The following is a 108,967-nucleotide window of genomic DNA, read 5'->3' as shown; positions in this document are numbered from 1 at the left end:
CGGACAATGACGGCCACTGCGGCTACGGCTGACAGCGCGAACGGACACATCACGGGTTTCGGCACCAAGGGGTACCGTTCCTATGTCCTGATCGCCCTGACGCTCATCTACACACTGAACTTCATTGACCGCACGGTCATCACGGTCGTCGCGCAGCCGATCATCAACACGTTCAACCTGACCGATGGCCAATGGGGCCTGCTGACCGGCCCGCCCTTCGCGCTGTTCTATGCGCTGATGGGAATCCCGATCGCGATGTGGGCCGACCGCGGCAACCGCGTCTTCATCATCGCGCTCTGCGTCATTGTCTGGTCGTTGATGACCGTGCTGTGCGGTCTCGCCGCCAGCTTCATCTGGCTGCTGCTGTTCCGCGTCGGCGTTGCAATCGGTGAAGCCGGCTGCACCCCGCCTGCCAACTCGATCATCACCGATTATTACCCGCCCAAGAGCCGCGCCAATGCCATCGGCATCTACTCGATGGGTGTCACGCTCGGCGGCGTCCTCGCCCAGCTGTTCGGCGGCACGATTGCCAGCATCAAGGGGCCCGACATGGGTGCCTGGCTCTCGTCCATCGGCCTCGGCGGCCTGTTCAGCGGCATCCAGTGGGAAACCGTCGAAGGCTGGCGCCTCGCCTTCGTGCTGATCGGCGCCCCCGGCATCCTCGTGGCGATCATCCTCTGGCTCACCGCCCGCGAGCCGCCGCGCGGCTTCTCCGATCCCAAGGGCACCGCGCCGGTCGAGAAGGCCGGCTTCTTCGAGGCGTTCCGGGAATTCGGCACCAAGCCGACCTTCTGGACCCTTTCGCTCGGCGCCGCCTTCGTGGCCTTCGTCGGCTATGGCCTGATCAGTTTCCAGGCGCCGTTCCTGATGCGTGTGCACGGCGTCAGCGTCCACGAGGCCGCCATCAACTACGGCGCCCCGCTGGCAGCGGTTGCCGCCTTCGGCACCTTCCTCGGCGGGTTCCTGTCCGAGAAGCTGTCGACGCGCTTTCCCTCAGTGGCCGCCTGGCTGCCGGGCGTTGGCCTGCTGATCGCCATTCCGGCTTACGTCCTCGCCTTCCGCAGCCCGACCCTCGGCTTTGCCTTCTGGATGTGGATCATCGCGGCGATCGCCCATTATGCTTACCTCGGCGCGCAGTACACCGTGTCGACCTCGATCGTCAGCCCGCGGTCGCGCGCCACCACCGTGTCGGTGATGCTGCTGATCATCAGCCTGATCGGCAACGGCATCGGCCCGCTGTTCACCGGCATGATGAGCAGCGCCTTCATGGGCGGCATCGTGAAGAAGGCGGGCCTCGAAGAAGCGTTCGCCAACTTCAATCCCGGCTGGTGCGCAGGCCGGATGGCCGAACTCGGCGAGACCGGCCCCGCGCTCTGCTCGGCCTATGCCGAGGGGCTGCGCCAGTCGATGGTGGCGACCGTGATGTTCTTCGTCATCGCCGCCGCCTTCTATTTCCTTGCTGCCCGAACCTACCAGAAAGATCGCTGGAGCCCCGCCACCTGATCCCATCCGCCTTTGCCTGACTGTCGTGGAGACCCGAATGACCGACGCCGCCACCCCTAGCCAGACAACCGCCGAAGCCGAACCCGGTTACAAGACCGGATTCGGCACACCGCTTTACCGCGGCTATGTGCTCTCTTCGCTGCTCGTTGTTTACATCTTCAACTTCATCGACCGCTCGATCTTCGCGATCCTGACGGAGCCGATGAAATTGTCCCTCAAGCTCGAAGACTGGCACATGGGTGTGCTGGGCGGGCTCGCCTTCGCGATCTTCTATACGACGCTCGGCATTCCGATTGCCCGCGTCGCCGAACGGCGCAGCCGGATGCTGATCATCGTCGTCTCGCTCACGCTGTGGAGCCTGATGACGGTGCTCTGCGGTTTCGCGACGAGCTTCATCACCCTCTTCATCTTCCGCCTGATGGTGGGCGTCGGCGAAGCCGGCTGCACGCCGCCGGCGCAGTCCGTGATCGCCGATTATTTCAAGCCGACCAGCCGCGCCACGGCCGCCTCGATCTACGCGCTGGGCGTGCCGCTCGGCGGCATGCTGGCGGGCCTCTCCGCCGGGCCTATCAACGACTACATCACCGGCCACAACGTCCACGCCGTGCTGGGCTCGTGGGGCTGGACCTGGGCGCAGAACCTGATCGCCTGGGAGAATGTCGAAGGCTGGCGCATCGCGTTCGTCGCCGTCGGCCTGCCCGGCGTGATCTTTGCGATCATCATTGGACTGACGGTCAAGGAGCCGCCGCGCGGCTATTCCGATCCGCCGGACGCCGCCCGCAAGGCAACGCCTGACGGCTTCCTGACCGCGCTTCAGGGCTTGATGAAAAAACCGACCTATGTGCACGTGGTTGCAGGCGCCGCGATTGCCTCATTCGCGGGGTATGGCATCGCGGCCTTCTCGACCTCGTTCCTGCTGCGCACCCACAACCTGACGCTGACCGAAGCGGCGCTCATCTTCTCGCTGGTGCTCGGCCTGATGGCGGCGCTAGGCGTCTTCCTGTCCGGCTTCCTCGCCGACAAGATGTCGAAGCGCTACCCGACGGCCCTCTCCTGGATGCCGGCCCTCGGCATGGGCGTTTCCGTCCCGCTCTACTGGATGGGATATCTCAGCCCGACGGTCGCCGGGATGATCCCGCCGCTGATGCTGGCGGCGACGCTGCACTATTTCTACCTCGGCCCGATGTATGCCGTCTCCGCCGGCGTGGTCGACAGCCGGACACGGGCGACAGCCGTCGCGATCACGCTGTTCGCGGTCAACCTGATCGGCATCGGCCTTGGCCCGACGCTGGCCGGAATCCTTTCCTCGGTCATCAAGGCGAACATGCTGAGCGGCGCGGATCTCGGCCTCTCGATCGAAGCCTGCAAGGCGGTCGCCGACCTGACCGCCGAACAGGTAGCAGCCTGCACCACGGCCAATGCCAAAGCCTTGCAGTGGACCATCGTGACCTTCTGCACGCTGTATGGCTGGGCAGCGATCCACTACCTGCTGGCCGGCAAGACGCTGCAGCGTGACATGCTGTCAAAAACTGCGTAAGTCCGCCGCCGATGGCGGTTTACACGCAAGTTTCCGATGAGGCGCTGACGGAGTTCCTCTCCGCCTACGACCTTGGCGCGGCCCTTTCCTTCAAGGGCATCGCCGAGGGCGTGGAGAACTCGAACTACTATCTCGAGACGGAGAAAGGCCGCTTCATCCTCACCCTGTTCGAGAAGCGGGTGAACGCGGCCGAGCTGCCCTACTTCATCGGCCTGAAGCAGCATCTCGCGGCGAAGGGTTATCCCTGCCCCGAGCCGGTGATGGGCCGCGACGGCGAGGCCCTGCGCACGCTGGAAGGCCGGCCGGCGGTGATCATCACTTTCCTTGAAGGCCTGTCGCCGCGCCGTCCGAACGTGCGCCAATGCCGGGCGCTGGGCGAAGGACTGGCGCAGATGCACCTGGCGCTCGCCGACTTCGCGATGGTGCGGGAAAACTCGCTCGGCCCGAAAGCCTGGAGCCGCCTGTGGGAGGGGCGCAGCGAAGACGCCGAGGCGTTGCAGGCAGGGCTGGCCGCAACGGTGGACGACGCCTTCGCGGTGATCCGCAAGGCGCGGGCCTTCTCGAGCACGCTGCCGCGCGGCACCATCCATGCGGACCTGTTTCCCGACAATGCCTTCTTCCTCGGCGACAGCTTTTCAGGGGCGATCGACTTCTATTTCGCCTGCACCGATGCGCTCGCCTATGATCTCGCGGTCTGCCTCAACGCCTGGGCTTTCGACGAAGGCAATGCGAGCGATGCCTCGCGGCTGGAATACAATTTCTCCAAAGGCGCGGCGCTGATCGCCGGTTACCAGTCGGTGCGCCCGCTGGGCGACGACGAGCGATCAGCCCTGCCCGCGCTGTGCCTTGGGGCGGCGATGCGGTTTTTCCTGACCCGGCTGGTCGACTGGACCTCAACCCCGGCGGGTGCCTTGGTGAGGCCCAAGAACCCCCTTGAATATGCCGCGCGGCTGGCTTTCCATCTGCGCATGGACCGCGCAGAGGGATACGGGGCATGACGACCGGGGCGGAAAGCAGCACAGCGCTTCCCGCCTATGCGACCTCGCCCCGTCCGAAGCGCGTGAAGCGGATCCGGCTGGCCCTGCTGGTGGCGTCCTTCGCGGCCTGCCTGAGCGTGACCTTGCTGGGCTACATACTCCTTGGACTGATGAGCCTTGCTTTCGGCATCCTCGGCTTCGGCGGCCTCGCGGTCGGCCAGAGCGGGGTGCTGGGCGGTATGCAGATGGCGTTGCAGCTGGCGGCGCTGAACTTCTTCCTGTTCTTCATCACGGTGCCGGCCGCCGCGCTGGCGCTCGGCCTGTCAATCGGGCGGTTTCCGCACCGGGGCATCACGGCGCGGCTCCCCTACCTGCGCTGGGGGGCGATCTGGGGCGCCATCCTCGTCGGCGGCACGACGTTCGTGTTCGGCTGGTTCGGCGGCTGGGCGTCGGCCACCGGTGCGCTAGTCGCTGGAGGCAGCGTAGGCGCCGCCGCCGGCACGCTGTGCGGCTATCTCGTTCACCTGATCGTCGCGCCGGCGCGGCAGCTGCAGGACGTCGACCTCAGCGTGTTCTGAACTTGACGCTCCGGGCGAAGCGGGCCACCTCGCGGGCATGACCGACACGATCGAGATGTGGACAGACGGCGCGTGCAGCGGCAACCCGGGCCCCGGCGGCTGGGGCGCGCTGATCCGCTGGAACGGCCACGAGAAGGAACTGTTCGGCGGCGATCCGGCGACCACCAACAACCGCATGGAAATGATGGCGGTGATCGAAGCGCTGAACGCGCTGAAGCGGCCTTCGAAGGTCACGCTGCATGTCGATTCCACCTATGTGAAGGACGGCCTGACCAAATGGATCAAGGGCTGGAAGCGCAATGGCTGGAAGACCGCCGACAAGAAGCCCGTGAAAAACCAGGATCTGTGGATGGCGATGGAAGAGGCCTGCGCGCGCCATGAGATCACCTGGAAATGGGTCCGCGGTCATGACGGCGACGAAGGCAACGAGCGGGCCGACGAGCTGGCCCGGCGAGGCACGGCGGAAGCGCGCGCGAAGAAGTAGCGCGTGCGGCCGGACGCGGGGATGAGCCGGCCGGTTTCTGGTTCTTGATGTGAGCTCTCCGCAGACCCCTGCGCAGGCAGGGGTCCAGTTCTTGCGGCGGAGGCGAAGTCTGGATGCCTGCCTTCGCAGGCATCTGCGGAGAGGGTGCAGATTGATGCACTGGGTCCCGGCTTTCGTCGGGATGAGCGGCGTCTAGGAGGTGTCGAGGAGGGTGAGGGCTCCGGCTCCCTCCGTCACCCGCGGTGACAACTTACCCGCTATGTATGGGAGGATGACGTCGGGCGTTGCCTCGGTTTGCAGACAGGCTGGAACGGCAGACTCCCAGGAGGGGTCCGTCAGGGGACGGAAGGTTCGCTGGGCGGGTTTGTAGGCGTTCGGGTCTGGCTTGGCGACGACACAGTGGATGTCGACGAAGCCCCATTCGTTGACCGAATAGAGCGCGTTGCCAATTCCGTGTGCGTTGAACCATCGGAGCAGACGATTGAGCTCCCACCAGAGGATCAGCCAGCACAGCGGGTGCACATGCGCGAAGAAGGGCGCGAAGTGCGGGTGCTGGCGGAGGCGGGTGATGGCGTACATTCATGCAGTTTACCCCCGGCGCAGGCGGAGGCGGACAAGTTCGGGGCAACTATTTTGCAACGCGCTGACGCAGCAGGATTTTCAGGGTGCGTTTGGCCTGAAATGCGTTGCATAGAGGCCTGAAATGCAAACACCCCGGCGCAGGGCCGGGGTGTTTTTACTTCCGGGCACAAAGCGCCTCAGGCGGCTTCGTCGATTTCGGCAGACTTCGAGCCCGGACGCGGGTCGCGAAGGACGTATCCCCGGCCCCAGACGGTCTCGATATAGTGGTTGCCGCCGGTCGCCTGCTGCAGCTTCTTGCGGAGTTTACAGATGAACACGTCGATGATCTTGAGTTCCGGTTCGTCCATGCCGCCATAGAGGTGGTTGAGGAACATTTCCTTGGTGAGCGTGGTGCCCTTGCGCAGCGAGAGCAGCTCGAACATCGCGTATTCCTTGCCGGTCAGGTGCACGCGGTCGCCTTCGACTTCGACCGTCTTGGCATCCAGGTTGACCAGGATTTCGCCGGTGCGGATGACGCTCTCGGCATGGCCTTTCGAGCGGCGCACGATGGCGGTGATGCGGGCGATCAGCTCGTCCTTGTTGAACGGCTTGGTGAGGTAATCGTCGGCGCCGTAGCCGAGGGTTTTCACCTTCGCTTCGATGTCCGGGTTGCCCGAGAGGATCATGACCGGCGTGTTGACGCGGCTCATGCGCAGCTGTTTCAGGACTTCAAAGCCCGAGATGTCCGGCAGCGACAGATCGAGGAGGATCATGTCGTACTCGTAGACCTTGCCGAGGTCGACGCCGTCTTCGCCGAGGTCCGTCATATAGACGTTGAAGCCCGCGGCTTTCAGCATCAGCTCGATGGAGCGCGCAAGGGCCCGGTCATCTTCAATCAATAGGACGCGCATCGCTCGTCTCCCGAATCACTTGAGGCTGGTTTAGCCCGATTGTTAACCTTTGTGAATCTTAACGCCGCATTCTTTTCAACAAGTTAATGAGGCCTCAGTCCACAGACGAAATCTTCATATTTCCCAGTACGGATCAATTTCCCAACGAGGGCTGCTGCCCCTCGCCGATGAGCATTTGGGCGATTGCCATCACATCCTGGACAGGTTGGGCCTGGGGATCTGTGGAAATCAATGTCTTCTGACAACGGATGGCATCGCGCACCTTCGGATCCCGCATTACGGTGCCGGCATGGCGCGGGCGGAAGCCGAGGAAGGTGGTGCAGGCGCGGGCGATGGCTTCGTAGGTGCGTTGACCTGCGGCGCGCGTGTCGGCCTGGTTGATGGCGATGATGGGTTCGACGTTCGGGGCGTAACCGCGCAGCACCTTGATGAAGGCATAGGCGTCGGTCATCGAGGCAGGGTCGTCGGTGATCACGACGAGGGATTTGTCGGCGGCGCGGGCGAGGCGCATGCAGTTGGCCTCGATGCCGGCGCCGAGGTCGAGCACGAGGTGGTCGTACTGGAGGGCGAGCGCGGAGAGGCCTGCAGCGAGACGCGCGACTTCCTCGGTGGGCAGTTCGGCGAGCGCGCCGGAGCCCGAGCGGCCCGGCAGCACATCAAAGCCGCCGCCACCTGCCCCGCCATCGACGGGGGTGACAGCGTCGTCGAGTTCGACCCAGCCGGCGACGACGGCTGCGAGGTCAGTTTCCGGCGCGATGCCGAGCTGGACATCGACGTTGGCGAGGCCGAGGTCGCCATCAACCAGCAGCACGCGGCGGCCGGCTTTCGCCAGCGCGGAGGCGAGCGTGATGGACATGAAGGTCTTGCCGACGCCGCCCTTGCCGCTGGCGACGGCAATGATGGAGGCGGGCGTGACCCGCGGCGGCGGGCGGACGGTGGGACGGTCCTGCGATCGGCGCATGGTGAAGCTCATGGGATCAGGCAGCTCCTCTGAGGGCGATGACGTCGCCGCGCGCTTCCTCGATGAGGAGTGCGGACAGCCGCGACGGCGCCGCCGGCACCAGGCCGCCGCCGATGAACGGCGTGATGGCGAGGTGCGAGAAGGCGATGCCCGCTGACGTCAGGGCCGAGATGGCGCCGCCGCGGCGGCGGACCACATCGAGTTTGGTGAGAATGGCGCGGCGAACACCGGCGCGCTGGAAGGCGCGGGCGGCTTCGGCGAGATCGTCCGGATGGCCTTCGGCCGACAGGACGAGGATGGGTTCGGCGCGGATCGCTGCGACGAGATCCGACAGGCTGGCGAGGTCGTCGCCTTCGAACGGGTTGATCGCCGGCAGGTCGATGACGCAGCGGCGGTTCTCGCTGCGCAGGGCGCGCAGGGTGGCGAAGAGGTCGTCCGGCGTTTCGGCGACGCGGATCTGCTCGCGCTCGAGTTCGAGGTAGGCGGCCAGCTGGGCACCGGCGCCGGAGCCGTCGAGGTCGGCGGCGAGCGGCACGATCTCGGCGCGGGCGACCGAGGCGCGGCGCGTCAGCTTGGCGGCAGTAGCAGTGCGGCCGTGGCCGGGCGGGCCGACGAGGAGGATGTCGCGGTCGAGGCGGGCCGGGATCGGATCGCAGGTGATCATCCGGCCGAGGCCTTCGGCCATCGCCTCTTCGGGCGACTGGAACTGGCCGGGATTGCGGCCGGCGCCTTCCTGCGCCACGCGGTCGGCGAAGCGCTGCGGCGCGCCGTGCCAGAGCAGCGCGTCGCGGACCCGGGCGAACATCGGATTGTCGACGCCGCGGCCATGGCCGCCGGCGCGGGCATCGCGCAGGAACACCGGTTCGTTGCCGACGGCGGCGGCGCCCATCCGGTCGATGGCGGCGCGGACTTCGACCCCGCCCTCGACTTCGCGTTCGGAAAGAATCACGGCATCAGAGCCCATCTCCGCGAAGATCATCGCCTTGGCAGCTTCCATCGACTCTGCGGCGAACATCTTCATGCGCATAGGGCGGCTTCCTCGCAACGCTGGGCGGCCGGGACAGTGATTCTCCCAAGGACCGCGGAACTCAGGCTCCAGAGAAGCCGCGAAATAGTTAATTTTTTGCCAAGCGAAGTTAGGGTTTACCGGCTATTCACCTCCCCCGGCGATCAGTGGGCAGACCATCGACACGGGAAGCATGACCGTCCGCACCCTGCCCATTCCGCTGCAAAGTGCGCCCCGGCCGCAGGTTCGGGGGATCGCCCGCCTGTTTGACCAGGCGGTGGTGTTCGCCGGCGTGCTGATGCTGCTGGAAATCATTAAATTTGCGATCACCGGCAACGGCGAGCCGGAAGACCTTGCGGGCGCGGGAAATCCGCTGGCGCGGGCCGCCTGGTATCCGCTCTATCTGGGCATCCTGGTGGTGCTGGCGGCGCGGATCGGCGCGCTGGCCCGCGCGGCGGTGGCGGCCTGGCCGGTGTTTGCGCTGCTGGCGCTGACGGCGGCGAGCGTGGCCTGGTCCGTTGCGCCGGAAGTGACCGCGCGGCGTGCGGTGGCGGTGGGGTTCACCGTGCTGTTCGGCGTGTTCCTCGCGCTGAGGGAAGACCGGCTCGGCACCCTGCGCCTCGTGGGGGCCGCGATCCTGACCGGGGCCGCCTTGAATTTGCTCGTGATTTTTGCCCTGCCGGGGGCCGGCGTCGACCATGACCTGCATCCGGGCGCGTGGAAGGGCGTGACGGTCGAAAAAAACGCGCTGGGCGGCGACATGGCCCGCGCCGCGCTGGTGATGCTGGCGCTGTGCGGCCTCGACCGGGCGCGGCGGGGGATCTGGCTCGCAGGGCTGGCGGTGACGGTCCTGCTGGTACTGGGATCAGCCTCGCGCACGGCGCTGCTGGCGCTGATCGTGCCGGGCGCGCTGTACGGGCTCTACCTGATCGGGCGGCGTTCGGCGGTGACCGCGCTGGGCGTGTTCTACATGGCGACGGTGGGGGCGGTGGCAGCCGGCGCCTTCATCCTGCTGGCGCCGGATACGGCCGCAGGCCTGATCGGCAAGGACCTGACCCTGACAGGGCGGACCGACATCTGGGAACTGGCGCTGGCGCAGATCAAGGCCGCTCCCTGGACGGGGTACGGCTTCGGCGCGTTCTGGGCGGACCCGTACGGACCATCTTATGCGATCACTTCGCGGCTGGAATGGGCCGTGCCGAGCGCCCACAACACCTGGCTGGAAACCGGGCTCGCGCTGGGGATTCCGGGGATGGCGCTGCTGGCGGTCGCGGTGGGCTGGCCGCTCCTGAAAAGCATGCTGGCGGTGCTGGGCGGGGCGGCGCCGTTTGCCGGACTGGGACTGGTGCAGCTGCTGCTGTTTTCCCTCTCCGAGAGCGCGATCTTTTGGCAGCCGAATGCGTTAAGCTGCGCCCTGTTCGGCTTCTATGCGGCCGCCGCCCTGCAGGCGAAGGCGAGCGTGGCCGCGCCGCCTGCCCCTGCGCCGCGGCCGAAACTGGCCCGGGCCCGCACAGCTTAACTGGTCGACAAGACCGCCCGGCCTATCTTTGCGGCCAGTGTCCAGAAAGGCCGGCGCGCATGCATTACGGTGAAATCCTCTCCCTGCTCGGGCTCGGCTTCGGCGCACTGCTGGGGCTCGGCGCGCTGTTCTCGCCCGACTGGGCCGCGCGTTTCGTGCGGCTGAAGGCCGATCCGGAGCGGCCGGGTGGCTATTCCGAGTTCCGGGCGACGTATGGCGGCCTGTTCCTGATGGCGCACCTGATGACCTTCCTGCTGGTGCTTCAGGCGCCGGAAACGGTCGCCGTGTTTGCTGTCCTGCCGCTGGCGGCGGGCTGGCTGGGCGCGGCGATGGGGCGGGCCTTTTCACTGGTGCTGGACCGCGACAAGGGCAGCGGCGCGCGGATCGTGCTGATCTGGATGGGCAGCGAAATCCTGCTGGCGCTTGCCATTGCGGCGCCAATCCTCCAGTTCACGGGCTGAACACCAACCGAAAGACAAGATCATGACGGAGCGTCGCGAGACGGGCCGCCCAAACCGGAAGCCTTCCGGTGCGCGCCCCACTGCAAACCGGAAACCGGCTGCGCCGCCTGCCCCCAAGACCGATGAAGAATGGAACGAGGGCGGCGAGCGGATTGCCAAGTACCTTGCCCGCGCTGGCATCGCCTCGCGCCGCGAAGTCGAGCGGCTGATCGAGGCCGGCGAAGTGAGCGTGAACGGCAAGACGCTGACCTCGGCAGCGTTCAAGGTGACCGGACGCGAGACCATCAAGGTGGGCCGCCGGACAGTTGAAGCGCCTGATGGCACGAGGCTGTGGCGGTATCACAAGCCGTCTGGCCTGATCACCACGACCGACGACCCGGCTGGGCGGCGCACGATCTTCGACGAGTTGCCCAAGTCCCTGCCCCGCGTCGTGACGGTCGGGCGGCTCGACCTGACGACCGAGGGTCTGCTGCTGCTGACCAATGATGGCGAGCTGGCGCGGTTCCTGGAACTGCCGAAGTCTGGGCTGGAGCGCACCTACCGCGCCCGCGCCAAGGGCACGGTGACCGATCAGAAGATTGCAGAACTGGCGAGCGGCATGACGGTCGACGGCGTGCGCTATGCGCCGATCAAGGCCGTGTTCGACCGCGAGATGGGTGCCAATTCCTGGCTGACGGTGACTTTGTCGGAAGGCAAGAAACGCGAAGTGCGCCGGGCGCTGGAAGCGGTGGGCCTGACCGTCAACCGGCTGATTCGGGTGAGCTATGGCCCGTTCTTGCTCGACGTGTTGAAACCCGGACAGGTGGAGGAGATTCCACCGGCCCTGCTGGCCGAAGCGCTGGCGAGCCTTGGCGCCCCGCGCGATGCGGCGCCGCCCGCCAAGGCGCCTGCCGCTAAGTCACGCCTTGGCAGGGGGCCGCGTCCGGATACATTGAAACCCAGGCGGAAAAATCCGCGACGCACCTGACATTCCGGAGGAAACACAATGGCCGACACTGTCGCCCTCGCTACGCCGCCCGAGACGAAGTTCGATCCGGCGCGCACCATGAGCGAGGCGGCGGCGCAGACGTGCGACCTGATCGTCACGCCGGCCGTGTATGCCGACCAGAAACTGCTGGACACGACCTTTGCGCGGTTGCGCAAGGAAGATCCGCTGGCCTGGTGCGAGCCGGAAGCCTTCCGTCCCTTCTGGGCCGTGACCAAGCATGCTGACATCATGGAAGTGTCGCGCCAGAACGCGTTGTTCACCAACGGCGAACGCGAGATGCTGTCCTATCACGAGGCGGAAAAGGGCGTGTACGCCAAGTTCGGCCAACCTCACCTGTTGAAGACGCTCGTGCAGCTGGACGACCCGCTGCACTACAAGCTGCGCCACCTGACCCAGGAATGGTTCATGCCGCAGAACGTGAAGAAGCGCGAAGACGCGATCAAGACGATTGCCAAGCAGTATGTCGACCGGATGGAAGACCTTGGCGGCGAGTGTGATTTCCAGCGCGATGTGGCGCTCTACTATCCGCTGCGCGTGATCATGCAAATCCTCGGTGTTCCGGAGTCGGACGAACCGATGATGCTGAAACTGACGCAGGAGATTTTCGGCGCGCAGGACGAAGACCTGATGCGCGACAAGTCGCTGGCCGAAGAGCGCGATGTCGAGAAAGGCCTCGCCTCGATCCAGGCAACGCTGGCCGAGTTCTTCATGTATTTCACGGCGATCACCGCCGACCGGCGCGCCAATCCGAAGGACGATGTCTCGACCGTGATCGCCAATGGCATGGTCGACGGCGAGCCGATCGGCCAGCTGGAAGCGATGAGCTACTACATCATTACGGCAGCGGCCGGCCATGACACGACGAGCGCCTCGACCGGCGGCGGCGTGCTGGCGATGCTGCAGGACCCTGCCCAGCTGAAGAAGATGATGGCGGACCCCAAGGGAATGTCGCGCACGGCGGTGGACGAGGCGATCCGCTGGACGACGCCGGTGAAGCATTTCATGCGCACGGCGCAGGACGACTACACGCTGCGCGGCAAGAAGGTGCTGAAGGGCGAGAGCCTGCTGCTGTGCTATCCCTCCGGCAACCGCGACGAGGAAGTGTTCGACGAACCGTTCCGGTTCAAGGTGGACCGCAGCCCCAACAAGCTGATCTCGTTCGGGCATGGCGGGCATATGTGCCTCGGCATGCACCTGGCGCGCCTCGAAATGCAGGCGATCTACGAAGAATTGTTCAGCCGCGTGAAGTCGATCGAGCTTGCGGGCGAGCCGAGTTTCATCAAGGCCAACTTTGTCGGCGGTCCGAAATCCATCCCGGTACGGTATAAATTCTAATCTCAGGAGATCGTCATGACCGCTGCAGGCAAGTCTGTCATCGTAACAGGGGCCTCAAGCGGCATCGGCGCCGCGACGGCCAAGGCGCTCGCGGGCGCCGGCGCGCAGGTGATGCTCGCCGCCCGCCGCGAGGACCGGCTGAAGGAGCTCGCAAAGGAAATTGGCGGCGATGTCAAATGGCGCGTCACCGACGTGACCAACCATGCCGACACGCTGAAGCTGGGCGAGGAGGCGATCAAGGCCTTCGGCAAGGTGGATGTCATCGTCAACAATGCGGGCATCATGCCGCTCTCCCCGCTCGCCAACCGGCGCGTGGCGGAATGGGACCAGATGATCGACGTGAACATCAAGGGCGTGCTCTACGGTATCGACGCGGTGCTGACGCACATGCTGGAGCGCGGCGACGGGCATGTGATCAACGTATCGTCCGTAGCCGGACTGATGACCAATCCGACCTCCGCCGTCTATAGCGGCACCAAGCATGCGGTGAAGGCGATCTCCGAAGGGCTGCGTAAGGAGACTGCGGGCAAGATCCGGGTCACCTGCGTCTATCCGGGCAAGGTGAACACGGAACTTGGCCTGTCGATCAAGGATCCGGCCGTGATTGCCGGCATCGGCGCCCGCTTCAACTACAAGGGCCTTGAAGGCGAGGACATCGCAAACGCGATCCTCTTCGCCGTCGCGAGCCCTCGCAACATGGGCATCAACGACATCGTGATCCGCCCGATCGAACAGGAAATGTGAGACCCGCGCCATGACTTTCCAGAACGTCACCGACACCTACCAGGAAGAAGCGCCGCCGGCGCCGCCGCGGCGCACGCCGGTCTACAAGCTGGCGCCGCCGGTCGACCTGACGCAGCCGGAGGCCTTCTCCTCGCGCGGCGGCTATACCCACGACGCCTTCGCGAAGATGCGCAGCGAAGCGCCGGTGATGTGGCATCCCGAGGCGACCGGCGCGGGCTTCTGGGCGGTGACGAGCTATGAACTCGTCAAGAAGGTGGAACTCGACCCGGCGACGTACTCCAGCCAGCGCGGCGGGATCCTGATGACGTACGGCCGCCCCGACCAGCCGCGCCATCCGTTGCTGCATTCGTCGTCGCTCAACTCGTTGATCAACCTCGACCGGCCTTATCATACGCCGCTGCGCATGGAGCACATGCAGTTCTTCCGGCAGGGCTTCGTCGCCGAGCTGCGCAAGCGCGTGGATGTGTATGTCAACGAGCTGCTGGACGCGATGCAAAAGCAGGGACCGGTGGTCGACATGGTGGAGATGTTCTCTGCCGAACTGCCGCTGTTCACGCTGTGTGAGATCCTCGGTGTGCCGGCGGCGGACCGGCCGAAACTGGTGCACTGGATGCACTTCCTCGAAACCTCGCAATACCAGGCCCAGCAGGAAGGCCTCGGCAATGTGACGCCTGAACAGATCATGGCGTTCATGGGCGAGATCCAGGCGATGTTCGAATTCGGGCGTCACATTCTGGAAGAGCGCCGGCGCGAGCCGAAGGAAGACCTGCTCTCGGCGATCGCGAACGTGAAGATCGACGGCAAGCCGCTGTCTCCGGAGTTCCTCGACGGCTCGTGGCTGCTGATCGTGTTTGCGGGCAACGACACGACGCGCAACTCGCTGTCCGGAACCATGCGCCTGCTGACGGAATTTCCCGACCAGAAGGCGAAGCTGATGGCGGATGACAGCCTGTTCCCGAACTTCGTGCACGAGGCGATCCGCATGGTGACGCCGGTGACCTACATGCGCCGCACCGCGACCACCGACACTGAGCTGGGCGGCCAGGCGATCGCCGAGGGCGACAAGGTGGTGATGTATTATCCGGCCGCGAACCGCGATCCGGAGAAGTTTGCGAACCCCAACCAGTTCGACATCACGCGCGAAAATGCGAAGGAGCATCTTTCCTTCGGGCACGGGCCGCATGTCTGCCTCGGGCAGCGCGTGGCGAACATGCAGCTGGAATCAGCCTATCGGGCGATCCTGTCGCGGTTCCCCAATGCGAAGTGGACGGGCGAGCAGGTGCTGGCGCCAAACCAATTCGTGCATGCAATTTCTTCCCTGATGGTGGATCTCGGCACATGAGCGATCTCGTTACTCGCACCAACAAGGACGGCCTGGCGATCCTGACGCTGAACCGTCCGGACAAGCTCAACTCACTCACGGTCGGCATGTTCCGCGAACTGCGCGACCATGTCAGTGATCTGTACAAGGATGACAGCATCGGCTGCGTCGTGTTGCGCGGGGCGGGCAAGTGTTTCTCGGCCGGGCATGACCTTGCGGACATTGCGGAGGGCGAGAAGGTCCCCTCGCGTGGCTGGCATTCGGAGACTTTGCGGCTAATGGAGAAGCTGCCGAAGCCGGTGATCGCAGCGGTGCACGGGCACTGCTATACCGGCGCGCTGGAAGTGGCGCTGGCGGCTGATTTCATTATCGCCGCCGAGAGCGCGCGCTTTGGCGACACGCATGCGAAATGGGCGCTGACGCCGATCTGGGGCATGAGCCAGCGCCTGCCGAAACGCGTCGGCATCGCGACGGCCAAGCGTCTGATGTTTACCGCCGAGATGATCCGCGCGGATGAGGCCTTCCGGATCGGGCTAGCCGAAAAGGTAGTTCCGGATGCGGAATTTGACGCGGCCATCGAGGACATGACGAAGCAGATCCTCGCCAATTCGCCGTTCAGCCATGCGGCTAACAAACGCTTGCTGGAGGCGACCGACGCGCGCGACATGGATAGCGGGCTCCAGTGGGAGATCCTTAACAATGAGGGCGTAGGGCCTGACATGCAGGCGCGAATCGGCGCCTTCATGGGCAAGCAGAAGACTTAAGGCCAAGGGGACGGCTTCAATGGCAGACTTCCTGATCAAGCGCGCAAACCTGCGCGACGGTGTGTGGACACAATCGAAGCTGGGCAAGCTGGCGCCCGGCGCTGCGCGCCTGAAGGTGGCGGCGTTCGCGCTGACGGCCAACAATGTCACCTACGCGTCGTTCGGCGAGGCGATGGGCTACTGGAACTTCTTCCCTGCCGCCGATGCCGCCTATGGCCGGGTGCCCGTGTGGGGCTTTGCGACGGTGGCGGAATCGAATGCGGACGGCGTGCCCGTGGGCGCCCGGGTTTACGGATACCTTCCGATCTCGGACGAGTTCGATGTGACGCCGGTGCGCGCCGGCAAGGAGAGCTTCATGGACGGCGCGGCGCACCGGCAGGGCCTCGCACCGATCTACAATACTTACATCTTCACCGCGGCCGACCCGAGCTATGACGCATCGATGGAAGCCCAGCAGATGCTGTTCCGGCCGTTGTTCACCACCGGGTTCATGATCGACGATTGCCTGATGGAGTCGGGCGACAACGTGCCGGAGACGGTGGTGATCTCCAGCGCCTCGTCGAAGACGGCGCTGGCGCTGGCCCATTGCCTGAAGCAGCGCGGCGCTGTGGAGGCCGTGGCGCTCACCTCGCCCGCCAACAAGGCCTATGTGCAGGGCACAGGCCTCTATGCGCGGGTGTGCACGTATGACGAGGCCGACCAACTGCATGCGCGCGGGCTGACGGCCTATGTCGATTTCCTCGGCCGCCCGACGCTGACCGCCGACGTTCACAACGCGCTGCGCGACCGGTTGGTACGCAGCCTGGTGATCGGCGTGACGGACTGGGAGGGCAACCGGGCGCCGATCGCCCTGCCCGATCCGCAGCCGGAATTCTTCTTCGTGCCGACTTACGCCGCTGACCGCGCCAAGGCGCTTGGGCCGGATGTGCTGAATGCACGGCTCGGCAAGGCGCTCCTCGATTTCTACAAGGCGTCGCCGCAATACCTTTCGGTCGAGACGGCGAAGGGTCAGGACGCCATTGCGGCGGCGTGGACGAAAACGCTCGATGCCAAGGTGCCGCCGTCGAAAGGGCTCATCCTCCGCTTTTGAGGCAGGTCAGGCCGGGCGAATGCCTTAGCGCGCGATGACCTTGAATTCGGTGCGGCGGTTCTTGTCGTAGGCTTCCGGTGTCGGCGCCGGATCGAGCGGACGGGTTTCGCCATAGCCGACCGACAGGAGCCCCTCTTCGGAGACACCCTTGCCGGCAAGGTAGGCCCGCACGGCATCGGCGCGCTCCTGCGAAAGCCGGAGGTTGAAGTCATCGGCGCCGCGGGTGTCGGTGTGGCCTCCGATCTCGATGACGAACTGGCTGCAGAGCGTGGCAACGCCGGTGACGGCGTCGAGCAGGCGGGCGCTGACCGGCGAGATGCGGGCATTGCCGGATTCGAAGGTGATGTTGCGCCCGTTCATCGTCTCGTCGAATGCGCGCTGGCAGCTTTCGAGCGTGGCGCCGGTATCGACGAGTACGGCAAGGCTCTCGCCGACGCCGCGTTCGCCGCCTTCCACCGAGATGCCGTCGATGACGAGCACGCCGGCGCCTTCCGGGCGGGCGGCGATGGCGGCTTCACCGGCGGTGAGCGCGGCCGCCTTGGCTTCCGGGCTTGGCGCCGCACCGATCAGCGTGGCAACGCGGTCGCGCACCTTGAGGCTCATCCAGGGAAAGCCCTGCGCTGCAAAGCCGGCGGCGACTTCGCCGGCCCAGCCGGTCGCCCCATTCAGGGACACATCGGCGGCGGACACGGCAAGGAACTGGCCGTCTTCGAATTCGTAGAAGCCTTCGGCGAGCGTCACGCAGTCCGGCGAGACCGGCGCCTTGGCGGTGCCCGGCGGCGGCGCATCGCACGCGCCGAGCACGGCCAGCGTAAGGACGGAAGCGCAAAGTGTGCCAGTGCGGATTGCAAACATGTCTCGTCTCGCAGCTTACGGGCGACAGGCCCGGTCGTTAACCGCCCGCCCATGCAAGCCTTAAGCCGGGCGGATGCGCAGGTCAAAAACCCGGCGCACCCTGCCTGTCCGGCCGCCTAGTCCAGTGGCTTGTAAACCTTGCCGCCCTTCATCACGAAGTCGACCGATTCAAGCTCCGTGACGTTCTTGAGCGGGTCCTTGGTCACGGCCACGAGGTCGGCAAACTTGCCGGGCTCCAGCGTGCCGATGTCCTTCGCCATTTCGAGGTGCTCGGCGGCGACCACCGTGGCGGAGCGGATCGCTTCTTCCGGCGTGAAGCCGGCCTGCACCATCAGGGCAAACTCTTTGGCATTCTCGCCGTGGCGGGAGACGCCCGTGTCGGTCCCGAACGCGACATTGACGCCGCCTTCGTGGGCACGGCGCAGCATGTCGAGCAGCAGCGGCGCGACGATGGCGGCCTTGGCGCGCGACGGCGCCGGAAGCCAGGGCTCGTTGACCCAGGTGCCGACGGTCGCGCCCGCGAGCACGGTCGGCACAAGCGTGGCGCCGTTTTCCTTGAACAGCTCGATCGATTCCGCATCGACGTAGGAACCGTGCTCGATTGAATCGACGCCGGCGCGCAGCGCCGCATCGACGCCGCCCTTGCCATGCGCGTGCGCCGTGACCTGACGGCCCATAGCGTGCGCCGCCTCGACGATGGCGGCGAGTTCCTCGTCCGAGAACTGCTGCTCGAGACCGGCAGCCGTGTTCGAGAGAACGCCGCCGGTGGCCGTGATCTTGATCAGGTCGGCACCTTCCTTGATCTGCTGGCGGACGGCCCGGCGGCAATCGTCGGCGCCGTTGCAGATGGAGCTGCCGGTGAAGGCGGCCATGACCTCAGCGGAATAGCCGTTGATGTCGCCGTGGCCGCCGGTGATCGAGATGGCGCTGCCGGCAGCGCGCATGCGGGGCCCCGGAACGGCGCCGCGAGCGATGGCGTCGCGCAGGCCGAACACGGAGTCGTTGGGGCCGCCGACATCCTGGACGGTGGTAAAGCCGGCAAGCAGCGTCTTCAGCGCGAAGGCTGCGCCGTCAAAGGCGGCGTCGACGTCGGAATCCTCGAATTCCTTGATCCGGCCGGTCGGGCTGAATTCGTTCGTGATGTGCACATGGCTGTCGATCAGCCCCGGCAGGATGTAGGCCGACTTGAGATCGAGAACCGGGTATTTCTTGTGCGTCTTGTAGCCCGGCGAGATCGAGACGACGCGGCCGCCTTCGATCAGGATCGTCTGCTCGGTGAGGTAGCCCTCACCCGGCACGGCGAGCACGTGACCGGCATGGATGACGACTTCCTGCGCTGCGGCAGCGCCGGCAAGCGAGAGCGCCGCGAGCGCGGCTGCGATGGTTCTGGACATGGATTGGGGTCCCCCGTTTCTATGGCCCGGACCTTAGTCCAGACCGCCACAGAAGCAATCGGGTCGCGCGGGGCAATATCCGTCAGAGGATGTAGCCATCGCCGGTGGCGCGCACTGTTACGTCGCCAAGCGAAACGCCCCAGGGCTGGTCGATGGCGTGAAGCACCTGGTCGGCGATGAAGCCGGGATCGAGGGCGAGGTAGGCGGCGTTTTCCGGGTCGAGCCCGGCGGCGGGCGCGGTACCCGCCAGCACCGACTGCATCGCCGGCAGGTAGGTTGCCGCATTCTGGCCGAGGATGCCGACGATTGCCGCCGGATTGATCACCGCCGCGCCGAGTCCCGTGGCGGGCACACCGGTCGGCTTGATGATCGTAACCTTGATCTTGCCCTGGCTTTCGACCCGCAGCGCTTCGGACAGGAAATTCACCGCCGCCTTGGTCGCGCCGTAGACGCCGGCGCCGGCTACCGGGAAATTGCCGTAGATCGAGGAGATGTTGATGATGTGGCCGCGCCCCTGCGCGATCATCTGGTCGTGCACCGCCAGGATGCCGTGCAGTACGCCCTTGATATTGATGTCGATGCAGCGATCCCAGGCGGCGTCGGCGCGGGCATGGTCAGCGTAGAACGCGAGTGGCATGATCCCGGCGTTGTTGATCATCACGTCGATTGCACCGAAGGTGGCCACGGCATGCGCCGCAAGCGCGCGCATCGCGGCGAGATCGGTCACATCGGTCACCAGAGCCGACGCCGCGCCACCGCTCGCGGTGATTGCATCCACCGTTTCTCTCAGGGCGGCGGCATTGATGTCCGCCGCGACGATCTTCGCGCCCGCCGCTGCACCGCGCTGGCAAATGAGGCGGCCGAAACCGCTGCCGGCGCCGGTGACGACGATGACCTTTCCGCTGATTCTGGATGACATTCCTGGTCTCCTGGTTCGTGATCTGAAAAGCGGCGTCAATCGCCGATGAGGCGCCCGTCCGCATCGCGGGTTTCCGGCCCGTCCACCCTCGCCCGGCCATCGCCGAAAGCGGCGTCGCGCGCGCGCAAGGTGGCCTTGAGGCCGTTCTCGGAGACCGACTTGCGGAAGCCGGCCGCTGCCTTCGTGTTGTGCCCGCGGATATCGTTCTCGACAGCGAGGCGCTGCAGCGTGCGCGCGCCCATCAGCTCCATGGCGAGATTGACGATGCGCTTGTTGGCGGAGAGGAGATCGGGGTCGATCAGGGCGAGGCGCGCGGCGAGGCCGGTGACTTCGGCTTCGAGGTCCGCCTCCGGCACGGCTTTCATCACGAGGCCGATCTGCTGCGCTTCGCGGCCCGTGATTGTGTCTCCGGTCAGCATCAGGCGCTTCGCCCATTGAGGCCCGCAATGATAGACCCAGAACTGGTTCGGCAGCGCGCCAAGGTCGCGCGCCGGCGGGAAGCCGAACGTCGCATCGTCGGCGGCGATCACCATGTCGCTCATCAGCGCAAGGTCGCAGCCGCCGGCAAGGCAATAGCCATGCACCTTGGCGATAACCGGCTTGTGCATGTCGAAGATCGCCATGCGCCAGCGCTGCTGGCGTTCGAGCTGCCAGGCGTCGTCATCAATGGAGCGGTGGCCGCGATACCTGCGCGAGGCCTTGTCCTCGACGGCCGAGACGGGAACCTCGCCATCGGCCCCCGAAAGGTCGTAGCCGGCACAGAAGGCACGGCCGGCGCCTTCGAGGATCACGCTGTGTACGGACGTATCATTGTCGGCTTCCCAGAGCGCCTCGCTGAGCTCGTTCTGCATGACATAGGAGAGCGCATTGAGCTTGGCGGGCCGGTTGAGCGTGATGCGGGCGCAGCCGTCCTGCGCGCTGTAGACAATGGTTTCAAAACCGGACATGGCGCACGCTCCTGATGGCTGTGCGGACTATCCCCCGGCTTTCCGGGCTTGCCAAGGCCCGGCAGGCGTCACGCCTCAAGCGCGCGGGAGACAGCTTCGGCGATCGCCGGAACAGGGTGTTTCGTCAGGTCCTTGTCGATCCAGGCGATCACCCGCTTCGACAGGTCGCTGCTGGCGCGTTTGCGGATCCGCCCCAACGCCACGGGCGGCGCCACCACAACGAGCGCCTTGCATGCGCCTTTCGCAGCATCGGTCTCGAGGTCGGCCACGATCTGCTCGATGAAACGATCTTCGGCCAGCTGATGCAGGTCCGGCGCCTCCTGCGAAGAGCGCCGCCCGTCAGCAGACTTGATCGAGCGAGGTGCCTGATCCCGGCCAAGCTCGTGCGTACGCGGCACAGCCTGATCGTAAGTCCGCCGCGCTTTCAATTCCGGATGCACGGCCGTTCCCTGGTTCTCGAATATGACGCAATGACCGCCATCCGCCACGGCTACCCACACGCCTGTCTTCAGCTTCATGCCGGTCTCCTTGCCTGTGTGCGCAGGCGGCAGTCACCGCCGCCTGCAGTCAAAGCTAAGGGCCACAACCGAACAGGTCAGTCAGGAGGTCTACCTAACCCGAGAAGGGCGGCAGGTTTGCCTGCACTTTCTTCGTGAGGCCGCCGCGCACGATGGTGTAGGCCAGCGACAGGCGCTCTTTTAATTCTGTAGCCGGCATGTCGCCCGGCGCCACGCGCACCCACTTCGCGCGCGCCAGATACGGCGCAGGTGCTGCAGCGCCCGATTCCGTCAGCACATGGAAGGCCTCGTCGCTGCATTTGAACGAGACCTTCGTGCAGGCCTTGTCGGTCGCCGCGAACATCTTGCCGGCAATCTTGTAGACCTGGTCGTCGCCCCACTGCTCCACGCATTCGGCGCCGGGCAGCGACAGGCAATGCTTGCGGAGCGCGGCGGGTGTCATGCCAGGCGCTCTTTCGGGTAGTGCGGATAGCTCGCCTTCATCACGCCGTGGTTCAGCAGCATCTCGGCGACCTGCCGCTTGCCGGTCGCGTCGAAGAATTTCGTCCGCACCCAGTAATTCTCGACGCGGCGCGATTCCGACAGCGCGACGACCTCGCGCTTCAGGAGATATTCCTCGCCAACCAGCAGCGGGCCGTCGACCATGCGGATCTCAAGGTCCGCAAACAGGCCGATGCTCGGGTTCTTCACCGGGAAGCGTGCGCCATGGCTGGAGTAATTACCCAGCACACTGACCATTTCCAGCGGCACGATCGGCTTGCCCCAAGGCGAGGCTTTGGCATCGGAATAGACCGGATCGTTTTCGGTGATCACCTTCAGCTTGTCGGCAAGCGAGAAGGGATAGAGGTCGCCCATGTGCTGGTCCGGCCCCATGCTGACGATCTCGTTGTCGCGTCCGGTCATGCCGACCTTCAGATCGGCGAGAATGACGAGGTCGTCGGCCGGGCGCAGCTTCTTCATCCGCTCTTCGAGCAAGGTGTCGCCGTGATCCGGGCCAAGGCTCGCGCTGGCCTCCAGCACCGGCGTGCCATCTTCCTTGAAGGCGCGGCACAAGGTGCGCGTGGCGCCGGGCGCCGGACGGTCGATCTCGGCGCGCACCTTTTCGCCCTCGAACACCATGTTGAGGAAGTGCGCCGAGAAGCAGCCGCGCTCGTGCCAGGCGTTGCCCCAGACCTCGACCAGCAAGGGCACGAATTGCGAGAAGTGGGTCGGCCCTTCGATCGGTCCGGCCTTGATGCCGAGGCGCGCCGCTTCCGCATCATCATGGAGGGACTTGTGGCCGGCATATTTCTGCTCGGTGAGAAGGTTTACCGGACTGCGCAGCTCACCTTTCAGTATCGTGGTCATCGGCCCGTCTCTCCCTTTGTGTTGTGTGGGTCATTTCAGGCGCCCGGGCGGGGTTTGTCCAGACGCAGGCCGAGAAATGCGAGGACGACGAGCGTCGCAGACAGGCCCAGCGACAGCATGGCGGTGCCGTGCCAGCCGGCATGTTCGTAGACCCAGGTCGCGGCCCAGCTGGCGAGGCCCCCGCCGAGGAACATCAGCACGATGTAGGCGGTCATCAGCCGCGTGCGAACGCCGGGCGGCTGGCTGAGGAAGGTCATCCGGCCGGTGATGTCGATCATCGGGCCGACGAGGTTCATCACGAGCAAGGGCATCAGCAGGAGCCAGAGATTGTGCCCGAACAGGCCGAGCAGGCTGACCGCGCCGAACTGGACGAGCGAGATCAGGAAGCGCGCGCGCCGGGGACCGGTCCGGTCAGCCCAGGCGCCGAGAAAGGGCGTGGTGACAAGGTTGAGCAGCGACATCGCGGCAAGGTAGCCGACCGTGTCGGTGCCATAGCCCATTTCCGGCGAGGTGAGGTGAAGGCCGAGTGCTAGCCAGACCGACAGGAAGATGCCGAACCCCAGCCCCTGGATCGTGCCGGACAGCAAAACCTCCGGGTGCCGCCGCACGATCGGGAACACCGAGAAAACGAGCGCCAGATAGCTGGTCGCCGGCGCATCGGCCGCGGATTTCTCGCGACCGTCCATTATGCGCGGCAGGAGCAGCGTGATGCCCAGCATGACGGCGGCGGCAAAGTAATACACCGTGCGCCAGCCGAGATGTTCGCCGATCCAGCCGGCGCCGACCCGCGCGACCAGGATGCCGGCGATGACGCCAGTCGTCAGCGTGGCGGTGGCCTGCCCGAGCCGCGCAGGCTCGACGCGCTTCGAGGCATAGGCGGGCAGCAAGTAAGGCGTGATCGTGGAGAAGCCGAGAAAGGTTGATCCGGCCACGAACAACCGGAAGTCGGTCGCAAACGCCATCAGGGCAAGTCCCGCCAGCTGCCCCGCGGCGAAGATCGTGGCCAGCTGGCGGTTGCTGAAGCGGTCGCCCAGCGGAAGCAACAGGAAGATGCCGGCAGCAAGCGCGATCTGGTTGAGCGCCGGCACCAGCCCGATTTCGGACGGCGAGACGCCGAAGTCGCGCGCAACCAGCGCGATGATCGGATGGATGTAGTAAGCGTTGGCGGTGACAACCGCTGCGGCGAGCGCGAGGAGCAGCAGCTGGCGGCGGCTGAGCAGGCGGCGCGCCGTGTCCTGGCCAGGCGCATCTGATGCGGGCGTTGTCACTTCCCGGCGCCTGCGCGCCGGAAATCCATTTGCCAGTTGGTCTCCCAAGTGACGCCGCCGTCGGCCGACAAGGCCTGCTCCCAGCGGGGCCCTTGCCCTGCATCGACCTGCCAGAGGAAACGCAGCTTCACCGGCTTGCCGAGGTGGGTATCGTCGGTGACGAACTCGCCGCGCCCGCCGCTGAAGCGGCCGACAACGGGCACGCCGATGGCGTCCGGGAAGCGCATGTCGAGCCACCAGATGCGCCAGAGACCGGTTGCAGCATCGTAATTGCGAACGGCCAGCGCGCGGTAGGTGCCGTTCGGATCCATCAGGACATTGTCCTCGATGTTGCCGAAGCCGCCGAGCACAGGCCGCGTGGAGCTTAGTCCTTCGAACTCGTACCAGTCGTCAGCCCCCGCGAGACGCGTCGCGAGCTTGCGATGGTGCACGGTCCAGTCGTGATACAGGAAATCGAAATCACCCGGCGGGGAACCGGCGGTCGTCATCCCTAGCCGTCCATGCCGGCGCGCTGGGCGTACTCGTAGGCGAATTTCGCCAGCGGAACGACGCGGGCCGCATTCGATTCGGCATTGGCGCTGTTGGCGGTGCCTTCGCGGACGCGGCCGATGATGCCCTGCAGGATGCCGGCGAGGCGGAAGGCGTTGTAGGCGAAGTAATAGTCAAGCTCCGGCAGGCCTGCGCGGCCGGTATGCTGGCAATACAGCGCGACATATTCTTCCTTGGTCGGAATACCCCAGGCCTTGAGGTCCGGGATTGCCATGATCGAGCCGCGCGTCGTGTCGCCCGGCGGCATCACCCAGTTCATCAGGTGGTAGGAAAAGTCCGCAATCGGATCACCCAGCGTCGACAGTTCCCAGTCGAGCACGGCGATGACTTTCGGCTCGGTGGGGTGAAGCACCATGTTGTCGAGACGGTAGTCGCCGTGGACGATCGTGGTCTTGTCGCCCGGCGGGATGTTCTTGGGCAGCCAGTCGATCAGCTTTTCCATCTCCGGGATGTGCATCGTCTCGGAGGCCTTGTACTGCTTGGTCCAGCGGTGGACCTGGCGGGCGACATAGTCGCCCTCCTTGCCGAAGCCTTCGAGGCCGGCCTTCTTCCAGTCGACATTGTGCAGGTCGGCAAAGGTCTTGACCTTCGCCTCGTAGATCTTGCGGCGCATCGCGGGCTCGTAGTCCGGCAGGGTGCCGTCCCAGAGGATTCGGCCCTCCATCATGTCCATGATGTAGAACATCGTGCCGACCACGCTTTCGTCCGTGCAAAGCCCGTAGGGGCGCGCGACTGGATAACCGAGCGGCCAGAGCGCATTGATGACGGTGTATTCGCGGTCGACCGCATGGGCGCTCGGCAACAGGTTGCCGGGCGGCTTGCGGCGCATCACGTATTTCTTCTTCGGGGTGACGAGCTGGTAGGTCGGGTTCGACTGGCCGCCCTTGAACTGGCGCACTTCCAGCGGGCCCTCATAGCCCTCGACATGTTCCTGCATCCAGGCTGCCAGATTGGCCTCGTTGAACTTGTGGGTCTCCACGACCGGTTTGGTGCCGGAATACAGGTCCTGCGCGTTGGGGGCCTCTGCCATTTCCGTCTCCCTAAATTCTGCCGGATTTCGTATCCTAACATAACGATACCGCCCGGCGCGCCAAGGCCTACCGCGACGTCGCCGGAGCCGGCCGCCCCACAGGACCGCTGCATGATCCGTTTCGCCTGCCTGTTGAGTCTCGGCTTCGCCGCCCTCCTCGCCCCCGCCGATGCCAAGGCCCTTGATCCGGAGGGACGCATCAGGCCGGAGATCCTGGAGCGAGCGATAGATGCGATGGACGCGCGCGGCCATCGCGGCAAGGAGTCGGGCCGACTTGTCGTCGTGGACTACAGCCTGCCGTCCAGCGAGCCGCGCCTGTTTGTGGTCGATCTGGCGTCCGGTGCGGTCGACGCATTCCGCGCGGCGCATGGCAAGGGCTCCGACCTCGACCATGACGGCTATCTCGACAGTTTCTCCGACGCGCCCGGCTCGGGGGCTAGCCCGGAAGGCCTCTACCGCACGGCGGAGGAGTATTATGGCGGCCACGGGCGCTCCCTCCGCCTCGACGGCCTCGACGACACCAACGCCAATGCCCGCTCCCGCGCCATTGTCATCCATTCCGCCGTCTATGCCGAACCCGAACACCTGAAGAAGTACGGCAAGCTCGGCCGTTCGAACGGCTGCATCGTGTTTTCGGCAGACGACCTGGCCACCTTCCTCGATGAGGTGCCGAAGGGCACGCTGATCTTCGTGGGGAAGTAGCCGCCTCTTGATCGAACCGGCCCGGCAAGGCTAAACCCCCGCGCATGACCGATACACCCCCCGACCGCCTGTCCGTGAACCCGCGCAGCCCGCACTATGACTACGACATCCTGATCCGGGGCGTCGGCGTGCGCTTTCGCGGTGAGGAAAAGACCACCGTCGAGGAGTATTGCGTCTCCGAAGGCTGGATCAAGCTCACCGCCGGCAAGGCGCTGGACCGCAAGGGCAATCCCCTGACGATCACGCTGAAGGGCCCGGTCGAGGTCTGGTTCAAGGACGAACCCGCCGCCTCGTGAAGCTCAGCGCCCGCTCAACACCCGGTCGCAATGCGCGACATGCTGGGCCTTTATCTGCGCCAGCGCCCGGTTGATCATTGCCCGGTCCGGATCGAAGGTCAGTTCAAGCGTGATGCCGCGCAGGCTTAGGATCAGGATACGGCCATGCACCAGGCAAGTGTCGATGTCTGCCTCGCGGACACCGGCTTCGCGCGCCCGTTCGGCCGTGTACTGATCGATCTCCTGCTCGATGCGACTGGCGACCGGAAGAAAAGCTGCCGCCAGCGCGGAGTCGCGGCGCGCCGCCAGCAGGATTTCAGTTACCGCCGTGCCCTCGGGCATCTTCTGACCTGCCCAGGTGACATCAAACATCGCGCGGTAGCGCGCGACCGGGTCGGCGATCGCGTCCATGCGGGTGCGCGTGTCGGCAATCATCGCCTGCATGGCGGCATCGCTGGTGGCGACCATCAGGTCGATGCGCGTCGGAAACTGGTTGAGCACTGATCCCCGGCTGATGCCGGCGCGCGCCATCACCGCTTCGATCGAGGTGCCGGCATAACCAAGCTCGTTGAGGCAGGCGATCGCCGCACCGAGAATTTGACGGCGCGCCGCCTCCCCGCGCTTCGTGCGGCGGCGGAGCGGGCTGGCAACAGTGAGCGTGGCGGACGCGGTCGAGTTTTCCATGCCGGAACTAATCCTGCTCCGACCGGATTCGTCAACGTCCGCCGGATAAACAATAGTCAATATTGACTATTGAGAATAGCGCATGCACTCTCTGCCCGAGCGCGGCATTTGGCCGGTATGCTGGCGCAAACAAAATCCGGCCCCGGAGGAAAATGATGGCCGACACCGTTCACACACCAACTGCCACCTCCAGCGGCGGTTACGAGATCTACCGCACCGCGTCGGCGCCTTCGCTGGACGAGACAGCCCACATGGAAGTCATCGGCATGAACCCCGAGTTCGAGGCCGGCATCACCAAGGCCCTCGAAGCGGGATTCGCCGAAGGCAATATCGTCAAGACACTGTTCTCCCGCCCCGGTTTCAGCCTGACCTATGCCTGGTTCAAGAGCGGCTTCCCGCTTCCCCTCCACACGCACAACGCCGACTGTCTTTACTACATCGTGGCCGGCTCGCTGCAGCTCGGCGCTGACACGCTTGGCCCCGGCGACGGTTTCTTCCTGCCAGCTGACAAGGCCTATCGCTACACGCCGGGCCCGAACGGCGTTGAAGTGCTGGAGTTCCGCACGCAGGAAAACTTCGACATCAACTTCCTCGCCAAGTCCCTGCCCGCCTGGGAAAAGATTGCGTCGGCCGTAACCGCGCGCAAGCCAGACTGGGAGAAGGAAACTGCCCCGCCGAGCGCCGTGCTCGCCTGATGTCCGGCAAGCGATTCGAGAACAAGATCGCCGTCATCACGGGCGCAGCGTCCGGCATTGGCGCCGCGACCGCCCGCCTCCTCTGGCAGGAAGGCGCGCATGTCGTGCTGGCAGATATCGGCGATGACGGCGGCAAGAGCCTCGCGGCCAGTCTGGGCCCTTCGGCCATGGCGGTGAGGTGCGATGTCTCCAAGGCAAGCGATGTCGAGGCGTTGGTCAAGGCGGCCGTTGCCGCGCACGGGCGCATCGACATCCTGTTCAACAATGCCGGCATCGGCAGCTTCGGCACATCCGTCGAACTCGCGCCGGCGGAGTGGGAAAATGTCATCGCTGTCGACCTCCACAGCGTGTTTTATGCCTGCCACTATGCAATCCCCCACATGCCACCCGGCAGCGCCATCGTGAACACGGCGTCGATTTCGGGCATGGGCGGCGACTACCGCTTCGCGGCGTACAACGCCGCCAAGGGCGCCGTGATCAACTACACGCGCGCACTCGCGATCGACCATGCGCGTGACGGAATTCGCGTCAACGCGCTCTGCCCCGGCCTGGTCGATACACCGATCACGGCGGGTGTCTCGCAGATGCCGGGCCTGCGCGACGAATGGGTCGGGCGCATTCCGCTGAAGCGCGCTGCGCAGCCGGAAGAGATGGCGAACGTGGTCGCCTTCCTGGCATCTGACGCGGCTTCCTATGTCACCGGCACGATCATGGTCGCCGATGGCGGCACGACCGCGCATACCGGCCAGCCGGAAGTCGCCAACTTCATGCTGCCGCCGAACAGCTGACATCAGGGTACGGATCATGCGCGCCGCCACGCTCCAGGGCAAAGCCTTCACCATCCGGGACCTGCCGGATCCTTCGCCCGCCGCCGGGCAATTGCTGGTGCGGCCGATCTATACGGGAATCTGCGGCAGCGACCTCAGCCTGCGCAAGCAGCTGGCCGCGCTGGCCGATACGCTGCCGCCGGCGCAGCTGCCGGTGATCATTCCCGGCCATGAGTTTTCTGCCGAGATCGTCGGTATCGCGCCGGGTACGCAAACAAACCTGAAGGCCGGCGACCTGATCACCGGCCTGCCCTTCACGCACACCCATGACGGCCCGCAAACCATCGGCATTTCGCCCGGACACGACGGCGGCCTCGCCACGCTGACCTGCATCGACGCGGTGCGCAGCTTCCGCATTCCGGAAAGTGTGCCCGCCGATCTCGCAGCGCTGACCGAGCCACTGTCGGTCGGCCTGCACGCGGCCAATCTCGCAAGCCGCCACAGGGGCCCGAACGTCGTCATCGGCTGCGGGCCCGTTGGCCTTGCGGTGATCCTGGCGCTCAGCCTCGCCGGACGCGGCCCGATCCTCGCGGCCGACTTTTCGCCGGAGCGCCGCAAGGCAGCCGCCGCGCTGGGGGCCGACATCATCATTGATCCCGCCGCCGATTCGGCCCTCACCCACTGGGACCAGCTGGGCCTTGCGGCCTACCCGATGTCGCCGCTGCTTGACCGCGATTTCCGCGGTCTGCCGCCCGGCGCCAATATCTTCGAATGCACCGGTGCGCCGGGCCTGATCGACCAGGTCATCAAGGGCGCCCCGCCACACAGCCACATCATTGTCGCGGGCGTCTGCCCGCATGAGGAGAAGCTGACACCACTCGAAGGCATCATCCGTGAGCTGACGCTGGAGTTCAGCTTCGCCTACCGGCCCGAAGAGTTCGCCGCCGCACTGGCGATGATCGAAGCCAATCCGGACAAGGCCGCCCGCCTCATCACCAGTCGCCAACCGCTTGCCCGCACGGAAGCAGCCTTCGACGCCCTCTCCAGGAACCCGAGCGAGATCAAGATCCTGATCGAGCCGGGCGCCTGACGCGTCAGTTGTAGAAGCAGGTCTCCGTCTTCGCGCCGGTCTGGTAACAGCGCGGCTCTGCCATCGGCGGGCGATATTCGGACTTGTAGCCCTGGCTGAACTGCTTCTGGCTGTAGCGGTCCGCCTCCCGCTTGGCCGCCTCGCGCTGGCCCTGCGAGATATTGTCCGCCCACGCATAAACGAGGCTACACTCAGTGCTGGACGAACCGAACCGGCGGCAGATGTCATACGCATCGGCTGAATGCGGCAGCTGTCGATACTTGTTCCAGTAAGCTTGCAGGTATTTTCCGCCTTTGGTTCGGGCGATGTAATAGAAGTCACCATTGAAATCGATGCCGTAGCCGCCGGAGAGCGCGCTGTCCGCGGCCGCCAGGAGGTTGCGCTCCTGCTGGGCCTGCGCACGCGCATACTCGGCGTCCCAGTCGGTTTCCAGGTATTCACGATAGGCCGCCTTGGACTGCCACTCCTTTCTCATCTCCGCGATGAGCTCCGGCGTCGCCAGTGCCTGCGGATTGTCCGGGTGTGACATGCGCCCGGCCCGCGTATTGTAGACCTTCTGGAAATTCTCCGCACTTGGTTCGGACCCTATGAGGTACCAGTCCGTCACGCCGCCCGCCGACTTCTTTGCCGGATTCTCGAAAAAGCGCGCCGCGACGCGATAGCTCGGCGGCGGAATGTCCTTCGGGTTTGCAGTTGCAAACAGCGCCTTGTGCGTCTCCTCCGACAGCGTCCCGATCCAGATATCCGCCAGCGGCAGGTACTCGTTCGGCTCCCACAGGTAGACCCGCACGGACGAGGGGGTGAGTTCGTCCCACCGGCCCAGTTTGTCCGCATGATATTCATCCGTCTTCGGCGCATGCATGACCAGCTTGTACCACTGGTCGGTTGCATTCTCGTACACGATCAGCCATCCGCGAATGCCGCTAATCTGGCCTGGCAAGCGCAGCGGCACCATTCCGCGCGTCGCTTTCGGGTCTTTCAGCGGTTCCGGATCGGCCTTCCACTCGCTCAGAGGCTCATAGATGTCCGCAGACAGAAGACCCTTGCCGGAGGGCATCTCGCCGATCTTCTGGAAGGGATAGAATTTCATGTCGTGCTTGTTGTCGTCCCACTTCTCCGTCAGCGCATAGCCGACATCGAGAATGTCGAATACCGGACCCATCTTCTCCAGTTGCAGTGTGATCGTGTTGAAGATCACCGAGAACTCGCTCCCCTCCGAGCGCACGGGAAAGCCGATATAGCCGGCGTAGAACTTGTAATAGTCATTCGCTCCATGCGCGTTCGGAATGACACCGCTGATCTCATAGGCCGCGTTCCCGTCTCCATCGAAGATCGTGTAGGTGCGCAGGTCGTCCTTCGTCTTGCCGTCCAGGCGCGCCATGACGGTGAAGGGCCGCTTCGGCTCCGTTCCGTCGAGCCATTTCAGGGATGTCCAAGGCAATGAAATGGGCGTCAGGGTGGTCTCTTGGGAGCCAAGCGTCGCCAATCGCCATTGTCGCTTCACCGTCAGCACCAGCGCCATCCGGTCGCTGAGCGGCAGCACTTGCGTGAACTCTGGCGGCAGCAGCACGGTCTTGCCGTCGAGCGCCGTCAGGCCCTGCAGCGTCATGGCGCGCTTGTAATACTCCTTGTCACCCGGGTTGATGAACCACTCATGGTACTTGCCTTCATGCATCCCGTACTTGCGCATGAGGGTGTCGAACTGGTCCTGCGGCAGGTTCCGGCGCAGCAGCAGGCGCACCGCAACCGTGCCGGATTCGGTGCCCGTGTCCGTGCGCACATAGCGCCCGCTCTTGGTCACGCACTCGTCGGACGGCGTCTCGTCCAGGCAATCGCCGGTCTGCCGCGCATCGCCGACGGTGATATCCTTCCAGGCATGCGCCTCAAGCGTCAGGAACAACGCGGCCAGGGCCAGCGCAGCAAATCGGAACATCCGGAATCCCCCTTTGACTCAACGGGTTGTGTTCCAGCAGATTCTTAAAGTCTGGTGACCGGAGGTCTACCCCTTTTTGCCACCTAGCGCCCGCCAGCCGATGTCGCGCCGGCAGAATCCACCAGGCCAGTGAATGGCGTCCACACCGGCATAGGCCCGGTCGACCGCTTCGCGCAAAGTCGACCCGCTTGCGGTCACGTTCAGCACACGCCCGCCCTTGGCGACCAGCGTGCCGTCAGCCAGAACGTCCGTACCCGCATGAAATACCGTGACGCCGTCGAGCGCGCCGGCTTCCTTCACGCCTTCGATGACGCTACCCTTCTCGTAATGGCCGGGATAGCCGTTCGCCGCCATCACGACGGTTGCTGTCGGCGCAAAGTCGCTCAGTTCCAGCAGGCGTTCGAAATCCTTCTCATTGCCTTTCAGGCCGCCGGTCGCCGCCACGAGAATCACGGGCACGATGTCGCCCTTGAGCCCCTTCATCAGCACCTGGCACTCAGGGTCGCCGAACCGCGCATTGAATTCCACGACCTTGGGCCCGTCGGACGTCACCATGACGCCGATGTACAGCACGCCCTGATAGGGCATGCCGTCTTTCGCCATGCCCTTCAGCATTGGCTCGGCGATCTCGCGCTTCACCTGCGCCATCACCGCGTCGGTCACCACCGGCGCCGGCGCATAGGCGCCCATGCCGCCGGTGTTCGGTCCGGTGTCACCGTCGCCGACCCGTTTGTGGTCCTGCGCCGCCGGGAGATAGACCGCGCCTGTGCCATCGGTGATGACGAACACGCTCGCTTCTTCGCCGTGCATGAATTCTTCAATGACCAGCGTCGCCGAGGCGTCGCCGAACTTGCCCGACAGCATCTCGTCGATCTCGGCTTCCGCCTGGGCCAGCGTCTCGGCGATCACCACACCTTTGCCGGCCGCTAGGCCGTCCGCCTTCAGCACATAAGGGGCCGCCATCTTCTTGAGGAACGCCTTGGCAGGCGCCGCTTCGGTGAACTCGCCGTAAGCCGCTGTCGGCACGCCGTACTTCACCATCCGCGCCTTCGAGAAAGCCTTCGACGCTTCAAGCTTCGCCGCTTCGCGCGACGGACCGAACACATCGAACCCGCGCGCACGAAGGATATCCGACAGCCCCAGCGCCAGGGGCGCCTCCGGACCGATCACAATGAGGTCCGGCTCGATCTGCAGGGCCAGCTTCACCAGCCCGTCGACGTCGTCCGCCGCCACGTCGAAACAGGGGCCAACCGCGTCCATGCCGGGATTGCCGGGCGCGGAATGCACCACATCCACCAGCGGCGACTGGGCCATCTTCCAGGCCAGGGCGTGTTCGCGGCCGCCCGATCCGATGAGGAGAATGTTCATGGCGCCGCTCCTTGCGGGGAGCGGCGCCCGAGATCAAGTGGAAAGAGAGAGGTTCCGGCCTGACCTAGACGGTGACGGTGGCCCGCAGGAACGTTGCAGGCAGGATGGTCCGGCCAGATGCCATGCTCGTGTTCTGCCGCTCGAACAGCTCGACCAGCTCGCTTTCCAGGTCGGCGGCCTTGCCGTTCGCCGTCGCCGCCGCAAAGGCGTTCATCGTGGGGCCGTAGTAATCACGGAACACGCCGACGAAGGCCTGCGGCGTTCCGTCGAAATCGAAGGTGAACGTCTCGCGATCGCAGGCGACCTTGTCGGCGGCGATGCCCGCCTCGCCAAAACGCTGGCGCACCTCGTCCTCGACACCCCACAGCACCGGGCTGATGAAGCCGGCGGGCGGCGGCGGTGAATAGGCCCCGCTGATCTTGAGTATCTGGGCGATCACGGTAGGGTCGCCGGCAATCCAGTTGCCCATGACGATCCGCCCGCCCGGCTTCGTGACGCGTACCATTTCCTTCGCCACATCCACCGGCTTCGGCGCAAACATCGCGCCGAACACGCTGACGACGACGTCAAAAGTATTGTCTGCCACGCCTTCGAGGTTGCAGGCGTCGCCGTGCAGGAAGCGGCAATTTTTCAGCCCCTCGGCGGCGGCGCGGCGATTGCCGGCTTCGACGAGGTTGCGGGCGATGTCGATGCCAGTGACGTCCGCGCCGAGGCGAGCCGATGGCAAGGCGGTCGTTCCGTCGCCGCAGCCAAGGTCGAGCACCTTGTCGCCGGCGCGCACGCCGGTCTTCTCGATGAAGCGCGTGCCGCTTTCGCGCATCGTGGCGGCGAGCTTGGTGAAGTCGCCTTTTTCCCAGAGGGCCTGATTGGGGCTCAGCGCGGCGGTGTCTGTCTGGGTGCTCATTTTATCTCCCGTTCGGTGGGCGGCGAACGACAGGTCTGCCGCGATGGGAAAGGGATACGCCCCGCGGGGGCACAGCAGATAGTTCAGGAAGTGAACCAATCCGCTACAGAATCTGAACTTCACCAAATTTCCCAACTACGACAGGGCGTGGCGGCAAGCGGATTTCCGAAAATTCATCAAATGCCGGATAGCGGCCTTGGCGGCGGTCGCCCGGGCTGGCACTAATCGAGTTCCGGCTAGCATGGAGACGCGCATGGAAACGCTCGCCTGCCAGGTCTGCGTTGCGGGCGGAGGCCCGGCAGGGCTGATGCTCGGCTACCTGCTTGCCCGCCAAGGCGTCGACGTCATCGTCCTTGAAAAGCACGCAGACTTCCTGCGCGACTTTCGAGGCGACACGATCCATCCCGCCACGCTGGAAATCTTCCATGAACTCGGCCTCGACACCGGCCTCCTCGCCCTGCCGAACCAGCCGACCGAGCGCATCTCGCTGTTCATCGCCGGGCGAACCTTCCACATCGCGGACTTTTCGCGCTTGCCGGTCGCTCATCCCTTCGTTGCGATGATGCCGCAATGGGACCTGCTCGACTTCCTGGCCGACGAGGGCCGAAAGCTGCCCACCTTCCGCCTGCGGATGTTGACCGAAGCGCGCGGCCTCATCGAGACCGGCGACCGCATCACAGGCCTCGTGGCCGACGGGCCGGACGGAAAAGTCGAGATCAAGGCGGACCTCGTGGTGGCCGCTGACGGGCGAGCGTCGCACCTGCGCGATGCGTCGGGTCTCGCCCTCGACGACATCGGCGCGCCGGTCGATGTCTTCTGGATGCGCCTCGACCGCAAGGAAGATGGCGTACGCGAATCCTTTGGCCGCGTCACCGAGGACGGGTTCCTCGTCCTGATCAATCGCGGCGACTACTGGCAGTGCGCCATGCCGCTGCCGAAGGGCGACGCCGACAAGATCCGTGCCCAGGGCCTGCCGGCATTTCGCGACCGCATCGCCCGCATCGCGCCCCACTTGTCCGAAGCCGCGGAGAAACTGATCGACTGGGACCAGGTGAAACTCCTCACCGTGCAGGTGAACCACATGCCGAAATGGTGGCGCCCCGGCTTCCTGTGCATCGGCGACGCCGCCCATGCCATGTCGCCGGTCGGCGGGGTCGGCATCAATCTCGCCGTGCAGGACGCGGTCGCCGCGGCCCGCATGCTCGGCCCGTTGATCGGCAAGGGCCCGGTGCCGGATGAGGCGCTGGCCGGCGTTCAGAAACGCCGCCACTGGCCGGCGCGCATGATCCAGCGCGGCCAGGTTATTGCCCACCGGTTCGTGCTCGTGCCCGCGATCACGGCGAAGGGCACGCTGAAGCCGCCTTTCCTGCTGAACTTCTTCGAATGGTTCCCCATCCTGCGCCAGATTCCGGCGCGCCTGATCGGCCTCGGGCTACGCCCCGAGCACTGGCCGGCGGGCAAATGAGCCCCTTGCGGGGCGTGCCAACCGCCGTCACAACCACGCCATGACCGACACACCCGTCTCCAACGACCATGCCCAGTCCGTCTCCGAGCTTGCCGCGAGCCTGAAACGAACGGTCGAGACCAACTATGACCATGTCGTCGTGCGCGGCGAGCTCGGCCGCGTGACCATCGCCAAGTCCGGCCACATGTATGCCGACCTGAAAGACGACAAGGCGGTCCTCAACACGATCATGTGGCGCGGTCAGGCCGACAAGCTGACCTTCCGGCCCGAAGAGGGCCTCGAAGTCGTCGCTACGGGACGCCTGTCGACCTATGAAGGCCGCTCCTCCTACCAGCTGATCGCCAACACGATGCGCCCGGCCGGCGCCGGCGCCCTGATGCAGCTCCTTGAGGAGCGCAAGAAAAAGCTCGCCGCCGAGGGCCTGTTTGACCCGAAGCACAAGAAGCCGCTGCCTTACCTGCCGCGCACCATCGGCGTCATTACCTCCCCGACCGGCGCCGTCATCCGCGACATCCTGCATCGCATCCGCGACCGGTTCCCGGTGCGCGTGATTGTCTGGCCCGCCCTCGTGCAGGGCGACCGCGCCGCCGAACAGGTGACAGCCGGCATCAAGGGTTTCAACGCCATGACCGGCGCCGATCGCCCCGATGTGCTGATCGTCGCACGCGGCGGCGGCTCGATCGAAGACCTCTGGCCGTTCAACGAGGAAATCGTCGTGCGCGCCGCCTTCGACAGCGATATCCCCCTGATCTCCGCTGTCGGCCACGAGACTGACACGACCTTGATCGACTACGTGTCCGACCGCCGCGCGCCGACGCCCACCGGCGCCGCCGAGATGGCCGTCCCGGTACGGACGGAACTGCTGCTGTCGAGCGGTGAGCAGGGTGAGCGCCTGAAACGCGCCCTCGCGCGCGCCCTCACCCGTGCGCGCGACAAGCTTACCGCCGCGCGCCTTCCCCGCGCAGAAATGCTGCTTCAGCCCGCCCGGCAGCGGCTTGACTATGCGAGCGCGAACCTGCCGAAAGCGACGCTCGCGCTGACGCAGAAGGCGCGGGTGAAACTCTCCCGGCTACAGCTCTCGCCGGCTCTTTTGAAGTCCGAAATCCGGCAAGGCCGCCAGCGCCTGCGCGACATTGCCGTGCGTGCCCGCCCGGCGCTCGATCGGCTGATGGTGCGCCAGAAGACGGCGCTGGACGCGCAGGGCAAGCTGCTGGAGACCCTCTCCTATCAAGCGACGCTCAGCCGGGGCTACGCGATCGTTCGGGGTACTGACGGCCACGTCATCCGCTCGGCTGCGGTTGCTTCTGGTACGGACCAGTTCAAGATTTCCTTCGCGGATGGTGACGTTACCGCCGCGCCCGTCGGCGGCACACCAAAATCGAAAGCTCCGCCCAAAAAGCCCGGCGAGCAGGGCAGCCTGTTCTGACGCCATGCACCCCGCCCCGCTCTTTCGCGAGTCCGATCCGGAAAAGCTGATCGCCCGTTTGCGCGCGCGTCCGCTTGGCCTCGTCTGCGCCAATGGCGAGGTTGCTCCGCTCGCCGCCCACACGCCCGTCCTTGCCTCACTGGAAAATGGCCGGCCGCGCCTGCGTTTTCATCTGTCTGCGCACAATCCGCTTACGCGCGCCATCGAGGCTGGCGCCGGCGTGCTCATCGTTTTCACGGGCCCGGACGCCTACATCTCGCCCGACTGGTATGGTCCAGTGCCCAATCAGGTGCCGACGTGGAACTACCTCTCCGTCGAAGCAGAAGGCACGCCCGCGCCGGCGGATGCCGCCACCTTCCTCGACGATGTCTCCTCCGAATTCGAAGCCCGCCTCGCGCCCAAGCCGCCCTGGACGCGCGCCAAGATGGACCCCGGCGCGTTCGGCATGATGGTGCGCGGCATCCGGGCGTTCGAGCTCTCGCCGATTCGCTTCGAAGGCATCTCGAAGCTCAGCCAGAACAAGACGAGCGAAGCGCGCGCCGGCGTCCTCGAAGCCCTGTCGGCCATGCCGGATGGCCTCGCCATTGCCGCTGAAATGCGTAAACTACAGACATGACCCCGCCCCCGCCCACCCCCTTCCTCGCTGCCGCCAAGGACTTGCTCGGCCCCAAGGGCTGGAGCGACGATCCGGAGAAACTCGCCGCTGCTTCCACACCCTGGCGGGGCGGCTGGGCGGGTGAGACGCCATTCCTGGCGCGTCCTGCGTCAACCGACGAGGCCGCCGCGCTCGTCAGACTTTGCGCGCAGCACCGTGTCGCGATCACACCCCAAGGCGGCAACACGGGGCTCGTCGATGGCGGCACGCCGCACGGCGAAATCTGCGTGTCGATGACCCGCATGAACGCCGTTCGCGAGGTCGACCCGTTCAACAACTCCATGGTCATCGAGGCCGGCGCCACGCTCGTCACCGCGCAGGAAACGGCGGAGAAGGCAAACCGCCTCTTCCCGCTCTCCCTCGGCTCGCAAGGCACCGCCACGCTGGGCGGCCTCATCTCCACGAATGCCGGCGGCGTCGCCGTCCTGCGCTACGGCATGATGCGCGACCTGATCCTCGGGCTCGAAGTCGTGCTGCCCTCCGGCGAAATCTGGGACGGTCTTTCCGGCTTGCGAAAGAACAATACCGGCTATGACTTGAAACACCTCTTCGCCGGCGCAGAAGGCACGCTCGGGCTGATCACGGCGGCGACGCTGAAACTCTTTCCGAAAGTGCAGCGCGCCTCGGCCTGGGTGATTGCATCGTCTGCAGACGATGTCGTGAAGCTGCTCGCGCTGGTGCGCGACCATGCAGGCGATTCCGTCACCAGCTTCGAGATCATTCCGGCGAACGCGGTGGAAATGGTCGTCGCCGACGTGCCGGGTACGCGCGACCCGCTCCCGTCGAACGCCGACTGGCGCGTGCTGATCGAAATCTCGCAGCCGCATGCGGCGCAGGCCGAGGCCCTCCTCACGGCCGCGCTTGAAGCCGGGGCCGAGGCAGGCCTCGTACAGGACGCCGCCATCGCCTCCAGCGAAGCGCAGGCGAAATCCTTCTGGCACATCCGTGAGACGATCCCGCTGTCCAAGCGCGCCTACGGCACGGCGCTCAACCAGGACATTTCCGTCCCCGTCAGCCGCATCCCGGCCTTCATCACCGCCTGCAACGGCGCCGTGCGCGCGCATGTTCCGTCGGCAGACTTTGTCATCTTCGGCCATGTTGGCGACGGCAACCTGCACTATTCGGTGGTCGAGCCGGCAGGCGCCGGCGCGCCGATCCTCAAGGCACACGAAGCGGCCGTCACGCGTACGGTCTTCGACACCGTGATGGCCTTTGGCGGCTCGATCTCGGCCGAACACGGTGTCGGCCGCCTGAAGCGCGACGAGCTTGCCCGCATCCGCCCGCCCGCCGCGACCGGCGCCATGCGCGCCATCAAGCAGGCGCTCGACCCGCTCGGCATCATGAACCCCGGCCGCGTCGTCAGCGTCTGAAACCGACTGTTTTCGCGAGCTTTTTTCAATGGTTAACGGCCCGCTAACCCTTTTGCGACTAGCCATGTCCTGCCCGCAGAATGCGAGGGGACAACGGCATGGTCTGGTACAACGATCTGCGCAATCCGCGCCTGTTCACGCCCGCCGAGCGGGACTGGACCTCGCGCCGCCTGCTTGACCTGCGCGCCCAGCTTGCCTCGCCCGCCCCGAAAGGCGTGCCGCGCCGCACCAAGAAATCCAGTCTGATCATCGGCACCTGGAACATCCGCGATTTCGACAACAACAAGTTTCGCCACGGCCCGCGCCGCCGCGAGAGCCTGTTCTACATCGCCGAAATCCTCTCCGCCTTTGACATCTGCGCCCTGCAGGAAATCAACGAAGACCTGACCCCGCTGAAAGATGTCATCCGGCTGATGGGTCCCGACTGGGACTTCATCTCCACCGATGTCACCGTCGGCAGCTCCGGCAACCGCGAGCGGATGGCCTTCGTCTACGACAAACGCAAGGTCCGCTTCCGTCACGTTGCCGGTGAGATCGTCTTGCCGAAACACGCCCTGCTTCCGGGCGAGCAGCAATTTGCGCGCACGCCCTTTCTCGTCAGCTTCCAGTCTGGCTGGTTCCGCTTCTCTCTGTGTACGGTGCATATCTATTTCGGCGAAGAGTCGAAGGGCTCGGAAGGCTACCAGCGCCGCGTGCAGGAAATCGAGTATCTCGCCAAGGAAATGGCAGACCGCGCCGAGCGGGAGAACGAGAACTACATCCTCCTCGGCGACTTCAACATCAAGAACCCCATCGACGAGACGATGCAGGCGCTGACCAAGGCCGGCTTCCAGCTGCCGCCCGAACAGCACGCCTCCAACATGCTGGGCGATGCCTATTACGACCAGATCGCTTTCCGCACCCGCGCAGACGAGTTGACCTTCCTCTCCTCCGGCGCGTTTGAATGGACGCAGAGCCTGTTCCGGCCCGAACACTACGAACACTACGCGCCGGCCCTTCCGGAACGTCACCGGGACCTCGCCGAAGACGGGACATTGAAGGACAAGGGCAAGGACAAGGACTACTATTCCAAACGCTGGCTCACCTGGCAGATCTCCGACCACCTGCCCCTGTGGGTCGAACTCGCGGTCGATTTCTCCGACGCCTTCCTTCTCAACAATCTTGATGGCGAATATGAAAGTGCCGGGCCGGCCGCGCAGATCGAGGCGGCGGATGACGAGGCCGCCCCCGAACTGGACGAACCCACACACCCGCCACCGGCCCGAAAGAAGCCGAAGGGCCGCAAGCGTCCGAAAGTGGCGCCGCCCGAGAAGAAGGGCACGCTGGCCCCGACCCCGAAGATGACCTTCGCCGAAGGCTGGCGCATCTTCTGGTGGGTCGCCGGCGGCGGCATGGACCGGATGCACAAGCGCCGGACAGCAGGCAAAAAGGCCGAGAAGGCCAAGCAGGCACCGAAACGCTGACTGCCCGCGCTTGTGACCACCAATTCCCGCGTTAGACTTGCGCAAACCTCGCTGATTGGAGTTCACGATGAAATTTGTATCGCTCGCGCTGGCGCTCGCTGCGCTTAGCCTTTCAGCGGCGTGCCAGACCGCGCCCGCAGATTCCGAGGGTCCAGCTGAACCGGCCGAAACCGCGCCCGCGCAGGAAGCGCCGGTGCTGCCGGTAAAGCCGAAAGTCGGTGGGCCATGCGCCTACGAGTATTCCGTGATCGACGCCGTTGTGGTTGCGGTCGCGGAAAACGACGTGCGCCTTCAGGAAGGCACCGAGCGCGCTTTTTCCCTCAGCCGCGCGCAGTTTCCTTCGGCACCTGAAGTGGGCGAAACCTACAAGGTCACAAAGCAGCAGATCACCAAGGGCACCTGCGTGCCTGTGATGTACCGCCTCGTTTCTCCGCCTGCGGATAATTAACGCCGGCCGAACAGGCGCTCGATATCTGCCAGTTTCAATTCGACGTAAGTCGGGCGGCCATGGTTGCACTGCCCGGAATGCGGCGTCGCTTCCATGTTGCGCAGAAGCGCGTTCATCTCGTCGCCGTTCAGCCGCCGGCCCGCCCGCACGGATGACCGGCACGCCATGTTGCCCATCACCTCTTCGAACCGTTCCTTGAGCGCAAGGCCGGCGTCATACTCGGCGAAGTCGTCCGCAAGGTCGCGCAACAAGCCGGCCGTATCCATTTCGCCAAACAGTGCAGGCGTCGCCCGCACGCACACCGCGCCCGCCCCGAACGCTTCGATTTCGAGGCCCAGCGACGCGAGATCATCGGCGCGTTCCAGCACGCGCGCGGCCTCGTCTTCCGGCATCTCGACGATGTCGGGGATCAGCAGCGCCTGCCGCCGCACACCGCCGTCAGCCATCTGACGTTTCATCGCTTCATACACCAGCCGCTCGTGCGCAGCATGCTGGTCCACGATGATCATGCCATCCGCCGTCTGGGCGATGATGTAGGTTTCATGCAACTGGGCCCGCGCTGCTCCGAGCGGATAATCGGCAAGCTCCCGCGCCTGTTGAGGTGGCAGGCTTTCCATGCGCGCGCCGGGCGCAGTATCGGGCGCACCGTCACGCAGGGGCTCCGGCGCATAGCCGCTGAACGCGGCCGGCGCGTCGTAGACCGCGCGCGGCGGCGCTTGCGGCCGGATACCCGGCGAGGCGGGCGCCTGCCACAAGAGGCCAGATGCCGCTTCTTCGACCTTCGCCCGCCCCAGCGCAAAACCCGCGACCGTCGTGGACGCCCGGTGGCCCGCGCCCGCCAGCCCGTGCCGGAGCGCACCGATCATCAGTCCACGGATTCCGGCGCCGTCGCGGAAGCGCACCTCGGTCTTCGCCGGGTGCACGTTGACGTCCACTTCCTCCGGCTCGACATCGACGAACAGGGCAAGCAACGGATGCCGGTCACGCGCCAGGAAATCCTGGTAGGCAGCGCGCACAACACCGGTCAGCATACGGTCCTTCACGGGCCGTCCGTTCACGAACAGGAACTGCATCTGGGCATTGCCCCGGTTCAAGGTCGGCAAGCCGGCAAACCCGGAAAGCCTGGCCCCGTCCCGCTCCGCGTCGATCGCAATCGCATTTTCGCTGAATTCGCGCCCCATGATTGCGCCGAGCCGGGCCAGACGGCCGGCTTCGTCATCGCGCTCTGCAGCATAGCGCAATACGGTGCGCCCGTTGTTCTCGAGCGTGAAGCCCACCGAGGCGTTGGCCATCGCAAGACGCTTGACCACATCCGTCACCGCGAGCGCCTCGGCGCGCTCACCGCGCATGAATTTCAGCCGCGCCGGTGTCGCATGGAACAAATCCACCACGTCGATCCGTGTACCGGTTTCGCCGCGCCCCGTGAAGGCCGCCGGCCTTGGCCCGTCGACCCGTCCGGCCTCGGACAGGATCTCCGCCGCGGCCTCGCCCGCCGCACGGCTGACAATCCGCATACGGCTGACCGACGCGATCGACGGCAAGGCTTCACCGCGAAAGCCCATCGTATGGATGTTCAGCAGGTCAACCCGGCCGTCGGAATCCGGCACCAGCTTCGATGTCGCGTGCCGTTCCAGCGCGACCGCCAGGTCGTCCGCCGTCAGTCCGCACCCGTCATCCTCGACGCTGATCCGCTTCAGGCCGCCCTCCTCGATGGCGACCGAAACCTGCGCCGCGCATGCATCCAGCGCGTTTTCCACAAGCTCTTTCACGGCCGCCGCCGGACGCTCGACCACTTCGCCGGCCGCGATGCGGTTGACCACCTCCGGCGGCAGCCGGAGGATCACGGGACGGGGGCGTGCAGAATCAGGCATCAGCTGGGCAGTCTAGTCCTGACAGGCGCAGATGTCGCCTTAGATGATCGGCTGGTCGCGGTCGCGGATCCAGACCGACAGCAGCCATTTCTCGCCGAGCGTCACCGGCAACCCGGCGTGCAGTGAACGTTTGTCGGGCGAACCGTCATGCAGCACGTTGTCGAAGGCGATCATGCCGCCGGTCGGCGTGCGCGCATGTTTCTGGATGCTCTCGAACCAGGTCTGCCCCTCCATGAAGTTCTGGTTGAGGTAGATCAGCGCCGTGGTGCGCCGCTGGCCATGCTTGGCGAGGTCGGCCGCGAAGTGCGGCACTTCGGGATCGAGGAAATCGTAATGGAGGCCGTATTCTTCACCCACCGCATAGTGCAGCACGTTCGGCGCTTCCTGCCATTTGCGCGGCCGGCCGGTCGCCACCGCGATGCGGGCGAGACAGAGCTGCATCACCACATCGGTCTGCAGGATGCCGAAGCCCGTGCCAGAATTGGTGCGTATGCCGTCCTGGGTGCGCCCGCCCATATCCGGATTGTGCACCCGCGCCTTCTGCAGCTGGCCAGCCGCCGCCGCGATCCACCACTGGCACATCGGCTCCGGCAGGATGTGCTCGGCAGCGGTCACCCAGGGCGATTCCGAAAACAGCAGCGGCGCCGGTGGATTGAGAAAAGCGGCCAGGGCCTCATCGTTGACGAGGCCGGCCGCACGAATGCAGTCGAGCTGGGCCTGTGACGAGGGCTCTCCGGATTGCGCCGCCGCTTCCAGCATGTTCAGGGCGCCGCCAAAGTCCGGCTTGCCGCCGACACCTGCGGCCAGAAGCAACGCGCGCCAGCGTACGGCTTCAGGAAAGCCCGCTTTGACAGCCGCATCGATCCATTTGACGCCCACCGGCGGATCGTTCGGCGCGCCGATGCCGACAATCAGCTTGAGACCCAGCTCGGTCGCCGCGACCGGGTGGCCATCCTTCGCCGCCTTGAGGATCCAGTCGAAGCTGTCCTGCGCCTTTCCCTGCTGCACCAGCAGGCGGGAATAGAGCAGCGCCGCTTCGGCATCGCCCGCTTCCGCACGTTGCGCGATTTCAGCCGGCGACAGGCCGGCGGCGGTGGTGTCAGTCATGATCGGTTCCTCGGGGAAATGTCGTTTGGCCCGTTGATAACAGGCAGACCCCCGCCGGACAAACCCTCGGATCACAGCGCGCACGGACGTTTCACAGGGTGGCTAAATCGCCGCGCCCGCCACCGGTTGAGTTTGCCGGGATTCGGCGCGAATGTTGCCTCGCTCCACAGGCGAGGATCCCTTGAATGCGCACCGATATTCGAACCTGCTTGGCCGCTGCAGCGGCCATCCTGCTCTCGGCCTGCGGCGGCGGGACCGATACCGCAGCCGAAGCACCCAAGCCCGCTGCCTCGGCACCGGCAGCCACTGCTGAGGCGGCCCCCGCCCAGCCCGCCGCTTCGCCCGGCGAGCCGAGCCTCGAATTTGCCAGCCTGCCCGAGCCCTACAAGTCCGCCAACTATGCGGCCGGCGCGCGCACCTTCAAGCTCTGCCAGTCCTGCCACCTCGTTGCGGAAGGCGCAGGAAACCTGGTCGGCCCCAACCTCTACGGCCTGTTCGGCCGGCAGGTGGCCACCGCGCCGGGGTTTGACTATTCGCCTGCGATGAAAGCGGAAACCTTTGTCTGGACGCCGGAGCAGCTTGACCACTGGCTCGCCAATCCAGGAACGTTCGTCCCCGGCAACCGGATGAGCTTCTCGGGCGTGCGCAAGGAAAGCGACCGCACCGCCGTTGTCGCCTACCTGATGACCCACACCGGATACACCGCTCCCGAAGCGGCGCCCGAATGACAGCTCACCGGCGCGCGACGAGCGCCACGAGAATTGCGGTTTCCTCGAACTCGCCGCCGATTTCCTCGCGGTAGCCGAGCGAGACATCCACGGCGCCGAGGTGAAGGCCGATCTGGTTCTCGAGTTTGACGGATGTGGCACTCCGGTCGCCGCTCTCCAGCCAGACCTGCTGGGTCAGGAACACGTGATCCGTGAGGTCTGACCCGTACCCGATCTCTGCGCGCCTCCGGGCGCAGCCGTCCTCCTGCTGGATGTAGATGGCGTCCGCGAACATGTAGACCGCACGGCCTTCCAGCTGGCCCGAATAGCCAAGCCCGCCGCGCGTTTCAAAGCCGAGGCCTTCGCAGCTGTTGAGGCCCGTTGTGGTGCCGCCATAGATTGGCCCAGCCTCCACACCGACCGACCACTCGTCATGCACCAGCAACTTGCGGCGAAGTGTGAGCCGGTAGGCTTCGCGGTTGAATTCGGACGCACCTGGATACGCCACTGCCTCGGTCTTGGCCGTCAGGGTCCAGTTGTCGGTCAGTCCGTATTCGCCATACAGGTCGGCGCGCCAGCCATCGGCGCCGTTCAGCGTGTCGTGCGCAATCAGCGCCCGCGCATACCAGCCGTCATCGTCGCGCACCCAGGGCGCGGCATTTGCCGCGCCGGCGATCGATGCCGCCGTGAAGACCTGTGTGATGAGCCCCCGCATGGGCGGAAACCCTAGGGTGGAAACATCCTGTGGAAAAGTGGGTTTCCGGGTTGCACGACAGATTCTTTGGCTCGGCCGCGCCGCTCACAGCTGGATATAGTCCGACACGATCCGCGGGCCTGCCGCCGATCCGTCCGGCGCGCCCACTCGGATGTGGAAGCCTTGGGCGCCGAGCAGCGTGTTGACCTCGATCACGTCATCCACCGTCGCGAGATTGTCCTTGTGACGGGTGGTCCAGTCGGGCGAGGCGCGCCGCGCGCGGGTCCAGATTTCGGCTTTCGTTGCGCCGACCATGAAAAGGTAGAGATGCTGCTCGCCGAACAGTTCCGGCGTGTAGCCGCCGACATTCACGAACCAGAGAGACGCCTCCGGCGAGGCCGGCGCCGGGCCCGGTGCGATTTCAATCCTGCGGCCTTCGACATGCGTCAGCTCGGCATAGCCATCAATGTGCAGTGACGCCGGCGTTCCCCACCAGGCCGCCCGCAGCTGGGGCACGGTATCCTCGATCGTCTCGCCGGTCGCAAAGCGAAGGTCGTGCAGCTCGATGTTTGCCCGGTCGTGCTTGCCGCCGACGAAGACTGCGAAAAGTTTCATGCGGCGCGCCTCCCTGCGCACGGCAGGTTGGCCGCCGGCGGCGAGACTGGCAACCCGGTCATTGACTTTGTGTTTCAAAGTTCTTTGTTGACAGTGGCTTTCACTTTGAAATACAAAGTGAGCAACAGCAGCCCCAGGAGACCCGAAATGCCCCTGTCCAGATACCTTATTGCCACCACCCTCGCCCTTGCTGCCGCGGGCGCCGCGTCTGCCGCGCCGCTGACCGTCACAGCGGACGGCATCGAGGCGCGCGGCGGCACGCTTTATGTCGGCGTCCAGACGCAGGCGCAGTTCATGCAGCAAGAGGGAATCGCCGGCGAGCGGATCGAAGCGCCGGCCAACGGCGCGAAGACTTTCACCTTCGACGTGCCGGAGGGCGAATACTCTGTGTCGGTCTGGCATGACTTCAATGCCAACGGCCAGTTCGACATGAGCGAGACTGGCCTGCCCGCCGATGGCTGGGCAATGAACAATGGCGACGCGCTGCGCGGTCCGCCTACGTTCGAAGATGTAAAAGTCGCCGTCCCGACGACAGGCGCGGCCATTACCCTGACGGTCGCCTATCCGGAATAGGATTTCATCCCTATACGGATGAAGGAGGCCCCCGGCGCACGAACAGTGCGCCGGGGTTCCCGTTGAGTGGCAGGACCAGTCGCCAGCCGCCTAGAGGCGGTAGCGGATCTGGTCGGACCAGAAGCGCTCGAGGCGCGAGATCGTCTTGTTGAGCTGCGAGAGATCGTCAGCGCGGACGCTGGCGGTCGGCTCAAGGGCAGTCGCCTGCTTCTCGAACAGTTTCTCGACGCGGGCCCGAACCTTCTTGCCGCGATCCGTCAGACGGAGCGTCACCGTGCGCTTGTCGTCTTCCGAACGCGTCTGCACCAGGTAGCCGCCTTCCTGAAGCTTCTTGACGTTGTAGGAGAGGCTCGTGCCGGCAAACGCGCCGCGGGCACGCAGCACCGAAGCCGGCGCTTCGCCTTCGCCGATTTCGTACAGCAGGAGCGCCTGGACGCCGGTCAGCGAACGCTCGCCGCCCCGCTCAAGGTCGTCCTTGACGACATCGTGCAGACGGCGGTGCGCCTGCTCGAGAAGTGAAAGCGACTTCAGGAAAGAATCGCCGATAGAAGTATTTGCAGTCTCCTGCATGTCGATCATCATCATTTCAACCACCACTCAACTTTTGTTGTAGTTTGAGCAGAGTTACATGATGAGAACTAATATTTTGATAAGCACGTTTGGCTTGCGCAAGTTGAGCGTTAATAAAAACGCGCGGCCGTTAACCGTTACTGGCCCGTAACGGCTCCCCTGTCAGGCGAAAACCTCTACCGTCTGTGCGCCGCCATACTTGGGGCTCGCCCCGTGTTTGTTCGGTTGCACGCGGGAATCGAAGAACATCAGAATAAAGAGGATGATGCCGCCAATATAAGACAGGAAATACAAGAGGAGCAGCCAGGCGGAGATTTCCTGATCGTGCAGCCGCCTTGATGTCACCGCCATGCCCGGAATGAAGCAGTAGACGAAGAACAACAGCGACAACACCGGCCAGACTTCGCCGCCGCCTTCGCCATCATACCCGAAGAATACCAAGTAAATCCCGATATCGGCCATGTATAAAGCTATCAACACACAAACAAAGACGAGGTTGTAGCCGAAGTATTCGGCTCGGCGCGCGCGGCCGCTGAACTTGAAGTAATTGCCGGTAATGCCGCGCCAGAAATACTTGAACATGCCGTCAGACTTTGCCGCGACAGCGGGCACATAAGCCGCTTCTATACTTGGCGCGCCTGACTTCTGGGCCACGGGCGACAGCGCATAGATGTCGCGCGCCTCTTCGCCGAGCGCGATGAAGTCCACAGCGGCCCCTGCCGCCAAGGCCGCGCCCTTGTGCACGCGCGCGGTGAGAAAGGTGTAGCGCTTTCCGTCCTCGCCGAGGATCAACCCCGGCCCGGTATCGTCATCGGTCTTGAGAATTTCGCCGCGCATGCGTCATGTCCCTGCTTGCAAGGCAAGTATCGGACGCGCGGCGCAGCACTGTCCAGCCCCCGCCCTAGCGGCCGAAAGTGAGTTCGTCGGTGCCCAGCGGTGCAAAATATCGGGCGACATCTGCCTCGCTTACATCCTCGAGCCGCGAAGGTTTCCACACCGGCGCGTTGTCTTTGTCGATGATCACCGCGCGCACGCCTTCGAGGAAGTCCGCGCTCTGCACCTTGCGCCAGCCGATCCGGAATTCCATCCGCATGTTGTCTTCGAAGCTCGCCGCCTTGCGGCCTTCGCGCAGCTGGCGCAGGGCAACTTTCACGGTCTCGGGGCTTTTGGCGCGCAGTGTGGCCGCTTCCGTGCGGGCCCAGTCCCCGCCATCGGCGTCGAGCGCCGCGAGAATGTTCTCCGCCCGGTCAAACGCGAAGCAGCGGTCGATGACGGCGCGATGCGCCTCGAAGCTCCCCGCCGGCACAGCATGCGAAAGGCGGCCGAGGATCTCGTTCAGCAAGTCGGCCGCGCCGCCGGAAAAGTCCGCCGCCTCCAATTGCATGATCAGCGCCGGGATGAGTTCCGAAGGCATGTAGTGCGTCGCAACGCGAAGGGCGGCCACATCGGCGCCCTTCAGCCGCGCGCCGGACAGCGCCAGCCAGGTGCCGAGTTCCCCGGCCAGGCGCGGCAGGAACCAGCCACCGCCGACATCCGGGAACAGGCCGATCCCGGTCTCCGGCATGGCAAACACCGTCCGCTCCGTCGCCACCCGGTGCGAGCCGTGCACGGACAATCCGACGCCGCCGCCCATCGTGACACCGTCAATCAACGCCAGGATGGGCTTCGGGAATGCCTCAAGCGCCGCGTTCATGCGGTATTCGGTGCGGAAGAAGCCGCGCGCCTCGCTCGCATCCCCGGCGCCGCTTTCCGCCAGCATCCGGATATCGCCGCCCGCGCAAAAGCCGCGCGTGCCTTCCTGATGGTCTATCACGACGAGATGCACGCTCTCGTCCGCTGACCAGGCCGTCACGGCGTCGAGGATCGCGGCGCACATCGGCGTGTTCAGCGCGTGCAGCGCACCGGGGCGCGCCAGCGTGATCCGGCCCAGCCCGCCCTGTTGGCGGATCAACACATCAGAAGTCATGTCCGTCCTCGTCCTTGAAAGGTAGCCGAATGGTAAATGCAGTGTTCCCAAATTGAGACAAGCGGTTTCGGCAAGCCTTTACATGTTTGTGCGACAAGAGGCGCTGAAGCCTGCTCCAGTTCCAGTTCCGGAAGTGCCATGTCCAGCCAGTCCTTTCAAAGCCCGCGTCTCGACGTCGGCAAGTTCAACCGCCGCGGCCAGCGCATTCGCGTCGACGCCCGCGGCTTGATCAAGCTCGGTTGGTTCCGCAAGCAGGAAGTCGAAGTGCGCGACGTGTCGCCCGGCGGTGCCCGCCTTGCGGTGCCGGAGGGCGTGTTGCTGCCGGACGAGTTCGAACTGCGCATCCCGCAATTCAAGTACCCCCGCACCTGCCTCAAACGCTGGGAAAGCGGTCTCGAGATCGGCGTCGAATTCAAGTTCGAATAGCGCCTAGTTCAGCGCGCAGCCTTCGATCGTGATGCGGTGCATCAGGCGCCGTTCGCCATGATAGTCGTTCATTGCCCAGTGCCAGGTGGAGCGGTTGTCCCAGAAGGCCACCGAGCCCGGCTTCCATTTGAACCGGTGCGCATGCGCCGGGTTCATGGCTTGGGCGTAGAGGCGCATCAGCAGCGCGTTTGACGCCTCATCGGAATAACCGGCGATGCGCACCGTGAAGGCGGGATTGACGTACAGCGCCTTCTTGCCGCTCAGCGGATGGGTGATCACGACCGGGTGCACGACATCGTCCAGCACGTCTGCGGCCGCCGTGTTGCCGATGCGCCCGTCCGTATCCTGGTTCGCCTTGTAGAAATTATCGTTGCCCGAGCCGAAGATATGCTTCGCCGAATGCACCGCGCGCAGGCCGGCAATCTCGGCCTTGGTCGCGTCGTCCAGCGTCTCATAAGCGGTGTACATGGAGGCAAACCAGGTATCTCCGCCCTCGTCCGGCAATTGCCGCGCGACGAGGACCGAGCCCATGGCCGGCTCCGCATCATAGGAATGATCCGTATGCCAACCGCCGCCGATATTGGTTTTCTGTTCCTTCTCCTTCAGCACCAGCGCAATCTCCGGGTAGCGCTCATGCGCCTGGAAGAAGCGGTTGATGTTGATCGGTCCGAACCGGCGGGCAAACGAGATGTGATCGTCCTCGCTCAGCGACTGGTCGCGGAAGAAGATGACCCCGTGCTCGGCATAGGCGGCACGGATGCGATCAAACTCCGGCCCGGTCATCTGGCGGACATCGACGCCCGTGATCTCGGCGCCGGCGCCCGGCAGTGCGGAAATCTGCATTTGATCCTCCCTGCCCGCATCTGCGCGCGGGTCTGACCGGTCGAGCATACGACCGCTGCACTGTGCTTGGCAATCAGGCCGGCGGCGCGCCGGAAACCATGCGGGCGACGGTGCCGTCCCGGTCCAGCAACAGGTGCTTGAGCGCGCCTGCCACGTGCAGCGCGATCAGCCCGGCGAGGATCCAGGCGGTGACGACATGCACCGTGTGGCCGAGCTCGCCGATCGCTTCGATCTTGGCGACCGGTGGCAGCATGAACAGCCCATAGACATCAATCGGCCGGCCGCCCAGCAACGACATGCCGACACCCGACAGCGGCATCACCAGCATCGCGGCGAGCAGGCCCCAGTGCGTGATGCGCGCCGCCGTCTCCTGCCAGGCCGGCATGCCCGCCACCGGCGCCGGAAAGCCCTGCCTGATCCGCCAGACGACCCGCCAGGCGATGAACAGCAGCAGCACCGTGCCGGTCGCCTTGTGCAGTGCCATGATCGGCCCACGTTCTTCGCGCGAAAGCCCGCCGAATTCGAGGTAGAAGCCAACCGCCACCATGCCCAGCACACCGAGCGCGACAATCCAGTGGTTCAGCCGGGAGACGGCGCCATAAGTGCCGGTCTGTGCGTCGGTCATGTCTGCGGTGTCCCCTGTGCCCGGTTTGCGCTGCGGCCAACCTATGCGACGGCGCGGGGCAGCGCCAGCGCTCATTCGATGGCGGAGATGTCGGCCAGCAATTCCGTCCAGGCCGCCTCGGTCTCGCCCGTCCAGCCGTCCCCGACGAGGCTGCGCAGCGTATCCCGGATCGCCACGAACATCAGCCCGAAATCCTGCTCCGAGACGCCATAGCCGCCATGCGCAAAGCGCGACGAAGAGATGATCACGCGCTGGGTAGGACTGTCTTCGGTCACCCCCAAGATGGCATTGAAACAGGTCTCCAGCATTGCGCCGCGCACGCCGCCATCCGAATCCATCACGAACAGGTCTTCGAATTCCGGGCGCAGCTCGAACAGCCGGCGATAGACCAGCGGCGCCGGGTCGGCGCACTTCTCACTGGCGCGTTCGAGCGTATCGAGGACGAGGTCGGCGCGGGACATGGCCGCAATCTGTCAGACACCCTCGCCCCCGTCAAAGGCTGACGCTGCGTCGTTGATTGCGCGTCGCCGTCAACACGCGCAGGGTAGCCGAAAACAGGGAGGAACCGCAATGAAATCGCTCGAAGGAAAGGTCGCATTCGTCACCGGCGCCGCATCCGGCATCGGTCTCGGCATCTCGACCGCGCTGGCGCAGGCCGGCGTCAAGGTGATGATGTGCGACATCGAACAGGCCGCGCTCGACAAGGCCGTCGCGGGCCTGAAGGCCACGAATGCGGATGTCGCCGGCGTCATCGCGGACGTGTCGCTGAAGGACAACCTGCAGAAGGCCGCCGACGAAACGGTCAAGCGCTTCGGCAAGGTCCACATCCTCGTCAACAATGCCGGCGTTGGCGGCGGCGGCGATTATGGCACCTGGAACGATGCCGGCTGGAACTGGGTGATCGGCGTCAACCTGATGGCGGTCGTCTGGGGAATCGAGATCTTTGGCCCGCTGCTGGAGAAGCATGGCGAAGGCGGGCATATCGTCTCGACCGCGTCGATTGCCGGCATGATCGCCGCGACCAATCCCTCATACGACGTCACCAAGTTTGGGGTCGTCGCGCTCTCGGAGGGTCTTCGCCCGAAACTCGCCGCGCGCGGCATCGGCGTGTCGGTGCTCTGCCCCGGCATCATCCGCACCAACATCCTCGAATCCTCGCGCAACATCCCCGATCGCTACGCCGGCAAGATCGCCACCGGCATTCCGGCGGAAGGTCCGGGTACGGAAATGCTGCAGGCGATCACCGAGGCGATCGCCGGCGGTATCGATCCGCTCTATGTGGGCGAACTCGTGCGCGAAGCCATCGAAGGCGACTGGCCGCACATCTTCACCGACCTGCAGTTCGAACCCCACATCGAGGCGCGCTTCGCGACGATCAAGCAAGGCTTCGACCGGATCCGGGCCCGAACGCCGCGGCATTGAGAACAGAGGTCGGGGGCCCAAGCCCCTCACCTCCCACTGCTTCGCAATGGACCCCTCTCCCGCAAGGCGGGAGAGGGGTTTACGCGCTTCGAATGGCTCCCGCCTTAACCCCTCTCCCATGCAATGGGAGAGGAGGGACCCGCGCCCAATGGGCGTGGGAGGTGAGGGTCTAACCCTAGCCCTTCAGCATATCCCTTGAAATGATCACCCGCATGACCTCGTTCGTGCCCTCGAGGATCTGGTGGACCCTCAGGTCACGGACGACCCGCTCCACGCCGTAGTCCGCGAGGTAGCCATAGCCGCCGTGCACCTGCAGCGCGTCATTGGCGACCTTGAAGGCCGTATCGGTCACGAAGCGCTTCGCCATCGCGCACCAGCGCGTCGCGTCCGGCGTCTTGCCGTCGAGCCGGCCGGCCGCTTCATACAGCATCACGCGCGCCGCCTGCAGCTCGGTCTCCATGTCGGCGAGCTTGAACTGCGTGTTCTGGAAATCCGCAATCGCCTTGCCGAACTGCTTGCGCTCCTTCGCATAAGCCACCGACTTGTCCAGCGCGAACTGGGCGCCGCCGAGGGCGCAAGCCGCAATGTTCAGACGCCCGCCATCCAGCCCCGCCATCGCAAAGCGGAAGCCATGGCCTTCCTCGCCGATCCGGTTCGCCGCCGGCACGCGCACCTCGTCGAGGATCACCTGCCGCGTCGGCTGGCTCTTCCAGCCCATCTTGCGCTCGTTCGCGCCGAACGAGAGCCCCGGCGTGCCCTTCTCGATGATGAAGGCCGAAACGCCTTTTGCGCCGTCATCCGAGGTCCGCGCCATGAGGACGTAGACGTCCGACGTGCCGGCGCCCGAGATGAACTGCTTGGTGCCGGTGATCACATAGTCGTCGCCGTCGCGCACCGCCTTGGTCTTGAGGCTCGCCGCGTCAGACCCGGCGCCCGGCTCTGTCAGGCAGTAGGAGGCGATCAGCTCCATCGAGGTCAGCCGCGGCAGCCAGGCCTTGCGCTGCGCGTCGGAGCCGAACGTGTCGATCATCCACGAAGCCATGTTGTGGATGGAAATGAAAGCGGCGGTCGAGACATCGCCATAGGAGAGCTGTTCGAAGATCAGCGCCGCGTCGGTCCGCGTCAGGCCGGAGCCGCCCACATCTTCCTTCACGTAGATGCCGGCAAATCCGAGCTCGGCGGTGGAGCGGATCACGTCCACCGGGAAATGGCTGTCCCGGTCCCATTCTTCCGAATGCGGCAGCAGCCGGTCCTCGGCAAACTTGCGCGCCATGTCGCGGATCATCACGCGTTCGTCGTCAAACATGAGGCTCATTGGCAATCCGTCCCAATCCCAATATGTCTGGCGCCGACTTGGAATAGAGCCTGCCCCGATGTCAATGCGACGCCTGCCGGATGGATATACCCTGACCCCGGCCGCCCCCGAGGACATCGCCGATCTCGTCTTTACCGACCTCGCGGCCAGCCGCCTGTTTGAGGGCACCGGTTACCTGCCCGACGACGCCCTGACCGACCATGTGCCCATCCCCACGCTCGAAGCGGCCATGCAGCTGCGCCACCTGACGGTGGTCCGGCACAAGGGCGACGCGGTCGGCTTCGCGCTGACCTCCGAGCGCGGCGCCACCCTCTATCTCGACCAGATCAGCGTCGACCCCAGGCATGGCCGCAAGGGCCTCGGCGGCGAGCTGATGCGCCATGTCATCAAGGATGCCGCCCGGCGCGGCCTCAAGAGCGTGACCCTGTCGACCTTCCGCGACCTCGCCTGGAACGGCCCGTTCTATCGCAGCCTCGGCTTCCGCGAATTGCCGCGCAGCAAGCTGCTGCCCTGGATGACGGAGATCGAGACAATCCAGGTCGAGAACGGGCTGGATGTCTCGAAGCGCTGCTTCATGGTGCGGCGCGCGGGCTGGTTGTGAGCCGCCGGGAATTGGCGCAAAAGAGCGCCATGACCCAGTTTCCCCAGTCCTTTCCCGCCACCCGGATGCGCCGCCTGCGCCAGGCGTCCTGGGTGCGCGCCCTCACCGCCGAACATGTGCTGACCCCGGCAGACCTCGTCTGGGCGGTATTCGTCCATGACGGCGAGGGCCGCGTGCCTGTGACTTCACTGCCGGGTGTCGACCGGCTCAGCGTCAAGGAAGCCGCCGGCGCGGCGAAGCGCGCCAGGGCGCTCGGTATCCCCGCGATCGCCGTGTTCCCGTATATCGGCCCGGAGGGCAAGGACGCCGAAGGCACCGGCGCCCTGTCGCCGGACGGCCTCGTCCCGCGCGCCCTGAAGGCCATGAAGGACGCCGCTCCGGAAGTCGGCCTCATCACCGACGTCGCCCTCGACGCCTATACCAGCCACGGCCATGACGGCCTGCTCGACGAGGACGGCACCATCCCGAACGACGCCACTGTCGAACGCCTCGTCACGCAAGCTCTCGTGCATGTCGGCGCCGGCGCCGACGTCGTCGCGCCCTCCGACATGATGGACGGCCGCATCGGCGCCATCCGCGCCGCCTTCGAGGAAGAGGGCTTCACCAACGCCATGATCCTCGCCTACGCCGCCAAGTATGCCAGCGGCTTCTACGGCCCCTACCGCGAAGCCATCGGCTCGGCCGCCGCCCTCAAGGGCGACAAGAAAACCTACCAGCAGGATCCTTCGAACACGGACGAAGCCTTGCGCGAAGTCGCGCTCGACCTCGCCGAGGGCGCCGACATGGTCATGGTGAAACCCGGCCTGCCCTATCTCGACATCGTCCACCGCGTCTCCACCACCTTCGGCGTGCCGACGCTCGCCTACCAGGTCTCCGGCGAATACGCCCAGATCATGGCCGCCGCCCAGAACGGCTGGATAGATGGCGACCGTGTCATGATGGAGACTTTATTATCCTTCAAGCGCGCCGGGGCCTCAGGTGTCATAACTTATTTTGCCGAGAAGGCGGGCGTGGTACTGAACGGGTGATCCTTACCTCCCGGAGACCCGACATGATCCGTTCCCTGATGATGGCCTCGGCCCTGTCCTTGCTTGCGCTCAACGCGTCCGCGGCAGAAGGCGAGAACAAGCTCGCGTCCTGCATGATTGCCAACACCACGCCGACGCAGAAATCCGGCATGAAACAGCTGATCATCCAGGCTCTGCAGGAAAACAAGCAGGCCGCCACCGAGTCCTTCCTGAAGCTCACCTTCGAGGCCATGTCGATCGCCACCACCCAGTGCGGCATGTCCTTCGCGGACGTCCAGACACCCGCCTTCGAAGCCGCGCTGGAATCCTACGGGCAGAGCCTCGGCCAGGAAGTCATGAAAGACGCGCTGCGCTTCATGGACATTCCGGTCGACTGACGCCCGCCGGAACTCCCGCGTCTCCGCCGCATTGTTTCGGTTGGAGAACAATTCATGGCACAGCGCGCATACTGGAAGGGCCACCTGCGCCTTTCCCTCGTGAACATCGGCATCGAGCTCTACACGGCGACCGCATCCGCTAGCCGCGTCTCGTTGCACCAGATCCACAAGCCCTCCGGCAAGCGCATCCGCTACGAGAAGGTCGTCGAGGGCGTCGGCCCGGTCGACCATGACGAGATCGTCAAAGGCTTCGAGACCAGCAAGGACGAATACGTGATCCTCGAGCCGGACGAGCTCGACGAAATCAAACTCGAAAGCAAGCGCACCATCGACCTCGTCCAGTTCGTCGACGCCTGCGAGATCGACCCGCGCTATTTCGAGAAGCCTTACTATGTTGTCCCGGCCGGCGACGAAGTCGCCGCCGAAGGCTTCACGGTCATTCGCGAAGCGCTGCGCAAGGCCAAGATGGTCGGCCTCGGCCAGATGGCCGTCCGCGGGCGCGATTATGTCGTAGCCATCCGACCCTGCGGCGACGGCCTGTTGCTGGAGACGCTGCGCTTCGCCAACGAGATCCGCGACAGTGATACGGTGTTCGACGACATCCCGGACATGAAGCCCGACAAGGAGATGATGGACCTCGCCAGCGAACTGATCGAGCGCAAGGTCGCGCCCTTCAAGGCGGAAGCCTTCAAGTCGAAATACGCCGCCGCCCTGCGCGCGCTCATCAAGGAGAAGCAGGAATCGGGCGCCGTCGCGGAAGACACGTCGGGTGATCGCGCCTCCGGCGGCGCCAAGGTGATCGACCTGATGGAAGCGCTCAAGAAGAGTGTCGCGAGCGAGAAAGGCAGTGCGTCTGCGAAGACGCTTTCATCATCAAAGAAGACAACGACCCGGAAGAAGCCAGCCTCCAAGGCGAAGCCAAAGTCGAAAGCCAAGTCCTCGAAGGCGGCTTGATGCGTCATGGCCGCCCGCAGCTCGGACCTTCTCGAAACCTATCGCAAGAAACGCGACTTCTCGCGCACACCGGAACCTGACGGCTCCAAAAGTTCGAAAAAGGGAAAGCGCAACAGCGGCAAGCTCTCCTTCGTCATCCAGAAACACGATGCGACCCGTCTCCACTACGATTTCCGGCTCGAACTCGACGGCGTCCTGAAAAGCTGGGCCGTCACCAAGGGCCCAAGCCTGAACCCCGCCGACAAGCGTCTCGCTGTGCGCACGGAAGATCACCCGCTCGACTATGGCAGTTTCGAAGGTGTGATCCCGGACGGTTACGGCGCCGGCACCGTCATGCTCTGGGACGAAGGGGAATGGATCCCGCGCGAGGATCCCCACGAAGGCCTGAAGAAAGGCTCGCTGAAGTTCGACCTGAACGGCAAGCGCCTCACCGGCGGCTGGGCCCTCGTGCTGATGAAGGCGAAGAGCAGCAAGGACCGCGAGAACTGGCTCCTCATTAAGGAGCGCGATGACGCCGTCGACGAAGACCACGACCCGCGCGAAACCTGGACCGAGAGCGTCACCACCGGACACGACTTCGAGGAAATCGAAGCCGCCGCCGCGCAGGGCAAGGCCGGCATGCTGCGCAAGGCGGACGACCCGAAGTTCCCAACTTTTGTGGAGCCCCAGCTGGCAAGCCTGCGCGATGCGCCGCCCGAAGGCGACGACTGGCTGCACGAGTTGAAATTCGACGGCTACCGGATCCAGGCCCTGCTCGCCGGCCGCCGTGTGAAACTGATCACGCGCGGCGGCAAGGACTGGACCCACAAGTATCCCGCGATCGCCACCGCACTTTCAAAGGTCGACGTGGACTCCGCCATCCTCGACGGCGAACTCGTCGCGCTCGACGAAAAGGGTCGCAGCCGCTTCTCCGCCCTGCAAGCCGCCACCAATGACGGCGCCGACGCACACCTTGCCTACTACGCCTTCGACCTGCTGGCGCTCAACGGCAAGAGCCTGCGCCGCAAGCCGCTGACCGAGCGCAAGGCCGCGCTCGAGAAACTCATTCCCGCAGGCGACGGCACTTTGCGCTTTTCCGACCATATTGACGGCAGCGGCGCACGCGTGATCGGCAAGGCCTGCGGCATGGGCCTCGAAGGCATCGTCTCGAAGAAGAAATCGTCCGCCTACGTCTCAGGCCGCGGCGCCGGATGGCTGAAATCCAAATGCGTCGGACGCGACGAATTCGTCATCGCCGGATACCGGAAGTCCGACAAGAAAGGCCGCCCCTTCGCCTCGCTCCTCCTCGGCGAGTTCGAAGACGGCCAGCTCCTCTATCGCGGCCGCGTCGGCACCGGCTTTGACGAGGCAACAATGGACGCGCTCGCAGCTTCCATGGCGCCCCTGAAGCGCAAGACGTCGGCCTTCGAGAGCCTCCCCGCCGACGCCCGCCGTGCCGCCGTCTGGCTGACTCCCAAGCTCGTCGCCGAGATCGCTTACACCGAGCGCACCCCCGACGGCGTCCTGCGCCATCCGAGTTTTCTCGGATTGCGCGAAGATAAGCCGGCGCGCGAGGTATCATCCGACAAGCAGAAACAGGCCGAATCAATGGACAACGACACTTCCGGCGACACGATCCTCGGCGTGAAGCTGACGCATCCTGACCGCGTCGTCTTCGATGGCCAGGGCGCGACCAAACGGGACATCGCCGCCTACATGGCGGAGATCGCGCCGCGCATGCTGCCCTATATCAAGGACCATCCAGTCAGCCTCGTGCGCTGCCCGTCCGGCGCGTCCGGACAGTGTTTCTTCCAGAAACACCACACGGACTCGACGCCGGACGCGATCACCGAAACGAAGATCAGGGAAAGCGACGGGAATTCCGCCAGCTACCTTCTGCTGAACTCCGCCGAAGCACTCGTCGCCGCCGCCCAGATCGGCGCTCTGGAGCTGCACATCTGGGGCTCGCGCACCGACATGCTGGAAAAGCCGGACCGGGTCGTCATCGATCTGGACCCGGATGAAAGCCTCGGCTTCGACGACGTCAAGGTCGCCGCCCTCGAAGTACGTGATGTGCTGAAGAGCGCTGGCCTTGAGACCTTTGCGCTGCTGACCGGCGGCAAGGGCATCCATGTCGTCGCGCCGCTCGAACGCCGCCGCGACTGGGCTGACGTGAAGGCCGCCGCGCGCGGCCTCGCCCGCCAGATGGAACGGGCGCACCCGGAGCGCTACGTCTCGGAGATGTCCAAGAAGAAGCGCAAGGGCCGCATCTTCATCGACTGGCTGCGAAACGAACGCGGCGCCACCGCCGTCTGCCCCTATTCCCTGCGCGCACGCGAAGGCGCACCGATCGCCGTGCCGGTGCGCTGGGATGAGCTTCCGCGCATCAAGGCCGCAAACGCCTACACGCTGTCGAACATCCGCCAGCGTCTCGCGTCCCTGAAGAAAGATCCGTGGGCGGGGTATTCAGGCCTTCGCCAGTCGATTTCGGCCGGCGTGCTGGACATCCTCACCCGCGACTGACGCGCATCAGGCCGCCTTCTGCACCGAGACCAGCTCGATCTCGAAGATCAGGTCCTTGCCCGCCAGCGGATGGTTCGCATCGAGCGTGACGACCTTGTCGTTCGATTCGACGACGGTCACTGGGACGGGATCGCCAGACTGCGTGCGCATCTGCAAGCGTGTGCCAACCTCCGAAGGCACGTCCTTCGGAAAGTCCGCACGCGGTACATCCTGGCGCATGTTCGGGTTCACCGGCCCGTAGGCTTCGTCGCACGCGACTTCGACCTTTTTCGTCTCGCCGACAGCCATGCCGGGAATGGCGGCATCGAGACCCTTGATGATCTGGCCTGCGCCGACCTGGAAGACGAGCGGCTCGCGCCCCTCGGAGCTGTCAAAGGTCGTGCCGTCGGGCAGTGTGCCGGTATAGTGAAGGTGTACGGTGTCACCGGGTTGAGCCTGTGTCATGGGATATCCAATCGTTGGGAGTTGCAATCTCGGAGGCCTTGCTGCGCGAGGCAAGCTGGCCGCTCTGATCGAGATTGGGGACAGGGCGAGGGGCAAGGGTACCCCCTCAGCCCCTCATGTAAACCCACAACACGGTAATTTGGCTGCTCAGGCGTCGGAAGTCTTGTAGTTCTTGCGAACGTAGGTGACGCCGTCCCGCACGATCTCTTCGAGCACGTCCATGTCGACCTTGTCGAGACTGCCCAGATAGAGACAGCTTTTTCCGGTCTTGTGCGGCCCGAGCCGCGCGAGCTTCTCTTCAAGGCCTTTGTAGCCTGACAGGATATAGACAACCATGTTGGCCTTGCGCGGACTGAAGCCGGTCATGCACATTTCGCCGGAATGGCCGCTGTCATATTCATACTGGTAGCGCCCGAAACCGATGATGCTCGGGCCCCACATCTTCGCCTTGAGGCCGGTCACCTTCTCCATCCAGGGCAACAGCTTCTGCGCATCGCGCTTGCGCGGGCCGTCTTCCAGCGAAGCGACGAAGTCCTTCGGTTTGATCTCGGTCGCCTTGGTCTTCGGTTCGTACTTCGCCATGTGCTTCCCCTCAGTTGCCGATCTGAACAGCTTTGCCGAGATCCAGTAGCACGATCAGCGCTACCGAGACGAGCAGGAACAGCGCGGAGAGACCCGCATTCAGCCACACCGCTCGCTTCGCATGCTGCTGCTCGATCCAGGTCCGTGGACGGATCTTGCTGAGCCGGAACACCAGCAAGGCCGACAGGATCAGCGCGGCAACGTTGAGGCTGAGCAGCAGCGTGGCGCGGAGCGCCAGCGTGCCCTGCCCATAGCCGGCGAACAGACCGATCGCCGCGCCGGGCGGCAACAACGCCGCCGCCACCATCACACCCACCAGCGTCGCCGAGGCCCCGCGCGTCATCGACAGCGCCGCCGCCCCGCCCGCCGCCATTGCCAGCGCCAGCCCGTCCAGGCGCACCTCGGCGCGCGACATCAGCTCCCGGCTCTCCCAGTTCGGCGGCAGGAAGAACGCCAGCACCAGCGACACCGCCAGCGCAATGCTGATGCCCGCCAGCAGCGTGATCATCCCCTTGCGCAGCAGCGCCAGGTCGCCGAGCGCCGCGCCCATCGCAAAGCCGAGGATCGGCCCCAGCAGCGGCGCAATCACCATCGCCCCGATCACCGCCGCGACGCCGTCAGACGCCAGCCCGATCGCCGCCACGATGGTCGACAGCACCACCATGATGACGAAGTTCCAGTCGAGCTTCGCATCGCTCGACACCTTCACGTACAGCTCCTCGCGCGTGTTCTGCGCGCGCGCCGCCTTCTTCTCGTCCTTCGGTTCCGGCAGTTTCGGGATCGTCACGTCGAGCGAGGCGACCGTGATCCGCCAGTCCTTGCGCTTCTCGAGCACGGTCTGGAGATTGTCGAGCAGCGCCTGCGCCGGCCCGTCGCGCATGTAGACGTGCACCAGCTTGCGGTCGGTCTGTTCCGGCTGCAGCACCACATAGTCGAACGGGTCCGCCGCCTTCACCGCGCGCAGCGCGAGGTCGAACGCCTCGCCGTCCGGCACGTGCAGGTCGATGCGGCAGATGCCCATCAGTCCGGCTTCCGGCCGAGACGGGCGATCAGGCTCGACGTATCCCAGCGCGCGCCGCCCATCGCCTGCACATCGGCATAGTACTGGTCCACCGTCGCCGTCAGCGGCAGGCTCGCGCCGGTCTCGCGCGCGGCGTCCAGCGTGATGCGAAGGTCCTTGCGCATCCAGTCGACCGCAAAGCCGAAATCGAACTTGCCCTCGGTCATCGTCTTCCAGCGGTTCTCCATCTGCCAGCTCTGCGCCGCGCCGCCCGAGATCGCCTCGATCACCTTGGCCGCGTCCAGCCCCGCCGCTTCCGCAAAGTGCAGCCCTTCGGCGAGGCCCTGCACGATCCCCGCAATGCAGATCTGGTTGACCGATTTCGCCAGCTGCCCGGCGCCCGTCTCCCCAATCAGGGTTATCTTGCGCGCGAACGCATTCATCACCGGCTCGGCCGCCGCAAACGCCGTGTCCTCGCCGCCGCACATGATGGTCAGCTTGCCGTTGATCGCGCCCGCCTCACCGCCGGAAACCGGCGCATCGATGAAGCGCGCGCCCTTCGCCTTGCACCGCGCCGCCAGCTCGCGGGCGAGGCCCGCCGAGGCCGTGGTATGGTCGATCACCGTCATCCCCGCCCCGAGGCTCGGCTCGAATGCCTCGAACACCGCCCGCACGTCCGGATCATCGCCGAGGCACATCAGCACGAACTCCGCGCCGAACACCGCCGAGGCCGGATCCTTCGCCGCCTCGCCCCGGTGCACCCCGGTCCAGGCTGCCGCCTTCTCCGGCGAGCGGTTCCAGACGCTGACCTGATGGCCCGCCTTGGCCAGATGCCCGGCCATGTGGAAACCCATGACCCCGAGTCCCAGGAAAGCCGTGCGCGCCATTGATGTCTCCTTCGCCAGCGGCGCGCTCGGGCGAGTGTGCCGTTCTGGGACGCCAGATAGATCGAATTTCATCGAAATCCCACCCCCGCCCGAAGCGCCGGTTTCACCATGACCTGCTACACGTTGCATTCCGTCAGAATGACAGGACCAAGGAAAATGGCGTACGCCACGACCCATCGGAACCACGCAGGCAGAATGCCTGCCCTCCCGGCCCGCAAGCTCGGGACCTGGAAAATGGCGTATGCCGACTTCCTGACCGCCCTGATGGCCTTCTTCCTCCTGATGTGGCTGGTCAGCGGCGTCTCCCCGGATGATCGCAGCGCCATCGCCGCCAAGTTCCGCCTGAAGGACGCAGCCGTCCCCGCCGCCGCCCTCGCGCCGGAAGGCTCCGAAGCCGCCGACCTGCTGGGCCTGCTGCAGCTTTCCGAGACCCTCAAGGCTGCCGGCGAAAGCGTCATCCTGACCGTCGAGCCGGACGGCGTGCGCCTCGATCTCGTCGATACGGCAGGCCGCCCCCTGTTCGAAAGCGCCAGCGGCGCCCTGTCGGCCGAAGGCGCAGCCCTGGTTGCCGCCGCCGCCACGACGCTGGCGCCCCTGGCCAACGCCCTTTCCATCGAAGGCCACACCGATGCCTTCAGCCTGACCCGGACTGGCTATTCCAACTGGGAACTGTCGACCGACCGGGCCAACGAGGCCCGCCGCCTGCTCGAAGCCGGCGGGGTCGACCCGGCCCGCTTCCAGGCGGTAACCGGTCTCGCCGACACTCACCCCCTCGATCCGGGCCAGCCGCACCTCGCGGTGAACCGCCGGATCAGCCTGAAAGTTCATCTCGGCGCCCAGCCGTGAGGCTTTCGGGTCACGCCTGTGTGGCTTTTTTGCCGCGATGGGCGCCCCCGCCGGTGTTTGCCCCTTGGCGCTGGCCCGGCGAAGTGTATCGTCGGCGGACATGAAGTTCACGGATTCCCATCTGTTGCCGGCCGGCCTTGAGCGGTCGCTGAGGTTCTACGTCACGAACCCCAGCCCGTGCCCGTATTTGCCGGATCGCAAGGAACGCAAGGCGTTCACGAACCTCGCCATTGCGGAAGCAGATGCCGTCCACAACGTACTCAGCCAGTCCGGGTTCCGCCGCAGCCAGTCGATCGCCTACCGCCCCGCCTGCCTGCGCTGCAACGCCTGCCGCAGCGTGCGCGTGCCGACGCGCGACTTCCATGTCAGCCGGAATGACCGCCGCGTCATCCAGCGCAACGAGTCGCTGGTGCGCCGCCCGGTCGTCTCGCAGGCCACCCGCGAACAGTTCCGCCTCCTGAAATCCTACGTGAAGACGCGCCACGACAATGGCGGCATGTCGGAGATGACCTACCGGGACTATGTCGCCATGGTCGGCGGCAGCCCGGTCCAGAGCCTGATCTTCGAATACCGCGATGGTCCGGACGACACGGCGCCCCTGGTCGCCTGCTCGATCACCGACGTGCTGCGAGACGGCTTCTCGATGGTCTACACCTTCTTCGATCCCGAAAAGGCTGACCGCAGCCTTGGCCACCATGTGATCCTCGATCACATCAAGCACGCGCAGGAGCTTGGCCTGCCGCACGTCTATCTCGGCTACTGGGTCAAGGGCAGCCCGAAGATGGCGTACAAACGTCGCTATCAGCCACTGGAAGTGCTTGACGGCGACCGCTGGCGGCTCTTGAGAGACGACGAGTAAGCTGCGACGAGAGGCCCGGACAACCGGCCCGCGCAGCCTGGGGAGGCATTCCATGATCAACCGCCGCAACCTGGTTGGCGCGGGGCTGCTCGGCGCGGCCGGCGCCGCCGCCACCTTCGCCAATCCGAAAACCGGCGAGGCGCTCTCCGGCCCCGCGATCAGCCGCAACCGCCGCCGCTTCAACATGGTCACCACTTGGCCGAAGGGCCTGCCCGGCCTCGGCCGCGCGGCCGAGCGCCTATCGGAATTTGTCTTCGCGATGTCGGACGGCCTGATGGAGATCAAGGTCTTTGCCGCCGGCGAGCTTGTGCCGCCCTTCGAAAGCTTCGACGCGGTCGCCAACGGCTCGGCCGACATGTACCACGGCGCCGACTATTACTGGACCGCCAAGTCCACCGCCTTCCCCTTCTTCACCGCCGTGCCCTTCGGCATGACGGCGCAGGAGATCATGGGCTGGATCGATTTCGGCGGCGGCCAGGAACTCTGGGATGAGCTCGCCGGCCAGTTCGGCATCAAGTCCCTGCAGGGCGCCAATACCGGCCACCAGATGGGCGGCTGGTTCCGCAAGGAAATCCGTGGGCTGAACGATTTCGTCGGCCTCAAGATGCGCATCCCCGGCCAGGGCGGCGAAGTCCTCCGCGCGCTCGGCGGCGCCTCGGTCGCCCTCGCCGGCGGCGAGATCTACCAGGCCCTCCAGACCGGCGCGATTGACGCCACCGAATGGGTCGGCCCCTGGAACGACTACGCCCTCGGCTTCCACCGTGAGGCGCCCTACTATTACGGTCCCGGCTTCCACGAACCGGGCGCCAGCCTCGCCGTCGGCATCAACCGCGGCGTCTGGGACAGCCTGATCCCCAGCGAGCAGGCGATCCTGAAAGCGGCCTGCGCCGCCTGCAACCACCTCTCGCTCGGCGAATTCACCTACCAGAACTCGGTGCATCTCGACCTCCTCGTGCGCGAACACGGCACCCAGCTTCGTTCGTTCCCGGAGGAAGTGGTCAAGCGCATGTCGGAGGCCGCCTACGACGTGCGCGCCGCCAGCGGCAAGGACGGCATCGAAAAGCGCATCTATGAAAGCTTCGAGACCTCGCTGAAGCTGATGCGCGGCTGGGCCGGCGTCTCCGACGGGCCGTACTACGCCGCCCGCGCGCTCGGCAAATAGGCCGGAGACCCGCATGGACAGCCAGGTCTTCCTGACAATCGGCGCCGGCCTCAAGTGGGTCGGTATCGGCCTCCTGCCGCTCTTCGCGCTGCCGCTGATCGTGCTCGCCGTGCCGCGCGTGCTCGACCGGCCCGCCCTCGCCGTCTCCGCCGCCATTGACCGCATCAGCGGCTTTGCCCTCGGCACCGCCATGGTGAGCGGCCTTATCCTGGTGGTCGCCCAGCTCGCCGTGGTCGTCCTGCGCTATGCATTCGGCCTCTCCTTCACCTGGCTCAGCGAGATCGTCACCTACGCCTTCGCCGCGATGTTCATGCTCGCGGCCGCCGGCGCCCTGCGCGACGGCGCACACGTGCGCGTCGACATCCTGCGCCCCCGCTTCGGCGAAACGGGCCGCAACTGGATCGAACTCGCCGGCGCGTATCTCTTCCTCTTCCCGATCTGTGTACGGATCCTCACCACGGGCGAAGCTGGCCTCGCCCGTTCCTGGCTGCTCCTTGAAGGCTCACGCGAGTCCGACGGCCTGCCGATCCTCTACCTCTTCAAGACCCTGCTGCCGGTCTTCGCCGTGCTGCTGATGGCGCAGGGCCTGTCCGAAAGCCTGAAGGCTGCGCTGCGCCTGACCGGCGCGCTGCCACCGGCGGAGCCCGCCGCAGACCCGGAGGCGAGCGGCCATGGAACTTGAAGCCATCCTCGCCATCTCGATGTTCGCCGCCGCCGTCTGCGCGCTGCTCGCCGGCTATCCCGTCGCGCTGACGCTCGGCGGCATCGCGCTGATCTTCGCCCTCGTCGGCATCGCCCTCGGCGTCTTCCCGGACACTTTCCTGAAAGCCTTCCCCAGCCGCATCGAAGGCGGCGCGATCATGCAGAGCCAGACGCTGATCGCCGTGCCCCTGTTCGTGCTGATGGGCGTCATCCTCGAGCGCTCGCGCGTCGCGGAAGACCTGCTGGGCATCGCCAGCCGCCTGCTCGCCAATGTGCGCGGCGGCCTCGGCTTCGCCGTCATCCTCGTCGGCACCCTGCTCGCTGCCTCCACCGGCATCGTCGGCGCCACCGTCATCACCATGACCCTGATCGCGCTGCCGACCATGCTGCGCCAGGGCTACGACATGCGCCTCGCCACGGGCACCATCGCCGCCTCCGGCACGCTCGGCCAGATCATCCCGCCCTCGATCGTGCTGATCCTCCTCGCCGACGCGATCTCCAACGCCGCCAGCCAGGCGAGCCTGCGCACCGGCGCCGGCTCTGCCGTCGTCTCGGTCGGCGACCTCTTCGCGGGCGCGCTGATCCCCGGCCTCATCCTCGTCGGCTTCTACCTCGCCTGGGTCGCCCTCGTCGCCTTCACGCGCCCCGCCGCCTGCCCGCCTGCGCCGCGCGAGGAAGGCACGCCGCCGCTCACCGGCAGCGAAATCGCGCTCGGTCTCGGCGCCCCGCTCGCGCTCATCGTCGCCGTGCTCGGCTCCATCCTCGGCGGCATTGCCCCGCCCACGGAAGCTGCGGCCATCGGCGCCGGCGGCGCGCTGCTCCTCGCGGGCCTGCGCCTCGCGCGCGACGCCGGCAGCCGTCTCTCGCCCGTCATCCTCGCCGGCCTCGCCAGCCTCATCGTCATCCTCGTCCTGCGCAACGCGCTCGACCTGCGCGTCGGCGACATCCAGCATTCCGGTCTCGCCGCCTTTGGCATGGCCATCACCGCACTCGGCTGCCTCGTCTTCGCCGCGTCGCTCGCCGCCGGCGTCCTCGTGCTGCGCAAGGCCGCCCAGCTGACGCCTGCCCTGAAAAGCGCCGCCCATATCACCGCGATGGTCTTCCTCATCCTGATCGGCGCCTCTCTGTTCAGCCTCGTCTTCCGCGGCTTCGACGGCGACGACCTTGTCGCCGAAGTGCTGCACGGGACACCCGGCGGCAAATGGGGCGCTCTCGCCATGACCATGCTTGTCATGTTCGTGCTCGGCTTCTTCCTCGACTTCATCGAGATCGTCTTCGTCGTCGTGCCGCTCGTCGCCCCGCCGCTGATCGTGCTCGGCTGCGATCCGGTCTGGCTCGCCATCCTGATGGCGGTGAACCTGCAGACGAGCTTCCTCACCCCGCCCTTCGGCTTCGCCCTGTTCTACCTGCGCGGCGCCGCTCCGCCGGAAGTCAGCACCCTGCAGATATGGCGCGGAGCCATCCCGTTCATTGCGCTTCAGCTGCTGCTCATCGTGCTCGTCGCCGCGATCCCCTCGCTCGCCACCTGGCTGCCCTCCATCGCGGCCCAGTAGTCCCGTGGGACAGGACATCTCCCCCTTCCAGGCGATCGCCATCAGCCGCCGCGCGCACGAGATGAAGGCCGCGGGCCAGCGCATCCTGCACATGGAATTCGGCCAGCCCTCGACCGGCGCGCCCAAGGCGGCCATCGCCGCCGCCCACGGCGTGCTCGACACCGAAGCCATGGGCTACTGGGAAAGCGTCCCGCTCAAGGCCCGCATCGCGCAGCACTACAAGGACACCTACGGCGTCACCGTCCCGCCCGCGCGCCTCGCCATCACCTGCGGCGCCTCTCCGGCGCTTGTCCTCGCGCTCGCCACCGCCTTCAATCCCGGCGACCGCATCGCCCTCGCCCGCCCGGGCTACGTCGCCTACCGCAACACCATCCGTGCCCTGAACATGGTGCCCGTGGAGATTCCCTGCGGCGCTGCCGAACGCTACCAGCTGACGGCCGCCGCCCTCGATGCACTCACCCCCGCCCCGGCCGGCGTCATCCTCGCCAGCCCCGCCAACCCCACCGGCACCATCATCGCCGAAGCCGAACTGCGCGCCATCGCCGATGTCGCCCGCAAGCGCGGCATACGGATCATCTCCGACGAGATCTATCACGGCCTCACCTACGGCCCGAAGCTGCACTCGATCCTCGAGTTCGACCCCACCGCCTATGTCGTCAACAGCTTCTCGAAGTACTTCTCGATGGCCGGCTGGCGCCTCGGCTGGCTCGTCTCGCCCGAAGACGGCGCGGCCCGCACCGGCGCCTATATCGGCAACCTCTTCCTCACCGCGCCGTCACTCGCCCAGCATGCCGGTCTCGTCGCGATGGACAGCCGCGACGAACTCGAAGGCCATCTCGGCGTCTACCGCGCGAACCGCCAGCTCCTGCTGGACGCGCTCCCCGGCCTCGGCCTCGAACGCATCGCCCCGCCCGACGGCGCCTTCTACATCTATGCCGACATCTCCCGCTTCACAGATGACAGCCTCGCCTTCTGCCTGAAACTCCTCGAAGACACCGGCGTCGCCACCGCCCCCGGCGTGGACTTCGACCCCGTCGACGGCCACCGCTTCATGCGCTTCTCGTTTGCGCTGTCCACGGACGAAATCAAGGAAGCAATCGGCAAACTTGAGCCTTGGTTCAAGGCGCAACGCTGAGCCTGCCCTTGCCCACTTGCGCAAATGCCTTGCCGTGCTTGAAGGCGCGCCATACCCTCGTCAAGGTAAGGGTCCGCCCTCCCACTCCTCAGCTGGAGCGATCATGCGTCATTGGCCCCTTTTTGCCCTGCCGGCCCTGTGCCTGTTTGCCTGCTCGCCGCCGGACCGCGCGGCCCTCGCCGACACCCCGGCTGCCCCGGCGCCCGTGGAGAGATCGCAGGAAGAGCTGACCTGGACGACCGGCGCCTGGGAGGCGCCGGAAGGCCTCACCCAGTTGCCGATCTGGCCCGGCGCCGCCCCCGGCGTCGACGCGGCGTCCAGCCCGCCGGAACGCGTCGCCACGCGTTATTCCCCCGAAGCGGTCGGCGGCGACACTTCCCAGGCCATCTTCGATGTCAGCGACCCGACCATCACGATCTATCCACCGAAAGGCGCGAACACCGGCGCGGCGGTCATCGTCTTTCCGGGCGGCGGATTCAACGCTGTCGTGGTCACCCTCGAAGGCACCGAGATCTGCGACTGGGTCACGTCGCATGGCATGACCTGCATCCTCTCGAAATACCGTGTACCGAACACCAACCATTCCTGGAACAAGGAATGCCAATGTGTCGTCGAGCCCAATCCCGCCCCCGCCTTGCAGGATGCGCAGCGGACCGTCCGCATGGTCCGCGCCATGGCGCCGGAGCTCGGCATCGATCCCGCAAAGGTCGGCGCCATGGGTTTCTCCGCAGGCGGCTACCTCACCGTCCAGCTCAGCAACATCTCCGAGCCGGAATATCCGCTTACGGACCGTATCGACGCGTTCAGCAGCCGTCCGGACTTCGCCATCTCCTTCTTCGCCGGCCATATCTGCCGCGCCGGCGACAAGCTCGACCCCCGCCTCAAGATCACCGAGAAGACACCGCCGACTTTCCTGATCCAGGCCTGGGATGACGACGTGAACCCCGTCTGCAACGCGACCGTCTATGCCCGCGCGCTCGACGCCGCCGGCGTGCCCGCCGAAGTCCACCTCTTCGCCACCGGCGGCCATGCCTTCGGCCTCAGGCGCGACCACTCGCCGGACACCGTCTGGCCGTCGCTGCTCGAACACTGGCTGCGAGAACGCGGCGTCCTGCCCTGAGGGCCCCTCAAACCGGTTGCACTTCCTTCGGCTTCGCCGTCCGGCGCACGCGCTCACGCGCCTTCGGCTTGGGCAGCTTGCGGAACCGGCTCTGGCACCAGGCCCAGCCGACGCCGACATCGATCAGCGCATCGGAGCGCCCGCACGGGCAGGCAAATTCCCAGAGGTCGAGCACGCGGTAAGTTTCCCCCGCCACCAGCGGCACGGGTTCACCCGTCACATGGTTCGGGGAGGCGTTCACGCACAGGACCAGATCACCGGGGCCAAGGGTATCGCTCATGGAGGCTGTGCATAGCACAAGACTGCGCCCGGGAGCGATAGCCCTCGACCAAACTCCGGCCGCCGCGAACGGCTCGTCCTCAGCGAAGTCGAAGGAGAGCCGGGGCTTCACGACCGCTCGGCTTGGCCCATCCTTCGACTTCGCTCAGGATGAGTGATGGCTTTTGAAACGGGCCAGCCACCTACTCCGCGCACGCGCCCCAGAAGCTCTCGATGCCGGGAATGGCGTCCTTCGTCAGTTCCAGTTCCGGCACGAACACCTGGAAATCCTCTTCCGGCAGTACACGGATATACAGCGTCCGCGCTAGGCTCGTCGGCGTCGCCTCCGGCTCGTTCCAGCAGCCCGGCGCGACCGCCCCGAAGGTCAGCTCGTTCTCGCCCGGCGCTTCCTGCTTCAGGCGCGCCACTTCAAGGCTGAGCGCCCGCAGCCGTTCGGCATCTTCCGGCATCGTGGCATAGCTCCACATCGTGAAGCCCTCGCGCGCCTCGCTGGCAAGGAATGGGCTGTCAGAGCCTTCCTTGGCGTCCAGCGCAAACTCTTCCGCGATGTCCACGCCGAGGCGCGGATTGATCAGGTTGATCTGCAGGTAGGCCCCGTCATCATAGGCCCGGAAGGTCGACGGAATCCGCATCGCCAGGGCGATCTTCGACAGGTCCAGCTCGGTCGGATCGAGCGACGGCAAGGGGCCGGCCTGTTCCGGAGGCGCAGTCTCCTCCACCGGCAGCGGCGCGGCATCCGGCGCTTTCTCGGTCTTCGGGGAACAGGCGGCAAGCGCGGCGGCAAGGCCGGCAATCAGGAGAAGGCGCATGATCGGTCGTCCTTTCGGGATCGGTCCGCCAGATTCACCCGAATTCAGCCGCCGCGTCCAGCACCTGTATTCATTCGCATTTGTAATCTGCCTCTGCGCCGCCATCCGCCGTGCGCGTCAGCGAAACAAACGTGCAGCCTTCGGGCGCCGCGTCCCGCGCGGCCTGTTCGAGTTCCGCCGGCAGCGTGCTCTCACCCGCCTGGATCGAGAAATCCGGCCCCATCGCCAGCGACAGCTTCAGCTTGAATCCCTGCCCGTCGAGCGGGGCGGCGTAGAAGTTGAAATTGTCGGTGCCGATCGTCTGCGGCGCCAGCCCGTTCCAGCTCGACGCGCTCCATTTGACGTGCGGCGCGCCGCCGCCAGATGCACAAGCGGCGAGCCCGAGAGAGCCCGCCGCAAGGAGGAAAGATATTTTCATGACAGCCTCCGATGCGAAGCCGTCAGTGTAGCGCGCAATCGCCGGCCTAGAAACTCACCTTCGGCGGCTCGTCGAGCGCCGCGCGGCCTTCCACGCCGACATCGAAGAATTCGCGTGGCTCGAAGTTGAAGCTGCCCGCCACGATCGATCCCGGGAACTGCTCGCGCGCCGTGTTGTAGTCCTGCACCGCCGAGTTGTAGAACCGCCGCGCCGCCGCCAGCTTGTCCTCGATCGCGGACAGCTCGTTCTGCAGCTGCAGGAAGTTGGTGTTCGCCTTCAGGTCGGGATAGGCCTCGGCGAGGGCGAACAGCTTGCCCAGCGCCTGGCTCAGCACGCCTTCCGCCTTCGCCATGTCGCCGGCCGTATTGGCCGCCTGCGCCGCATTGCGTGCCGCGATCACCTGCTGGAAGGTTTCCTGTTCGTGGCTGGCATAGCCCTTCACCGTTTCGACCAGGTTCGGGATCAGGTTTTGGCGCTGTTTCAGCTGCACATCCACGTCCGCGAAGGCCTGGTTGACGCGCTGGCGCTTCATCACCAGGCCGTTGTAGATCAGGATGATCAGGCCCACGATCGCCACGATCACAGCCAGCACGACAAGTACGAGATTCATGGGTGCCCCCTTGAAGGAATTCCGGATATTCAAGGGGTAGTCGGGTGCGCCGCCCCGCGCAAGAAAACTTTGCCCCTGCCGCAGACGCGCCCCTGTGGCTGTCCAGCCAGCAGGCATGCTCCGCCCCCCGGTCCAATGGCCGCCTGCGGACCACTCGCAGTCGCAGTCGTCTTCTCCGGCTGGGCAGCTGAAAGCGGTGCACCACGCCGCATTGACCGTGCCCTGCCTGCCGTCGCACTGTCGGCGCACGCCCCACCCGCAAGGACACTTCGCGCCATGGCTTCCCCGTTTCCCGCAGGCGAGCACCACTACGTCCACCGCATCGGCTGGCTGCGCGCCACCGTGCTCGGCGCCAATGACGGCATCGTCTCCACCGCCAGCCTCGTCATCGGGGTCGCTGCCGCCGCCGCCACGCCCAGCGCGATCCTCGTCGCCGGCGTCGCCGCCCTTGTCGCCGGCGCCATGTCGATGGCTGCCGGCGAATTCGTCTCCGTCAGTTCGCAGTCGGACACCGAGCGCGCCGATCTCGAGACCGAGAAAGCCGCCCTGCGCGATTATCCGGAGGCGGAGCTTCAGGAGCTCGCCGACATCTACATCAAGCGCGGGGTTGAGCCCGCCACCGCCCAGGCGGTCGCCCAGCAGTTGATGAAGCACGACGCCCTCGGCGCCCATGCCCGCGACGAACTCGGCATGAGCGACATGGCCGCCGCCCGGCCCATCCAGGCCGCCCTCAGTTCCGCCGCCAGCTTCTCGGCCGGCTCCGCCCTGCCGCTCGCCGCCGCCGCCCTGTCGCCGCACTACATGATCACCCCGGTCGTCGCCGCCGTCTCCCTCGCCAGCCTGGCCATCCTCGGCTGGATGTCCGCAGCCGCAGGCGGCGCCGGCAAATGGCGTGCCGTGTTTCGCGTAGTGTTCTGGGGCGCCGCCGCGATGATCGTTACCGGCGTGATCGGCGCCGTCTTCGGCACCGTCGTCTGAGCCCGCCTCAGGCGTCGTCCGGCTCCAGCGTCCGGCGCGGCTTGTAGACCGGCGTCTCCACGCGGACGAACCGGCGCGCCCGCCCGGCCTCGAGCACCAGCGCCGTCAGCCCGGTGCCATGCACCGCGCCGGTATCGATGCCGGTCGCGTGCGGAAATTCCGCTGGCCCGTCAAAGAACGGCTGGTGCCCGAACACCACATGCCCGAACCGCCCATCATACACTTCCGCCCAGAACCGGTCGCCCGGCCGCTCCTTCCCGAGCCCGACAAACGCGCCGGCCCCCTGCTCGATATACCGTGTGCGGATGATCTTCAGGAACTTCTCGCGGGCCTTCTTGTCCATCCGGTCCACCTCGTCCGGACTGTCCGGAAACGCCTTCAGGTCACCCGGAATGCCGCCATGCACCACCAGCACGCCGAACTCGTCCAGCCGCCAGAACAGCGGCGCTGCGTCCAGCAAGGCCCGCCCGCGCGGCGTCAGCGCTTCCGTCATCTCCGCCAGCCGCGGCGCTTCCTTCGCCGACTGGCGCGCCACTTTCGGCCGCAGCGTCAGGTTCGCCCGGTAGCGCCGGTGGCGTTCCTCATGGTTGCCCTCGACCAGCACGACTTCATACGGCGCCTCCGCCTGCAGCCGCGCCACATCATCGACCACGCCCGCGGAATCCGGCCCCTTGTCGACGAGGTCGCCGACGAACACGAGCCGGTCGCCCGGACCAAACGCCAGCTTCGCCAGCAGCTCCGCCAGCGCCGCGCGCATCCCGTGCACATCTCCGATGATCGCCGTGCGGGCCAAGTGCCTGCCTTTCCGTTGCAACCGGCCTGATACAGGTCAGCGCGCGGGGCGGCAAATCGTTCACCCGCCTTCGAGGTCCGCCTTCATCCGCGCCAGCAGGCCCACGGCGCCTGCCGCATGCGGCCCGATCCAGCGGTCATGGATCTCCTTGATCGGCAGCGCATTGAGGTGGTTCCAGCGCACCCGCCCCACCTTGTGCGCAATCACCAGCTCCGCCGCTTCCAGCACCTTCAGGTGCTGCATCACCGTGCACCGGTCGAGCCCCGCAAACCGCGCGCACAGCTCGCCCGTCGTCTGCGGGTTATCCTTCAGCGCGTCCAGCATCTGCCGGCGCACCGGCGCCGCCAGCGCCCGGAACACTGCGTCTTCCCTCGTTTCCACGTCCACGCTTGACATGTTATATTTTTATAACATGATGGAGAAAAGAACAAGCCCCCGGGAGACCAGACATGGACCTGAAATTCGAAGTCAGCGGCCGCATCGCCCGCCCCGTCGCCGAAGTCTTCGAGGCCGTCGCCGACCCGAAAAAGCTCTCCGGCTATTTCACCACAGGCGGCGCCAGGGGCCGCCTCGAAACCGGCGCCACCGTGATGTGGGATTTCCACGATTTCCCTGGCGCCTTCCCGGTTGAGGTCGTCGAAGTCGAGAAGAACAAGCGCATCATCCTGCGCTGGGAGGCCAATGAAGGCCCGCCCCTGGAAGACGGCAAACCCGTCGACAGCGCCGCCGCCGGCTACATGACCACCGTCACCCTGCGCTTCGAGGATCTCGGCGACGGACGCACCCTCGTCACCATCGCCGAGGAAGGCTGGCGCCAGACCCCCGGCGGCCTCAAGGCTTCCTATGGCAACTGCATGGGCTGGAGCCAGATGATCTGCGCCATGAAGATGTATGTCGAACACGGCATCAACCTGCGCGACGGTATGTACCGCTAGCCACCCGCCGGATTTTCGATAATTTTGACGGCATGACGGAAGCCGACGCCCTCGCCCACATGATCCGCAATGCCTACCGGGTCGCCGTGTTCACCGGCGCCGGCATCTCCACCGAGAGCGGCATCCCGGATTTCCGCTCCCCCGGCGGCGTGTGGAGCAAGATGCAGCCGATCATGTTCCAGGATTTCGTCGCCTCCCGCGACAAGCGCCGCGAAGCCTGGACCCGCGTCTTCAACCGCACCGCTGGCTGGACAGGCGCCTCGCCGAATGCCGGCCACTACGCCATCGCCGAACTCGTCGCCGCCGGAAAAGTCGCCAGCGTCATCACCCAGAATGTCGACAACCTGCACCAGGATTCCGGCGTGCCCGACCGCCAGGTCATCGAAGTCCACGGCAACGCCTCTTACGCCAAATGCCTCAATTGCGGAAAGCGCTACGAGATCGAAGACCTGCGCCACCGCTGGGAAGCCGACGAAGACATCACCTGCATCTTCTGCACCGGCCTCATCAAGACCGCGACCATCTCCTTCGGCCAGGCAATGCCCGAAGCCGAAATGGAGCGCGCCTCGGAGGAAGCCTCGCTCTGCGACCTGATGCTCGTCCTCGGCTCCTCGCTCGTGGTCTACCCGGCCGCCGGCATCCCTTTGCTGGCCAAGAAACTCGGCGCCGGGCTCGCCATCGTCAACCGCGAACCCACCGACCAGGACCCCTACGCCGACCTCGTCCTCAACACCGAGATCGGCCCCCTGATGACAGACGTCATCGCTCGCCTCTAAGCCCCCTCTACCCAAGCGCGGCCCCATAAGCCCCCTCTCCCTTCAGGGAGAGGGGGTTGGGGGTGAGGGGGTGCAACGCCCGAAAATCCGTACACGGCTGCTGGCGAAACACCCCCTCGCCCCTCGCCCTGAAGGGGGAGGGGATCCTGGCCTTATCTTTTCCCTCCGCACACAAACCACTTATGCAACAAAAATCCGACCCAAACCCCAACAGAATCAAGGTGCAAAAACTATTTTCGCCGAACTTGTCCGCCTCCCCTCCGGCCGGGGTTACACTGCGCGCATGGACACGTCTGCCGCCCCGCCTTCGCCCGACACCGAACCGCTGATCTACAAGGCGGCGCACCTTGCGTTCTGGCTGGCGGGCGAGCTGCGCGCCCTGCTCGCGGCCGAGCCCGGCAAGGTCCTCGAGCAGCCATTCCTGCGCCATGTCCTGCACCACTATCTCTTGCCCGCCGAGGCGGCGCTTCGCCGGGCGATCCACCTGTTGGCCGCCGGCCTGCCGCCGATGCGCGCGCCGCCGCGCCGGTTCCGTCCCCTGCCCCGCGCCATCCCGGCGCTGCATCCCGTTCGCCGCGCGCCGCGTCCTCCGGTCTTCCGCCTCTCCGAACGCACACCTGCTCCGCCCACGGATTACATGCCCGAGCACCTGAGCCCCCGCATCCGGATCATCGGCCCGCCCGCCTGCGCCCTTCCGGTCGCACGCCCGCCTGCACGCCCGCCCCGCACGCCCGTTTCCCTTGAAGACCGCCTGCGCCGCCGCTGCGCCGCCCTCGACACTGCGCTGAAAAACCCTGACGCCGAGGCCCGCCGCCTCCTGCGCCTGCGCGCCCGCCTCCCGGCGCCGCGCCCACTCCTGCGTTTCGCAAGGATCCCCGGCTACCGCTCTCCCATCATCACCGAATCTGGCCGCAGCGCACTGGCCGCCATCAACGCAGAACTCGTCGCCAGGCAGCTAAACACGTCCTGACCTTACACTGGCCGTGAATTCTCGCCGTCATAAGCGGTGAACTTCCGCTCAATCAACCCCATCGACCGGGCGGCTTGCCGCCACGGCTCGATGTGCGCAGCCTTGAGGTGCGCCATCAGGCTCGCCTCATTCGGCCATTCTTCCGAGAACCTTATCAGTCCGGGCTCGAACAAATCCTCGGCGACGTCATAGGCAAGGCACCCGTCATGCGTGCGCGTCGCCTCGACCAGGGCTCTCAGATGCGGACGGACCGCAGGGATCGCCTCGGGAGGAAACCGGAGATATCCCACAACCACGACCGTCATCGTCAGCCTACCCCGTAAACGTGCCCGTCCGCGGGAAGCCCTTCGGCACGACCTTGCCGGCCTGGGCGCGGGCGCCGCGCCAGCCCTTCCATTCCTCGAAGGCGCGGTGGCGCCCGCCGGTCACGACGATCAGGCCGTCGCGCTTGTCGAAGGTGATGAGGTCGGCAAGCTCCGCCTTGCCGCTGTAGGATTGCAGCTTGTTGCCCTTGCCGCGCGACATTTCCGGCAGGTCCTTCAGCGGGAAGATCAGCATCTTCCGGTTGGTGCCGACCACGGCGATCATGTCGCCTTCCACGGGCGTGCAGACCATCAGATGGCCCTCGCCGGTGTTCACCACCTGCTTGCCCGCCTTGCGGTTCGATTCCAGTTCCGCCTCCGGCACGATAAATCCGTACCCGGTCGATGAGGCCATGACGCGCTTGCGTTCGGGATCGAACTTGAACATCGCGACGATCGCCACATTGTCCTCAAGCTCGATCGACAGGCGGATCGGCTCGCCGTTGCCGCGCCCGCCCGGCAGCTTGTCCGCCGCCAGAATGAAGGCGCGCCCGTCCGACGACATGAAGACCAGCCGGTCCGTCGTCATCACTTCTTCCATCCAGGCCGGGCCGTCACCCTCCTTGAACTTGATCGAGTCCGGATCAAGCCCGTGGCCCTTCATGCCGCGGATCCAGCCCTGCTGCGACAGCACGACCGTCACCGGCTCCTTCGGCCGCGAAGCTTCCAGCGCCGCCGCAAGGTCCACGTCCGGCGCGTCCTCGAAGGTCGCGCGGCGCTTGCCGAGCGGCGTACCCGGATCGAATTCGTCGCGCGCCGCTTTCAGGTCCTTCGACACGCGCGACCATTGCTTGCGCGGCGAGGCCAGCAGCGCGACGATTTCCTCGCGCTCCTCCTTCAGTTTCTGGTGCTCGCCCCGGATCTCGACCTCTTCCAGCTTGCGCAAGGCGCGCAGGCGAAGGTTCAAGATCGCTTCTGCCTGGATGTCCGTCAGCTTGAAGCGCTTCATCAGCACCGGCTTCGGCTCATCCTCGGTGCGGATGATGCGGATCACCTCATCGATGTTGAGATAGGCGACAAGGTAGCCGTCCAGCAGGTGCAGCCGCTTCTCGATCTTGTCGAGGCGGAACTCCGAGCGCCGCACCAGCACTTCGCGGCGATGGTCCAGATAGGCCTGCAGCACGGCCTTCAGGCCCATCACCTGCGGCGCGCCCTTGTGCAGCACGTTCATGTTCAGACTGAAGCGCGTCTCAAGATCACAGACCTTGAACAGGCTCTCCATCAGCACATCGGCTTCTACCGTCTTGGCGCGCGGCACCAGCACGAGGCGCACGTCCTCGGCGCTCTCGTCACGCACGTCTTCCAGCAGCGGAACCTTCTTGGCCTCGAGCAATTCCGACAGCTTCTCCAGCAGGCGCGACTTCTGCACCTGATAGGGAATCTCGGTGACGATGATCTGGTAGGTGCCCCGCCCCGTATCTTCCACATGCCAGCGCGCCCGCATCCGGAAACTGCCCCGGCCCGTCTCATAGGCCTCCAGCATCGCGGCGCGTTCCTCGACGATCACGCCGCCGGTCGGAAAGTCCGGACCCTGAACAAATTCCATCAGCTCTGCGGTCGTCGCCTTCGGCTTCTCGATCAGCAGGCGCGCCGCATCGATCACTTCCGACACGTTGTGCGGCGGAATGGACGTCGCCATGCCGACCGCGATACCGGTCGCGCCATTCGCCAACAGGTTCGGGAACCCGGCGGGCAACACCACAGGCTCCTCGTCATTCTCGGCATAGTTGGCGCGGAAATCGACCGCGTTCTCGTCGAGCCCTTCCATCAAGAGCTCGGCGCCGCGCGTCATCCGCGCCTCGGTGTAGCGATAGGCCGCCGGGCTGTCGCCGTCGATGTTGCCGAAGTTGCCCTGCCCGTCGACCAGCGGGTAACGCACGTTGAAATCCTGCGCGAGGCGCACCAGCGTGTCATAGATCGAGCTGTCGCCATGCGGGTGATAGTTACCCATCACGTCGCCGACGATCTTGGCGCACTTGCGATAGCCGCCCTCGGGATCGAGCCGCAGCACGCGCATGCCGTAAAGGATGCGCCGCTGCACCGGCTTCAGCCCGTCGCGCACATCCGGCAGCGCCCGCGCCGTGATCGTGGAGAGCGCATAGGCGAGATAGCGCTTCGACAGCGCCTCGCTCATCGTCTCGTTGACAATCCGCTCTTCCGGCGGAGGCGAGGAGCCGCGTTTCACCATTCTGGTCTCTTTACAGTTCGTGCCACATTCTGTGCCTGCCCGGAGGCTAGAATCGCTTCCGACTCACGGGTGGGCGCAGGTTAACAGAAACCCGCGTTTGGTTAAGGAAAGGAAAAGGCTCCAGCTGCAAAAGCCGCTCCTGCGCTACTTCACCCTGCTGATCCTGCCGTCTGCCCTGGCGGTGGGGCTGATCCTTCGATTCGCCCCGCCCCAGCACAACCCGTTTGTGCCGCTGGACCTCAACCACAAGCCCGGCCTCGCCTCGCACTACAAGCTGACCCAGCTGTTCCGCCATCCGTCCGCCTGTTTCAACGCGCTCGATGCGACCGGCGTCCTCTACACCCGGCTGGAGGATTCCCCGCCCGGCGAAGCCTGCGGCAAGTACAATGCCCTGACGCTTGACCGGTCGCTGACGCCCTATTCCGCCACGCTCAGCATGACCTGCGTGGAAACCGCCGTGCTCTACTCCTGGGAACGCCACGTCGCCCGGCCGGCCGCCGTCGAGATTCTCGGCTCACCGATCCGCCAGATCGAGACCTATGGCAGCTTCTCCTGCCGCAACATCGCCGGCACCGATCGCAAGTCCGAGCACGCCCTCGGCAACGCTGTCGACATTTCCGGCTTCTGGCTGGAAGACGGCCGGCGCATCAGCGTCGAGACGCACTGGAAGAATGGCGGCAAGGAAGGCGAATTCCTCGAAGCCGTGCATGACGGCGGCTGCAAGCTGTTCTCGGTCACCCTCGGGCCCGACTACAACACGGCCCACCGGGACCATTTCCATTTCGACATGGGCGACCGGCGCACCTGCCGGTGAAAATTGAAAGCCCCCTCTCCCTTGGGAGAAGGGGCTTCAGCGCCTCAGTTCGCCGGCGCCTTGCAGCGATAGCCCTCGCGGGTCACTTCAGCGACATTGCCTTCGCCGCCGCAGACGCGGACTGCGAGGTCGGTATTCTCGGCAACTTTCGAGCCCGGACCGGTATTGTCCGATACGGCAATGCAGCCCGCGAGCGAAAGGGTCAGCGCGGCGCCCGCCGCGGCAACAAGGAGTTTCTTCATGCAGTTCAGCCTTCTGTGTTGATGTGATCAACGCCCGCCGGCACATTTCCCGCCGCCGCCTGAACGCCTTGTGAATGAACGGCTCTTGCCCGCCCCCACGTCAACCTGTCGAGGGTGACGCCAACCATAACCCGGGAGGAACTTCATGAAGCTGATCAATTCCGTGGGGCCGAACCCCCATGTCGTGCGCATGTTCATGGCGGAGCGCGGCATCACCCTGCCGACCGAAAACATCGACATCATCAAGGGCGAGAACCGCGAAGCGGGTTACCTGAAGACCAATCCCGCCGGCCAGTCGCCCTGCCTCGTGCTGGATGACGGCTCGATCATCACCGAAATCCTCGCCATCTGCGAATACCTCGACGAGACCAGCAAGGGCGACAGCCTGATCGGCAAGACACCGGAAGCGCGCGCGCAGACGCGGCGCTGGACCCGCTGGGTGGACCTCAACATCGTCGAGCCGCTGACCAACGGCTTCCGTTATGCCGAAGGCCTGCCGATGTTCCAGCCGCGCCTGCGCTGCATTCCGGAAGCGGCCGCCGGCCTCAAGGCCAAGGCGCAGGACGGCCTCGCCTTCCTCGACGGCCAGCTGGCCAGCCGCGCCTATGTGGCGGGCGACCAGTTCACGCTGGCTGACATCCTGCTCTTCTGCTTCCTCGCCTTCGGCGGACAGGTGGGCCAGCCGCTGAACCCCGAGCTGAAGAATGTTGGCCGCTGGTACGCGAAGGTGGCCGAGCGCGCGAGCGTGAAGGCCTAGCGTTTCGTCAGCAGGCGGACCATCAGGCGCTCCCGCTCGGGCGGGACGCCGCGATGGACAGCGGAAAACAGGCGGTGCTCCAGGAAGTGCCCGGTGAGCCGGAGACCCGCCTCAATATCGCCCGGCTCGAGCGCCGCACGCGGGTCCAGCAGGAACGCCGGCAGGCGCAGCAGCCGGTCGATATATTCCTCCGCCTCCGAGCCGCGCACGGCCCGGCCGGTCTTCGGCGAGACATGCGTGAGCCCGTCATTGGCGCCGCTGAGCGCGCACTCCTCGAGGTCGAGCCCGAAGCCGAGCGCGGAAAGAAGCCCGAGTTCCCAGCGCACATACAGCGCCGGCCAGACATCCGGGTTCGGAAGTTCATCGAGCAGCAGCACAGTGGCCTCATAGAGGTTCGAGCCCGCCGCGTCGCCTTCATTGGTGCTGGCCCTCAGCAGCGCCGTGATCGCCGAGACGGCGGCCAGCGCCGGGGCATCCTCCAGCAGTCGCGAGGCCCGTTCGCGCCGGGGCTCGGCCACATCGAACCGGCCGAGCGCATCTTCCAGGCGGCCGGACCAGGCCAGCGCGACCGTGTTGCCCGGCTCATACTGGGCGCGCCGCTTGCGGGAGGCGCCGCCATACACGAGCCCCGAACGCCGGCCACGTTCCGCCGTCAGCACATCGAGTATCAACCCGCCTTCACCGAAGCGGCGGCCTCCAAGGATTATTCCGTCATCGGACCAGTTCATCAGACGCTCCGAAGGTGCCCCCTCCGGCTCACGCCTTTGGCGTGACCCACCTCCCCCGCTACGCGGGGGAGGATAAGATTGCATCCGGGTGTCCCCTTATCCTCCCCCGTAACACGGGGGAGGTGGCAGGCCGCGAAGCGGACTGACGGAGGGGGCAACATCCTCCGGGTCCGCACCGCCAGCATCACACATCAAACTCCAGCCCGAAGCCGGAATAGTTCTCGCGCTTCTCCTGCCAGCGCTCGTCGACCTTGACGAACAGGAACAGGTGGACCGGGCGTTCCAGCATCGCGGTCAGCTCGACGCGTGCCTGCCGGCCGATTTCCTTGATCAGGCTGCCGCCCTTGCCGAGCACCATGGCCTTGTGACCCTCGCGCCCGACGATGATCGCCTGCTGGATTTTCACCGAGCCGTCCTTGCGCTCTTCCCAGTTCTCGGTCTCGACCGTAAGCTGGTAGGGCAATTCCTGGTGCAGGCGCAGCATCAGCTTTTCGCGCGTCACTTCGGCGGCGAGCACGCGCATCGGCAGGTCAGCCACCTGGTCCGGCGGATAGAGCGCCTCGCTCTGCGGCATGCGCGCGGCGATCGCGGCGGCGAGCTTGTCGACACTATCGCCCTTGTCGGCGGAGATCATGAAGATCTCGTCGTAGACGCCTTCGCCGTTCAGTTTCGCCATCACCGGCAGGACGCGGTCATGCGGGAAGAGGTCGATCTTGTTCAGGGCAAGGATCGCCCGCTTTCCGGCTTCCTTCAGCTGGGCGATGACGCGCTGGTCGTCCTCGATGGAGTTGCGCTGCGCGCCGGTGGTCTTGCCTTCATGCTCGGCGACCCAGGCGGACGCGTCGATCAGGTGGACAACCGCGTCGGCATCATCCGCGCCGCCCCAGGCCGCCTTGACCATCGCGCGGTCGAGCCGGCGCTTGGCCACGAAAATGCCCGGCGTGTCGACGATGACAATCTGTGTACTGCCGACCTGCGCGACGCCGCGCACCGGGAAGCGGGTCGTCTGCACCTTGTGGGTGACGATCGCGACTTTCGCGCCGACGAGGCGGTTCGTCAGGGTCGACTTGCCGGCATTCGGCGCGCCGATGATGGCGCAGAAACCGGCATGCGTGATGACGGGGTCGCTCATGTATTTCCTCTCAGTTGGGCCAGCATCCGCGCGGCGGCATGTCGCTCGGCGTCGCGCTTGGAGGGCCCGGTTGCAGCCGCCGTGCCATTGTCGGCAATGCGGACTTCGACTTCGTATTCCGGCGCATGGTCCGGGCCGGACCGGCCGATGACCACGTAATCCGGGAGCGGATGACCCTGCCCCTGCGCCCATTCCTGGAGCAGGGTTTTCGGATCCTTGGTTTCGGCCGGGCCGCTGTTGAACTGCGGCGCCCAGCCCTTTTCGATGAACTTTCGCGCCGGGCCAAGCCCGCCATCGAGATAGATCGCCGCGATCACGGCTTCGCAGGCATCACCCAGCGTCGACTCGCGCTCGCGCCCGCCGCTCGCCTGCTCGCTGTCGGAGAGAAGCAGGAAGGCATTGAGGCCGAGATGCCGGAAAGCCTCCGCACAGGCGCCTTTTTTCACGAGCCGGTTGAGGCGCGGCGCGAGGTCGCCCTCGGTCTCGTTGCGGCGGCGCTCGATCAGGCGTTCGGCGATCACGAGGTTCAGCACCCGGTCGCCGAGGAATTCGAGCCGCTGGTTGGCATGCTGCAATGACTCGGCCGCGCTCACTGCGCTCGGATGCGTCAGCGCCGTCAGCAGCAGCCCCTTGTCGCGAAAGCGGTGGCCGCAGGCTTCCTCGGCGGCGCTGAGGGCGGCGTCGGACAGGCGCGGACGCACCGCCTTGACGGCGGCGCGCTGGCGCGTGCGTTTCGGCCGAGGCGGTGTCATGGGGCGCTCATCGGCACAGCTTCGATGATCACCTGGGCCTCCGCCCACGGATGATCGTCGGTCAGAGTCAGGTGCACCACGGCGGTGTGGCCGGGCGGCGTGAGGCGGGCGAGGCGCGCCGCGGCGCCGCCGGTCAGCTCGAAGCCCGGCTTGCCGGATGGCAGGTTGATGACGCCAAGATGCTGCCAGTGCACACCGGCACGCGGCACGCCGGTGCCGAGCGCCTTGGCGCAGGCCTCCTTCGCGGCGAAGCGTTTCGCATAGGTCTCCGCCACGCGCCGGCGCCCGCGCGCCTTGGCGATCTCATAGGGAGTGAAGACGCGGCGCTCGAACTTTTCACCGAAACGGTCGAGCGAGCGCTGGATGCGCTCGATATTGCAGAGGTCGTTGCCGATGCCGATGATCATGCGGCCGCCGCTGCGCCGCGCGCGATGTCCATGCGGCGGCGCATTTCGCGGATCGACGCTTCGAGGCCGATGAAGATCGCCTCGCCGATCAGGAAGTGGCCGATGTTCAGCTCGGCGAGTTCGGGGATGGCGGCGACGGGGCCGACATTCTCGAAGGTGAGGCCGTGGCCGGCGTGCGGTTCGATCCCGCGGCGGCGCGCGTCGGCGGCAGCGAACTTCAGGCGTTCGAGTTCCGGCGCAGCGGCGCCCGCGCCGCCTTCCAGCCAGAGCTCCGCATAGCGGCCGGTGTGCAGCTCGACGACCGGCGCGCCGAGCACTTCGGCCACCGCGATCTGCACCGGGTCTGGTTCGATGAACAGCGAGACCCGCGCGCCCGCTGTCTTCAGCGCACTGACAATCGGCGCGATCTGGTTGTGCAGGCCGGCCACATTGAGGCCGCCTTCGGTCGTGCGCTCCTCGCGCCGCTCGGGCACGAGGCAGGCCGCATGCGGACGAAAGCCGGTGGCGATCGCCTTCATCTCGTCGGTCGCGGCCATCTCGAGATTGATCGGAAGACGCGTCGCCTTGCGGATCGCCTCGAGGTCGCCGTCGCGGATGTGGCGGCGGTCTTCGCGCAGATGGATGGTGATGCCGTCAGCGCCGGCGGCCTCGGCAATCTCGGCTGCGCGCACGGGGTCCGGATGCGGCCCGCCGCGCGCGTTGCGGATGGTCGCAACGTGGTCGATATTGATGCCGAGGCGCAGGTGGCCTGCCATCAGGCGAGGCCCCGCGAGCCGGGCTTCACAGCCGGCATGGCTGCGAGCTCCGGCGGCAGCGCGTCGGGCGCATAGTCCGGGAAATTCACCTGCGCAAGCGAGACGAGGCGGCAGCCGACATCCGCCTTGCCGCCCGAGCGGTCGATGATGCAGGCGCCGCCAACCACTGTGCCCGGCAGCTTGCCGAGCGCGACGACCGTCTCGCGGAACGACAGGCCGGTGGTGACGATGTCCTCGGCAATCAGTACACGGTCCTTCTCGCCAATGGAAAAGCCGCGGCGGAATTCGAGATTGCCTTCCACGCGCTCGGCGAAGATCGCGCGGGCGCCGAGATGGCGGGCGAGCTCGTAGCCCGGGATGATGCCGCCGACGGCGGGGCCGGCGACGACGTCGATCTTGCCGAACTCGGCCGTCAGCTTGGCGGCGAGCGCCTTGCAGAGTTTCTCCGAGAGGTCCGGCCGCGAGAAGACGAGCGCCTTCTGCAAGAAGACCGGGCTGCGCCGGCCGGACGAGAGGATGAAATGCCCCTCCAGCAGCGCGCCGGCATCGCGGAACACATCAAGCACCTGATCACTGTTCATCCTGGCCCTCCTGGTCGCGCACGGCGCGGTCAACGACGGCCAGCGAGCGTAGGGCCGCCAGGATCTGGGTGAGGCGCTTCAGGTCTTCCACTTCAATATCCATTGTAAGTTCGATGAAATCGGGATGGCGCGCGCCGGTGACGAGGCCGACAATGTTGCCATTGGATTCGGCCACGGCGGAACACAGCTTGGCGAGCACGCCTTTCTGGTTCGAGGCATTGATCCTTATACGGCCGGTCGCGACGGCGCCGGTCTTGGCAAGCTCGGTCCATTTCAGGTCGCGCCAGAGTTCCGGGCGGTCGTCATACTCGGCGAGGCGCGGGCAGCTGGAGACGTGGACGACGAGGCCCTTGTCGGGCACCTGCACGCCGATGATGCGATCGCCCGGCAGCGGACGGCAGCACTGGCCGAGGTGCAGCGTGACGCCCGGCATCAGGTCCTTGCCCTCGACGAACAGCGGCGCATGGCGGTTGTCGATCGGCGTCTTGTCGGCGTCGTCGGTGCGCTCGGCGGCGTAGCCCGGGAAGGCGGCATTGATGATCGCCGAAGTCTGGATGCGGCCGCGCCCGGCGCCCTCGCGCATGTCGTCCACGGACGGAATGCCGAGCTTCTTGGCGACATCGATCAGCATCACGTCGACGGGGTCGACGCCGGCGCGGCGCAGGGCCTGGTTGATCAGGCCTTCGCCGAGACGGCGGAATTCGGCTGCTTCGAGATCGCGTTCCAGCTTGCGCTGTTTCGATTTCGCCCGGCCCGTATAGGTCATTGCCTCCCAGCCAATCACCGGCGCCGGCGCGCGGCCCCGGATGATCTCGACCACATCGCCATTCTTCAGCGGGCGGCGCATAGATTTCGCCTCGCCATTGATCCGTGCACCGATGGTGGAATCGCCGACCGCCGAATGGACAGCGTAGGCGAAGTCCAGCGGCATCGCGCCGGCCGGCAGGATGATCAGCTTGCCCTTCGGCGTGAAGGTGAAGACGTGCTCGCGGTACATTTCGAGCTTGGCATGCTCGAGGAATTCGCCGGGCTCCGCCCCGTCGCGCAGCAGTTCGGCGAAGGCCTTGAGGTTGGCTTCGGGATCGAGGCCGGCGGCGCGGGCGGAGTCGAGGTCGAAGCCATAGGCACGGTTCTTGTAGCCCCAGTGGGCGGCGACGCCGAATTCGGCCGTGCGGTCCATCGCTTCGGTGCGGATCTGCAGTTCGACGCGGCGGTTGCCGGAGGCGCGCACGGTGGTGTGCAGGCTGGCATAGCCGTTCGGCTTCGGCACCGAGATGAAATCGCGGAACCGGTCCGGGATGCAGGCCCAGTGGGTATGGATGGCACCGAGAGCGGTGTAGCAGTCGCGCGGCGTATCGAGGATGACGCGGAAGGCGAAGAGGTCGGCCACGTCGCGGAACGAGATCGACTTGCGCTCCAGTTTGCGCCACAGCGAATAGGGCTGCTTGCGGCGGCCCTTGAGGCGGTAGTTCAGGCCGGTGCCTTTGAGGAGCTTGTCGAGATCTGTCCGTATACGGTCGAGGTCCCCGCTGTTCTCGCGGTCGAGTTCCTCAAGCCGGTAAAGGATGGCGCGGCGCGCTTCCGGGTTCAGCTCCTGGAAGGCGAGGTCGTCCATCCGGGCCGCGACATCATAGAGGCCGACGCGGCGTGCGAGCGGCGCATAGATGTCCATGGTCTCGCGGGCCGTGCGCTGGCGGCTTTCGGCCTTCTTGCGATGGTGCAGCGTTTCCATGTTGTGCAGGCGGTCCGCCAGCTTGACCAGCAGCACGCGGATGTCGCTGGTCATGGCCAGGATGAACTTCTGGAAGTTCTCGGCCTGCGCAGCTTCCTTGGAGGAGAATTCGAGCTTGTCGAGCTTGGTGACGCCGTCGACCAGTTCTGCGACGTCGGCGCCGAAGCGCACTTCGATATCGCCGATGTCGATCTCGGTATCCTCGACCACATCATGCAGGAGGCCGGCGGCGATGGTCACCTCGTCGAGGTGCACATCGGCGAGCAGGTTCGCAACGCGGATCGGGTGGGAATAGTAGGCCTCGCCGGAATCGCGCGTCTGGATGCCGTGATGCTTCTTGGCGAAATCGTAGGCCTGGCCGAGCAGTTCGGATTTCACGCGCGGGTGATAGGCACGAACCTTGGCGATCAGTTCTTCGCGGGTCGGCACCGGGGGCAACGCATCAGCGGCCTCCGGCACATCGGCTGCCTTGCCAGCGTTAGCGCCAGCCCCTTTTTCCGATGCGGAAAGGGCGCTGCCGTCCATCTGGGCTCCTAGAGGCGATCGTCGCGCCCGGATTCGATTTCAGCCTGGTAGGCGCGCAGGACATCGTCCTCGGTCGCAGCCGGCGACGCCATGAGGGCCTGACGGTCGGCCTCGCGCTCGTTCTCCTCGCCCGGACGGATGTCCTGCAGGTTGGAGATCAGGGCTTCCTTGACGACTTTCAGGTCGATCGACGCATCGGCAATCTCGCGCAGCGAAACGACCGGGTCCTTGTCATTGTCGCGGTCAACCGTCAGCGGCGAGCCTTCGCGGATCATCCGCGCGCGGTGGCCGGCCAAAAGGACCAGTTCGAACCGGTTCGGGACCTTTTCGATGCAATCTTCGACGGTGACGCGTGCCATTCGGACAATTCTCCTGTGAACCGCCCTTTATATGCGCTGCAGCACACCCCGGCAACCCATCCTTGCAGGCTTTGGCAAGGACCGGTAATCGGAGGGCTTTGATCGTCCGGGCAATCGATTGGCCCCCCTCCTATTGCAGTTAAAGGACCTTGCCAATGGCCTTCTACAAGGATGAGCGCATCGCCCTGTTCATCGACGGCGCCAATCTCTACGCGGCGGCGCGGGCGCTGGGGCTGGAAATCGATTTTCGCAAGCTTCTCAAGGAGTTCCAGGCCCGCGGGCGGCTGGTGAGGGCGAATTACTATACTGCCCTGGTGGAGTCCGACGAGTACAGCCCGGTCCGCCCGCTGGTCGACTGGCTGGCCTATAACGGGTTCAACGTGGTGCGGAAGGCCGCGCGGGAGTTCGTTGACCGTGACGGGCGCAAGCGGGTGCGCGGCAACATGGATGTGGAACTGGCGGTCGACATGCTGGAGGCGGCCGGCTGGGCCGACCATATCGTGCTGTTCAGCGGCAACGGGGACTTTCGGCGGCTGGTGGAGGCCGTGAAGGCCAAGGGCGTGCGCGTCTCGGTGGTCTCGACGCTGAACGCCACCCCGCCAATGCTGTCCGACGAGCTGCGCCGGGAGGCGGATGCCTTCATCGAGCTGACCGACCTTGGCGAACTGGTCGCCCGCCCTCGCCGCGACACCGCCGAAGCGGAACCGGACAGCGGCGACTAGCCGTCCTTCAGGCCGAGCAGGCCACGTACGCCGCCGGAGGTGAGCAGCGCCACGGCCGCGAGCGCCACCGGCAGGGACACGCGCGGCGGGGCCGCGATGAACAGGGGCCGCCAGTCCGGCTGGAACTTCGACTTGTAGGCCCTGAGCCCCCGGAAGCCGTAGAGGCTTTCGCCCTGGTCGTAGACGATCTGTCCGATCTTGGAGAGCGCCGGCGAGAAGCGCCCTGCCCGCATGCCGGACAATGGCGCCATGCCAAGGTCCAGCGTCTGGAAGCCTTGCGCCTTGGCCCAGTCGAGGAGGCCGATGAACAGGAATTCCATCACCCCGTTCGGGGCCTCCTTCGTATGGCGCATCAGGTCGACCGCGATCTCGCGCCCTCCGGGGCCGGGCCAGAGCGAGGCGAAGGCGACCGGCGGCGCGCCGGGCTTGCGCACCAGCGCGACCGGGAACCGCGACAGGTATTCGAGGTCGAACCGGCCGAGGGAGAAGCTCTTCTCGCGGCCGGACTGGTCGGCGAGCCAGGCATCCGAGACCCGCTTCAGCGCCTCCCAGGGCGCGGCCCCGCCAGCGGGGATCACCTCGACGGTCCAGCCATCACGGAGCTGGCGGTTGTTGGCCTGACGCAGGCGGGCGCGGGCGGGGCCTTGCAGGCTGAACGCCTGGACATCGACGCAGGCGGTCTCGCCGATCTTGCGGATGACGTAGCCGAGTTCGACCAGCGCCGGCAGCAGGTCGCCCCCGGCGGCATAGATCACCGGTGACTTGCCGGCCCGGTCGGCGGCCTCATGGAAGGCGGTGAGCGCGGCGACCGTCTCACCCGGATCGCCCACCGGATTGCCCATCGAGACCCATAGCCCACCGCGCGGGCGGTACATCACGAACGAGCGGCCGGACGGCGTGAAGACGAAGGACTTGTCGCCGGAAAACATCAGGTTGGCGTCGGCATGGCCTTCGGGCGCCGACGCGAAGATGGCGGCGGCTTTCGCGAGATCGCCGGCATCGGCGCCGCCGGTCTGGCGCACGCCCGCCACCTGCCAACCCGCGACCAGCAGGCCGCCGACCACCGCAGCGGCGAGCGCGCGCATCGAACGCGGCGCATCGGAATCGCCGAGGAAGGTCCACCACAGGTCGTCCGTATAGGGAACGTCGCGGTAGGCGGCGAGCAGGATGCCGACGGCGATGCCGGCCACCGCCAGCATGGCGAGCACGCTGGGGACGGAGAGGAGATTTCCGGTGAGGTGGCCCTGCCGGTAGAAACTGGCGCGGAACGGCAGCAGCGCGAGCGCCGCCAGCGCCAGCATCAGCGATTCCTCCCAGTGCAGCCCCTTGAGCAGCGTGAACCCGGCGCCCGCCGCCAGTAGCGCCAGCACCATCCAGTAGGCCGCATCGATACGGCGCCAGATGCCGGCCGCGAGGAACAGCAGCAGCATGCCTACCATCGAGGCCATCAGGTGCGAAAGCTCGGCCACCGCGACGCCGGACCAGGCGAGCAGCGCTTCCATCCGGGCCGGCAGGCTCGGCTGCGCCGCCGAAAAGATCAGCAGCACACCGATGACGAAACAGACGACCGCCGCGACCGGCGGCACCATCGCATCGACGAACACCCGCCAGCCGAACTCGCCCCCACGCACGCTGGCCGCAGCGGCGCCGGCCGGCGCGGGCGCCGAGGCGTCCGGAGAGGAAGTGTCGTCGCTCACGCCTTGCCCTTCAGATCAGGCGGGCAGCATGGGCCGATCCCTGCATCGCCTCAAGCCCTGCCCGGCTGCGCCCTTTTGCCCGTGCGGGGATGGCTGTAAGGCTGGCGGCATGCCGACCCTTCCGCATCCCCGCTTCGCGGCCTTCCTCACGGTCTTCATCCTCACCACGGGCCTGTCGCTGGCGGTGCTCGCGCCCGAGCGGGCGTTGGTGGGCGGCTTTGACCTGGCCGCGCTTGTCTTCATCTTTTCCTGCATCCCCCTCTGGCGCGAAGACAGCGCCGGCGCCGCCCGGCGGCGCGGCGCGCGCGATGATGGCGGCCGGGTGCTGCTTCTGGTGGTCACGGCGGCGTCCTTCGTGGCGGTGCTGGTGGCCACAGCGATCATGTTGTCGGGACGCACTGCCTCATCGGGCAGCGATATTGCGCTCAGCCTCGGCACGCTGGTGCTCGCCTGGGTTTTCGCAAACCTGGTGCTGGCGTTCCACTATTCGCACCTCTACTACGACCAGGTTCACGGCAAGGACAGCAAGGGGCTGGACTTTCCGGGCACGGACGAACCGTCATTCGCCGACTTCTGCTATTTCGCCTTCGTGATCGGCATGACCTGTCAGGTGTCGGATGTGGCGATCGATGACCCTACAATGCGAAAAACCGCGACGGTGCATGGCGTCGCGGCTTTCTTTTTCAATCTGGGCGTCCTGGCGCTGGCCGTGAACATCACGGCCGGGATCATCTGAGGATCAGCGGCGCATCGTGAAGGTGATGCCGGCGAAGTCTTCCGAGTCCGACAGGCTCTTGTTGCGGTCGCTGAATTCGATTTCGCGGCGGATATAGCTGAACGACAGCTCGCCGCCGCCGCGCTGGATCGAGACGCCGGCCTGCAGGTCGCCGACGGTAAGCTGGTCGGTCATCTGCATGTCGGAGAAGCTGCTCATGCCAATGCGCTGGACGTCAGCATCCCAGACGAGGGCTTCACCATCGGCGCCGACGAACACGTACCAGCCTTCAGGCGCCTTGCCGGAGTCGAGGCCGAGGCCCTGACCGAGGCGGACTTCACCGCCGACGCGCTGGGCGGACAGGTCGCCGCCTTCGCGGATGGCGACGCGCGGCGCAAGGCCGACATCGAAGCCGAGGCCGGTTTGGCCGCTGGTGGCGGCAAGCGCCAGGCCGAATGACATGTCGTTGTATTCAGGATCGGGCTGGCCGTAGCGCGAGGTGGCGACATCGGCGGCAACGGAAGCGAGCAGTGGGTTGCCGCTCCAGCCGAAGCTGCTGCTGGCTTGCGGCGTGCCGCTGAGGCCCGAGCCGGTGAGGCTGAAGGCGGACGGCGCGGGGGCGGTCGCGAAGACCGAGATGTCAGCGCCCTGCCCGCTCAGGCGGATATCCGGACCGGCCGGCAGGATCGCCGGCATGGCGTTTCCGGCGAGGGCGGAAGCGGACGGTGAGTTCAATGCCCCGCCTCCGAAGGAGCCGGGCACAGCGAGGGTCATTCCGAGTGATTGTTCAGCGGCCGGTTCGGAATATCCGTAGCCGGCGGCTGCTGAAGAGACGCATCCCTGGCAAGCCAGGGTGACAAGGCTGGTAGCAAGCGCGAACACCATTACCCTAGTACCTCTCACGGCCTAAATCCTTACTCCACTTGCGTAAGAAAATGACCCTGTATGTCTAACCTATCATGAAGGCGCGGCGGCCCCAACCATCTTTAAAACCACCAAAGATTAATTCAGTGATACGAAGCCGCAACGTACGGACATGGCCACAAGTTCCGGTTTTTCGCCGATTTTTCTCGCAAGTTCCGCGCCAGGGCGGACCCCCGCCCTGTTAACCGGTTGAGATAAAAGGCGAAAATGGGGCATCTCGCGCCCGCACCCAAAAGATGAACGGCCCGCCTTGCGGCGAGCCGTCAAAATTAAGGTTTTGGGGGCCGAAAACGACCTATTGGCAGGCCAGGCACTCGTCGTAATCGGTGCTTTCGACGTCCATCTTCTCGATTTCAGCCTTTTCCGAGCCCGCAAAGGCGGCGCGCTGGACCGATTTCGAGCGGCAGTAATAGAGGGATTTCAGGCCGCGTTCCCAGGCGGTCCAGTGCAGCATGTGCAGGTCCCACTTGTTGATGTCGCCCGGCAGGAAGAGGTTCAGCGACTGCGACTGGCAGATGAACGGCGTGCGGTCGGCGGCCAGTTCGATGATCCAGCGCTGGTCGAGTTCGAAGGCCGTCTTGTAGATGTCCTTCTCGTCCTGCGTCAGGCAGTCGAGGTGCTGGACCGAGCCTTCATGCTCGAGGATCGAGTTCCAGATCTCCGGCGTGTCGAGGTCTTTCGAGGCCAGAAGTTCCTGCAGCTGCTTGTTCTTCACAGTGAACGAGCCCGACAGGGTCTTGTGGGTGTAGACGTTAGCCGGGATCGGCTCGATGCCGGCCGACGTGCCGCCGCAGATGATCGAGATCGAGGCGGTGGGGGCAACGGCGAGCTTGTTCGAGAAGCGGGCCATCATGCCGACATCGCGGGCGTCCTCGCAGGGGCCGCGTTCCTTGGCAAGCTTCACCGAGGCCGCATCGGCGCCCTGACGGATATGCTTGAAGATCTTCATGTTGAGCGCCTTGGCGGTCGCGCTCTCCAGCGAGACGTTCATCGCCTGCAGGAAGGAGTGGAAGCCCATGACGCCGAGGCCGACCGACCGCTCACGCTTGGCCGAATAGACCGCGCGGGCCATTTCCGGCGGGGCGCGCTCGATGAAGTCTTCCAGCACATTGTCGAGGAAGCGGAACACGTCTTCCATGAACATCGACTCTTTCGACCATTCGAGGAAGGTCTCGGCATTGACCGACGAGAGGCAGCAGACCGCAGTGCGGTCGACGCCGCGATGGTCGACGCCGGTCGGCAGAGTGATTTCCGAGCAGAGGTTCGACTGGGTGACCTTCAGGCCGAGGCGCTTCTGGTGCGCCGGCATGGCGTTGTTCACGGTGTCGGTGAACAGCAGGTAGGGCTCGCCGGTCTGCATGCGCAGTTCAAGGATCTTCTGCCAGAGCTTGCGGGCGTTCACCGTTTTCAGGACTTCGCCCGACTTCGGCGAGATCAGCGGGAACTCTTCATCGTTGCGAACGGCTTCCATGAAGGCATCGGTGATGTTGATGCCGTGGTGGAGGTTCAGCGATTTGCGGTTGAAGTCGCCGGAAGCTTTGCGGATCTCAAGGAATTCCTCGATTTCCGGGTGGTGGATGTCGAGATAGCAGGCGGCCGAACCCCGGCGCAGGGAGCCCTGCGAAATCGCCAGCGTCAGCGAATCCATCACGCGGATGAAGGGGATGATGCCGGACGTCTGACCGTTCTGGCCGACCTTCTCGCCGATCGAGCGGACATTGCCCCAATAGCTGCCGATGCCGCCGCCATTGGAGGCGAGCCAGACGTTCTCGGTCCAGGTCTCGACGATATCGTCGAGCGAATCGCCGACCTGGTTGAGGAAGCAGGAGATCGGCAGGCCGCGGTCGGCGCCGCCGTTGGACAGGACAGGCGTCGCCGGCATGAACCAGAGCTTGGAGATATAGTCGTAGATCCGCTGGGCATGGCCGGCATCGTCCGCGAAGGCGTTGGCGACGCGGGCGAACATGTCCTGATAGGTTTCGCCGGGCAGCAGGTAGCGGTCGTCGAGGGTCTTCTTGCCAAAGTCGGTCAGCAGCGCATCGCGCGACGGATCTGTCACGATGGCATGGCCGGTGACCAGCGCGATCCTGGCTTCTCCGCCGGCTTTGGGTTTGCCCTTGCGAGCGGCTTCCTTGGCGACGGACTTGGCGTTGGTTGCCGACATGGCGACCCTCCTGATCTTCCTGCAATTACTGGGATTCTCGGGGCGTTTGACCACATCTGGTCCGGCGCCTCTTCCCTGACACAACATATAGTGTCCGAAGGTTAATTTCCGGTCAACGGCCCATTTCGCAAAACCGTCAAAGAAGCGTGGAAAACTCCTGAATCAAAGGTTAACAACGCGCCCGGATCGCCCGCGTTGCGGGGATTTGAGAGCCAGTGTAGCGTCGCGCAAGGGACGCATGAAAGGCGCTAACATGAAACCCATTTTTGTGGCGATTGCCCTGGTGGCGATGGTCCTTCCAGCCACCTCGCAAGGCAACAATCATTCCGGCAACCCCGGCAGCCCGGCGCAGTACGAAACGACGCCTTACGAGGCGGCGCCGATGTCGACGCTGGCGCAGCAGGCCTTCGACACCTGCCCGGCCCTCATCGCGCGCACCGAATCGGCGGTCGCGAGCGGCCATCAGCAGTATTATTACCAGTACGACTGCGAGTGCATGGCCCGCTCGATCGACTACAATTCCTGGGACGAAGCCTCGGCCACCTATTCCGGACCGAAGATGCCGGGCTCGGACGCCTATGCGATCATCGGTGCGCTGGCGAGCTCGCCGACCATTGAAGACGCCTTCTCGGCGATCGATTCGAATGTCAGCGAGACGGGGTATTCCGCCGTTTCGGCATGTTACGGAAAATAACCGCTGCGGCCTTGGCCTGCCTCTGGGCGGCCATGGGCGCGCAGGCACAGGTGTCACCGGACGCGCTGACCGGCCTCAAGGCCGGGGACCTGATCTTCAAGGGCGCCGAGACCGGCACGGGTACCCGCGTCGCGGCGGGCTGGTCGCTGGGCGACAAGCGGTGGGGGCATGTGGGAATCGTCGCGGCGCATCCGGGCGGCGGGTTCGACGTGATCCATGCCGATACCGGCCAGCCGGGCGAGGCCGGCGAGGTGCGCCGCGTGCCGCTGGCCGCGTTCCTGGCGGACGTCTACACCGCCGGCATCTATGAGGTGCACCTCGAAGGCGACCAGCGCAAAGCCTATCTCGCGGAGGCAGAAGCCGAGATCGGCCTGCCCTTCGACCGGGGCTTTTCGCTCGCCTCGACCAATGCGGTGTATTGTTCGGAACTGGTCTGGCGGGCGCTGTCGGCGGGCGCCGGCGGCGACATCCAGCCGGAAAAGACCAAGCGCTTCGGGCGGGTCTATATCTCGGTGTCGGACATTTCGGAGAACCCGCTCGTCGAGGAAGTGGCCGTGATAGCGGCGGAGCGGCCTCACAAGAGCTGAAGGTGGAGACAGGCGAGCGACCCGGGCTGAAGCTCGTTAGGGCTGCTCGGTTCCCCGCCTGACCCGATTGGCGAGCGACCCGTCCGCCGCCTGCCTCCGAGGGCTATATGCGCGGGGGCGATTCGAATCGCAAGGGCAACCGGCAGACGCCGGTCAGCCAAGTTCGGCGATCTCGTCCGGGGTGAAAGTCCGCGCGCGGGACAGGAAGCGGCGCTCGCGGCCATTGTCGAGCGAGAACATGCCGCCCCGGCCGGGAACGACATCGAGGATGAGCTGGGTATGCTTCCAAGCCTCGAACTGGCTTTCCGAGATGTAGACCTTCACGCCGTCGACCTCGCCGAGGCAGACATCGACCTCGCCGATCCGGAAATCCGAAACCGGATAGCACATCGGGCTCGACCCGTCGCAGCAGCCGCCGGACTGGTGGAACAGGATCTCCGGATGGTCCTTCCGGATTTCGGCGATCAGGTCGCGGGCGGCGGGTGTGGCAGTAACGCGCGGCGGGCTCATGACGATCCTCCTGCTACGGACGAAAGGGAAAGTTCCGGCGCGCATCTGGGAGGAAAGCGCGCCGGAACCCTGCATCGGCCATGGGGGTGGTAGGGACGCAGCCGATCAGAAGAAGCCGAGTTTCTTCGGCGAGTAGCTCACCAGCATGTTTTTGGTCTGCTGGTAGTGGTCGAGCATTTTCGAGTGGTTTTCCCGTCCGATGCCGGACTGCTTGTATCCGCCGAAGGCCGCGTGGGCCGGATAGGCGTGGTAGCAGTTGGTCCAGACGCGGCCGGCCTGGATGGCGCGGCCGAAGCGGTAGCAGGTGTTCGCCTCGCGGCTCCACACGCCGGCGCCGAGGCCGTAGAGCGTGTCGTTGGCGATGGCGAGCGCGTCGTCGGCATCCTTGAAGGTGGTGACCGAGACGACCGGGCCGAAGATCTCTTCCTGGAAGACGCGCATCTTGTTGTGACCCTTCAGGACGGTCGGCTGGATGTAGTAGCCGCCCGAGAGGTCGCCGCCATGATCGACCGCCTTGCCGCCGGCCAGGACTTCGGCTCCTTCCTGGCGGCCGATGTCGAAGTAGGAGAGGATCTTTTCCTTCTGCTCCGAGGAGGCCTGCGCACCGACCATGGTGGCGGCGTCGAGCGGATTGCCGAGCTTGATGGCGGCGACACGCTTCAGCGCGCGGTCCATGAAGCGGTCATAGATCGACTCGTGGATGAGCGCGCGTGACGGGCATGTGCAGACTTCGCCCTGGTTGAGGGCGAACATGACGAAACCTTCGATTGCCTTGTCGAGGAAATCGTCATCCTCGCGCATCACGTCGGCGAAGAAGATGTTCGGCGATTTGCCGCCGAGTTCCAGCGTGACCGGAATGATATTCTCCGACGCATACTGCATGATGAGGCGGCCCGTCGTCGTCTCGCCGGTAAAAGCGATCTTGGCGATGCGCTTGCTGGAAGCGAGCGGCTTGCCGGCTTCGAGGCCGAAACCGTTGACGATGTTGAGCACGCCGGGCGGCAGGAGGTCGCCGATCAGTTCTGCGAACACCATGATCGAGGCGGGCGTCTGCTCGGCCGGTTTCAGCACCACGCAGTTGCCGGCAGCGAGCGCAGGCGCGAGTTTCCAAACGGCCATCAGCAGCGGGAAGTTCCACGGGATGATCTGCCCCACGACGCCGAGCGGCTCATGGAAGTGATACGCGATCGTGTCGTTGTCGATCTCGCTGATGCCGCCTTCCTGCGCGCGGATGCAGCCCGCGAAATAGCGGAAGTGATCGACCGCCAACGGAAGGTCTGCGGCCATCGTCTCGCGGATCGGCTTGCCGTTGTCCCAGGTTTCGCAGAGCGCTAGGTGTTCGAGGTTTTCCTCCATCCGGTCGGCGATCCGGTTGAGGATCAGCGCGCGCTCGGCGGCGGAGGTGCGGCCCCAGGCGTCTTTCGCGGCGTGGGCGGCATCGAGCGCAGCGTTGATATCGTCCGCATCCGAACGAGCAACCGAGCAGATTGTCTTGCCGGTGATCGGCGAGGGATTGTCGAAATAGCGCCCGGCCTTGGGCGGGGTGAACTTGCCGCCGATGAAATTGTCGTAACGCGCCTTGTAGGGCGACTTCATCGAGCGGGAATCGAGGGTCTGGGTGTCGGCCATTGATGTTTCCTCCGGATGGTTCTTCGTCTTGGTGCGAAGACATGGGGGGATGATTGCGCCGGAGCGCGAATGTGTCATCGGGGGCGCGGGCGCGCCGGACGGACAAGTGTCTCAGGAGTGAGACAGGTGAGCGCGGATTCCGTCAGTCCTGGCTGACGCCGAGACGTTCCATGCGCCGGTAGAGCGTGGCGCGGCTGATGCCGAGGGCGCGGGCGGCGGCCGCCATGTTGCCCTCGGCGCGGGCGATGGCGCGTTTCAGCTCGCGGCGCTCGGCGCTGTCGAGGCCGATACCGCGCTGGTCCGCGTCGCCAAAGATATCGCCTGCAGGGCGCGGATTGAGGAAGGTGTCGCGGCCGAGGCCGTAGACCTGGCGCGCAGCGCGGGTGGCGCCGATGACCAGATCGTCCGCATCCACCGCAATCAGCACAGCGCCGCGCTGGCCGTCGCCCTGCCCGCGCACGATGCGCTGGCCGGCGAAAAAACTCTGGAAGTGATCGGCTTCGATCTGGCGCGCTGCGTCCGCGACGGTCTGCGCGATCAGCGTGGCGAAAGGCTGCGTGAGGTCAGAGCGGCAGGACGAGACATCGAGCACGGCGGCAAGCTCGCCGGCTTCGTCGAAGACCGGCGCGCCCATGCAGGTCATCACCGTGTTGCTGTCGCGGAAATGCTGGTCGCGGAAGACCGTGATCACGCGCTCCTCGGCGATGCAGGTGCCGATGCCGTTGGTGCCTTGCGCCGCTTCCGACCAATCGGCGCCCTGCCAGAGGCCGGCGGAGCGAAACGTGCCTTCGTCCGAATCCGGCGTGCGCTGGCCAAGCACGATGCCTCCGGTATCGCACAGGAAAATGCTGCAGCCGGCAAGGCCGAGGCTTGCGTGCAGGCGGTCCATCACCGGATTGGAAATCGCCAGCATCCGGCCGAGCGCTTCGCGCCGTTCTGCAAGGCTGGCCGCGTCGATGCGGACGTCTTTGTGCGGTGCATCAGGCGTGAGGCCGTGTGTGGTGAGCGAGCGCGCCCAGGACGCGGCGATGGCGGAGCGTGCGGCGGCGCTGGACGACATCGCGACTTCGCGCACGCGGTCTGCGTGGCCGGGTGTGCGCTGCGGGGGGCCGGGATCAGGCTTCCTGTCCATGACCTCAACGTATCACGGCGGCGGATGCGGTCAAAGGCGGTGCGTGTTGTCGCCGCCGGACGAGGCTGCTAGGCCTTTGCCACCGACTAACTGGTTGATGGGGAACAGAATGAAACTCCGGAACATCCTGCTGGCAGGCGCCTGCGCGCTGCTGGTCTCGCAAGGCGCGTTTGCCAAGGACGACGAAACGCCCTCCAGACGCTTCACGGCCGAGCGCGTGTTCGACATGGAATACGCCACCGATCCGCAAGTCTCGCCGGACGGCAAGACGGTGGCCTATGTGCGCCATTCGATGGACCGCATGACGGACCGCGACAAGGGCCAGATATGGATCCTCGATCTCGCGGACGGATCGAACCGGCCGCTGGTGACGGGCGGCGCGGGCGCCTCCTCGCCGCGCTGGTCGCCGGATGGATCGCGGATGATCTATTCAACCTCCACGGACGGCAAGCCCGAGATCCGGGTGCTGTATCTCGACACCGGGCGCAGCTTCCCGCTCGCGCAGTTCCTCGAAGGTCCGTCGCAGGCCGTCTGGTCGCCGGATGGCAAGAACGTCGCGTTCAGCATGTTCGTGTCCAGCGAGACGCCTTCCTTCGCCAAGCCGCCGGCAAAGCCGGAAGGCGCGACCTGGAATGACGGCGTGAAGGTGTTCGACAAGCTGACCTTCCGCTTCGACGGTGCGGGTTATCTCAAGGACGGCGCCGAGCAGGTGTTCGTGCTGCCGGTCGATGGCGGCACGCCTCGGCAGGTGACGTTCGGTGATGCCGAGATGGGCCGCCCGGCCTGGCTCGACAATGACACGCTGCTGGTCTCGGGCAATGCGGCGGAGGATGCCGACCTCGATCCGGTGGAAAGCGAGATCTATGCGGTCGAGCTGTCCGATCTGTCCGTCCGTCCGCTGACGACCCGCGACGGACCGGACTCAGGCCCGGTGGTTTCGCCGGACGGCAAGACGATCGCCTATTTCGGTTTTGACGACAAGACGCTGTCCTACCAGCAGGCAGACCTCTACCTGATGGACGCCGATGGCGGCAACCAGCGCGCACTTGCCGAAGACTTCGCCGGCGAGATCGGCCAGACCGTCTGGGCGCCGGACAGCAAGAGCCTGTATGTGCTGTCGGAAGACCACGGTGTGCTGACGCTCTTCAATATCGACCTTAAGGGCAAGGTCAGCCAGGTGGTGACAAATATCGGCGGCGCCTCGATCGGCCGTCCGTATGCGGAAGGCAGCTTCTCGGTCAGCAAGGGCAAGAAGCCGGTGGTGGCCTACACGGCGGGCTTCGCCGACCGGCCTTCGGAAGTCGGCGTCGTGGGCGCCGATGGCAAGAATGCGAAAGTGCTGACGGCGCTGAATGCGGACGTGCTGCCTTATCTCGACATCGCGCGCGTGGAGGAGATCAAGGTCGCCTCGAAAGCCGATGGCCTGGAAGTTGAAGGCTGGATTGCGTTCCCGCCGGACTTCAAGGCCGATGGCAGCTTCCCGATGATCCTCGAGATCCATGGCGGGCCCTACTCCATGTACGGACCCTTCTGGGGCAGCGAGATCCAGCGCTATGCGGCTGAGGGCTATGTGACCGTGTGGACGAACCCGCGCGGCTCGACCGGCTATGGCGAAGACTTCGCCCTGAAGATCGACAAGGCCTATCCGGGCAATGACTATGACGACCTGATGACCTTCGTCGACGAGATGGTTGCCCGCAACTATGTCGACCCGAAACGCCTGTTCGTGACCGGCGGATCGGGCGGCGGCATCCTGACCGCCTGGATCGTCACCAAGACCGACCGGTTCGCGGCGGCGGCCTCGATCAAGCCGGTGATCAACTGGATGACGATGGCGCTTGCCGGTGACATCGCGCAGGTCGTGCGCCGTCACTGGATACGCGCCGAGCCCTGGTCCGATCCGGAAGCCTTCCTGAAATTCTCACCGATCCGCTATGTCGACAAGGTGGTGACACCGACGATGATCATGGTGGGCGAGGAAGACTGGCGCACACCGGCCTGGGAGGCGGAGCAGTTCTACACCGCGCTGAAGATGAATGGCGTGGACACGGCGTATATCCGCGTGCCGGGATCACCGCACTATATCGCCTCACGCCCGAGCCGCCTGATTGCGAAGACGGACAATATCATGGGCTGGTTTGCGAAGTATGATCCGGCGAAGAAGGCGGACGCGGCAGAAGACAAAGCCCCGGAATAGTTCCGGACAGCGCGAGACCCCGGCGAGAGCCGGGGTCTTTTTTTGTGGCGGCAGATGCGCCGTTCAGTTCTCGTTGGCGGGCGACTCGTCGCGCCGGCGCGTCTTGCTGACGGCGGTGATGATGCCGAAGCCGACGAGGACGACGGCGCCGGTGCCGATCCAGGCGGGCTGCGCGCCGAGCAGGTAGGCGCCATAGGCAAGGCCTGCGATGAGGATCACAAAGCCGATCAGGTAAAGCGAAAACGAGGACATTGGACACCCTTGGCGTTGTTGGCGTGTGAGCCTTTAACGCTTCCGGATGCGCCCGGTTCCTCGCCTCAGCGGGCGGGCACGTGGGCGGCAATGAGCTGGGGTCCACCAGCGGCAAAGGCGCGCGCGAGGGCGGCGTCGAATTCCTCTGCAGTCGTCGCATTCACGGCGGGCACGCCCTGCGCTTCCGAGAGCTTCACCCAGTCGATTTCCGGCCGGCCGAGACCGAGCAGGTCTTCGGCGACGCGGCCGGGATTGCCGGCGCCGGTGCGGGCGAGTTCGATGTTGAGGATGCGGTAGGAGTGGTTGACGAAGATGACGTTGACCACGTCAACGCCTTCGCGGGCCATGCTCCAGAGCGCCTGGTTCGTGTACATGGCCGCGCCGTCGCCGGAGAGGCACAGCACTTTCGCACGGCCCTTGGCGGCAACCGCCGCGCCGAGCGCGAGCGGCAGGCCCTGCCCGATGGCGCCGCCCGTGAGCATCATCCATTCATGCGGACGGGCCCGGCCTGTCATCATGAAGGCCGGAAGGCCGTTCGAGACGCCGTCATCCGAAACGAAGGTGCCTTCCGGCATGTGGCGCGCGATCGAGGCGCCAACGGTGGCGGCGTTGAGCGCTCCGGTTGGCGCGTTCGGCAGGTCGAGCGGCGCGGCGTCGGCGGAAGCCCTGGCGCCGAGTGCATCGGCGAGCGCGCCGAGGATGGCGGCGCTGTCGCTTTCCGGGCCGCCGATGATCATCGGCGTGCAGCCCTCCGGCACGAGCACGCTGGGCTTGCCGGGATAGGAGAAGAAGGCGACGGGCACCTGCGTGCCGGCGACCAGCATCAGGTCCGAGCCTTCAAGGTCGGCCATGGCGCCTTCAGCGAAATACTGCATGCGGTCCGGCGCGAAGAGGCCGGCGCCGCGCGCCTGTCGCGGGAAGAAGGTATCCGTCAGCACACGGATGCCGGATGCCTTGAGACGGGCCGCGTGGGCGAGGCCTGCGGGGGTGAGCGCGGTGCCGTTGATCAGGATCACCGGCTTCATGGCATTGCGCACGGCCTTGGCGGCGGCGCTGATCCGGTCGGCGTCTGGTGCGCGCAGCGCGGGGCGGCGGCGAGCGAGGCCGGGCTTGCCGCCTTCGGTCCAGGCCGAGTCGGCGGGCAGCAACAGCGTCACCGGTCCCGGCACGGGGCCGAAGCTGGCCTCCCAGGCCTGCGCGGCGAGGTCGCCGGTATCGGCGACGCGGTCGGCCGACTTGATCCAGACCGAGTTCGGGCCGGCAAGGCCGAGGATGTTCGAGGTGAGCGGCGCATCATAGCGCAGGTGCGGCACGGCGTGGTCGCCGACGACGTTGATCATCGGTGTCCACGCGCGCTTGGCATTGTGGATGTTGGCGCCGCCGTTGAGGAAGCCGGCGCCGAGGTGGAGCAGCGTCATGGCCGGGTTGCCGGTGACACGGGCATGGCCGTCGGCGGCGCCGGTCGCGACGCCTTCGAACATGCAGAGCGAGGAATGGATGCGCGGCTCTCGGTCGAGCGCGGTGACGAGGTGCATCTCGGACGTGCCGGGATTGGCAAAGCAGGCGGTGACGCCGTGGTCGGCGAGGGTCGAGACGAGCGCCTCCGCGCCGGTCATGCTGGTGCGTGTGTCTGACATTTCCGCCTCGCGTTCTTGTTCTTGCGAGAGGTGCTTAGGCGAAAACCCGGCGGGGCGCAAAAGCGAAACGGACCGCAGGCCGTTCGGGAAGAAAGGGGATCCTCCACGAGCGGCCTGCGGCCCGCCATTAGCCAAAGGGGAATGGCTGGGCTGCAGCATTCGCTACAGCTTACGCGTGAATATACAATCGAAGCGTCAGAAATCGAGCTTTTTTCGACCCCTGCCACTGCATACTGCCGGTACGAAAAGACAGAGCCGTTTCAGAACAGCAACTTACCCGGCATCGGGTCGGGTGCGTAAAGACGCTCGATCTCGGCGGCACGCAACTGCTGGGTGCGCGACTGGTTGATGTAGCCCTTTTCGGTGATCTCGCCGAGGTCGGCCTGGGGTTGGCTCGTTTGCAGCAAGAGGCGCGCGATCCGCGCCGCGGCGTTGGGGTTCTTTTTGTTGTGCGCGGTGATTCCCTCGCGCAGGGCTGCTTCAACCGCGGGATGGGAGACGAGCGCATCGAGCGGCAGCGCGCTGCCGGCGAGTCGGCGGCAATAGGCTTCGTTGAGAAATCCGAGAAGGCCGATTTCGTCGCGGTTCAGGCCGCAGACGATGGCATCCGACAGCACACCGCCGGAGGCCGTCACCGCCGCCATGCGCACGGAGCCGGTGGCGACCCAGGTGCCGCTGACGAGTTTGAACTCCTCGACCGTGCGCCCGTCGAAGGCGAGGCCTTTCGCCGGATCGGCAGGATCGACGAACTTCACGGCATCGCCGAGCCGGTAGAAGCCTTCCTCGTCGAAGGCTTCGGAGGTCTTCTGCGGATTGCGGTAATAGCCCGGCGTGACGTTGACGCCTTTCACACGCACCTCGAGCTTGCCGGCGGTCGGCACCAGCTTGAACGTGTTGCCCGGCAGCGGCAGGCCGATCAGGCCCATGATGCCGTTCGGCCAGTGCACGTTCGAGGCGGTCGGGGCGGTCTCGGTCGCGCCGAAGCCGGCGGACAGCGAGATGCGCTGGCCGGTGACGCGAACGGCGACCACCTGCAGGCGTTCGTAGATGTCCTGCCCCATGGCGGCGCCGCCATAGGCCATCGAGATGAGGCGCGAGAAGAAGATCTCGGCGAGCTCGTCGTCTTCCTCGAGCGCGGTGGCGAGCGCAGCCCAGGCCTGCGGCACGGTGGTATGCTGCGTGGTCGGGATTTCCTTCATGTTACGGAGCATTTCCGGAAGGCGCTGGGGCGTCGGTGCGCCCTGGTCGATATACAGCGTGCCGCCCCAGTCGAGCATGTTGTGCAGGATGGCGTTGGCGCCGTAGGTGTGGCTCCAAGGCAGGAAGTTCACCATCACCTGCGGCCCGCCGGTGATCTCGTCGAGTCGCTTCTCGTCCCAGACGGAGCGGATCATCTTCGAGTTGGCGGCAACCATGCCATGCGTGTTGATCACGGCCTTCGGCTCACCGGTGGAGCCGGAGGTGAGCATGTACTTGGCGATCGTGGCGGGGGTCAGCGCGGCGTAGGCGGCGTCGACGGCAGGGCCCGCCTGCCCGGCGAAGTCCTCGATGCTGACCGCGCGCGGCACGTCCGGCGCATTGCGGGAATAGATCACCAGGCGGTCGTCTAGGTTCAGGCTATTCAGAGCTCGCTGGTATTCGGCGCCGTCCTCGACATAGATGAATTTCGGCTCGGTCAGCCGGTCGATATAGTTGAAACGGACAAGGTCCTCGCTGAGCAGCGCATAGGCAGGCGTTACCGGCACGACGGGACTGCCGGCCCACATGGCGGCGTACATCAGCAAGGCATTGTCGACAGAGTTTTTCGACAGGATCATCAGCGGCGCCTTTTCGCCTGCCCCCTCACTGAGGAAGGCGGCGGCGAGGCGCTTGACTTGGGCGAGGCCGTCCGCATACGTCACTTCGCGCCAGCCAGGCGCGGACGGGTTCTCCGGCCAGCGCTCGGCGAGCCAGATCTGGTCCGGCCGCTCCGCTGCCCACCTGACGAGCGGCGCCAGCATGTGCGGCGGATACGGCTTCAGCGGCTGGCCGTTCTCGAGATAGATCGTGCCGTCGGGCCGCTTGTCGACCTTCACCTTGAGTGGCAGGTAGGGCACTTCGCGGAACGGGATATGGGCGGTTGAGCTCATGGGATTCTGGTCTCTCGAAACAGGCGCAGGAGTGCTGGCGCAGCGCGCGGGAAAGGGCAAGCCCCCTCCCGCGTTCGGCGATCAGCCGGCGAGTTCCTTGATGACTACGTACCAGTGATCCAGGCCGCCATAGAAGGCATCGACCAGCATCCGCTCATTCAGGCCGTGGGCGAAGGTATCATTGGGCTTTGCGGCGCCGCCGCCGATGCCGACCGTGTCATAGCCGAGATTGCGGTAGTGCATGCCGTCGGTTCCGCCGGACGACATATGCGGCAGGATGGCCATGCCTTCGAGGCCGCGCGCCTTCAGGGCGGCGCCGACCGCAGTCTGCACCTCGTCCGGGATCTTTGACTCGGGGCTCTCCACGAGGTTCGAAATCAGTTTGAACTGCACGGCATCGTTGCCGACGACCTGTTTCAGCGTGTTTTCGGTCGCTTCGATGCCGACGCCCGGGAAGATGCGGCAATTGACCGTGGCGGTCGCCCATTGCGGCAAGGCGTTGTCGGCATGGCCGGCGCGCAGCATCGTGGCGATGCAGGTGGTGCCGGTGGTGCCGACGGTCGAAGGATCGGCGCGCAGCGCTGCGATTGCCGCTTCGTCCGTCGGATCGGCGGCGAAGGCGAGCATGGCCTCGCCGAGCGGACCCGGCGTTTGCTCACCGGCTGCCTTGAACGAGGCAAGTGTCATCGGGCTGGACATGACGGGGAACTTGTAGGCTTCGATCTTCTTCAAGGCGTCGGCGAGCTCATAGATCGCATTGTCCGCCCGCGGAGCAGACGAATGCCCGCCGGGATTGGTGACCGTGATCTCGAAACTGGCATAGGTCTTCTCGGAGCCCTGCACGCCGTAGAACAACGCCTTGCCGTCTGCATCCAGCGTCAGGCCGCCGGCATCGGCGTTCAGCACATAGGCCGGATCGACATTGGCGGCGATGTACTCAGCTTGGGCGCGGGTGGAGACCATGCCGGTCTCCTCGTCGCCCGAAAGCGCGATCACGAGGTCGCGGTCCGGCTTGAAGCCTTCCTTCTTCAGGCGGATGAAGTTCGCGACGAGGCTGACTACGCCGTACTTGTTGTCAGACGTTCCGCGGCCGAAGAAATAGCCCTCTTCCTCAATCAGCTCGAACGGATAGCGCACCCAGCTTTCCGGGAGCGCGTCGACGACATCCATGTGCGCGAGGAGGACGACCGGTTTCTTCGCCGGCGCGCCATCTGCCCTGTACCAGATCATCAGGCCTTGCACCGGTTCGCCTTCATTGTCGTGATCGGTGACCATCAGGTCTGCGTCGCTGAACCCGGCGGCCTTCAGTTCGCGGACGAGGTAGTCGACCAGCACCGGGGTGTTGGCCTGCCCGCGTGCTGTGCGCACTTCCACGGCGGTCTGGTACATTTCTCGCGCATACTGTTCGAACTCCGTGCGCTCCTGCGCAAAGGCCGTGGGCGCCGCAAGCAGCAAGGCGGACATGAAAAGGACGGGCTTGAACATCGGGCAACCTCGGATCGTATGGAACGTCATGGAACTCAGGTCCGCCATTGGTTGACCGGTCCGGCAAAAAGGGCAAGTCCCTGCTCAGGGCTCGAAGCCCTCGTTCTCGATATAGATGACATTTCCACAATGGCGGCAGTGGACCGAATCCTTGTCGTGCCGGCGCAGGCCGCATTTGGTGCATTCCACCTCGATCTTCTCTGACGGCGTGACCAGCTCCTTCAGGAGCCTCAGAAAAAGGGTCACACCGAGCAGCATGATCATGATCGGCAGGACGCGGCCGCCCCATCCGACCAGCGTGACGTCGCCATATCCGGTCGTGGTCAGGCTGGTGACGGTGAAATAGAACGCGTCGAGGTAGTTGTGGATATCAGAGCCGGGCTTGCGGACCTGGTTTGCGTAGACCAGCGCCGACATGATGAAGAGGAACACTACAAGGTTGGTTGCGCGTTCGATGAGGACGCGGTGAAGGCGCAGGTATTTGGCGAGCGGGCTGCGGTCGCTGAGGATGCTGAACGCCCGCGCGACGCGCAGCGCGCGGATGACGCGCAGGAAGCCGTAGTTCTGGGAAATCAGCGGTGCGAACATCGAGAACACCACGATGAGGTCCGCAATGTTCATGAAGCGCATGAAGAAGCGGCGCTTGGTCGGCGCGATATAGAAGCGCGCGGCGACATCGAGGGCGATGACCGAGCCGATCACATAGTCGAGCCAGTGATGCACCCCGGAATGTGGCAGGAAGGGAGAGACGAGGAAATAGCTGATGGTCGCGAGATCGAAGACCAGAACGGTCCAGCGAAAGGCGACCGGCCATCTGCCGATCCCTTCGTACAGCCAGATCAGTGTGCGGCGCAGGCCGAGGCCCTTTGACTTTTCTGTTTCCGCCATGCAGTCGCCTTTCGGGTCCATGTATCCTCAATCGGGGCAAGCGTGTCACGCCAGTAAGAGACCGGCGCGTCATCTTGACCGGCAACAGACGGCCCTTAATCTCTCGCCATGGCCCGTATCGTTCCGCTTCTCGAACTGCCTGGCATAAGGGTGCACCGGTTCGATCACCCGGTGGAGCACGAGGACCAGCCCTATGAGGAAGTCGCCGAGACGTTCATGGCGAGCTTCGTCGAAGACGGCGCATTCGACCTGCACGTAGGGGAAAAACGTTGGCGGGCGCGGACTGGCGACGTGATGATCAGCCATCCTGGCATGCGGTTCCGCGCCGAGTTCGAGGGCAAGGGGTTCAGTGATACTTGCCTCTCGCTGACTTACACGGCTGCGCGCGAAGACGGGTTTGATCCCGGACAGAGCTGGTCGGCGCGCAGCGAGGCCATCCGGGCGGGCAGCAATAGGGTGCGCTACCTTTACTGGGGCCTGAGCCGCGCGGTCAGCGAAGGCCTGCCCATGCTGGCGGAATACTGCGCGACCGAAGTGTTCCGCGCACATGACGAGCCTGGCCGTGCGCCCTACCGCGCGCGGACGATGGCCTGGTATGCCGAACGCGTGCATGCCGTGCGCGAGCGGATCGAGCGCGAGTTCGACCGTCCGCATACGGTCACCGAGCTTGCAAGTTCTGTCGGCATGAGCCTCTTCAACTTCACGCGCGTGTTCACGGAGCTCACCGGCCAGCCGCCACACACTTACCTGCGCGACGTGCGTCTCGACCAGGCGCGTGCGATGCTGCGCGCCGGGCGCAGCGTGACCGAGACCTGCTACGCCTGCGGGTTCAACAATCTCAGCCATTTCAGCCGCAGCTTCTCGCGCCGGCACGGGGCGCCGCCGTCGGCGGCCCTCGCGTGAAATCAGCAAGATAGTGCAAGCGCCGCCGGGCCGCGGGCTGGTAGGCCGGTCTCATCTTTCACCCGACACATGAGACTGACAATGGACCCGCGTTCCTTCGCCTGCCCGCTGCTCGCCCTGCTTGCGGCCTGCGCCTCCACCCCCGCGCCCGAAGACGACATCCGCGCCGTGGCCGCGCTCGACACGGTCTACCAAGCTGCGGTTGAGCGCAACGATGCCGAGACGATGGCCACCATCTTGCACGAGGACATGATCGTCGTGCTGGGCAACGGCAAGGCCTACACGCGCGGCGACCTGCTGGACTCTGCCCGCACCCGCCACATCCTTTACGAGCGGCAAGTGGAAGACCCCGGCACGCAAACCGTGCGCCTCTATGGCCGCGACACCGCCATCATCACGGCGCGCCTCTGGCTGAAAGGCACCTCTGCGGAAGGCGAAGCGATGGAGCGCAGGCTCTGGTTCAGCGACACATACGTCCGTACACCGCAAGGCTGGAAGTATGCGTTCGGGCAAGCGTCGCTTGCGTTGCCGCCGGAGGAGTGAGGCATCCCTGGAACGGCGTCAGTGCATTCGCTCTGATACGACCTAGTCGCGAGGACTGAGCGCAGAGATAGCCCGTTTCAGGTTTGCGCGCGCGGGCGCGTCCCAATCGGTATGAGCGAGGTCCGTCAGGTAAAGCCGCTCGCGGGCGAGGAAGCCCTTGAGGATGGCGCCGCGTCCGGCGCGGTAGGCCTCGAGCGGTACGAAGGCGTATTCCTTGCGGATGTCGGTTTCGTAGCGGTCGTAGACGTGGGTGGGCGCTCCGAGGATCGAGAGATCGAGATCAAGGAAGAGCGCTGTATCTTCCTTGTCCTTGTCGCCGATCTGATCTGGCACCTTGTGGGCGGTCGTCGCGCGGACGATGGACGCCGCGAGCGCGATATCCTCGGCAGGCAGATGGTCCCGCGCCTCCTGCTCGAGCAGGACGGCGCTCTGCTCCTCATTGTCCTTGGCCTGCGGATCGTAGATCGCGTCATGCCAGTAGAGTGCCCAAAGTACCGGGACCGGGCGATGGAAGTGCGCTTCCCACCGGTGAAAATGGCGCAGCAACGCCTCGATATGATCCCAGCTGTGATAGTGCCGCTTTGGCTCGGCATATCGGGCGCGCAGGCCTTCGATCAGCGGGCTGGGGATCAAGCCTGAGGCTCCAGCGTCTCGTTGAAGCGCACCGGTTTGCCGCCGCCTTTGCGCGTGATCTCGCCGTTGCGCATCACGAAGCCGCCGCGGATGATCGTCGCGACGGGCCAGCCGGTTGCCTCGAAACCGTCGAACTGGGTCCAGCCGCATTTCGACTTCGACCATTCCTTCGTGATCGTTTCCTTGCGCTTCAGGTCCACGACCGTGAAGTCGGCATGATAGCCCTCCGCGATGCGGCCCTTGTCGGCGAGGCCGAAGACGCGCTGCGGGCCAGCGCTGGTGAGTTCGACAAACCGCTGCAGGCTGAGCTTGCCGTCATTCACATG

At 65.6% G+C, this 108,967-nt stretch carries 116 protein-coding genes and 1 other RNA gene (1 of these 117 running past the window's edge); 53 read left to right on the top strand and 64 right to left on the bottom strand.

Annotation, left to right across the window (positions count from 1 at the left end; translation table 11 throughout):
• The first annotated feature begins 6 nt into the window (after window positions 1–6).
• Genes IPK75_10720 through rnhA form a run of 5 tightly spaced genes read left to right on the top strand, consistent with a single transcriptional unit; the run spans window position 7 to window position 5,079 of the window.
• The gene (locus IPK75_10720; protein ID MBK8198836.1) at window positions 7–1,503 is read left to right on the top strand and encodes an MFS transporter; all 1,497 of its coding nucleotides are present in this window, start codon (window positions 7–9) and stop codon (window positions 1,501–1,503) included.
• A gap of 37 nt (window positions 1,504–1,540) precedes the next feature.
• Window positions 1,541–3,040 (top strand): MFS transporter, encoded by a 1,500-nt coding sequence (locus IPK75_10715; GenBank protein MBK8198835.1) that lies wholly within the window; start codon window positions 1,541–1,543, stop codon window positions 3,038–3,040.
• An 11-nt stretch (window positions 3,041–3,051) separates the two neighbouring features.
• Window positions 3,052–4,038: a homoserine kinase gene (gene thrB / locus IPK75_10710; protein MBK8198834.1), complete on the top strand. Its 987-nt coding sequence runs from the start codon at window positions 3,052–3,054 to the stop codon at window positions 4,036–4,038.
• Window positions 4,035–4,595, top strand: coding sequence for a hypothetical protein (locus IPK75_10705; protein ID MBK8198833.1), 561 nt, complete (start codon window positions 4,035–4,037; stop codon window positions 4,593–4,595). Before thrB ends, IPK75_10705 begins: the two co-directional genes overlap by 4 nt.
• A 37-nt stretch (window positions 4,596–4,632) precedes the next feature.
• Window positions 4,633–5,079, top strand: a complete 447-nt coding sequence (gene rnhA / locus IPK75_10700; protein MBK8198832.1) for a ribonuclease HI — start codon at window positions 4,633–4,635, stop codon at window positions 5,077–5,079.
• Window positions 5,080–5,271: 192 nt separating this feature from the next.
• Here the strand turns inward: rnhA and IPK75_10695 are convergent, their stop codons facing one another.
• The 4 genes from IPK75_10695 to IPK75_10680 form a co-directional block, all read right to left on the bottom strand.
• Window positions 5,272–5,658 carry a hypothetical protein gene (locus IPK75_10695; protein ID MBK8198831.1) on the bottom strand — a complete coding sequence of 129 codons (387 nt, stop codon included), beginning with the start codon at window positions 5,656–5,658 and terminating at the stop codon, window positions 5,272–5,274.
• A 179-nt stretch (window positions 5,659–5,837) separates the two neighbouring features.
• The gene (locus IPK75_10690; protein MBK8198830.1) at window positions 5,838–6,551 is read right to left on the bottom strand and encodes a response regulator transcription factor; all 714 of its coding nucleotides are present in this window, start codon (window positions 6,549–6,551) and stop codon (window positions 5,838–5,840) included.
• 133 nt (window positions 6,552–6,684) lie between these two features.
• Window positions 6,685–7,524 carry an AAA family ATPase gene (locus tag IPK75_10685; protein MBK8198829.1) on the bottom strand — a complete coding sequence of 280 codons (840 nt, stop codon included), beginning with the start codon at window positions 7,522–7,524 and terminating at the stop codon, window positions 6,685–6,687.
• Between the two features lie 4 nt (window positions 7,525–7,528).
• Window positions 7,529–8,476, bottom strand: a complete 948-nt coding sequence (locus IPK75_10680) for a flagellar biosynthesis protein FlhF-like protein (GenBank protein MBK8198828.1) — start codon at window positions 8,474–8,476, stop codon at window positions 7,529–7,531.
• 235 nt (window positions 8,477–8,711) lie between these two features.
• On the opposite strand from IPK75_10680, the gene IPK75_10675 reads away from it, so the two are divergent.
• The 8 genes from IPK75_10675 to IPK75_10640 are packed head-to-tail and all read left to right on the top strand — an operon-like array spanning window position 8,712 to window position 16,740.
• Window positions 8,712–10,037, top strand: a complete 1,326-nt coding sequence (locus tag IPK75_10675) for an O-antigen ligase family protein (protein ID MBK8198827.1) — start codon at window positions 8,712–8,714, stop codon at window positions 10,035–10,037.
• Window positions 10,038–10,096: 59 nt separating this feature from the next.
• Entirely contained in the window at window positions 10,097–10,498 is a 402-nt protein-coding gene (locus IPK75_10670) for a hypothetical protein (protein MBK8198826.1), read from the top strand.
• A gap of 22 nt (window positions 10,499–10,520) precedes the next feature.
• Complete coding sequence (locus tag IPK75_10665; GenBank protein MBK8198825.1) at window positions 10,521–11,465, top strand: rRNA pseudouridine synthase; 945 nt, start codon at window positions 10,521–10,523, stop codon at window positions 11,463–11,465.
• 18 nt (window positions 11,466–11,483) lie between these two features.
• Window positions 11,484–12,821 carry a cytochrome P450 gene (locus IPK75_10660; GenBank protein ID MBK8198824.1) on the top strand — a complete coding sequence of 446 codons (1,338 nt, stop codon included), beginning with the start codon at window positions 11,484–11,486 and terminating at the stop codon, window positions 12,819–12,821.
• 15 nt (window positions 12,822–12,836) lie between these two features.
• Entirely contained in the window at window positions 12,837–13,565 is a 729-nt protein-coding gene (locus tag IPK75_10655) for an SDR family oxidoreductase (protein MBK8198823.1), read from the top strand.
• Between the two features lie 10 nt (window positions 13,566–13,575).
• Window positions 13,576–14,907, top strand: coding sequence for a cytochrome P450 (locus IPK75_10650; protein ID MBK8198822.1), 1,332 nt, complete (start codon window positions 13,576–13,578; stop codon window positions 14,905–14,907).
• On the top strand, window positions 14,904–15,650 hold the full coding sequence (locus IPK75_10645; protein MBK8198821.1) for an enoyl-CoA hydratase/isomerase family protein: 747 nt from the start codon (window positions 14,904–14,906) through the stop codon (window positions 15,648–15,650). Before IPK75_10650 ends, IPK75_10645 begins: the two co-directional genes overlap by 4 nt.
• Window positions 15,651–15,669: 19 nt before the next feature.
• Window positions 15,670–16,740, top strand: coding sequence for a DUF2855 family protein (locus tag IPK75_10640; GenBank protein ID MBK8198820.1), 1,071 nt, complete (start codon window positions 15,670–15,672; stop codon window positions 16,738–16,740).
• A gap of 24 nt (window positions 16,741–16,764) precedes the next feature.
• Here the strand turns inward: IPK75_10640 and IPK75_10635 are convergent, their stop codons facing one another.
• The 10 genes from IPK75_10635 to IPK75_10590 all read right to left on the bottom strand — a co-directional run bounded on the left by IPK75_10635 (window position 16,765) and on the right by IPK75_10590 (window position 25,567).
• Window positions 16,765–17,595, bottom strand: coding sequence for an OmpA family protein (locus IPK75_10635; protein MBK8198819.1), 831 nt, complete (start codon window positions 17,593–17,595; stop codon window positions 16,765–16,767).
• 116 nt (window positions 17,596–17,711) lie between these two features.
• Window positions 17,712–18,989, bottom strand: a complete 1,278-nt coding sequence (locus IPK75_10630) for an amidohydrolase family protein (GenBank protein ID MBK8198818.1) — start codon at window positions 18,987–18,989, stop codon at window positions 17,712–17,714.
• 82 nt (window positions 18,990–19,071) lie between these two features.
• The gene (locus tag IPK75_10625) at window positions 19,072–19,908 is read right to left on the bottom strand and encodes an SDR family NAD(P)-dependent oxidoreductase (protein ID MBK8198817.1); all 837 of its coding nucleotides are present in this window, start codon (window positions 19,906–19,908) and stop codon (window positions 19,072–19,074) included.
• A gap of 35 nt (window positions 19,909–19,943) precedes the next feature.
• Complete coding sequence (locus IPK75_10620) at window positions 19,944–20,855, bottom strand: crotonase/enoyl-CoA hydratase family protein (protein MBK8198816.1); 912 nt, start codon at window positions 20,853–20,855, stop codon at window positions 19,944–19,946.
• Window positions 20,856–20,923: 68 nt separating this feature from the next.
• Window positions 20,924–21,373 (bottom strand): host attachment protein, encoded by a 450-nt coding sequence (locus IPK75_10615; GenBank protein ID MBK8198815.1) that lies wholly within the window; start codon window positions 21,371–21,373, stop codon window positions 20,924–20,926.
• Window positions 21,374–21,467: 94 nt separating this feature from the next.
• Window positions 21,468–21,815, bottom strand: coding sequence for an MmcQ/YjbR family DNA-binding protein (locus IPK75_10610; GenBank protein MBK8198814.1), 348 nt, complete (start codon window positions 21,813–21,815; stop codon window positions 21,468–21,470).
• On the bottom strand, window positions 21,812–22,720 hold the full coding sequence (locus tag IPK75_10605) for a MaoC family dehydratase (GenBank protein MBK8198813.1): 909 nt from the start codon (window positions 22,718–22,720) through the stop codon (window positions 21,812–21,814). The genes IPK75_10610 and IPK75_10605 overlap by 4 nt, the downstream gene beginning before the upstream one ends.
• Window positions 22,721–22,755: 35 nt before the next feature.
• Window positions 22,756–23,988 carry an MFS transporter gene (locus tag IPK75_10600; protein MBK8198812.1) on the bottom strand — a complete coding sequence of 411 codons (1,233 nt, stop codon included), beginning with the start codon at window positions 23,986–23,988 and terminating at the stop codon, window positions 22,756–22,758.
• Window positions 23,985–24,476, bottom strand: a complete 492-nt coding sequence (locus IPK75_10595; protein ID MBK8198811.1) for a DUF1579 domain-containing protein — start codon at window positions 24,474–24,476, stop codon at window positions 23,985–23,987. Before IPK75_10595 ends, IPK75_10600 begins: the two co-directional genes overlap by 4 nt.
• 2 nt (window positions 24,477–24,478) lie before the next feature.
• Window positions 24,479–25,567, bottom strand: a complete 1,089-nt coding sequence (locus IPK75_10590; protein MBK8198810.1) for a phosphotransferase family protein — start codon at window positions 25,565–25,567, stop codon at window positions 24,479–24,481.
• Window positions 25,568–25,678: 111 nt separating this feature from the next.
• Between IPK75_10590 and IPK75_10585 the strand changes: the two genes are divergently transcribed.
• Together IPK75_10585 and IPK75_10580 are read left to right on the top strand one after the other, a co-directional pair.
• Window positions 25,679–26,269 carry a murein L,D-transpeptidase catalytic domain family protein gene (locus IPK75_10585; protein MBK8198809.1) on the top strand — a complete coding sequence of 197 codons (591 nt, stop codon included), beginning with the start codon at window positions 25,679–25,681 and terminating at the stop codon, window positions 26,267–26,269.
• Between the two features lie 44 nt (window positions 26,270–26,313).
• Window positions 26,314–26,565 carry a DUF3297 family protein gene (locus IPK75_10580; protein ID MBK8198808.1) on the top strand — a complete coding sequence of 84 codons (252 nt, stop codon included), beginning with the start codon at window positions 26,314–26,316 and terminating at the stop codon, window positions 26,563–26,565.
• A gap of 3 nt (window positions 26,566–26,568) precedes the next feature.
• Here the strand turns inward: IPK75_10580 and IPK75_10575 are convergent, their stop codons facing one another.
• Window positions 26,569–27,228, bottom strand: a complete 660-nt coding sequence (locus IPK75_10575; protein ID MBK8198807.1) for a TetR/AcrR family transcriptional regulator — start codon at window positions 27,226–27,228, stop codon at window positions 26,569–26,571.
• Between the two features lie 152 nt (window positions 27,229–27,380).
• Between IPK75_10575 and IPK75_10570 the strand changes: the two genes are divergently transcribed.
• From IPK75_10570 to IPK75_10560, 3 genes are read left to right on the top strand one after another with little or no spacing between them, the layout of a single operon-like run.
• Entirely contained in the window at window positions 27,381–27,923 is a 543-nt protein-coding gene (locus IPK75_10570) for a cupin domain-containing protein (protein ID MBK8198806.1), read from the top strand.
• Window positions 27,923–28,711: an SDR family oxidoreductase gene (locus tag IPK75_10565; GenBank protein ID MBK8198805.1), complete on the top strand. Its 789-nt coding sequence runs from the start codon at window positions 27,923–27,925 to the stop codon at window positions 28,709–28,711. The genes IPK75_10570 and IPK75_10565 overlap by 1 nt, the downstream gene beginning before the upstream one ends.
• 16 nt (window positions 28,712–28,727) lie before the next feature.
• Window positions 28,728–29,780, top strand: coding sequence for a zinc-binding dehydrogenase (locus IPK75_10560; protein ID MBK8198804.1), 1,053 nt, complete (start codon window positions 28,728–28,730; stop codon window positions 29,778–29,780).
• Window positions 29,781–29,784: 4 nt separating this feature from the next.
• On the opposite strand, the gene IPK75_10555 is transcribed toward IPK75_10560, so the two are convergent.
• The 3 genes from IPK75_10555 to IPK75_10545 form a co-directional block, all read right to left on the bottom strand.
• Window positions 29,785–31,713 carry a hypothetical protein gene (locus IPK75_10555; GenBank protein MBK8198803.1) on the bottom strand — a complete coding sequence of 643 codons (1,929 nt, stop codon included), beginning with the start codon at window positions 31,711–31,713 and terminating at the stop codon, window positions 29,785–29,787.
• Window positions 31,714–31,779: 66 nt separating this feature from the next.
• A complete protein-coding gene (gene purD, locus IPK75_10550) occupies window positions 31,780–33,081 on the bottom strand; it encodes a phosphoribosylamine--glycine ligase (GenBank protein ID MBK8198802.1) in 1,302 nt (433 codons plus the stop codon).
• 64 nt (window positions 33,082–33,145) lie between these two features.
• Window positions 33,146–33,985 (bottom strand): class I SAM-dependent methyltransferase, encoded by an 840-nt coding sequence (locus tag IPK75_10545; protein ID MBK8198801.1) that lies wholly within the window; start codon window positions 33,983–33,985, stop codon window positions 33,146–33,148.
• A 253-nt stretch (window positions 33,986–34,238) separates the two neighbouring features.
• Between IPK75_10545 and IPK75_10540 the strand changes: the two genes are divergently transcribed.
• The 6 genes from IPK75_10540 (at window position 34,239) to IPK75_10515 (ending at window position 40,812) form a co-directional block, all read left to right on the top strand.
• Window positions 34,239–35,450, top strand: a complete 1,212-nt coding sequence (locus tag IPK75_10540) for an FAD-dependent oxidoreductase (GenBank protein MBK8198800.1) — start codon at window positions 34,239–34,241, stop codon at window positions 35,448–35,450.
• Between the two features lie 40 nt (window positions 35,451–35,490).
• Window positions 35,491–36,876, top strand: a complete 1,386-nt coding sequence (locus IPK75_10535) for an exodeoxyribonuclease VII large subunit (protein MBK8198799.1) — start codon at window positions 35,491–35,493, stop codon at window positions 36,874–36,876.
• A gap of 4 nt (window positions 36,877–36,880) precedes the next feature.
• Window positions 36,881–37,492 carry an FMN-binding negative transcriptional regulator gene (locus tag IPK75_10530; protein MBK8198798.1) on the top strand — a complete coding sequence of 204 codons (612 nt, stop codon included), beginning with the start codon at window positions 36,881–36,883 and terminating at the stop codon, window positions 37,490–37,492.
• A complete protein-coding gene (locus IPK75_10525) occupies window positions 37,489–38,901 on the top strand; it encodes an FAD-binding oxidoreductase (GenBank protein ID MBK8198797.1) in 1,413 nt (470 codons plus the stop codon). The genes IPK75_10530 and IPK75_10525 overlap by 4 nt, the downstream gene beginning before the upstream one ends.
• 98 nt (window positions 38,902–38,999) lie before the next feature.
• Window positions 39,000–40,364, top strand: coding sequence for an endonuclease/exonuclease/phosphatase family protein (locus IPK75_10520; protein MBK8198796.1), 1,365 nt, complete (start codon window positions 39,000–39,002; stop codon window positions 40,362–40,364).
• A 67-nt stretch (window positions 40,365–40,431) separates the two neighbouring features.
• On the top strand, window positions 40,432–40,812 hold the full coding sequence (locus tag IPK75_10515) for a hypothetical protein (protein MBK8198795.1): 381 nt from the start codon (window positions 40,432–40,434) through the stop codon (window positions 40,810–40,812).
• On the opposite strand, the gene mutL is transcribed toward IPK75_10515, so the two are convergent.
• Together mutL and IPK75_10505 are read right to left on the bottom strand one after the other, a co-directional pair.
• The gene (gene mutL, locus IPK75_10510) at window positions 40,809–42,683 is read right to left on the bottom strand and encodes a DNA mismatch repair endonuclease MutL (GenBank protein ID MBK8198794.1); all 1,875 of its coding nucleotides are present in this window, start codon (window positions 42,681–42,683) and stop codon (window positions 40,809–40,811) included. The two genes, IPK75_10515 and mutL, sit on opposite strands and share 4 nt — an antisense overlap.
• Before the next feature lie 39 nt (window positions 42,684–42,722).
• Window positions 42,723–43,790: a 2OG-Fe(II) oxygenase gene (locus tag IPK75_10505; GenBank protein MBK8198793.1), complete on the bottom strand. Its 1,068-nt coding sequence runs from the start codon at window positions 43,788–43,790 to the stop codon at window positions 42,723–42,725.
• Between the two features lie 185 nt (window positions 43,791–43,975).
• Here IPK75_10505 and IPK75_10500 point away from each other — a divergent pair, with 185 nt between their 5' ends.
• Complete coding sequence (locus IPK75_10500; protein MBK8198792.1) at window positions 43,976–44,518, top strand: cytochrome c family protein; 543 nt, start codon at window positions 43,976–43,978, stop codon at window positions 44,516–44,518.
• Window positions 44,519–44,522: 4 nt separating this feature from the next.
• Here the strand turns inward: IPK75_10500 and IPK75_10495 are convergent, their stop codons facing one another.
• Window positions 44,523–45,212 (bottom strand): hypothetical protein, encoded by a 690-nt coding sequence (locus tag IPK75_10495; GenBank protein MBK8198791.1) that lies wholly within the window; start codon window positions 45,210–45,212, stop codon window positions 44,523–44,525.
• Window positions 45,213–45,296: 84 nt separating this feature from the next.
• The gene (locus tag IPK75_10490) at window positions 45,297–45,806 is read right to left on the bottom strand and encodes a DUF1543 domain-containing protein (protein ID MBK8198790.1); all 510 of its coding nucleotides are present in this window, start codon (window positions 45,804–45,806) and stop codon (window positions 45,297–45,299) included.
• A gap of 147 nt (window positions 45,807–45,953) precedes the next feature.
• On the opposite strand from IPK75_10490, the gene IPK75_10485 reads away from it, so the two are divergent.
• Complete coding sequence (locus tag IPK75_10485) at window positions 45,954–46,379, top strand: DUF2141 domain-containing protein (protein MBK8198789.1); 426 nt, start codon at window positions 45,954–45,956, stop codon at window positions 46,377–46,379.
• Between the two features lie 90 nt (window positions 46,380–46,469).
• On the opposite strand, the gene IPK75_10480 is transcribed toward IPK75_10485, so the two are convergent.
• The 3 genes from IPK75_10480 to IPK75_10470 form a co-directional block, all read right to left on the bottom strand.
• On the bottom strand, window positions 46,470–46,964 hold the full coding sequence (locus tag IPK75_10480) for a MarR family transcriptional regulator (protein ID MBK8198788.1): 495 nt from the start codon (window positions 46,962–46,964) through the stop codon (window positions 46,470–46,472).
• A 147-nt stretch (window positions 46,965–47,111) separates the two neighbouring features.
• Window positions 47,112–47,741 carry a DUF805 domain-containing protein gene (locus IPK75_10475; GenBank protein ID MBK8198787.1) on the bottom strand — a complete coding sequence of 210 codons (630 nt, stop codon included), beginning with the start codon at window positions 47,739–47,741 and terminating at the stop codon, window positions 47,112–47,114.
• A gap of 109 nt (window positions 47,742–47,850) precedes the next feature.
• Window positions 47,851–48,915, bottom strand: a complete 1,065-nt coding sequence (locus IPK75_10470) for an enoyl-CoA hydratase/isomerase family protein (protein MBK8198786.1) — start codon at window positions 48,913–48,915, stop codon at window positions 47,851–47,853.
• 138 nt (window positions 48,916–49,053) lie between these two features.
• On the opposite strand from IPK75_10470, the gene IPK75_10465 reads away from it, so the two are divergent.
• A complete protein-coding gene (locus IPK75_10465) occupies window positions 49,054–49,341 on the top strand; it encodes a hypothetical protein (GenBank protein ID MBK8198785.1) in 288 nt (95 codons plus the stop codon).
• Window positions 49,342–49,344: 3 nt separating this feature from the next.
• On the opposite strand, the gene IPK75_10460 is transcribed toward IPK75_10465, so the two are convergent.
• From IPK75_10460 to IPK75_10450, 3 genes are all read right to left on the bottom strand, one after another.
• Window positions 49,345–50,184, bottom strand: coding sequence for a TauD/TfdA family dioxygenase (locus IPK75_10460; protein MBK8198784.1), 840 nt, complete (start codon window positions 50,182–50,184; stop codon window positions 49,345–49,347).
• Window positions 50,185–50,257: 73 nt separating this feature from the next.
• Window positions 50,258–50,809, bottom strand: coding sequence for a cytochrome b (locus IPK75_10455; protein MBK8198783.1), 552 nt, complete (start codon window positions 50,807–50,809; stop codon window positions 50,258–50,260).
• Between the two features lie 71 nt (window positions 50,810–50,880).
• Window positions 50,881–51,270, bottom strand: a complete 390-nt coding sequence (locus IPK75_10450; GenBank protein ID MBK8198782.1) for a globin — start codon at window positions 51,268–51,270, stop codon at window positions 50,881–50,883.
• Between the two features lie 109 nt (window positions 51,271–51,379).
• Between IPK75_10450 and IPK75_10445 the strand changes: the two genes are divergently transcribed.
• Entirely contained in the window at window positions 51,380–52,231 is an 852-nt protein-coding gene (locus IPK75_10445) for an SDR family NAD(P)-dependent oxidoreductase (GenBank protein MBK8198781.1), read from the top strand.
• A 175-nt stretch (window positions 52,232–52,406) separates the two neighbouring features.
• On the opposite strand, the gene IPK75_10440 is transcribed toward IPK75_10445, so the two are convergent.
• Window positions 52,407–53,546, bottom strand: coding sequence for an isobutyryl-CoA dehydrogenase (locus IPK75_10440; GenBank protein ID MBK8198780.1), 1,140 nt, complete (start codon window positions 53,544–53,546; stop codon window positions 52,407–52,409).
• Between the two features lie 58 nt (window positions 53,547–53,604).
• On the opposite strand from IPK75_10440, the gene IPK75_10435 reads away from it, so the two are divergent.
• Genes IPK75_10435 through ligD form a run of 5 tightly spaced genes read left to right on the top strand, consistent with a single transcriptional unit; the run spans window position 53,605 to window position 59,008 of the window.
• Entirely contained in the window at window positions 53,605–54,147 is a 543-nt protein-coding gene (locus tag IPK75_10435) for a GNAT family N-acetyltransferase (protein MBK8198779.1), read from the top strand.
• 29 nt (window positions 54,148–54,176) lie between these two features.
• Window positions 54,177–55,175, top strand: a complete 999-nt coding sequence (hemB, locus tag IPK75_10430; GenBank protein MBK8198778.1) for a porphobilinogen synthase — start codon at window positions 54,177–54,179, stop codon at window positions 55,173–55,175.
• Window positions 55,176–55,198: 23 nt separating this feature from the next.
• Window positions 55,199–55,552 carry a hypothetical protein gene (locus IPK75_10425; GenBank protein MBK8198777.1) on the top strand — a complete coding sequence of 118 codons (354 nt, stop codon included), beginning with the start codon at window positions 55,199–55,201 and terminating at the stop codon, window positions 55,550–55,552.
• A gap of 54 nt (window positions 55,553–55,606) precedes the next feature.
• Window positions 55,607–56,506, top strand: a complete 900-nt coding sequence (locus tag IPK75_10420) for a Ku protein (GenBank protein ID MBK8198776.1) — start codon at window positions 55,607–55,609, stop codon at window positions 56,504–56,506.
• Window positions 56,507–56,512: 6 nt separating this feature from the next.
• Complete coding sequence (ligD, locus tag IPK75_10415) at window positions 56,513–59,008, top strand: DNA ligase D (protein MBK8198775.1); 2,496 nt, start codon at window positions 56,513–56,515, stop codon at window positions 59,006–59,008.
• A gap of 6 nt (window positions 59,009–59,014) precedes the next feature.
• Here the strand turns inward: ligD and IPK75_10410 are convergent, their stop codons facing one another.
• The 4 genes from IPK75_10410 to IPK75_10395 form a co-directional block, all read right to left on the bottom strand.
• On the bottom strand, window positions 59,015–59,452 hold the full coding sequence (locus IPK75_10410) for a peptidylprolyl isomerase (protein MBK8198774.1): 438 nt from the start codon (window positions 59,450–59,452) through the stop codon (window positions 59,015–59,017).
• A gap of 147 nt (window positions 59,453–59,599) precedes the next feature.
• Window positions 59,600–60,034: a DUF1801 domain-containing protein gene (locus tag IPK75_10405; GenBank protein MBK8198773.1), complete on the bottom strand. Its 435-nt coding sequence runs from the start codon at window positions 60,032–60,034 to the stop codon at window positions 59,600–59,602.
• A gap of 10 nt (window positions 60,035–60,044) precedes the next feature.
• Window positions 60,045–61,055, bottom strand: a complete 1,011-nt coding sequence (locus IPK75_10400) for a TIGR00341 family protein (GenBank protein MBK8198772.1) — start codon at window positions 61,053–61,055, stop codon at window positions 60,045–60,047.
• Window positions 61,055–61,921 (bottom strand): NAD(P)-dependent oxidoreductase, encoded by an 867-nt coding sequence (locus IPK75_10395; GenBank protein MBK8198771.1) that lies wholly within the window; start codon window positions 61,919–61,921, stop codon window positions 61,055–61,057. Before IPK75_10395 ends, IPK75_10400 begins: the two co-directional genes overlap by 1 nt.
• 195 nt (window positions 61,922–62,116) lie before the next feature.
• Here IPK75_10395 and IPK75_10390 point away from each other — a divergent pair, with 195 nt between their 5' ends.
• The 7 genes from IPK75_10390 (at window position 62,117) to IPK75_10360 (ending at window position 69,298) form a co-directional block, all read left to right on the top strand.
• Window positions 62,117–62,767, top strand: a complete 651-nt coding sequence (locus tag IPK75_10390) for an OmpA family protein (protein MBK8198770.1) — start codon at window positions 62,117–62,119, stop codon at window positions 62,765–62,767.
• A gap of 100 nt (window positions 62,768–62,867) precedes the next feature.
• Window positions 62,868–63,626 (top strand): arginyltransferase, encoded by a 759-nt coding sequence (locus tag IPK75_10385; protein MBK8198769.1) that lies wholly within the window; start codon window positions 62,868–62,870, stop codon window positions 63,624–63,626.
• 52 nt (window positions 63,627–63,678) lie between these two features.
• Window positions 63,679–64,788, top strand: coding sequence for a TRAP transporter substrate-binding protein (locus IPK75_10380; protein ID MBK8198768.1), 1,110 nt, complete (start codon window positions 63,679–63,681; stop codon window positions 64,786–64,788).
• 13 nt (window positions 64,789–64,801) lie between these two features.
• Window positions 64,802–65,470 (top strand): TRAP transporter small permease subunit, encoded by a 669-nt coding sequence (locus tag IPK75_10375; GenBank protein MBK8198767.1) that lies wholly within the window; start codon window positions 64,802–64,804, stop codon window positions 65,468–65,470.
• On the top strand, window positions 65,460–67,043 hold the full coding sequence (locus tag IPK75_10370) for a TRAP transporter large permease subunit (GenBank protein MBK8198766.1): 1,584 nt from the start codon (window positions 65,460–65,462) through the stop codon (window positions 67,041–67,043). The genes IPK75_10375 and IPK75_10370 overlap by 11 nt, the downstream gene beginning before the upstream one ends.
• A 4-nt stretch (window positions 67,044–67,047) precedes the next feature.
• The gene (locus IPK75_10365) at window positions 67,048–68,178 is read left to right on the top strand and encodes an aminotransferase class I/II-fold pyridoxal phosphate-dependent enzyme (protein ID MBK8198765.1); all 1,131 of its coding nucleotides are present in this window, start codon (window positions 67,048–67,050) and stop codon (window positions 68,176–68,178) included.
• A gap of 103 nt (window positions 68,179–68,281) precedes the next feature.
• Window positions 68,282–69,298, top strand: a complete 1,017-nt coding sequence (locus tag IPK75_10360; protein MBK8198764.1) for an alpha/beta hydrolase — start codon at window positions 68,282–68,284, stop codon at window positions 69,296–69,298.
• Window positions 69,299–69,305: 7 nt separating this feature from the next.
• On the opposite strand, the gene IPK75_10355 is transcribed toward IPK75_10360, so the two are convergent.
• The 4 genes from IPK75_10355 to IPK75_10340 all read right to left on the bottom strand — a co-directional run bounded on the left by IPK75_10355 (window position 69,306) and on the right by IPK75_10340 (window position 71,414).
• A complete protein-coding gene (locus IPK75_10355) occupies window positions 69,306–69,578 on the bottom strand; it encodes a hypothetical protein (GenBank protein MBK8198763.1) in 273 nt (90 codons plus the stop codon).
• A 181-nt stretch (window positions 69,579–69,759) separates the two neighbouring features.
• Window positions 69,760–70,386: a hypothetical protein gene (locus tag IPK75_10350; protein MBK8198762.1), complete on the bottom strand. Its 627-nt coding sequence runs from the start codon at window positions 70,384–70,386 to the stop codon at window positions 69,760–69,762.
• Window positions 70,387–70,456: 70 nt separating this feature from the next.
• Window positions 70,457–70,804: a hypothetical protein gene (locus IPK75_10345; protein ID MBK8198761.1), complete on the bottom strand. Its 348-nt coding sequence runs from the start codon at window positions 70,802–70,804 to the stop codon at window positions 70,457–70,459.
• Between the two features lie 46 nt (window positions 70,805–70,850).
• Window positions 70,851–71,414 carry a LemA family protein gene (locus tag IPK75_10340; protein MBK8198760.1) on the bottom strand — a complete coding sequence of 188 codons (564 nt, stop codon included), beginning with the start codon at window positions 71,412–71,414 and terminating at the stop codon, window positions 70,851–70,853.
• A gap of 276 nt (window positions 71,415–71,690) precedes the next feature.
• Here IPK75_10340 and IPK75_10335 point away from each other — a divergent pair, with 276 nt between their 5' ends.
• Window positions 71,691–72,392: a VIT family protein gene (locus tag IPK75_10335; protein ID MBK8198759.1), complete on the top strand. Its 702-nt coding sequence runs from the start codon at window positions 71,691–71,693 to the stop codon at window positions 72,390–72,392.
• 7 nt (window positions 72,393–72,399) lie between these two features.
• Here the strand turns inward: IPK75_10335 and IPK75_10330 are convergent, their stop codons facing one another.
• Both IPK75_10330 and IPK75_10325 read right to left on the bottom strand, forming a co-directional pair.
• Window positions 72,400–73,149 carry a serine/threonine protein phosphatase gene (locus tag IPK75_10330; protein MBK8198758.1) on the bottom strand — a complete coding sequence of 250 codons (750 nt, stop codon included), beginning with the start codon at window positions 73,147–73,149 and terminating at the stop codon, window positions 72,400–72,402.
• A gap of 96 nt (window positions 73,150–73,245) precedes the next feature.
• Window positions 73,246–73,581, bottom strand: a complete 336-nt coding sequence (locus IPK75_10325) for a helix-turn-helix transcriptional regulator (protein ID MBK8198757.1) — start codon at window positions 73,579–73,581, stop codon at window positions 73,246–73,248.
• A 53-nt stretch (window positions 73,582–73,634) separates the two neighbouring features.
• On the opposite strand from IPK75_10325, the gene IPK75_10320 reads away from it, so the two are divergent.
• The 3 genes from IPK75_10320 to IPK75_10310 all read left to right on the top strand — a co-directional run bounded on the left by IPK75_10320 (window position 73,635) and on the right by IPK75_10310 (window position 75,866).
• Window positions 73,635–74,120, top strand: a complete 486-nt coding sequence (locus IPK75_10320) for an SRPBCC family protein (protein MBK8198756.1) — start codon at window positions 73,635–73,637, stop codon at window positions 74,118–74,120.
• Window positions 74,121–74,152: 32 nt separating this feature from the next.
• Window positions 74,153–74,896, top strand: a complete 744-nt coding sequence (locus IPK75_10315; protein MBK8198755.1) for a Sir2 family NAD-dependent protein deacetylase — start codon at window positions 74,153–74,155, stop codon at window positions 74,894–74,896.
• Between the two features lie 283 nt (window positions 74,897–75,179).
• Window positions 75,180–75,866 (top strand): hypothetical protein, encoded by a 687-nt coding sequence (locus tag IPK75_10310; GenBank protein ID MBK8198754.1) that lies wholly within the window; start codon window positions 75,180–75,182, stop codon window positions 75,864–75,866.
• Between the two features lie 2 nt (window positions 75,867–75,868).
• On the opposite strand, the gene IPK75_10305 is transcribed toward IPK75_10310, so the two are convergent.
• Both IPK75_10305 and parC read right to left on the bottom strand, forming a co-directional pair.
• Window positions 75,869–76,171, bottom strand: coding sequence for an antibiotic biosynthesis monooxygenase (locus tag IPK75_10305; GenBank protein ID MBK8198753.1), 303 nt, complete (start codon window positions 76,169–76,171; stop codon window positions 75,869–75,871).
• Window positions 76,172–76,178: 7 nt separating this feature from the next.
• Window positions 76,179–78,416 carry a DNA topoisomerase IV subunit A gene (gene parC, locus IPK75_10300; protein MBK8198752.1) on the bottom strand — a complete coding sequence of 746 codons (2,238 nt, stop codon included), beginning with the start codon at window positions 78,414–78,416 and terminating at the stop codon, window positions 76,179–76,181.
• A 97-nt stretch (window positions 78,417–78,513) separates the two neighbouring features.
• On the opposite strand from parC, the gene IPK75_10295 reads away from it, so the two are divergent.
• Window positions 78,514–79,230 (top strand): extensin family protein, encoded by a 717-nt coding sequence (locus IPK75_10295; GenBank protein MBK8198751.1) that lies wholly within the window; start codon window positions 78,514–78,516, stop codon window positions 79,228–79,230.
• 44 nt (window positions 79,231–79,274) lie between these two features.
• Here the strand turns inward: IPK75_10295 and IPK75_10290 are convergent, their stop codons facing one another.
• Window positions 79,275–79,472: a hypothetical protein gene (locus IPK75_10290; protein ID MBK8198750.1), complete on the bottom strand. Its 198-nt coding sequence runs from the start codon at window positions 79,470–79,472 to the stop codon at window positions 79,275–79,277.
• Window positions 79,473–79,617: 145 nt separating this feature from the next.
• Here IPK75_10290 and IPK75_10285 point away from each other — a divergent pair, with 145 nt between their 5' ends.
• The gene (locus IPK75_10285; GenBank protein ID MBK8198749.1) at window positions 79,618–80,229 is read left to right on the top strand and encodes a glutathione S-transferase family protein; all 612 of its coding nucleotides are present in this window, start codon (window positions 79,618–79,620) and stop codon (window positions 80,227–80,229) included.
• Here the strand turns inward: IPK75_10285 and recO are convergent.
• From recO to IPK75_10245, 8 genes are all read right to left on the bottom strand, one after another.
• Window positions 80,226–80,957, bottom strand: a complete 732-nt coding sequence (gene recO / locus IPK75_10280; protein MBK8198748.1) for a DNA repair protein RecO — start codon at window positions 80,955–80,957, stop codon at window positions 80,226–80,228. The genes IPK75_10285 and recO overlap by 4 nt on opposite strands.
• Window positions 80,958–81,141: 184 nt before the next feature.
• A complete protein-coding gene (gene era / locus IPK75_10275; protein ID MBK8198747.1) occupies window positions 81,142–82,089 on the bottom strand; it encodes a GTPase Era in 948 nt (315 codons plus the stop codon).
• Window positions 82,086–82,841, bottom strand: a complete 756-nt coding sequence (gene rnc, locus IPK75_10270) for a ribonuclease III (protein ID MBK8198746.1) — start codon at window positions 82,839–82,841, stop codon at window positions 82,086–82,088. Before rnc ends, era begins: the two co-directional genes overlap by 4 nt.
• Window positions 82,838–83,248, bottom strand: coding sequence for a holo-ACP synthase (locus IPK75_10265; protein MBK8198745.1), 411 nt, complete (start codon window positions 83,246–83,248; stop codon window positions 82,838–82,840). Before IPK75_10265 ends, rnc begins: the two co-directional genes overlap by 4 nt.
• The gene (locus tag IPK75_10260) at window positions 83,245–84,003 is read right to left on the bottom strand and encodes a pyridoxine 5'-phosphate synthase (GenBank protein MBK8198744.1); all 759 of its coding nucleotides are present in this window, start codon (window positions 84,001–84,003) and stop codon (window positions 83,245–83,247) included. The genes IPK75_10265 and IPK75_10260 overlap by 4 nt, the downstream gene beginning before the upstream one ends.
• Complete coding sequence (locus IPK75_10255; protein ID MBK8198743.1) at window positions 84,003–84,584, bottom strand: orotate phosphoribosyltransferase; 582 nt, start codon at window positions 84,582–84,584, stop codon at window positions 84,003–84,005. The genes IPK75_10260 and IPK75_10255 overlap by 1 nt, the downstream gene beginning before the upstream one ends.
• Entirely contained in the window at window positions 84,574–86,841 is a 2,268-nt protein-coding gene (locus IPK75_10250; GenBank protein MBK8198742.1) for a bifunctional (p)ppGpp synthetase/guanosine-3',5'-bis(diphosphate) 3'-pyrophosphohydrolase, read from the bottom strand. The genes IPK75_10255 and IPK75_10250 overlap by 11 nt, the downstream gene beginning before the upstream one ends.
• 8 nt (window positions 86,842–86,849) lie before the next feature.
• The gene (locus tag IPK75_10245) at window positions 86,850–87,200 is read right to left on the bottom strand and encodes a DNA-directed RNA polymerase subunit omega (protein ID MBK8198741.1); all 351 of its coding nucleotides are present in this window, start codon (window positions 87,198–87,200) and stop codon (window positions 86,850–86,852) included.
• A 155-nt stretch (window positions 87,201–87,355) separates the two neighbouring features.
• Here IPK75_10245 and IPK75_10240 point away from each other — a divergent pair, with 155 nt between their 5' ends.
• Entirely contained in the window at window positions 87,356–87,922 is a 567-nt protein-coding gene (locus IPK75_10240; GenBank protein ID MBK8198740.1) for an NYN domain-containing protein, read from the top strand.
• Here the strand turns inward: IPK75_10240 and IPK75_10235 are convergent.
• Complete coding sequence (locus IPK75_10235) at window positions 87,919–89,619, bottom strand: bifunctional lysylphosphatidylglycerol flippase/synthetase MprF (GenBank protein MBK8198739.1); 1,701 nt, start codon at window positions 89,617–89,619, stop codon at window positions 87,919–87,921. The two genes, IPK75_10240 and IPK75_10235, sit on opposite strands and share 4 nt — an antisense overlap.
• Before the next feature lie 109 nt (window positions 89,620–89,728).
• On the opposite strand from IPK75_10235, the gene IPK75_10230 reads away from it, so the two are divergent.
• Window positions 89,729–90,355, top strand: a complete 627-nt coding sequence (locus IPK75_10230; GenBank protein MBK8198738.1) for a DUF1345 domain-containing protein — start codon at window positions 89,729–89,731, stop codon at window positions 90,353–90,355.
• A 3-nt stretch (window positions 90,356–90,358) separates the two neighbouring features.
• Here IPK75_10230 and IPK75_10225 read toward each other — a convergent pair whose 3' ends face one another.
• Both IPK75_10225 and IPK75_10220 read right to left on the bottom strand, forming a co-directional pair.
• Entirely contained in the window at window positions 90,359–91,108 is a 750-nt protein-coding gene (locus IPK75_10225) for a DUF2219 family protein (protein MBK8198737.1), read from the bottom strand.
• A 445-nt stretch (window positions 91,109–91,553) separates the two neighbouring features.
• Window positions 91,554–93,422: a ribonucleoside-diphosphate reductase subunit alpha gene (locus tag IPK75_10220; protein MBK8198736.1), complete on the bottom strand. Its 1,869-nt coding sequence runs from the start codon at window positions 93,420–93,422 to the stop codon at window positions 91,554–91,556.
• Between the two features lie 253 nt (window positions 93,423–93,675).
• Between IPK75_10220 and IPK75_10215 the strand changes: the two genes are divergently transcribed.
• Entirely contained in the window at window positions 93,676–94,116 is a 441-nt protein-coding gene (locus IPK75_10215; protein ID MBK8198735.1) for a hypothetical protein, read from the top strand.
• Window positions 94,101–94,703, top strand: a complete 603-nt coding sequence (locus tag IPK75_10210; protein MBK8198734.1) for a hypothetical protein — start codon at window positions 94,101–94,103, stop codon at window positions 94,701–94,703. The genes IPK75_10215 and IPK75_10210 overlap by 16 nt, the downstream gene beginning before the upstream one ends.
• Window positions 94,704–94,706: 3 nt before the next feature.
• Here IPK75_10210 and ffs read toward each other — a convergent pair.
• The 4 genes from ffs to IPK75_10190 all read right to left on the bottom strand — a co-directional run bounded on the left by ffs (window position 94,707) and on the right by IPK75_10190 (window position 97,974).
• Window positions 94,707–94,799, bottom strand: an RNA gene (gene ffs, locus IPK75_10205) — signal recognition particle sRNA small type.
• Between the two features lie 57 nt (window positions 94,800–94,856).
• The gene (locus tag IPK75_10200; protein MBK8198733.1) at window positions 94,857–95,213 is read right to left on the bottom strand and encodes a DUF779 domain-containing protein; all 357 of its coding nucleotides are present in this window, start codon (window positions 95,211–95,213) and stop codon (window positions 94,857–94,859) included.
• A gap of 105 nt (window positions 95,214–95,318) precedes the next feature.
• On the bottom strand, window positions 95,319–96,842 hold the full coding sequence (locus IPK75_10195) for an aldehyde dehydrogenase family protein (protein MBK8198732.1): 1,524 nt from the start codon (window positions 96,840–96,842) through the stop codon (window positions 95,319–95,321).
• Between the two features lie 142 nt (window positions 96,843–96,984).
• Window positions 96,985–97,974 (bottom strand): sigma-54-dependent Fis family transcriptional regulator, encoded by a 990-nt coding sequence (locus IPK75_10190; GenBank protein ID MBK8198731.1) that lies wholly within the window; start codon window positions 97,972–97,974, stop codon window positions 96,985–96,987.
• Between the two features lie 226 nt (window positions 97,975–98,200).
• Here IPK75_10190 and IPK75_10185 point away from each other — a divergent pair, with 226 nt between their 5' ends.
• Window positions 98,201–100,171 (top strand): S9 family peptidase, encoded by a 1,971-nt coding sequence (locus IPK75_10185; GenBank protein MBK8198730.1) that lies wholly within the window; start codon window positions 98,201–98,203, stop codon window positions 100,169–100,171.
• Window positions 100,172–100,234: 63 nt separating this feature from the next.
• Here IPK75_10185 and IPK75_10180 read toward each other — a convergent pair whose 3' ends face one another.
• The 5 genes from IPK75_10180 to IPK75_10160 form a co-directional block, all read right to left on the bottom strand.
• On the bottom strand, window positions 100,235–100,423 hold the full coding sequence (locus IPK75_10180) for a hypothetical protein (GenBank protein ID MBK8198729.1): 189 nt from the start codon (window positions 100,421–100,423) through the stop codon (window positions 100,235–100,237).
• Window positions 100,424–100,488: 65 nt separating this feature from the next.
• On the bottom strand, window positions 100,489–102,039 hold the full coding sequence (locus IPK75_10175) for an acetolactate synthase large subunit (protein ID MBK8198728.1): 1,551 nt from the start codon (window positions 102,037–102,039) through the stop codon (window positions 100,489–100,491).
• Window positions 102,040–102,320: 281 nt separating this feature from the next.
• The gene (locus tag IPK75_10170) at window positions 102,321–104,189 is read right to left on the bottom strand and encodes a feruloyl-CoA synthase (protein MBK8198727.1); all 1,869 of its coding nucleotides are present in this window, start codon (window positions 104,187–104,189) and stop codon (window positions 102,321–102,323) included.
• A gap of 81 nt (window positions 104,190–104,270) precedes the next feature.
• Entirely contained in the window at window positions 104,271–105,674 is a 1,404-nt protein-coding gene (locus IPK75_10165) for a M20/M25/M40 family metallo-hydrolase (protein MBK8198726.1), read from the bottom strand.
• A gap of 84 nt (window positions 105,675–105,758) precedes the next feature.
• Window positions 105,759–106,562: an ion transporter gene (locus tag IPK75_10160; protein MBK8198725.1), complete on the bottom strand. Its 804-nt coding sequence runs from the start codon at window positions 106,560–106,562 to the stop codon at window positions 105,759–105,761.
• Between the two features lie 108 nt (window positions 106,563–106,670).
• Here IPK75_10160 and IPK75_10155 point away from each other — a divergent pair, with 108 nt between their 5' ends.
• Together IPK75_10155 and IPK75_10150 are read left to right on the top strand one after the other, a co-directional pair.
• Window positions 106,671–107,465, top strand: a complete 795-nt coding sequence (locus tag IPK75_10155; GenBank protein ID MBK8198724.1) for a helix-turn-helix transcriptional regulator — start codon at window positions 106,671–106,673, stop codon at window positions 107,463–107,465.
• Between the two features lie 81 nt (window positions 107,466–107,546).
• Window positions 107,547–108,008, top strand: coding sequence for a nuclear transport factor 2 family protein (locus tag IPK75_10150; GenBank protein ID MBK8198723.1), 462 nt, complete (start codon window positions 107,547–107,549; stop codon window positions 108,006–108,008).
• A 42-nt stretch (window positions 108,009–108,050) separates the two neighbouring features.
• On the opposite strand, the gene IPK75_10145 is transcribed toward IPK75_10150, so the two are convergent.
• Together IPK75_10145 and IPK75_10140 are read right to left on the bottom strand one after the other, a co-directional pair.
• Window positions 108,051–108,641, bottom strand: coding sequence for a hypothetical protein (locus tag IPK75_10145; protein MBK8198722.1), 591 nt, complete (start codon window positions 108,639–108,641; stop codon window positions 108,051–108,053).
• Window positions 108,638–108,967 carry the final stretch of a dihydroorotase gene (locus IPK75_10140; protein MBK8198721.1) on the bottom strand. Its footprint extends 1,011 nt past the window's final position, so only the last 330 of its 1,341 coding nucleotides appear in the window; its start codon lies beyond the right edge, outside the window; its stop codon occupies window positions 108,638–108,640. Before IPK75_10140 ends, IPK75_10145 begins: the two co-directional genes overlap by 4 nt.

It is taken from the genome of Acidobacteriota bacterium (genome assembly GCA_016712445.1).
Taxonomy (GTDB): domain Bacteria; phylum Pseudomonadota; class Alphaproteobacteria; order Caulobacterales; family Hyphomonadaceae; genus Hyphomonas.
Note: the sequence above shows the minus strand (reverse complement) of the source record. Positions and strands in the feature narration are given on the sequence as shown.

Bases quoted from the DNA above. Each gene is read 5' to 3' on its own strand.
- IPK75_10720 (MBK8198836.1), top strand. From the start codon at position 7: ATGACGGCCACTGCGGCTACGGCTGACAGCGCGAACGGACACATCACG.
- IPK75_10715 (MBK8198835.1), top strand. From the start codon at position 1,541: ATGACCGACGCCGCCACCCCTAGCCAGACAACCGCCGAAGCCGAACCC.
- thrB (MBK8198834.1), top strand. From the start codon at position 3,052: ATGGCGGTTTACACGCAAGTTTCCGATGAGGCGCTGACGGAGTTCCTC.
- IPK75_10705 (MBK8198833.1), top strand. From the start codon at position 4,035: ATGACGACCGGGGCGGAAAGCAGCACAGCGCTTCCCGCCTATGCGACC.
- rnhA (MBK8198832.1), top strand. From the start codon at position 4,633: ATGACCGACACGATCGAGATGTGGACAGACGGCGCGTGCAGCGGCAAC.
- IPK75_10695 (MBK8198831.1), bottom strand. From the start codon at position 5,658: ATGTACGCCATCACCCGCCTCCGCCAGCACCCGCACTTCGCGCCCTTC.
- IPK75_10690 (MBK8198830.1), bottom strand. From the start codon at position 6,551: ATGCGCGTCCTATTGATTGAAGATGACCGGGCCCTTGCGCGCTCCATC.
- IPK75_10685 (MBK8198829.1), bottom strand. From the start codon at position 7,524: ATGAGCTTCACCATGCGCCGATCGCAGGACCGTCCCACCGTCCGCCCG.
- IPK75_10680 (MBK8198828.1), bottom strand. From the start codon at position 8,476: ATGGGCTCTGATGCCGTGATTCTTTCCGAACGCGAAGTCGAGGGCGGG.
- IPK75_10675 (MBK8198827.1), top strand. From the start codon at position 8,712: ATGACCGTCCGCACCCTGCCCATTCCGCTGCAAAGTGCGCCCCGGCCG.
- IPK75_10670 (MBK8198826.1), top strand. From the start codon at position 10,097: ATGCATTACGGTGAAATCCTCTCCCTGCTCGGGCTCGGCTTCGGCGCA.
- IPK75_10665 (MBK8198825.1), top strand. From the start codon at position 10,521: ATGACGGAGCGTCGCGAGACGGGCCGCCCAAACCGGAAGCCTTCCGGT.
- IPK75_10660 (MBK8198824.1), top strand. From the start codon at position 11,484: ATGGCCGACACTGTCGCCCTCGCTACGCCGCCCGAGACGAAGTTCGAT.
- IPK75_10655 (MBK8198823.1), top strand. From the start codon at position 12,837: ATGACCGCTGCAGGCAAGTCTGTCATCGTAACAGGGGCCTCAAGCGGC.
- IPK75_10650 (MBK8198822.1), top strand. From the start codon at position 13,576: ATGACTTTCCAGAACGTCACCGACACCTACCAGGAAGAAGCGCCGCCG.
- IPK75_10645 (MBK8198821.1), top strand. From the start codon at position 14,904: ATGAGCGATCTCGTTACTCGCACCAACAAGGACGGCCTGGCGATCCTG.
- IPK75_10640 (MBK8198820.1), top strand. From the start codon at position 15,670: ATGGCAGACTTCCTGATCAAGCGCGCAAACCTGCGCGACGGTGTGTGG.
- IPK75_10635 (MBK8198819.1), bottom strand. From the start codon at position 17,595: ATGTTTGCAATCCGCACTGGCACACTTTGCGCTTCCGTCCTTACGCTG.
- IPK75_10630 (MBK8198818.1), bottom strand. From the start codon at position 18,989: ATGTCCAGAACCATCGCAGCCGCGCTCGCGGCGCTCTCGCTTGCCGGC.
- IPK75_10625 (MBK8198817.1), bottom strand. From the start codon at position 19,908: ATGTCATCCAGAATCAGCGGAAAGGTCATCGTCGTCACCGGCGCCGGC.
- IPK75_10620 (MBK8198816.1), bottom strand. From the start codon at position 20,855: ATGTCCGGTTTTGAAACCATTGTCTACAGCGCGCAGGACGGCTGCGCC.
- IPK75_10615 (MBK8198815.1), bottom strand. From the start codon at position 21,373: ATGAAGCTGAAGACAGGCGTGTGGGTAGCCGTGGCGGATGGCGGTCAT.
- IPK75_10610 (MBK8198814.1), bottom strand. From the start codon at position 21,815: ATGACACCCGCCGCGCTCCGCAAGCATTGCCTGTCGCTGCCCGGCGCC.
- IPK75_10605 (MBK8198813.1), bottom strand. From the start codon at position 22,720: ATGACCACGATACTGAAAGGTGAGCTGCGCAGTCCGGTAAACCTTCTC.
- IPK75_10595 (MBK8198811.1), bottom strand. From the start codon at position 24,476: ATGACGACCGCCGGTTCCCCGCCGGGTGATTTCGATTTCCTGTATCAC.
- IPK75_10590 (MBK8198810.1), bottom strand. From the start codon at position 25,567: ATGGCAGAGGCCCCCAACGCGCAGGACCTGTATTCCGGCACCAAACCG.
- IPK75_10585 (MBK8198809.1), top strand. From the start codon at position 25,679: ATGATCCGTTTCGCCTGCCTGTTGAGTCTCGGCTTCGCCGCCCTCCTC.
- IPK75_10580 (MBK8198808.1), top strand. From the start codon at position 26,314: ATGACCGATACACCCCCCGACCGCCTGTCCGTGAACCCGCGCAGCCCG.
- IPK75_10575 (MBK8198807.1), bottom strand. From the start codon at position 27,228: ATGGAAAACTCGACCGCGTCCGCCACGCTCACTGTTGCCAGCCCGCTC.
- IPK75_10570 (MBK8198806.1), top strand. From the start codon at position 27,381: ATGATGGCCGACACCGTTCACACACCAACTGCCACCTCCAGCGGCGGT.
- IPK75_10565 (MBK8198805.1), top strand. From the start codon at position 27,923: ATGTCCGGCAAGCGATTCGAGAACAAGATCGCCGTCATCACGGGCGCA.
- IPK75_10560 (MBK8198804.1), top strand. From the start codon at position 28,728: ATGCGCGCCGCCACGCTCCAGGGCAAAGCCTTCACCATCCGGGACCTG.
- IPK75_10555 (MBK8198803.1), bottom strand. From the start codon at position 31,713: ATGTTCCGATTTGCTGCGCTGGCCCTGGCCGCGTTGTTCCTGACGCTT.
- purD (MBK8198802.1), bottom strand. From the start codon at position 33,081: ATGAACATTCTCCTCATCGGATCGGGCGGCCGCGAACACGCCCTGGCC.
- IPK75_10545 (MBK8198801.1), bottom strand. From the start codon at position 33,985: ATGAGCACCCAGACAGACACCGCCGCGCTGAGCCCCAATCAGGCCCTC.
- IPK75_10540 (MBK8198800.1), top strand. From the start codon at position 34,239: ATGGAAACGCTCGCCTGCCAGGTCTGCGTTGCGGGCGGAGGCCCGGCA.
- IPK75_10535 (MBK8198799.1), top strand. From the start codon at position 35,491: ATGACCGACACACCCGTCTCCAACGACCATGCCCAGTCCGTCTCCGAG.
- IPK75_10530 (MBK8198798.1), top strand. From the start codon at position 36,881: ATGCACCCCGCCCCGCTCTTTCGCGAGTCCGATCCGGAAAAGCTGATC.
- IPK75_10525 (MBK8198797.1), top strand. From the start codon at position 37,489: ATGACCCCGCCCCCGCCCACCCCCTTCCTCGCTGCCGCCAAGGACTTG.
- IPK75_10520 (MBK8198796.1), top strand. From the start codon at position 39,000: ATGGTCTGGTACAACGATCTGCGCAATCCGCGCCTGTTCACGCCCGCC.
- IPK75_10515 (MBK8198795.1), top strand. From the start codon at position 40,432: ATGAAATTTGTATCGCTCGCGCTGGCGCTCGCTGCGCTTAGCCTTTCA.
- mutL (MBK8198794.1), bottom strand. From the start codon at position 42,683: ATGCCTGATTCTGCACGCCCCCGTCCCGTGATCCTCCGGCTGCCGCCG.
- IPK75_10505 (MBK8198793.1), bottom strand. From the start codon at position 43,790: ATGACTGACACCACCGCCGCCGGCCTGTCGCCGGCTGAAATCGCGCAA.
- IPK75_10500 (MBK8198792.1), top strand. From the start codon at position 43,976: ATGCGCACCGATATTCGAACCTGCTTGGCCGCTGCAGCGGCCATCCTG.
- IPK75_10495 (MBK8198791.1), bottom strand. From the start codon at position 45,212: ATGCGGGGGCTCATCACACAGGTCTTCACGGCGGCATCGATCGCCGGC.
- IPK75_10490 (MBK8198790.1), bottom strand. From the start codon at position 45,806: ATGAAACTTTTCGCAGTCTTCGTCGGCGGCAAGCACGACCGGGCAAAC.
- IPK75_10485 (MBK8198789.1), top strand. From the start codon at position 45,954: ATGCCCCTGTCCAGATACCTTATTGCCACCACCCTCGCCCTTGCTGCC.
- IPK75_10480 (MBK8198788.1), bottom strand. From the start codon at position 46,964: ATGATGATGATCGACATGCAGGAGACTGCAAATACTTCTATCGGCGAT.
- IPK75_10470 (MBK8198786.1), bottom strand. From the start codon at position 48,915: ATGACTTCTGATGTGTTGATCCGCCAACAGGGCGGGCTGGGCCGGATC.
- IPK75_10465 (MBK8198785.1), top strand. From the start codon at position 49,054: ATGTCCAGCCAGTCCTTTCAAAGCCCGCGTCTCGACGTCGGCAAGTTC.
- IPK75_10460 (MBK8198784.1), bottom strand. From the start codon at position 50,184: ATGCAGATTTCCGCACTGCCGGGCGCCGGCGCCGAGATCACGGGCGTC.
- IPK75_10455 (MBK8198783.1), bottom strand. From the start codon at position 50,809: ATGACCGACGCACAGACCGGCACTTATGGCGCCGTCTCCCGGCTGAAC.
- IPK75_10450 (MBK8198782.1), bottom strand. From the start codon at position 51,270: ATGTCCCGCGCCGACCTCGTCCTCGATACGCTCGAACGCGCCAGTGAG.
- IPK75_10445 (MBK8198781.1), top strand. From the start codon at position 51,380: ATGAAATCGCTCGAAGGAAAGGTCGCATTCGTCACCGGCGCCGCATCC.
- IPK75_10440 (MBK8198780.1), bottom strand. From the start codon at position 53,546: ATGAGCCTCATGTTTGACGACGAACGCGTGATGATCCGCGACATGGCG.
- IPK75_10435 (MBK8198779.1), top strand. From the start codon at position 53,605: ATGTCAATGCGACGCCTGCCGGATGGATATACCCTGACCCCGGCCGCC.
- hemB (MBK8198778.1), top strand. From the start codon at position 54,177: ATGACCCAGTTTCCCCAGTCCTTTCCCGCCACCCGGATGCGCCGCCTG.
- IPK75_10425 (MBK8198777.1), top strand. From the start codon at position 55,199: ATGATCCGTTCCCTGATGATGGCCTCGGCCCTGTCCTTGCTTGCGCTC.
- IPK75_10420 (MBK8198776.1), top strand. From the start codon at position 55,607: ATGGCACAGCGCGCATACTGGAAGGGCCACCTGCGCCTTTCCCTCGTG.
- ligD (MBK8198775.1), top strand. From the start codon at position 56,513: ATGGCCGCCCGCAGCTCGGACCTTCTCGAAACCTATCGCAAGAAACGC.
- IPK75_10410 (MBK8198774.1), bottom strand. From the start codon at position 59,452: ATGACACAGGCTCAACCCGGTGACACCGTACACCTTCACTATACCGGC.
- IPK75_10405 (MBK8198773.1), bottom strand. From the start codon at position 60,034: ATGGCGAAGTACGAACCGAAGACCAAGGCGACCGAGATCAAACCGAAG.
- IPK75_10400 (MBK8198772.1), bottom strand. From the start codon at position 61,055: ATGGGCATCTGCCGCATCGACCTGCACGTGCCGGACGGCGAGGCGTTC.
- IPK75_10395 (MBK8198771.1), bottom strand. From the start codon at position 61,921: ATGGCGCGCACGGCTTTCCTGGGACTCGGGGTCATGGGTTTCCACATG.
- IPK75_10390 (MBK8198770.1), top strand. From the start codon at position 62,117: ATGCCTGCCCTCCCGGCCCGCAAGCTCGGGACCTGGAAAATGGCGTAT.
- IPK75_10385 (MBK8198769.1), top strand. From the start codon at position 62,868: ATGAAGTTCACGGATTCCCATCTGTTGCCGGCCGGCCTTGAGCGGTCG.
- IPK75_10380 (MBK8198768.1), top strand. From the start codon at position 63,679: ATGATCAACCGCCGCAACCTGGTTGGCGCGGGGCTGCTCGGCGCGGCC.
- IPK75_10375 (MBK8198767.1), top strand. From the start codon at position 64,802: ATGGACAGCCAGGTCTTCCTGACAATCGGCGCCGGCCTCAAGTGGGTC.
- IPK75_10370 (MBK8198766.1), top strand. From the start codon at position 65,460: ATGGAACTTGAAGCCATCCTCGCCATCTCGATGTTCGCCGCCGCCGTC.
- IPK75_10360 (MBK8198764.1), top strand. From the start codon at position 68,282: ATGCGTCATTGGCCCCTTTTTGCCCTGCCGGCCCTGTGCCTGTTTGCC.
- IPK75_10355 (MBK8198763.1), bottom strand. From the start codon at position 69,578: ATGAGCGATACCCTTGGCCCCGGTGATCTGGTCCTGTGCGTGAACGCC.
- IPK75_10350 (MBK8198762.1), bottom strand. From the start codon at position 70,386: ATGCGCCTTCTCCTGATTGCCGGCCTTGCCGCCGCGCTTGCCGCCTGT.
- IPK75_10345 (MBK8198761.1), bottom strand. From the start codon at position 70,804: ATGAAAATATCTTTCCTCCTTGCGGCGGGCTCTCTCGGGCTCGCCGCT.
- IPK75_10340 (MBK8198760.1), bottom strand. From the start codon at position 71,414: ATGAATCTCGTACTTGTCGTGCTGGCTGTGATCGTGGCGATCGTGGGC.
- IPK75_10335 (MBK8198759.1), top strand. From the start codon at position 71,691: ATGGCTTCCCCGTTTCCCGCAGGCGAGCACCACTACGTCCACCGCATC.
- IPK75_10330 (MBK8198758.1), bottom strand. From the start codon at position 73,149: ATGCGCGCGGCGCTGGCGGAGCTGCTGGCGAAGCTGGCGTTTGGTCCG.
- IPK75_10325 (MBK8198757.1), bottom strand. From the start codon at position 73,581: ATGTCAAGCGTGGACGTGGAAACGAGGGAAGACGCAGTGTTCCGGGCG.
- IPK75_10320 (MBK8198756.1), top strand. From the start codon at position 73,635: ATGGACCTGAAATTCGAAGTCAGCGGCCGCATCGCCCGCCCCGTCGCC.
- IPK75_10315 (MBK8198755.1), top strand. From the start codon at position 74,153: ATGACGGAAGCCGACGCCCTCGCCCACATGATCCGCAATGCCTACCGG.
- IPK75_10310 (MBK8198754.1), top strand. From the start codon at position 75,180: ATGGACACGTCTGCCGCCCCGCCTTCGCCCGACACCGAACCGCTGATC.
- IPK75_10305 (MBK8198753.1), bottom strand. From the start codon at position 76,171: ATGACGGTCGTGGTTGTGGGATATCTCCGGTTTCCTCCCGAGGCGATC.
- parC (MBK8198752.1), bottom strand. From the start codon at position 78,416: ATGGTGAAACGCGGCTCCTCGCCTCCGCCGGAAGAGCGGATTGTCAAC.
- IPK75_10290 (MBK8198750.1), bottom strand. From the start codon at position 79,472: ATGAAGAAACTCCTTGTTGCCGCGGCGGGCGCCGCGCTGACCCTTTCG.
- IPK75_10285 (MBK8198749.1), top strand. From the start codon at position 79,618: ATGAAGCTGATCAATTCCGTGGGGCCGAACCCCCATGTCGTGCGCATG.
- recO (MBK8198748.1), bottom strand. From the start codon at position 80,957: ATGAACTGGTCCGATGACGGAATAATCCTTGGAGGCCGCCGCTTCGGT.
- era (MBK8198747.1), bottom strand. From the start codon at position 82,089: ATGAGCGACCCCGTCATCACGCATGCCGGTTTCTGCGCCATCATCGGC.
- rnc (MBK8198746.1), bottom strand. From the start codon at position 82,841: ATGACACCGCCTCGGCCGAAACGCACGCGCCAGCGCGCCGCCGTCAAG.
- IPK75_10265 (MBK8198745.1), bottom strand. From the start codon at position 83,248: ATGATCATCGGCATCGGCAACGACCTCTGCAATATCGAGCGCATCCAG.
- IPK75_10260 (MBK8198744.1), bottom strand. From the start codon at position 84,003: ATGGCAGGCCACCTGCGCCTCGGCATCAATATCGACCACGTTGCGACC.
- IPK75_10255 (MBK8198743.1), bottom strand. From the start codon at position 84,584: ATGAACAGTGATCAGGTGCTTGATGTGTTCCGCGATGCCGGCGCGCTG.
- IPK75_10250 (MBK8198742.1), bottom strand. From the start codon at position 86,841: ATGGACGGCAGCGCCCTTTCCGCATCGGAAAAAGGGGCTGGCGCTAAC.
- IPK75_10245 (MBK8198741.1), bottom strand. From the start codon at position 87,200: ATGGCACGCGTCACCGTCGAAGATTGCATCGAAAAGGTCCCGAACCGG.
- IPK75_10240 (MBK8198740.1), top strand. From the start codon at position 87,356: ATGGCCTTCTACAAGGATGAGCGCATCGCCCTGTTCATCGACGGCGCC.
- IPK75_10230 (MBK8198738.1), top strand. From the start codon at position 89,729: ATGCCGACCCTTCCGCATCCCCGCTTCGCGGCCTTCCTCACGGTCTTC.
- IPK75_10225 (MBK8198737.1), bottom strand. From the start codon at position 91,108: ATGACCCTCGCTGTGCCCGGCTCCTTCGGAGGCGGGGCATTGAACTCA.
- IPK75_10220 (MBK8198736.1), bottom strand. From the start codon at position 93,422: ATGTCGGCAACCAACGCCAAGTCCGTCGCCAAGGAAGCCGCTCGCAAG.
- IPK75_10215 (MBK8198735.1), top strand. From the start codon at position 93,676: ATGAAACCCATTTTTGTGGCGATTGCCCTGGTGGCGATGGTCCTTCCA.
- IPK75_10210 (MBK8198734.1), top strand. From the start codon at position 94,101: ATGTTACGGAAAATAACCGCTGCGGCCTTGGCCTGCCTCTGGGCGGCC.
- IPK75_10200 (MBK8198733.1), bottom strand. From the start codon at position 95,213: ATGAGCCCGCCGCGCGTTACTGCCACACCCGCCGCCCGCGACCTGATC.
- IPK75_10195 (MBK8198732.1), bottom strand. From the start codon at position 96,842: ATGGCCGACACCCAGACCCTCGATTCCCGCTCGATGAAGTCGCCCTAC.
- IPK75_10190 (MBK8198731.1), bottom strand. From the start codon at position 97,974: ATGGACAGGAAGCCTGATCCCGGCCCCCCGCAGCGCACACCCGGCCAC.
- IPK75_10185 (MBK8198730.1), top strand. From the start codon at position 98,201: ATGGAATACGCCACCGATCCGCAAGTCTCGCCGGACGGCAAGACGGTG.
- IPK75_10180 (MBK8198729.1), bottom strand. From the start codon at position 100,423: ATGTCCTCGTTTTCGCTTTACCTGATCGGCTTTGTGATCCTCATCGCA.
- IPK75_10175 (MBK8198728.1), bottom strand. From the start codon at position 102,039: ATGACCGGCGCGGAGGCGCTCGTCTCGACCCTCGCCGACCACGGCGTC.
- IPK75_10170 (MBK8198727.1), bottom strand. From the start codon at position 104,189: ATGAGCTCAACCGCCCATATCCCGTTCCGCGAAGTGCCCTACCTGCCA.
- IPK75_10165 (MBK8198726.1), bottom strand. From the start codon at position 105,674: ATGTTCAAGCCCGTCCTTTTCATGTCCGCCTTGCTGCTTGCGGCGCCC.
- IPK75_10160 (MBK8198725.1), bottom strand. From the start codon at position 106,562: ATGGCGGAAACAGAAAAGTCAAAGGGCCTCGGCCTGCGCCGCACACTG.
- IPK75_10155 (MBK8198724.1), top strand. From the start codon at position 106,671: ATGGCCCGTATCGTTCCGCTTCTCGAACTGCCTGGCATAAGGGTGCAC.
- IPK75_10150 (MBK8198723.1), top strand. From the start codon at position 107,547: ATGGACCCGCGTTCCTTCGCCTGCCCGCTGCTCGCCCTGCTTGCGGCC.